This is a genomic window from Pseudomonas sp. GG8 (genome assembly GCF_052976945.1).
On sequence record NZ_JBRIIP010000001.1, the window covers coordinates 3,187,710 to 3,299,884 of the forward strand.

117 protein-coding genes (1 of these 117 only partly in view) are annotated in these 112,175 nt (G+C 56.2%); 51 read left to right on the forward strand and 66 right to left on the reverse strand.

The features are described from left to right. The first annotated feature begins 118 nt into the window (after nt 1-118). Nucleotides 119-313, forward strand: a complete 195-nt coding sequence (locus ACVBEG_RS15445) for a hypothetical protein (RefSeq protein WP_322178645.1) — start codon at nt 119-121, stop codon at nt 311-313. A 130-nt stretch (nt 314-443) separates the two neighbouring features. After that, nucleotides 444-626 carry a hypothetical protein gene (locus tag ACVBEG_RS15450; RefSeq protein WP_322178644.1) on the forward strand — a complete coding sequence of 61 codons (183 nt, stop codon included), beginning with the start codon at nt 444-446 and terminating at the stop codon, nt 624-626. 124 nt (nt 627-750) lie between these two features. Here ACVBEG_RS15450 and ACVBEG_RS15455 read toward each other — a convergent pair whose 3' ends face one another. Then, nucleotides 751-1,311 carry a hypothetical protein gene (locus ACVBEG_RS15455; RefSeq protein ID WP_322178643.1) on the reverse strand — a complete coding sequence of 187 codons (561 nt, stop codon included), beginning with the start codon at nt 1,309-1,311 and terminating at the stop codon, nt 751-753. Nucleotides 1,312-1,570: 259 nt separating this feature from the next. Between ACVBEG_RS15455 and pbpG the strand changes: the two genes are divergently transcribed. The 5 genes from pbpG to ACVBEG_RS15480 all read left to right on the forward strand — a co-directional run bounded on the left by pbpG (nt 1,571) and on the right by ACVBEG_RS15480 (nt 6,015). Further along, entirely contained in the window at nt 1,571-2,506 is a 936-nt protein-coding gene (gene pbpG, locus ACVBEG_RS15460) for a D-alanyl-D-alanine endopeptidase (RefSeq protein ID WP_322178642.1), read from the forward strand. A gap of 229 nt (nt 2,507-2,735) precedes the next feature. After that, complete coding sequence (locus tag ACVBEG_RS15465; protein WP_322183095.1) at nt 2,736-3,194, forward strand: DUF2214 family protein; 459 nt, start codon at nt 2,736-2,738, stop codon at nt 3,192-3,194. A 57-nt stretch (nt 3,195-3,251) separates the two neighbouring features. Further along, the gene (locus ACVBEG_RS15470; protein WP_322178641.1) at nt 3,252-3,674 is read left to right on the forward strand and encodes a DUF3010 family protein; all 423 of its coding nucleotides are present in this window, start codon (nt 3,252-3,254) and stop codon (nt 3,672-3,674) included. Nucleotides 3,675-3,900: 226 nt separating this feature from the next. Continuing rightward, on the forward strand, nt 3,901-5,199 hold the full coding sequence (gene tcuC / locus ACVBEG_RS15475; RefSeq protein ID WP_322178640.1) for an MFS transporter: 1,299 nt from the start codon (nt 3,901-3,903) through the stop codon (nt 5,197-5,199). Between the two features lie 87 nt (nt 5,200-5,286). Then, entirely contained in the window at nt 5,287-6,015 is a 729-nt protein-coding gene (locus ACVBEG_RS15480; RefSeq protein WP_407074592.1) for a substrate-binding domain-containing protein, read from the forward strand. Nucleotides 6,016-6,027: 12 nt separating this feature from the next. On the opposite strand, the gene ACVBEG_RS15485 is transcribed toward ACVBEG_RS15480, so the two are convergent. After that, nucleotides 6,028-6,957, reverse strand: coding sequence for a LysR family transcriptional regulator (locus ACVBEG_RS15485; protein ID WP_447107991.1), 930 nt, complete (start codon nt 6,955-6,957; stop codon nt 6,028-6,030). Nucleotides 6,958-7,291: 334 nt separating this feature from the next. Here ACVBEG_RS15485 and ACVBEG_RS15490 point away from each other — a divergent pair, with 334 nt between their 5' ends. Both ACVBEG_RS15490 and ACVBEG_RS15495 read left to right on the forward strand, forming a co-directional pair. Further along, on the forward strand, nt 7,292-7,906 hold the full coding sequence (locus tag ACVBEG_RS15490; RefSeq protein WP_322178637.1) for a TetR/AcrR family transcriptional regulator: 615 nt from the start codon (nt 7,292-7,294) through the stop codon (nt 7,904-7,906). After that, nucleotides 7,899-8,597, forward strand: coding sequence for a glutathione binding-like protein (locus ACVBEG_RS15495; protein WP_322178636.1), 699 nt, complete (start codon nt 7,899-7,901; stop codon nt 8,595-8,597). Before ACVBEG_RS15490 ends, ACVBEG_RS15495 begins: the two co-directional genes overlap by 8 nt. Before the next feature lie 46 nt (nt 8,598-8,643). On the opposite strand, the gene treS is transcribed toward ACVBEG_RS15495, so the two are convergent. Both treS and ACVBEG_RS15505 read right to left on the reverse strand, forming a co-directional pair. Beyond that, complete coding sequence (gene treS, locus ACVBEG_RS15500) at nt 8,644-10,710, reverse strand: maltose alpha-D-glucosyltransferase (protein WP_322178635.1); 2,067 nt, start codon at nt 10,708-10,710, stop codon at nt 8,644-8,646. A 213-nt stretch (nt 10,711-10,923) separates the two neighbouring features. Further along, nucleotides 10,924-12,861 (reverse strand): DNA topoisomerase III, encoded by a 1,938-nt coding sequence (locus ACVBEG_RS15505; RefSeq protein WP_447107992.1) that lies wholly within the window; start codon nt 12,859-12,861, stop codon nt 10,924-10,926. Nucleotides 12,862-13,181: 320 nt separating this feature from the next. Between ACVBEG_RS15505 and ACVBEG_RS15510 the strand changes: the two genes are divergently transcribed. Beyond that, nucleotides 13,182-14,114, forward strand: a complete 933-nt coding sequence (locus ACVBEG_RS15510; RefSeq protein WP_322183093.1) for a universal stress protein — start codon at nt 13,182-13,184, stop codon at nt 14,112-14,114. On the opposite strand, the gene ACVBEG_RS15515 is transcribed toward ACVBEG_RS15510, so the two are convergent. Next, complete coding sequence (locus ACVBEG_RS15515; protein WP_322178633.1) at nt 14,092-16,713, reverse strand: cation-translocating P-type ATPase; 2,622 nt, start codon at nt 16,711-16,713, stop codon at nt 14,092-14,094. The two genes, ACVBEG_RS15510 and ACVBEG_RS15515, sit on opposite strands and share 23 nt — an antisense overlap. A gap of 383 nt (nt 16,714-17,096) precedes the next feature. Then, a complete protein-coding gene (locus ACVBEG_RS15520) occupies nt 17,097-18,089 on the reverse strand; it encodes an IS5 family transposase (protein WP_447107587.1) in 993 nt (330 codons plus the stop codon). A 143-nt stretch (nt 18,090-18,232) separates the two neighbouring features. Between ACVBEG_RS15520 and ACVBEG_RS15525 the strand changes: the two genes are divergently transcribed. The 6 genes from ACVBEG_RS15525 (at nt 18,233) to ACVBEG_RS15550 (ending at nt 25,190) form a co-directional block, all read left to right on the forward strand. Continuing rightward, a complete protein-coding gene (locus ACVBEG_RS15525) occupies nt 18,233-18,583 on the forward strand; it encodes a hypothetical protein (RefSeq protein WP_322178632.1) in 351 nt (116 codons plus the stop codon). 273 nt (nt 18,584-18,856) lie between these two features. Then, nucleotides 18,857-20,218, forward strand: coding sequence for an OprD family outer membrane porin (locus ACVBEG_RS15530; protein ID WP_322178631.1), 1,362 nt, complete (start codon nt 18,857-18,859; stop codon nt 20,216-20,218). A gap of 252 nt (nt 20,219-20,470) precedes the next feature. After that, complete coding sequence (locus ACVBEG_RS15535; protein ID WP_322178630.1) at nt 20,471-21,175, forward strand: YoaK family protein; 705 nt, start codon at nt 20,471-20,473, stop codon at nt 21,173-21,175. Nucleotides 21,176-21,700: 525 nt separating this feature from the next. Continuing rightward, complete coding sequence (gene nirB, locus ACVBEG_RS15540) at nt 21,701-24,259, forward strand: nitrite reductase large subunit NirB (protein WP_447107993.1); 2,559 nt, start codon at nt 21,701-21,703, stop codon at nt 24,257-24,259. Beyond that, nucleotides 24,259-24,654 (forward strand): nitrite reductase small subunit NirD, encoded by a 396-nt coding sequence (gene nirD / locus ACVBEG_RS15545; RefSeq protein ID WP_322178628.1) that lies wholly within the window; start codon nt 24,259-24,261, stop codon nt 24,652-24,654. Before nirB ends, nirD begins: the two co-directional genes overlap by 1 nt. Nucleotides 24,655-24,749: 95 nt before the next feature. Next, a complete protein-coding gene (locus ACVBEG_RS15550; RefSeq protein ID WP_322216952.1) occupies nt 24,750-25,190 on the forward strand; it encodes a CBS domain-containing protein in 441 nt (146 codons plus the stop codon). A gap of 86 nt (nt 25,191-25,276) precedes the next feature. Here the strand turns inward: ACVBEG_RS15550 and ACVBEG_RS15555 are convergent, their stop codons facing one another. The 7 genes from ACVBEG_RS15555 to ACVBEG_RS15585 form a co-directional block, all read right to left on the reverse strand. Then, a complete protein-coding gene (locus ACVBEG_RS15555; protein ID WP_323566078.1) occupies nt 25,277-26,908 on the reverse strand; it encodes a diguanylate cyclase domain-containing protein in 1,632 nt (543 codons plus the stop codon). Between the two features lie 220 nt (nt 26,909-27,128). After that, complete coding sequence (gene prpF, locus ACVBEG_RS15560; protein WP_330200878.1) at nt 27,129-28,319, reverse strand: 2-methylaconitate cis-trans isomerase PrpF; 1,191 nt, start codon at nt 28,317-28,319, stop codon at nt 27,129-27,131. Between the two features lie 59 nt (nt 28,320-28,378). Continuing rightward, nucleotides 28,379-30,973 carry a Fe/S-dependent 2-methylisocitrate dehydratase AcnD gene (gene acnD / locus ACVBEG_RS15565; protein ID WP_322178623.1) on the reverse strand — a complete coding sequence of 865 codons (2,595 nt, stop codon included), beginning with the start codon at nt 30,971-30,973 and terminating at the stop codon, nt 28,379-28,381. A 78-nt stretch (nt 30,974-31,051) separates the two neighbouring features. Continuing rightward, nucleotides 31,052-32,179: a bifunctional 2-methylcitrate synthase/citrate synthase gene (gene prpC / locus ACVBEG_RS15570; protein ID WP_322178622.1), complete on the reverse strand. Its 1,128-nt coding sequence runs from the start codon at nt 32,177-32,179 to the stop codon at nt 31,052-31,054. A gap of 78 nt (nt 32,180-32,257) precedes the next feature. After that, nucleotides 32,258-33,148 carry a methylisocitrate lyase gene (gene prpB / locus ACVBEG_RS15575; protein ID WP_322178621.1) on the reverse strand — a complete coding sequence of 297 codons (891 nt, stop codon included), beginning with the start codon at nt 33,146-33,148 and terminating at the stop codon, nt 32,258-32,260. Beyond that, the gene (locus ACVBEG_RS15580; RefSeq protein ID WP_322178620.1) at nt 33,145-33,858 is read right to left on the reverse strand and encodes a GntR family transcriptional regulator; all 714 of its coding nucleotides are present in this window, start codon (nt 33,856-33,858) and stop codon (nt 33,145-33,147) included. The genes prpB and ACVBEG_RS15580 overlap by 4 nt, the downstream gene beginning before the upstream one ends. Nucleotides 33,859-34,012: 154 nt before the next feature. Further along, nucleotides 34,013-35,785 carry a L,D-transpeptidase family protein gene (locus tag ACVBEG_RS15585; RefSeq protein ID WP_322178619.1) on the reverse strand — a complete coding sequence of 591 codons (1,773 nt, stop codon included), beginning with the start codon at nt 35,783-35,785 and terminating at the stop codon, nt 34,013-34,015. Between the two features lie 84 nt (nt 35,786-35,869). Between ACVBEG_RS15585 and ACVBEG_RS15590 the strand changes: the two genes are divergently transcribed. Continuing rightward, nucleotides 35,870-36,577: a murein L,D-transpeptidase catalytic domain family protein gene (locus ACVBEG_RS15590; protein WP_322178618.1), complete on the forward strand. Its 708-nt coding sequence runs from the start codon at nt 35,870-35,872 to the stop codon at nt 36,575-36,577. 72 nt (nt 36,578-36,649) lie between these two features. Here ACVBEG_RS15590 and ACVBEG_RS15595 read toward each other — a convergent pair whose 3' ends face one another. Further along, the gene (locus ACVBEG_RS15595; RefSeq protein ID WP_322178617.1) at nt 36,650-37,081 is read right to left on the reverse strand and encodes a universal stress protein; all 432 of its coding nucleotides are present in this window, start codon (nt 37,079-37,081) and stop codon (nt 36,650-36,652) included. A 318-nt stretch (nt 37,082-37,399) separates the two neighbouring features. On the opposite strand from ACVBEG_RS15595, the gene ACVBEG_RS15600 reads away from it, so the two are divergent. Genes ACVBEG_RS15600 through ACVBEG_RS15635 form a run of 8 tightly spaced genes read left to right on the forward strand, consistent with a single transcriptional unit; the run spans nt 37,400 to nt 46,324 of the window. Continuing rightward, nucleotides 37,400-38,269: a MurR/RpiR family transcriptional regulator gene (locus tag ACVBEG_RS15600; protein WP_322178616.1), complete on the forward strand. Its 870-nt coding sequence runs from the start codon at nt 37,400-37,402 to the stop codon at nt 38,267-38,269. A 48-nt stretch (nt 38,270-38,317) separates the two neighbouring features. Then, nucleotides 38,318-39,907 (forward strand): ABC transporter substrate-binding protein, encoded by a 1,590-nt coding sequence (locus ACVBEG_RS15605; protein WP_330200876.1) that lies wholly within the window; start codon nt 38,318-38,320, stop codon nt 39,905-39,907. A gap of 33 nt (nt 39,908-39,940) precedes the next feature. Beyond that, nucleotides 39,941-40,870, forward strand: a complete 930-nt coding sequence (locus ACVBEG_RS15610) for an ABC transporter permease (protein ID WP_323566049.1) — start codon at nt 39,941-39,943, stop codon at nt 40,868-40,870. Beyond that, nucleotides 40,867-41,727: an ABC transporter permease gene (locus ACVBEG_RS15615; RefSeq protein ID WP_322178613.1), complete on the forward strand. Its 861-nt coding sequence runs from the start codon at nt 40,867-40,869 to the stop codon at nt 41,725-41,727. The genes ACVBEG_RS15610 and ACVBEG_RS15615 overlap by 4 nt, the downstream gene beginning before the upstream one ends. Before the next feature lie 4 nt (nt 41,728-41,731). Continuing rightward, nucleotides 41,732-42,691 carry an ABC transporter ATP-binding protein gene (locus ACVBEG_RS15620; RefSeq protein WP_322178612.1) on the forward strand — a complete coding sequence of 320 codons (960 nt, stop codon included), beginning with the start codon at nt 41,732-41,734 and terminating at the stop codon, nt 42,689-42,691. Then, entirely contained in the window at nt 42,688-43,668 is a 981-nt protein-coding gene (locus ACVBEG_RS15625) for an ABC transporter ATP-binding protein (RefSeq protein ID WP_322178611.1), read from the forward strand. Before ACVBEG_RS15620 ends, ACVBEG_RS15625 begins: the two co-directional genes overlap by 4 nt. Next, nucleotides 43,669-45,183: a M81 family metallopeptidase gene (locus ACVBEG_RS15630; RefSeq protein WP_447107994.1), complete on the forward strand. Its 1,515-nt coding sequence runs from the start codon at nt 43,669-43,671 to the stop codon at nt 45,181-45,183. It abuts the gene before it with no gap. Between the two features lies 1 nt (nt 45,184). Then, on the forward strand, nt 45,185-46,324 hold the full coding sequence (locus ACVBEG_RS15635) for an NAD(P)/FAD-dependent oxidoreductase (protein ID WP_447107995.1): 1,140 nt from the start codon (nt 45,185-45,187) through the stop codon (nt 46,322-46,324). 129 nt (nt 46,325-46,453) lie between these two features. Here ACVBEG_RS15635 and ACVBEG_RS15640 read toward each other — a convergent pair whose 3' ends face one another. The 4 genes from ACVBEG_RS15640 to ACVBEG_RS15655 all read right to left on the reverse strand — a co-directional run bounded on the left by ACVBEG_RS15640 (nt 46,454) and on the right by ACVBEG_RS15655 (nt 50,220). Continuing rightward, entirely contained in the window at nt 46,454-47,401 is a 948-nt protein-coding gene (locus tag ACVBEG_RS15640) for a sensor domain-containing diguanylate cyclase (RefSeq protein WP_447107996.1), read from the reverse strand. Between the two features lie 156 nt (nt 47,402-47,557). Beyond that, nucleotides 47,558-47,863 (reverse strand): ArsR/SmtB family transcription factor, encoded by a 306-nt coding sequence (locus tag ACVBEG_RS15645; RefSeq protein WP_219063147.1) that lies wholly within the window; start codon nt 47,861-47,863, stop codon nt 47,558-47,560. Nucleotides 47,864-47,946: 83 nt separating this feature from the next. Further along, nucleotides 47,947-49,071, reverse strand: coding sequence for an alkene reductase (locus ACVBEG_RS15650; RefSeq protein WP_322216976.1), 1,125 nt, complete (start codon nt 49,069-49,071; stop codon nt 47,947-47,949). Between the two features lie 141 nt (nt 49,072-49,212). Next, on the reverse strand, nt 49,213-50,220 hold the full coding sequence (locus tag ACVBEG_RS15655) for a zinc-dependent alcohol dehydrogenase family protein (RefSeq protein ID WP_322178606.1): 1,008 nt from the start codon (nt 50,218-50,220) through the stop codon (nt 49,213-49,215). Between ACVBEG_RS15655 and ACVBEG_RS15660 the strand changes: the two genes are divergently transcribed. The 7 genes from ACVBEG_RS15660 (at nt 50,207) to ACVBEG_RS15690 (ending at nt 55,455) form a co-directional block, all read left to right on the forward strand. Continuing rightward, nucleotides 50,207-50,503: a hypothetical protein gene (locus ACVBEG_RS15660; protein ID WP_447107997.1), complete on the forward strand. Its 297-nt coding sequence runs from the start codon at nt 50,207-50,209 to the stop codon at nt 50,501-50,503. The genes ACVBEG_RS15655 and ACVBEG_RS15660 overlap by 14 nt on opposite strands. 2 nt (nt 50,504-50,505) lie before the next feature. After that, complete coding sequence (locus tag ACVBEG_RS15665; protein WP_322216978.1) at nt 50,506-51,267, forward strand: bestrophin-like domain; 762 nt, start codon at nt 50,506-50,508, stop codon at nt 51,265-51,267. Nucleotides 51,268-52,167: 900 nt separating this feature from the next. Further along, a complete protein-coding gene (locus tag ACVBEG_RS15670) occupies nt 52,168-52,569 on the forward strand; it encodes a hypothetical protein (RefSeq protein WP_447107998.1) in 402 nt (133 codons plus the stop codon). A gap of 59 nt (nt 52,570-52,628) precedes the next feature. Then, a complete protein-coding gene (locus ACVBEG_RS15675; RefSeq protein ID WP_447107587.1) occupies nt 52,629-53,621 on the forward strand; it encodes an IS5 family transposase in 993 nt (330 codons plus the stop codon). Nucleotides 53,622-53,837: 216 nt separating this feature from the next. After that, the gene (locus tag ACVBEG_RS15680) at nt 53,838-54,200 is read left to right on the forward strand and encodes a hypothetical protein (protein WP_447107999.1); all 363 of its coding nucleotides are present in this window, start codon (nt 53,838-53,840) and stop codon (nt 54,198-54,200) included. A gap of 329 nt (nt 54,201-54,529) precedes the next feature. Beyond that, the gene (locus ACVBEG_RS15685) at nt 54,530-55,234 is read left to right on the forward strand and encodes an F-box domain-containing protein (protein WP_447108000.1); all 705 of its coding nucleotides are present in this window, start codon (nt 54,530-54,532) and stop codon (nt 55,232-55,234) included. Continuing rightward, complete coding sequence (locus ACVBEG_RS15690) at nt 55,231-55,455, forward strand: hypothetical protein (RefSeq protein WP_447108001.1); 225 nt, start codon at nt 55,231-55,233, stop codon at nt 55,453-55,455. Before ACVBEG_RS15685 ends, ACVBEG_RS15690 begins: the two co-directional genes overlap by 4 nt. Before the next feature lie 122 nt (nt 55,456-55,577). Here ACVBEG_RS15690 and ACVBEG_RS15695 read toward each other — a convergent pair whose 3' ends face one another. Beyond that, nucleotides 55,578-56,570: an IS5 family transposase gene (locus tag ACVBEG_RS15695; RefSeq protein WP_447107587.1), complete on the reverse strand. Its 993-nt coding sequence runs from the start codon at nt 56,568-56,570 to the stop codon at nt 55,578-55,580. Here ACVBEG_RS15695 and ACVBEG_RS15700 point away from each other — a divergent pair. Continuing rightward, entirely contained in the window at nt 56,569-57,051 is a 483-nt protein-coding gene (locus tag ACVBEG_RS15700; RefSeq protein ID WP_447108002.1) for a hypothetical protein, read from the forward strand. The genes ACVBEG_RS15695 and ACVBEG_RS15700 overlap by 2 nt on opposite strands. Before the next feature lie 449 nt (nt 57,052-57,500). Here ACVBEG_RS15700 and ACVBEG_RS15705 read toward each other — a convergent pair whose 3' ends face one another. Continuing rightward, nucleotides 57,501-58,043: a hypothetical protein gene (locus tag ACVBEG_RS15705; RefSeq protein ID WP_447108003.1), complete on the reverse strand. Its 543-nt coding sequence runs from the start codon at nt 58,041-58,043 to the stop codon at nt 57,501-57,503. Nucleotides 58,044-58,894: 851 nt separating this feature from the next. On the opposite strand from ACVBEG_RS15705, the gene ACVBEG_RS15710 reads away from it, so the two are divergent. From ACVBEG_RS15710 to ACVBEG_RS15720, 3 genes are all read left to right on the forward strand, one after another. Then, nucleotides 58,895-59,326: a hypothetical protein gene (locus tag ACVBEG_RS15710; RefSeq protein WP_447108004.1), complete on the forward strand. Its 432-nt coding sequence runs from the start codon at nt 58,895-58,897 to the stop codon at nt 59,324-59,326. A gap of 833 nt (nt 59,327-60,159) precedes the next feature. Beyond that, the gene (locus ACVBEG_RS15715) at nt 60,160-61,065 is read left to right on the forward strand and encodes a hypothetical protein (protein ID WP_447108005.1); all 906 of its coding nucleotides are present in this window, start codon (nt 60,160-60,162) and stop codon (nt 61,063-61,065) included. A 216-nt stretch (nt 61,066-61,281) separates the two neighbouring features. Continuing rightward, nucleotides 61,282-62,412, forward strand: coding sequence for a PIN domain-containing protein (locus ACVBEG_RS15720; protein WP_447108006.1), 1,131 nt, complete (start codon nt 61,282-61,284; stop codon nt 62,410-62,412). Between the two features lie 144 nt (nt 62,413-62,556). Here ACVBEG_RS15720 and ACVBEG_RS15725 read toward each other — a convergent pair whose 3' ends face one another. From ACVBEG_RS15725 to ACVBEG_RS15895, 35 genes are all read right to left on the reverse strand, one after another. Beyond that, entirely contained in the window at nt 62,557-63,351 is a 795-nt protein-coding gene (locus tag ACVBEG_RS15725) for a DNA adenine methylase (RefSeq protein WP_447108007.1), read from the reverse strand. 149 nt (nt 63,352-63,500) lie between these two features. Next, nucleotides 63,501-64,043, reverse strand: coding sequence for a lysis system i-spanin subunit Rz (locus ACVBEG_RS15730; RefSeq protein WP_447108008.1), 543 nt, complete (start codon nt 64,041-64,043; stop codon nt 63,501-63,503). Next, nucleotides 64,040-64,549: a glycoside hydrolase family 24 protein gene (locus ACVBEG_RS15735; RefSeq protein WP_447108009.1), complete on the reverse strand. Its 510-nt coding sequence runs from the start codon at nt 64,547-64,549 to the stop codon at nt 64,040-64,042. The genes ACVBEG_RS15730 and ACVBEG_RS15735 overlap by 4 nt, the downstream gene beginning before the upstream one ends. 65 nt (nt 64,550-64,614) lie before the next feature. Further along, complete coding sequence (locus ACVBEG_RS15740; protein ID WP_447108010.1) at nt 64,615-65,652, reverse strand: phage late control D family protein; 1,038 nt, start codon at nt 65,650-65,652, stop codon at nt 64,615-64,617. A 72-nt stretch (nt 65,653-65,724) separates the two neighbouring features. Further along, on the reverse strand, nt 65,725-65,931 hold the full coding sequence (locus ACVBEG_RS15745) for a tail protein X (RefSeq protein ID WP_447108011.1): 207 nt from the start codon (nt 65,929-65,931) through the stop codon (nt 65,725-65,727). Beyond that, entirely contained in the window at nt 65,906-66,751 is an 846-nt protein-coding gene (locus ACVBEG_RS15750; RefSeq protein ID WP_447108012.1) for a phage tail protein, read from the reverse strand. Before ACVBEG_RS15750 ends, ACVBEG_RS15745 begins: the two co-directional genes overlap by 26 nt. A 9-nt stretch (nt 66,752-66,760) precedes the next feature. Then, nucleotides 66,761-69,319, reverse strand: a complete 2,559-nt coding sequence (locus tag ACVBEG_RS15755; protein WP_447108013.1) for a phage tail tape measure protein — start codon at nt 69,317-69,319, stop codon at nt 66,761-66,763. Between the two features lie 149 nt (nt 69,320-69,468). Next, a complete protein-coding gene (locus ACVBEG_RS15760) occupies nt 69,469-69,777 on the reverse strand; it encodes a phage tail assembly protein (RefSeq protein WP_447107485.1) in 309 nt (102 codons plus the stop codon). Between the two features lie 12 nt (nt 69,778-69,789). After that, complete coding sequence (locus ACVBEG_RS15765; RefSeq protein WP_447107484.1) at nt 69,790-70,293, reverse strand: phage major tail tube protein; 504 nt, start codon at nt 70,291-70,293, stop codon at nt 69,790-69,792. A gap of 12 nt (nt 70,294-70,305) precedes the next feature. Beyond that, a complete protein-coding gene (locus tag ACVBEG_RS15770) occupies nt 70,306-71,466 on the reverse strand; it encodes a phage tail sheath subtilisin-like domain-containing protein (protein ID WP_447107483.1) in 1,161 nt (386 codons plus the stop codon). An 89-nt stretch (nt 71,467-71,555) separates the two neighbouring features. Continuing rightward, nucleotides 71,556-71,993 (reverse strand): phage tail protein, encoded by a 438-nt coding sequence (locus tag ACVBEG_RS15775; RefSeq protein WP_447108014.1) that lies wholly within the window; start codon nt 71,991-71,993, stop codon nt 71,556-71,558. 35 nt (nt 71,994-72,028) lie between these two features. Then, entirely contained in the window at nt 72,029-73,588 is a 1,560-nt protein-coding gene (locus ACVBEG_RS15780) for a phage tail protein (RefSeq protein WP_447108015.1), read from the reverse strand. Further along, entirely contained in the window at nt 73,585-74,190 is a 606-nt protein-coding gene (locus ACVBEG_RS15785) for a phage tail protein I (RefSeq protein ID WP_447108016.1), read from the reverse strand. Before ACVBEG_RS15785 ends, ACVBEG_RS15780 begins: the two co-directional genes overlap by 4 nt. 1 nt (nt 74,191) lies before the next feature. Beyond that, nucleotides 74,192-75,073, reverse strand: a complete 882-nt coding sequence (locus ACVBEG_RS15790) for a baseplate assembly protein (protein WP_447108017.1) — start codon at nt 75,071-75,073, stop codon at nt 74,192-74,194. Then, nucleotides 75,070-75,396, reverse strand: a complete 327-nt coding sequence (locus ACVBEG_RS15795) for a GPW/gp25 family protein (protein WP_443701227.1) — start codon at nt 75,394-75,396, stop codon at nt 75,070-75,072. Before ACVBEG_RS15795 ends, ACVBEG_RS15790 begins: the two co-directional genes overlap by 4 nt. A gap of 5 nt (nt 75,397-75,401) precedes the next feature. Beyond that, the gene (locus ACVBEG_RS15800; RefSeq protein WP_443701228.1) at nt 75,402-75,629 is read right to left on the reverse strand and encodes a hypothetical protein; all 228 of its coding nucleotides are present in this window, start codon (nt 75,627-75,629) and stop codon (nt 75,402-75,404) included. A 54-nt stretch (nt 75,630-75,683) separates the two neighbouring features. Then, complete coding sequence (locus ACVBEG_RS15805; protein WP_447108018.1) at nt 75,684-76,247, reverse strand: phage baseplate assembly protein V; 564 nt, start codon at nt 76,245-76,247, stop codon at nt 75,684-75,686. After that, nucleotides 76,244-76,774, reverse strand: coding sequence for a hypothetical protein (locus tag ACVBEG_RS15810; protein WP_443701325.1), 531 nt, complete (start codon nt 76,772-76,774; stop codon nt 76,244-76,246). Before ACVBEG_RS15810 ends, ACVBEG_RS15805 begins: the two co-directional genes overlap by 4 nt. After that, a complete protein-coding gene (locus ACVBEG_RS15815; RefSeq protein WP_443701326.1) occupies nt 76,767-77,423 on the reverse strand; it encodes a phage tail protein in 657 nt (218 codons plus the stop codon). Before ACVBEG_RS15815 ends, ACVBEG_RS15810 begins: the two co-directional genes overlap by 8 nt. Beyond that, the gene (locus tag ACVBEG_RS15820) at nt 77,420-77,734 is read right to left on the reverse strand and encodes a head-tail joining protein (protein WP_447108019.1); all 315 of its coding nucleotides are present in this window, start codon (nt 77,732-77,734) and stop codon (nt 77,420-77,422) included. The genes ACVBEG_RS15815 and ACVBEG_RS15820 overlap by 4 nt, the downstream gene beginning before the upstream one ends. 2 nt (nt 77,735-77,736) lie before the next feature. Beyond that, on the reverse strand, nt 77,737-78,732 hold the full coding sequence (locus ACVBEG_RS15825; protein WP_447108020.1) for a major capsid protein: 996 nt from the start codon (nt 78,730-78,732) through the stop codon (nt 77,737-77,739). A gap of 64 nt (nt 78,733-78,796) precedes the next feature. Further along, nucleotides 78,797-79,141: a head decoration protein gene (locus tag ACVBEG_RS15830; RefSeq protein ID WP_443701189.1), complete on the reverse strand. Its 345-nt coding sequence runs from the start codon at nt 79,139-79,141 to the stop codon at nt 78,797-78,799. Between the two features lie 3 nt (nt 79,142-79,144). Further along, nucleotides 79,145-80,287, reverse strand: a complete 1,143-nt coding sequence (locus ACVBEG_RS15835) for a head maturation protease, ClpP-related (RefSeq protein WP_447108021.1) — start codon at nt 80,285-80,287, stop codon at nt 79,145-79,147. Continuing rightward, the gene (locus ACVBEG_RS15840; protein WP_447108022.1) at nt 80,284-81,762 is read right to left on the reverse strand and encodes a phage portal protein; all 1,479 of its coding nucleotides are present in this window, start codon (nt 81,760-81,762) and stop codon (nt 80,284-80,286) included. The genes ACVBEG_RS15835 and ACVBEG_RS15840 overlap by 4 nt, the downstream gene beginning before the upstream one ends. After that, the gene (locus ACVBEG_RS15845) at nt 81,762-81,968 is read right to left on the reverse strand and encodes a phage head-tail joining protein (protein ID WP_447108023.1); all 207 of its coding nucleotides are present in this window, start codon (nt 81,966-81,968) and stop codon (nt 81,762-81,764) included. The genes ACVBEG_RS15840 and ACVBEG_RS15845 overlap by 1 nt, the downstream gene beginning before the upstream one ends. 377 nt (nt 81,969-82,345) lie before the next feature. Next, entirely contained in the window at nt 82,346-82,627 is a 282-nt protein-coding gene (locus ACVBEG_RS15850; protein ID WP_447108024.1) for a hypothetical protein, read from the reverse strand. 411 nt (nt 82,628-83,038) lie between these two features. Beyond that, nucleotides 83,039-85,039 (reverse strand): phage terminase large subunit family protein, encoded by a 2,001-nt coding sequence (locus tag ACVBEG_RS15855; protein WP_447108025.1) that lies wholly within the window; start codon nt 85,037-85,039, stop codon nt 83,039-83,041. 4 nt (nt 85,040-85,043) lie between these two features. Next, nucleotides 85,044-85,601 carry a terminase small subunit gene (locus tag ACVBEG_RS15860; RefSeq protein ID WP_447108026.1) on the reverse strand — a complete coding sequence of 186 codons (558 nt, stop codon included), beginning with the start codon at nt 85,599-85,601 and terminating at the stop codon, nt 85,044-85,046. Between the two features lie 265 nt (nt 85,602-85,866). Next, a complete protein-coding gene (locus ACVBEG_RS15865; RefSeq protein ID WP_447108027.1) occupies nt 85,867-86,181 on the reverse strand; it encodes a phage holin, lambda family in 315 nt (104 codons plus the stop codon). 92 nt (nt 86,182-86,273) lie between these two features. Beyond that, nucleotides 86,274-86,699, reverse strand: coding sequence for a DUF1090 family protein (locus ACVBEG_RS15870; RefSeq protein ID WP_447108028.1), 426 nt, complete (start codon nt 86,697-86,699; stop codon nt 86,274-86,276). A gap of 447 nt (nt 86,700-87,146) precedes the next feature. Beyond that, complete coding sequence (locus tag ACVBEG_RS15875) at nt 87,147-87,503, reverse strand: PA0613 family protein (protein ID WP_447108029.1); 357 nt, start codon at nt 87,501-87,503, stop codon at nt 87,147-87,149. Beyond that, on the reverse strand, nt 87,496-89,712 hold the full coding sequence (locus ACVBEG_RS15880; protein WP_447108030.1) for a VapE domain-containing protein: 2,217 nt from the start codon (nt 89,710-89,712) through the stop codon (nt 87,496-87,498). Before ACVBEG_RS15880 ends, ACVBEG_RS15875 begins: the two co-directional genes overlap by 8 nt. Next, nucleotides 89,702-89,920 carry a TraR/DksA family transcriptional regulator gene (locus tag ACVBEG_RS15885; RefSeq protein WP_447108031.1) on the reverse strand — a complete coding sequence of 73 codons (219 nt, stop codon included), beginning with the start codon at nt 89,918-89,920 and terminating at the stop codon, nt 89,702-89,704. The genes ACVBEG_RS15880 and ACVBEG_RS15885 overlap by 11 nt, the downstream gene beginning before the upstream one ends. 2 nt (nt 89,921-89,922) lie before the next feature. Beyond that, on the reverse strand, nt 89,923-90,432 hold the full coding sequence (locus ACVBEG_RS15890; protein WP_447108032.1) for a phage regulatory CII family protein: 510 nt from the start codon (nt 90,430-90,432) through the stop codon (nt 89,923-89,925). A 326-nt stretch (nt 90,433-90,758) separates the two neighbouring features. Further along, entirely contained in the window at nt 90,759-90,980 is a 222-nt protein-coding gene (locus ACVBEG_RS15895; protein ID WP_447108033.1) for a helix-turn-helix domain-containing protein, read from the reverse strand. Between the two features lie 104 nt (nt 90,981-91,084). On the opposite strand from ACVBEG_RS15895, the gene ACVBEG_RS15900 reads away from it, so the two are divergent. Next, on the forward strand, nt 91,085-91,747 hold the full coding sequence (locus ACVBEG_RS15900; protein ID WP_447108034.1) for an XRE family transcriptional regulator: 663 nt from the start codon (nt 91,085-91,087) through the stop codon (nt 91,745-91,747). 32 nt (nt 91,748-91,779) lie between these two features. Here the strand turns inward: ACVBEG_RS15900 and ACVBEG_RS15905 are convergent, their stop codons facing one another. Both ACVBEG_RS15905 and ACVBEG_RS15910 read right to left on the reverse strand, forming a co-directional pair. Further along, complete coding sequence (locus ACVBEG_RS15905) at nt 91,780-92,133, reverse strand: hypothetical protein (protein ID WP_447108035.1); 354 nt, start codon at nt 92,131-92,133, stop codon at nt 91,780-91,782. Between the two features lie 372 nt (nt 92,134-92,505). Continuing rightward, complete coding sequence (locus ACVBEG_RS15910; RefSeq protein WP_447108036.1) at nt 92,506-93,519, reverse strand: hypothetical protein; 1,014 nt, start codon at nt 93,517-93,519, stop codon at nt 92,506-92,508. Between the two features lie 693 nt (nt 93,520-94,212). Between ACVBEG_RS15910 and ACVBEG_RS15915 the strand changes: the two genes are divergently transcribed. From ACVBEG_RS15915 to ACVBEG_RS15945, 7 genes are all read left to right on the forward strand, one after another. Further along, nucleotides 94,213-94,806 carry a hypothetical protein gene (locus ACVBEG_RS15915; RefSeq protein ID WP_447108037.1) on the forward strand — a complete coding sequence of 198 codons (594 nt, stop codon included), beginning with the start codon at nt 94,213-94,215 and terminating at the stop codon, nt 94,804-94,806. A gap of 8 nt (nt 94,807-94,814) precedes the next feature. Further along, nucleotides 94,815-95,099, forward strand: coding sequence for a phage antirepressor KilAC domain-containing protein (locus tag ACVBEG_RS15920; protein ID WP_447108038.1), 285 nt, complete (start codon nt 94,815-94,817; stop codon nt 95,097-95,099). A 25-nt stretch (nt 95,100-95,124) separates the two neighbouring features. Beyond that, nucleotides 95,125-95,265: a hypothetical protein gene (locus ACVBEG_RS15925; RefSeq protein WP_447108039.1), complete on the forward strand. Its 141-nt coding sequence runs from the start codon at nt 95,125-95,127 to the stop codon at nt 95,263-95,265. Continuing rightward, nucleotides 95,258-95,584: a pyocin activator PrtN family protein gene (locus ACVBEG_RS15930; protein WP_447108040.1), complete on the forward strand. Its 327-nt coding sequence runs from the start codon at nt 95,258-95,260 to the stop codon at nt 95,582-95,584. The genes ACVBEG_RS15925 and ACVBEG_RS15930 overlap by 8 nt, the downstream gene beginning before the upstream one ends. Before the next feature lie 54 nt (nt 95,585-95,638). After that, nucleotides 95,639-96,226, forward strand: a complete 588-nt coding sequence (locus ACVBEG_RS15935) for a hypothetical protein (RefSeq protein ID WP_447108041.1) — start codon at nt 95,639-95,641, stop codon at nt 96,224-96,226. Then, nucleotides 96,223-96,489 (forward strand): pyocin activator PrtN family protein, encoded by a 267-nt coding sequence (locus ACVBEG_RS15940; protein ID WP_447108042.1) that lies wholly within the window; start codon nt 96,223-96,225, stop codon nt 96,487-96,489. The genes ACVBEG_RS15935 and ACVBEG_RS15940 overlap by 4 nt, the downstream gene beginning before the upstream one ends. A 164-nt stretch (nt 96,490-96,653) precedes the next feature. Further along, nucleotides 96,654-97,526 (forward strand): DNA adenine methylase, encoded by an 873-nt coding sequence (locus tag ACVBEG_RS15945; RefSeq protein WP_447108043.1) that lies wholly within the window; start codon nt 96,654-96,656, stop codon nt 97,524-97,526. On the opposite strand, the gene ACVBEG_RS15950 is transcribed toward ACVBEG_RS15945, so the two are convergent. Further along, on the reverse strand, nt 97,508-98,986 hold the full coding sequence (locus tag ACVBEG_RS15950) for a hypothetical protein (protein WP_447108044.1): 1,479 nt from the start codon (nt 98,984-98,986) through the stop codon (nt 97,508-97,510). The genes ACVBEG_RS15945 and ACVBEG_RS15950 overlap by 19 nt on opposite strands. A gap of 214 nt (nt 98,987-99,200) precedes the next feature. Continuing rightward, nucleotides 99,201-100,325 carry a site-specific integrase gene (locus ACVBEG_RS15955; protein ID WP_447108045.1) on the reverse strand — a complete coding sequence of 375 codons (1,125 nt, stop codon included), beginning with the start codon at nt 100,323-100,325 and terminating at the stop codon, nt 99,201-99,203. A 102-nt stretch (nt 100,326-100,427) separates the two neighbouring features. Between ACVBEG_RS15955 and dusA the strand changes: the two genes are divergently transcribed. Both dusA and tal read left to right on the forward strand, forming a co-directional pair. Then, nucleotides 100,428-101,438: a tRNA dihydrouridine(20/20a) synthase DusA gene (gene dusA, locus ACVBEG_RS15960; protein WP_447108046.1), complete on the forward strand. Its 1,011-nt coding sequence runs from the start codon at nt 100,428-100,430 to the stop codon at nt 101,436-101,438. Between the two features lie 152 nt (nt 101,439-101,590). Further along, nucleotides 101,591-102,517: a transaldolase gene (tal, locus tag ACVBEG_RS15965; RefSeq protein WP_322178603.1), complete on the forward strand. Its 927-nt coding sequence runs from the start codon at nt 101,591-101,593 to the stop codon at nt 102,515-102,517. Between the two features lie 64 nt (nt 102,518-102,581). Here the strand turns inward: tal and rssC are convergent, their stop codons facing one another. Next, nucleotides 102,582-103,064, reverse strand: coding sequence for an anti-sigma factor antagonist RssC (gene rssC / locus ACVBEG_RS15970; RefSeq protein ID WP_219063157.1), 483 nt, complete (start codon nt 103,062-103,064; stop codon nt 102,582-102,584). Next, nucleotides 103,064-104,245, reverse strand: coding sequence for a two-component system response regulator RssB (gene rssB / locus ACVBEG_RS15975; protein WP_322178602.1), 1,182 nt, complete (start codon nt 104,243-104,245; stop codon nt 103,064-103,066). The genes rssC and rssB overlap by 1 nt, the downstream gene beginning before the upstream one ends. A gap of 268 nt (nt 104,246-104,513) precedes the next feature. On the opposite strand from rssB, the gene ACVBEG_RS15980 reads away from it, so the two are divergent. Continuing rightward, on the forward strand, nt 104,514-104,813 hold the full coding sequence (locus ACVBEG_RS15980; protein ID WP_322178601.1) for a PilZ domain-containing protein: 300 nt from the start codon (nt 104,514-104,516) through the stop codon (nt 104,811-104,813). A gap of 72 nt (nt 104,814-104,885) precedes the next feature. Here ACVBEG_RS15980 and ACVBEG_RS15985 read toward each other — a convergent pair whose 3' ends face one another. Continuing rightward, a complete protein-coding gene (locus tag ACVBEG_RS15985) occupies nt 104,886-105,587 on the reverse strand; it encodes an MlaA family lipoprotein (protein ID WP_322178600.1) in 702 nt (233 codons plus the stop codon). Nucleotides 105,588-105,795: 208 nt separating this feature from the next. Here ACVBEG_RS15985 and ACVBEG_RS15990 point away from each other — a divergent pair, with 208 nt between their 5' ends. Continuing rightward, the gene (locus tag ACVBEG_RS15990; RefSeq protein ID WP_322178599.1) at nt 105,796-106,464 is read left to right on the forward strand and encodes an HAD family phosphatase; all 669 of its coding nucleotides are present in this window, start codon (nt 105,796-105,798) and stop codon (nt 106,462-106,464) included. A 121-nt stretch (nt 106,465-106,585) separates the two neighbouring features. Then, nucleotides 106,586-106,849 (forward strand): DUF4404 family protein, encoded by a 264-nt coding sequence (locus tag ACVBEG_RS15995; RefSeq protein WP_322178598.1) that lies wholly within the window; start codon nt 106,586-106,588, stop codon nt 106,847-106,849. 66 nt (nt 106,850-106,915) lie between these two features. Here ACVBEG_RS15995 and queF read toward each other — a convergent pair whose 3' ends face one another. After that, nucleotides 106,916-107,746, reverse strand: coding sequence for an NADPH-dependent 7-cyano-7-deazaguanine reductase QueF (queF, locus tag ACVBEG_RS16000; RefSeq protein ID WP_322178597.1), 831 nt, complete (start codon nt 107,744-107,746; stop codon nt 106,916-106,918). A 61-nt stretch (nt 107,747-107,807) separates the two neighbouring features. Beyond that, entirely contained in the window at nt 107,808-108,377 is a 570-nt protein-coding gene (gene copI, locus ACVBEG_RS16005; protein WP_322178596.1) for a copper-resistant cuproprotein CopI, read from the reverse strand. A gap of 164 nt (nt 108,378-108,541) precedes the next feature. On the opposite strand from copI, the gene ACVBEG_RS16010 reads away from it, so the two are divergent. Then, nucleotides 108,542-109,222 (forward strand): heavy metal response regulator transcription factor, encoded by a 681-nt coding sequence (locus ACVBEG_RS16010; protein ID WP_322178595.1) that lies wholly within the window; start codon nt 108,542-108,544, stop codon nt 109,220-109,222. Then, nucleotides 109,222-110,577, forward strand: coding sequence for a heavy metal sensor histidine kinase (locus tag ACVBEG_RS16015; protein WP_322178594.1), 1,356 nt, complete (start codon nt 109,222-109,224; stop codon nt 110,575-110,577). Before ACVBEG_RS16010 ends, ACVBEG_RS16015 begins: the two co-directional genes overlap by 1 nt. 27 nt (nt 110,578-110,604) lie before the next feature. On the opposite strand, the gene ACVBEG_RS16020 is transcribed toward ACVBEG_RS16015, so the two are convergent. Next, on the reverse strand, nt 110,605-111,849 hold the full coding sequence (locus tag ACVBEG_RS16020) for a lipoprotein-releasing ABC transporter permease subunit (protein WP_322178593.1): 1,245 nt from the start codon (nt 111,847-111,849) through the stop codon (nt 110,605-110,607). Nucleotides 111,850-111,914: 65 nt separating this feature from the next. Continuing rightward, nucleotides 111,915-112,175, reverse strand: the 3' end of a protein-coding gene (gene lolD, locus ACVBEG_RS16025; RefSeq protein ID WP_219063168.1) for a lipoprotein-releasing ABC transporter ATP-binding protein LolD. The gene runs 423 nt beyond the window's last position; only the last 261 of its 684 coding nucleotides appear in the window; its start codon lies beyond the right edge, outside the window; it ends in the stop codon at nt 111,915-111,917.

The window sequence follows — 112,175 nt, forward strand, 5'->3', positions numbered from 1 at the left end:
CTGGGGGGACAGCGTGTTTGCTTGAGTCCGTCATTATTGACGTCATCGTTGTGAGTACGGTGCTCTTCAGCAACGCTTACTCAACGACATCAGCCTTCATAACAATAAGGACGCCCCTATGCCGACTCAGCATCCCCACCATGCGGAGGGATTGTGCACATCGGACAAAGTGTATCGCGCACTGACCGAACTCAAGAGTCTGGAAGGCCATCGTAGCGCAAAGTTTTTGTCCTTGCTGGCACAGAACCTGGTTGAAAAAGGTCTTCTGAACAATCATGAAGTGATGGCAATGCTCGATCAGGTCGTCGACTGATCAGCCCTGGACACGCAACGGCAATAACCGCAACGAACCCCATTATCATCAATGTCCACTATCGAGAGCAGTGATTATCACTCGCTCGCAGGGCGCCGTAGAGTAGCGGCATTGATTGATGGAGGTACTTATGACCAAGGTTCAGATCATGTCGGTAGTCGGTAGCGCAGTTCCAGCCCAGCTCAGAGCGTGTGGCCTGCTTGCCTGCTGGTACCTGGTACAGGAAGGCGAGCCCATAAGCGGCCCCTTCGCCTCCCTGCCAGCGGCCCAGGCCTTGTCCAAGAAGTTCGACACGTGCCAGATGAACGCCTGACGCGGGCTGACTGATTAAATACCCGTTCTAGCGAATCGTGTTGCCCTGACATCGTGCGTTGCTCCGCACATCCCCTTGCCCGCATCTCTGATGTGGGCTTTTTTATGCGCAGCAAAAAGTCTGATCAGAGACGCTCAGCCATTGCCGCATTGACCTGAGTCCGGTGCGCCAGTTTTTGCAGGCGCTTATCCAGATTCATCATGACCACTCGATCTGCACGGCCGCTCTCAAGCTCATCGACCAACTCGTTAGCCACCTGCCGCAGTTCGTGAGCAATCACCACACGGTCATCATTCAGATCACGCTTATGCGATTCGAACAAGCGATGCAGGAAATCCTGAAGGGTATGCTGCAGCCGATGCCTGTCGGTGGCGCGAAGATGCGTCAGGTTAATATTGATTTTTGCCAGCAGCTCATTGAGCTCACCGCACAAGTATTGCAGTCGGCGAGCGTACCCCACCTCCCGCTCACGCATTAGTTTGTGCTGGCTCGCAGCGTCCTGCTTTTTCTGAATGCCCGGCACCGCTATCGCGACCATCAAGCCAACAATAAGACCGGTCGCCTGAATCCAGCCCGCCCAATCCGCAGATTTCTGAAAAAAACCAACCCCAAGCAAGAGCACTGCAACCACAGCCGCTACTATTACCAGTGCGAGGTAATCCTTGCTGATAAAACTCTTGGGCATTGCGCGACTCCTGAGTCGTTTGAGAACACGTGGCATTAACCGCACAGGATGCTAATCGGTGTGCTCGTCAGACACCATGTCTATTGCTGGTTTTGGTTAGCAATCGTGGTTTTTTCACCTATAAAAGCGCATTGCTGCTCTAAACCTGAATTCAACCGACAAGACCCATCGACAGCGCCCGGAGCGTGCTCATAAAATGAAGTGTTTGCGTAGAGACCCCGTGTTAAACGGCATATTCCATTATTAGTGAGCCCAGCTCGTGAAAATTCGTCATTCCATTCTGAGCCTATTATTTGTATATACAGGCGCCGCACTCTCTCAGAGCGCGTTGGCAAATGAACCCGCCCCTCTTAATCGCGACCCTTCACAACTTCACCTGGCCTCGGGCAGCTCCATGGTGGTTGACCTGCAAACCGACAAAGTATTGTATTCGAGCAACCCGGACATCGTCGTCCCTATCGCCTCGGTGACCAAGCTGATGACGGCCATGGTGACGCTGGACGCGAAACTGCCCATGGACGAAATGATTCCAGTGTCGATCACCAACACCAAGGAAATGAAAGGTGTGTTCTCCAGGGTCAAGCTAGGCAGTCAGCTAGACCGCAAGAACATGCTATTGATTTCCCTGATGTCCTCGGAAAACCGGGCCGCGGCGAGCCTCGCTCACAGTTATCCGGGTGGCTATAACGCGTTCATCCTGGCGATGAATGCCAAGGCCAAGGCGCTGGGTATGAAGCACACGGTTTATGTCGAGCCCACCGGTTTGTCCATCTACAACGTGTCCACCGCCCGCGACCTGACCAAACTGGTACTCGCCTCGCGCAAATACCCCATGCTGAGCGAACTGAGCACCACCCCCGAAAAAACCGTGACATTCCATAAGCCCACCTACAGCCTGGGCTTTAGCAACACCGACCACCTGATCAGAAAATCCAACTGGAACATCACCCTGACCAAGACCGGGTTCACCAATCAAGCGGGCCACTGCCTGGTGTTGTTGACCACGATGGCCAATCGGCCGGTGTCGGTGGTGATTCTCGATGCATTCGGCAAATACACTCACTTCGCCGATGCGACTCGTTTGCGCAATTGGATGGAAACAGGGAAAAGCAACCCGGCCCCGCAAGTTGCCGTGCAATACAAGATTCAGAAAAACCTGACCATGAGGCAGGCAGGGATTCAGCCGAAAGAGTAATCAAGGATACTTTCGGACTTGCCGACCGTGTTTGTTTCCTCTCCTGAAAGCCCGGGTCAACGGACGGCGCTCCGATGCAATGTTCCTGCAAACCGCAGCAAGAGCTGCTCGTCAATGAAAGCCCGGAACAGTGTGAGGTTCGGGCAAAATGTCGAACAGTACACTACGACTTGAATACCGGCTGCTGGATAGATTGTTTTTTTATCGTCATGAATGGAGATTCACAACCATGCTCTTCAAATGGTTCCTGGCAACACTGCATCTATTGGCATACGGCGTTGCACTGGGGGCGGTACTCAGCCGTGGAAGATCTTTGCGGCGGCTGAGCCGCACCAACCCCTCCAAGCTTAGGGATGTGTTTGTGGCCGACAACTTCTGGGGTATTGCTGTAGCAGTGCTGCTGGTAACCGGGGTGTTGCGTGCATTTGGCGGGCTTGAGAAGGGAACCTTCTACTATCTGCATCAACCGCTGTTTCACCTGAAGATGACGGCGTTCATTGCGATCATCCTGCTTGAAATCGCGCCTATGGTTGCCCTGATCAAGTGGCGCAACGCGTTTAAAAATGGCACCCCGATCGATACCCGGCGCGCCCAGCTGTACTCCAAAATCAGCCACATCGAAGTGGGTCTGATCATCGTCATACTCGTGGCAGCCGCAGGCATGGCGCGCGGAGTGTTTATCAGTTAGCCATCGATGAAAAAAGAGAAGAAAATGACTGCCTTTTAACTTGCGCAAGGCAGCCACATGAAAATCTGCGGTATCGAAATCAAAGGCAGCGAAGCCATTTTCGCGGTCGCCACGCGTCAAAATAACGCGTTTGAACATCTGCCTCTGACCACAAAAAAAATCACCCTTGAGGACGATGACGAGTCGGCGAACGTCAAAGCGTTCGCGGCCCTCGTCGAGGCGTTTGTTCGTGATCACGGTATCGACCACATCGCGATCAAGAAACGCAGCAAAAAAGGCGAATTCGCGGGCGGCCCGACCACCTTCAAAATCGAAGGGATTTTACAGCTCCTGAGTCAGTGCGAGGTGTCCCTCGTTTCGCCGCAAACCGTCAGCGCTCAACATAAAAAACATGACTTTGCACTGGCCACCTCGCTAAACAAATATCAGCACGAGGCCTATAAAACCGCGTGTGCGGCACTGATGAAAGCAGCGGTTTGAGCAGATTTTTTTGATTGTGCGGGGCCGTGCCGACACTGCACCCCCTGCCACTCAAGGCATGCCGGACCGGACTGCCAGCGCCAAGCTTATCCCGATTATTTATACGTATGACGCATCAATGAATGCGAACTATGCATTTCTCAACTCAGCCCCTCTCAGACACTATTCGCTCCTATAACAATCGTGCACGCCAGGTGCATGCATAAAAGTGTCGGGAGACAAGTAGATGGGCTCAACTCAAAGCGTAACAGCGTCCGCCCGTTCCAAAGCAAGTGCGGTTTTCCGGGTAACGTCAGGTAACTTTCTCGAGCAGTTCGATTTCTTCCTCTTCGGTTTTTATGCCACCTATATCGCAGCCGCCTTTTTCCCGGCGAGCAGCGAATTTGCATCGTTGATGATGACCTTCGCCGTGTTCGGTGCAGGGTTTCTCATGCGCCCGCTGGGCGCAGTCATTCTAGGTGCCTATATCGATGACGTCGGCCGCCGCAAGGGACTAATCGTCACGCTATCAATCATGGCCAGCGGCACCATTCTGATCGTGTTGGTACCGGGCTACGAGAGCATCGGCCTGCTGGCTCCGGCCCTGGTGCTGATCGGGCGCTTGCTTCAAGGTTTCTCTGCAGGCGCAGAATTGGGGGGCGTTTCGGTGTACCTGGCCGAGATGGCGACTCCCGGTAAAAAGGGCTTTTTCACCAGTTGGCAGTCGGCAAGCCAGCAGGTCGCGATCATCGTCGCTGCCGGGCTAGGCTTCGCCTTGAACCAGTGGATGCCTTCATCGATGATCGCCGATTGGGGCTGGCGCGTGCCCTTCCTGATAGGTTGCCTGATCGTCCCGTTCATCTTCGTCCTGCGCAGCAAACTTGAGGAAACCGAAGAGTTTTCTGCGCGCACGCACCGCCCGACCATGCGTGAAGTGTTCAATACCTTGATGCAGAACTGGGGGATCGTCGTCGCAGGCATGCTGATGGTCGCGATGACCACCACGGCTTTTTACCTGATCACTGTCTATGCGCCGACTTTCGGCAAGACCGTACTCAACCTGAGCACCGCCGATGCCTTGATGGTGACGCTGTTGGTGGGGGTCTCTAACTTCATCTGGCTGCCTATCGGCGGCGCGCTGTCTGACCGCGTCGGGCGGCGACCAGTGCTTGTGACCATGGCCGCGCTGGCCATTGTTACGTCCTACCCTGCCCTGTCATTTCTGGCCCAGGCACCCAGCTTCGGCCATATGCTGGAAACGCTGTTGTGGTTGTCCTTTCTATACGGCATGTACAACGGGGCAATGATCGCGGCCCTGACCGAAATTATGCCCGTTGAAGTTCGCGTCGCTGGTTTTTCCTTGGCCTACAGCCTTGCCACTGCGGTGTTCGGCGGTTTCACACCGGCCATTTCCACGGCACTTATCCACCTCACCGGTGACAAGGCAGCACCCGGCTACTGGATGAGTTTTGCCGCCGTCTGCGCGTTGTCCGCGACTCTGTTTCTGTACCGCAGCAAAGCCGTGCAACTGCGCCTTGCAGTGTAATAAGCCTTACTTCCCGGCGTGGAGAAACAGTTTATGAAAGCACAATGTTTGAGATTTGCCGCATGGGTATTGCTCGGCAGCCTGAGCATGACGGCGGCAGTGCACGCCGCCGAAATCCACGTGATGACGTCCGGCGGCTTTACCGCTGCTTATAAGGCACTTAGCCCAAAATTCGCCGCAAACACCGGCAATACGCTGGATACCACGCTGGGTCCATCCATGGGCAAGGCGCCTGAAGCCATTCCCAATAGGCTTGAGCGCGGTGAAAAAGCTGACGTGGTGATCATGGTCGGGTATGCACTCGACGATCTGATCAAGCAAGGCAAAGTGATACCTGGCTCACGGGTCGAGCTTGCAGATTCGAGAATCGGTGCCGTCGTACGTGCAGGGGCGGACACGCCGAAAATCGCGTCCGAAGACCAACTCAAAGCGGCCTTGCTCAAGGCTCGCTCAGTCGCTTACTCCGACAGCGCCAGCGGAGTATATATCCAGGATCAACTGTTCAAGCGCCTGGGAGTCGAAAGCCAATTGCAGCCAAAATCCAAGATGATTGTGAAAACCCCAGTCGCCTCCGTGGTCGCAACAGGCGACTACGAACTGGGCTTCCAGCAGGTCAGCGAACTGCTACCGGTTTCCGGCGTAATCTTCATTGGCAAGATCCCGGAGTCGCTGCAGTCGGTCACGCGCTTCGCCGCAGGGATCCCTGTCGATGCCCAGAATCCACAGCAAGCAAAGGCCTTGCTCGATTACCTTGCATCACCTGGCGTCCAATCGGAGGTGCGTGCGACCGGACTCGATTCCGTCAGCCATAACTGACGGCACGCAGTCTTAATGCACCGCCGTCGGCCCCTGGACTGACGGCGGCAGCGCTTTCATCTCGACAATCAGTCGCTCCAGCTCCCGCGCCGCCGGCGTCAACGTGCGCCCCCGGCGCTTGATCAAGCCAACGCTACGTATCACCTGCGGCGCGGTCAGCGGCACACTCATTAAAATCGGATGTCCGGCGGTCGGCATCGCCATCGCTGGCGCGGCAGCAATCCCCAGGCCCGCCTCGACCAACCCCAGCATCGTCACCACATGCCGTGTTTCGCAGACACTCGGCCGCGCCGGTTTAATGTGAATCAGCGCCTGATCGAGCAGGAAGCGATTGCCTGACGTTTTATCTACCGCAATGTAGTCGTGCTCAAAAAACTCGCTCCACGTCACGGCCTCCCGACTCGCCAGTGCATGGTCACGGCGGCAGGCCAGCACATAGGTATCCTGTACCAATAACTCAAACTCAAGCCCGACATCCAGATTACCCATGAAACTGAGGCCCAGATCGGCTTCGCCACTGACCACCGCGTCGTGTACATCGTGAGCGCTGGCATCAAGCACCCTTACTCTGATTTTTGGGTAGAGCTGATGATAGCGAGCGACCACCCGCGGCATGAAGTAATAGGCCGCCGACGGCACACATGCGATCGTGACATGGCCCAGGCGTGTCGACGCGACATCGCTGATACCCAGTAATGCGTCGTCGAGGTCGTCGAGCAAACGTTCGGCACGCGGTGCGAACGCACGCCCGACCATGGTCAGACTGACACGGCGAGTGGTGCGTTCAAACAGCTTGACGCCCAATGCATCCTCAAGCTTTTCGATACGTCGGCTCAGGGCGGGCTGAGAAATATGAATCGCTTCGGCAGCTTTTCCAAAGCTGCCTTTTTCCACCACGGCGCGGAAAGCCTGGAGATCGTTCAGGTCGAAATTGATAGCCATGGATAACGCACGCCAAGGGGCAATTAATAGGTTGAATACGTCGCGACAGGGAATAGGGTCATGGATGCATGGTTAAATCCGAGACTCGCATCTTGGCGCTGCGTATTGGAAATGCAAGGCCTGGCCCGTGCAGATGAACAACAGCCACGACAGCAGCTCGGGAAGATCAACAGGCGTGCCGATAAAGCGTCCGGTTTTCTCACTGAGGTAGAGCAAGATGGCGCGGAACTCGGGGGTGCTGCTCGCCTTTGCGTTCTAGAACGATTGATTTAGAATAGTTTGGAAACGACAAAGGGGCAACAGCTTTGTCTGCCGCATGCTGAGGAACCGCGAGATGGCTCGACCAAGAGAATTTGATGAAGCCGCAGTGCTCGATGCAGCCGTGCAATGCTTCTGGGTACGAGGGTATGAAGCGACCTCGATTCGCGACCTTGCCCAGAAAATGGGGATCACGGGCGCCAGCCTTTACAACGCGTTCGGTGATAAGCGTTTACTGTATCGACGCGCGCTGGACCACTATCTGAAGCAACGCCTGGTTGAGCGCATCAATCGTCTGGAGAAGCTGCCCCCGCGTGAAGCGATTGGTGCATTCTTTAGCGAAATCATCGAACGGTCCCTGAACGACCCGCAGAACAAAGGCTGCATGCTGGTGAACGGGGCGCTCGAAGCCTCCCCCCTTGACCCGGAGTTCCAACGCGCCATTGCCGAAGTCTTCACACAGATGGAGGCTTTTTTTCGCCGGTGCGTGGTAACGGGTCAGCACACCGGGGCAATTTCCACCTCACAGCCTGCCGATGACTTGGCGCGCCTTCTTCTGGGCGTCCTACTGGGCATTCGCGTCCTCGCCCGCGCACGGCCAGAGCGCGACCTGCTGGAAGGCTTGGTGCGTCCAGCCCTCGCCCTACTCGACCATCACACCACTGCAATGGGAAGCATCCGCCATGATTGAGCTCTATTACTGGCCCACCCCCAATGGCCATAAAATCACCCTATTTCTCGAAGAGGCCGGGCTGGATTACACCCTCCACCCGGTCGATATCAGTGCGGGCGATCAGTTCAAACCAGAGTTTCTGGCTTTCTCGCCCAACAACAGAATGCCCGCCATCATCGACACTGCACCGGCGGACGGCGGTGAGCCAATAACGATTTTTGAATCTGGCGCCATCCTGATGTACCTCGCGGAGAAGACCGGGCTATTCCTGCCCAGCGATGTTCGCGGTCGTAAAACCGTGTCTGAGTGGCTGTTCTGGCAAGTAGGCGGCTTGGGCCCCATGGCTGGACAAAACCATCACTTCGGCCTCTATGCGCCCGAAAAAATCCCTTACGCGATCAATCGCTACGTCAACGAGACGAAGCGACTGTACGGCGTGCTCGACCGTCGGCTGGCCGGTCGGGAGTTTATTGCCGGCGAGCACTACACCATCGCGGACATGGCATCTTACCCTTGGGTTGTCCCATGGAAACAACAGCAACAGAACCTTGACGACTTCCCCAACCTGCGTCGCTGGTTTGAAGCCGTGCAAGCCCGTCCGGCGACGATACGGGCTTACGCCAAAGGCGAACCCTTCTCTAGCCGCCCTGCCGTCACCGAGGACGGCAAGAAAATCCTGTTTGGGCAAACGGCGCCAGAGCGCCCCTAGGGTCAGTAAACCTATGGACCACAGGAGCGAAGCCAGCCGGTCATCCTCAAACCATCGGCGATGTACTCACCACCCGTAACGCGAGGCCTTCATAAGCGTCCAGGGTGATGGTGAATTCGCCTTGCTCGGTCAGATCCCCCTCGACTCGTTCATTGATGATGTCAACGACCGGGCCGGGGGCGATGTCGGGCAGATGCAAGGTCTCGACGACGGGTTCAGCACTGAAGTTCAGTGCGGTGATCTGGGTGCCCTTCCCGGCTGGCAGTTCGTGAACCATGATCAGCAGACCTGGATGCTGCACGTCAGGGATCAAAATCTGGCGACTGGCGGCGATGTCATACGCGCGCCGCACAGCCAGTATTTTCTTGAGCAGAGAAACAAAGGAGTCCGGCCGCTGCAATTGATCGACCAGGCTGCCGTATAGGGTCTTCGGACGCGGCATGTTGCCGGCCGAAAACTCCGCGTCAGGGTCGAGGTCGACCAGATCGTAAGCCCCCCGATGAATCCAGCGCGTATCGCCGTCCTGCATCAAATGTTGAACCTGTTCGGCCGGCAGTGTCAGCGCGCCCACCAAGTCCCAGCCGGACAAGGCGAAAACCCCCGGCTGCATCGCGTTGTACATCACCAACAGCACATGAATGTGCTGGATCCGCTGAATGTCTGCCTCAGTGATGGCCTCAAGGTCCCGAATGCCCAAGGCGGCCGTGATGATACTGGCCGTGGTGCAGGACACGCCGTTAGTGACGAACTTGAGATTGTAGGGCGCGTGCTCCCCTGCCAGCCGTTCGTACATTTCTTCGCGGATGTGTTCGCGCAAGATGTTTCCGGGGAAGGTCTGCCCCTGATAGTGATAAGTATCGTGGGCGTGCAGCGTCCAGAAGTGCACCAGTTCAAGGGTCAACTCATCATGGTTTTGCAGCGCGTGAATCAGCGACGCAGGATCAATCCCGAACACATGGACCTGACGCAGCATCAGGCGCAAGAACTCAGTATTGCCGGTCAGTAACGCGTGCTGATAAGCCGGTCGGGTAATGAAGTCGTAGGACAGATCGGCACCGCCGTGGGACATGGCGGCGATGTCATCCAGGGTCAGGTTCAGCTCCTGAAAGCTGAACCCTCCGGCTTTGCGAATGGCCCCGCCCAGCAGTTGATTACCGGTGATCGACAACGGGTGACTCTCTGACCAGGCATTGCCTTCAGCCTTGCGCTCGACCCCGAGAAAACCATTGGCGTCGAGACGCAAGACCCGTGCGCCCATGACATCGATGGCATGCAACGCATCGCCGATGATCATCTGTTGTGCGGCAAAGCTTGGGTCCAGCCAATTGAGTGATGGCTGGCCTTCTTTGAAATAGTGCAGATACACCCAGCGCCGGTCCTTTCCGTCCACGCCCTGAACCACCGACGTGGCACTCCAATCGGTATCCTTGATACCCGGCTCGAAGAAAATAACCCGCTGCAATTGCCCCACGATGTAATGCTTGTCTCTGAGACAATCGACGATTTCCGGCGTGAGATTCACCGCATCCCGACCTTGCGGAATGTCAGGTAACAGGTGCCAGTCCTCTTCCCTGATCTCGACCATGTGGTAGAGGCCTGGATAGTCTTCGTAAGCCATTTCAGCCAGACGAAAATCAGCGCCTTTGCCCGTGTGAGAGGGGATCACATCGTCGATGATGACGGCGTTGTGCGCAGCGGCGATGCGGCTCAAACTTTGAAATTGCGCGTCGGTGCCCAACTCTGGATCGATCTCGAAACTGATCCTGTCGAAGTTGCCATCAATGCTGGGTGTACGAAGACGCCCTTGCAAACCACCGGAGGTTTTGAGTGGGCCGTTGTGAATGCCTTCAATACCGATTTCGGACAAGGCGTGCCACAGCGTCTCATCGGCAAGCGCCTCCAACACAGAGCCGCCCTCACGGGTCACAATCGATGCCGGGTAAGCGGTGAACCAGACCGATGCAATGGCCGAAGCATCTCGGGGACGAGTCTGCGCATAAGGCCTCTGCCAGAGCCTGCCCTGCCCCGAATACAATTTGGCGCGCTGCTTGGCGGCATTGAGCATCGACTGCTCAACCAGCCACTCCACATACTGCTTGTCCGGGGTTGTCATCTGTTCAGTCACTCCCTCTTTAAGGTGGATTGGAGAAGAATGCCTAAAGCGATATGAACATCCTTGAACCAATCCTGTCTGCGCTGTTGCCTACTTCTATGAGCGCCTGCAGCGGCAAACGTTGCATCTTTTGCCTATTTCTCCCGTCGCAGTGGATTCGGTGAGGTCGCCCCATCACCCGTTTTTTGGGACCCGCGTCTCAATCAAGCCAGGCTATTTGGCTTTGCGGCGCTTACTGGCGGTCGCGGTCTTGGGTGCGGCTGTACTGCGCTTCTTCTTCCAGGGCGTAGTGCCGCGACCCGCCGGGCTCGCAGGTCCGGCAATGCTCAGGCCCAAGCCAGCACAACGATCCACTTGTTTGCTCATCCAGGCTGACTGTTTGGCCACAAAGTCCTCCAGGCTCATCTCGCCGCTCTGAACCATATCCAGCGCCTGCTCCCAGATGGCGGTGGTTCCGGGATCGGCGATGGCTCGGGGCACGGCGTCGATCAGGCTGAAGGCTGCCGGGGTGGCGGCTAATGCCTTGCCCTGCTTGATCAGATAGCCCCGATTGAGCAATCCCTGAATGATCCCGGCGCGCGTCGCCTCGGTACCGATGCCGGTGGTGTCCTTGAGTTTCTGCTTGAGACGGGGATCGTCTACCAGTTTGGCGACGTTCTTCATCGCCTTGATCAGATCGCCTTCGGTGAAGGGCTTGGGCGGCTGGGTCCAGAGGTCTTTCAGCGTCACGTCCGCTACGTCACACTCTTGCCCTTCGGTCAGGGCCGGCAGAATTTGGGCGGGAGGCGCTTCGCGGCCTTTGGCGGGGGCCACGGCTTGCGGAAGTGCACGCCGCCAACCGGGCTCCACGATCACCTTGCCCACCGCGCGCAACGCCTGCTCGGCGCAATCAAAATCGGCTTGGGTTCGGTCGTATTCGTGGTTCGGCAGAAACTGCGCCAGATAGCGCGCCCGGATCAAGGAGTAGACCGCCCGATGCTTACCTACCAAGCGCCCAAGGTCTATCGTTGCGGCAGTCGGGATGATGCCGTGGTGGGCACTGACCTTCGCGTCGTTCCACGCCCGCGAGCGGCGCTTGGGGTCTACGTGTTTCAGCAGGTCCACCAAGCCCGGATCGGCACGGCCCAAGGCTGCCAGGATCGCTGGCGCTTCGCTGTGCTGGCTCAGCGGCAGATAGCCGCAATCACTGCGCGGGTAGGTAATGACTTTATGGGTTTCATAAAGTGCCTGGGCGATATCCAGGGTTTCTTGAGCGCCAAAGCCCAGTTTCTTGGAGCACACCTCCTGAAGAGTACCCAAATCGAACAGCAACGGCGGTGCTTCGCGCATACGCTCGGTGCGCAACTTGATCACCCGTGCGCTGGCGGCATTGGTCATGGCGGCTGCAGCCTCTTGAGCCAGTGCCTGGTTCAAGCAGCGACCGTGCTCGTCACATGTGTCTTCGTGCGCGCGCCACTGGGCGGTTAAATACGTGCCGTCGCAGAGTAGCTGCACATCAATCGCCCAATACGGAACCGGCACAAAAACGGCAATGCTGCGGTCGCGGTCCACCACCAGACGCAGGGTCGGTGTCTGTACCCGCCCTACCGGCAGCACGCCCTGATAGCCGGACTGGCGCCCAAGCAGGGTGAATAACCGACTCATGTTCATCCCAATCAACCAGTCAGCGCGCGAGCGGCCCAGCGCCGAATGATAGAGACTAAATGTCTCGGCACCGGGCTTGAGCGCCGCCAGCGCCTTGTGGATCGACGCATCGTCGAGGGCTGATAACCAGAGCCGTTGAATCGGCCCGCGATACCGACAGTACTCCACCAACTCGCGGGCAATCATTTCACCTTCACGATCGGCATCCGTCGCAATGACCAGCTCGCGGGCCTCACCGAGCAGACGTTTGACAGCCTTGAACTGGCTTGCGGTCTTCGGCTTGACCAGCATTCTCCACTCTTTGGGTATGATCGGCAGATCGGCCAGGACCCAACGTTTGTACCGGGCGTCATAGGCGTCTGGCGGTGCGGTCTCCAATAGATGACCGATGCACCAAGTCACCGTGACGTTTGATCCCACCCAGCAGCCATCGCCGCGCCTGTTAGCGCCCAGCACCTTGGCAATGTCTTTGGCCTGGGAAGGTTTTTCACACAGGAAGAGCCGCATGGTCGTCATCGTTCATTGCGTCGAGGGGTGAGGTGCAGCATGCGCAGTGTTGGGGGTTGAAGCAACCTTTATCTGTATGGATATACAGCCTTATCCAAATTGGGCCTTGCCCTTGGCGCATGTCTGACGAGCCTCGCCTGCCCACGCGCCCGTTGGCCTGGAGCCTGTTCGGGATCATCAGCGCCGCGAACATCAGGTTGATTGCGCAACTGGCTATATTAAGGTTGATCCACATCAAATACTGCGCCACGACTCGGAACATGCTTGCGTTAAACGGCTATTATCGCTGGCAACTAACGACTTTTTCGCCGGGGTGCATCATGACCAACCAACAGCGACTCATGCTCATTGTTCCTCCTTTGCTGGATAAAACCCCGGCGTTTGAGCGCGCCACAGCATTGGCAAAAGCCAAAGGTGCTGCGCTGCACATTGTTGCCTTTGATTATCTGGAAGGCTTGGCGACCGCCGGACTGGTCAACGAACGGGCACTGGAAGAAATGCGCTACAGCTATGTCGAGCGCCATCGTCAATGGCTGGAAGAGCAAGCGCATCCGCTACGTCATCTGGGCATAGAGGTCACGACAGAAGTGGTGTGGGCTGAACATCCCCTGAAGGAAATGCTTACATACCTGCACGAGATGCCTGTTGATCTGGTGATCAAGGATTTGCAACACGAGTCGTTATTAAAGCGTGCTGTATTTACCACCCTGGACCTGCAGTTGCTTCACGAGTGTCCCTACCCTTTGCACTTCGTTGCAAAGAGCCATAACCCTACGCCTCGCAGAATCGTTGCAGCGGTTGATCTACTCCATCCCGATGATCAGTATTCGGGGTTCAATGACACGATCATTCACGAAGCGTTAAAACTGGGCATTCAATGCAACGCTCAAGTTGATGTGGTGTATGCCTATGACCTGTCGATGATTGATGCGGCGGATTATAGCTACGCCAGTGCCTCGATGATGTTCGATTCAAACCTGACACCGACCACACCGACATTGTACGAACTGGAAAACGTAGCCTTCGATACATTGGCTGAACGCAACGGTGTTCCGGTGGAGAACCGTCACTTTATGTTGGGAAGCCCTTCCAAGGTGTTAGCCCGCTTTGCCGAGAGCCAAGACATCGACGTTATCGTTATGGGCCGGATACACCACCGAAGCTTGGGGCATCTGCTCGGAAGCACGGCAGAGCGCATTCTTTACAAGATGCCCGGCAGTGTATTGATACTCAATCCAGACAGCTCGGTTTAACGGCGTTGGTTGAACGGGCACGAAGGCCCCACTTGACGCATTCGAACCAGATCAGGCTCACGATCGAGACGCCGAGTGCCGCCGCGAGCAACACAGGCGTTGGCGTCACGAACGAAAACAGCCGGCTAATGGCGGGTACGAAAAGCACCCCACACAACATGGCGATCGTTCCCGCCGCGATCCAGCCGAATTGCCGATTGGAGGCACTGCTGCTGTGCCACGAGGTATGGACCCAAGAGCGATTGGCCTGTATCAGGGCGAGGTTCGATAGCACCAGCACGACAAATGTCAGCGCCCGCGCCATGTCATCACGACCGGCATCAGAAGGCACTATTAAGTGCGCACTCGCGTAAGTCCCCAGCAACAACACCAGCAAACCGCCCCCCTGCCACAATCCACGCACCATCAAGGCCCTGTCGAACAGGCGCTGATCCGTCCGCCGTGGCGCAACCTTCATCGCGTCCGCCTCCAGCGCCTCGGCTTCGAACACTACCGAACACGCGGGATCGATAATGAGTTGCAGGAAGAGGATGTGCACCGGCATCAGCAGCATCGGCAAGCCGATCAATACAGGCAGGATCGACAACCCGACGATGGGGACATGCGCCGCCACCACGAAGGCAATCGCTTTGCGCAGGTTGGCGAACACCCGGCGACCATAACGAACGGCCGTCACGAGTGAGGCAAAGTCGTCGTTCAATAAAACCAGTGCAGCGGCCTCGCGCGCGACCTCGGTGCCTCGCGCGCCCATGGCAACGCCGATGTCGGCGGCCTTCAGCGCCGGGGCGTCGTTGACACCGTCGCCCGTCATCGCGACCACATCGCCCCGAGCGCGGAATGCCTGCACGAGGCGCAGCTTCTGATCGGGCTGCACACGGCAGAAGATGTGCGTGTCGGCAAGGCGCGCAGTCAGAGCCTCATCGCTCAATGTAGCGATTTCAGTCCCGGTGATGACTGGCGCCTCAGCACTCAAGCCCGCCTGCCGCGCTATCGAGATCGCAGTGGCCGGGTGGTCGCCCGTCATCATCACGACGCGTATGCCTGCGGCTTTGCACTCCGCAATGGCCTGCGGCACATCGGGCCGCACCGGGTCCTCCAGAGCAACCAGCCCGAGGAACTGGAAATCGAAGTCGTGCTGCAGTTTCGGCAGCGCCTCTGTATCAAACGTGGCCTGCGCGACACCCAGCACGCGCAGGCCGTCGCTCGCCATCGCCAAGACCTGCCTGGCGATCACAGCACTGCGCGTGGCATCCAGGTGACATAGATCGACGATGGCCTCCGGCGCGCCTTTGGCCGCAATGAGTCGGGCAGGTGAGCCCTTGTCCGGACTTTGCCATACCCGAGACATTGCCAGCATTTCGGGTGATAACGGATAGTCGTCGACGAGCGTCCAGTTGCCATGCAGGTGTTCGGTATTCGCCAACAGGCGCTGGCCGGCTTCACCAATGGCCAACTCCATCGGATCAAACGCACGGCGATGACTCGCCAGCACCGCGTACTCCAGCAGGCCATGCAACTCGTCCTGCAGCGGTGCCGCTCCCCCCGCCTGCGAGGTGTCATAAATTGCCTCTTCGGACCACAGACGCCGCACCGTCATTCGGTTTTCGGTCAGCGTGCCAGTCTTGTCAACGCACAACACCGTCGTCGCCCCCAGCAATTCAATGGCGGGAATGCTACGCGCCAGTACCTTCTCGCGAGCCAGACGCCAGGCACCCAGCCCCAGAAAGAGCGTCAGCACGACCGGCAGCTCCTCGGGCAGGATGGCCATCGCCAACGTAAGTCCGGCCAATAAACCCTGCAACCAGCTACCGAGGATAAGTGCGTGGGTAACGGCGAGGGAAGCGGCCAGTGCCAGGCCGACGAGCGCCACGCGTTTGACAACCCAACGCGTCTCCTGCTGGATCGGTGTGGCCTCGACTACGATCCCCGCGAGCGATTGGCCGATGCGCCCCAGCGCGCTGCGCTCGCCAGTAGCGATAACCCGCCCACGCGCAGTGCCGCGCGTGACCAGCGTGCCCGAAAAGGCCCGCGACAGATCCGCTGTATCCTGTGCGATGGCCCTATCGTCATCGATCACGTTCAAAGGCGACGCATGCTTGTCCACCGATGCCGACTCTCCTGTCAGCAGTGACTCGTCGACCGCGAAGTTCGGTGCGTCGATGAGTTGCAGGTCGGCAGGCACCCGGTCGCCTTCAGCGAGAAGCACGATGTCGCCCAGCACCAGCTCTCTGGCCGCGATCCGGCGTATTAGGCCGTCGCGCTGGACCTGGGCTTGCGGGCTGGACAGATCGCGCAGAGCGTCCAGCGAGCGCTCGCTGCGCCGCTGCTGGACAAAGCTCATGCCCATGACCACAAAGACGAAGCCCAGAAGCATCAAGGCTTCCTGGGCATCCCCCAGCACCATGTAGAGCGCCCCACACGCCAGCAACAGCAGAAACATCGGCTCAGTCGCGACCTGGCGAACCAGACGCAGCACGCTTCGTGGTTGCGAAACCGGCATCTCGTTCGGGCCATCCCGGCCAAGACGAAGTTGGGCCTCACACTCGCTCAGGCCCACCTCAGCAGTGGCGTTCGCCTCCAGAGGCGAGAAATCTTTCATCGTATGTCCTGTTTAACAGGTCTTTCATGATTAAGGTCGGGTCGGGAACACGGATCGACACTCACGACAATAAACACACCCGAAGTCAGCCGTGCGGCGGTCTCGAAACGCGGGTGTCTGTGGGGGGTAGTTGTCGTGCTTGATCTGACCATCCGCTTGACTCTACTCGTGTTCAGAGTTTGCGTCCGTGCGTCACGTGAACATATATCGGGTGACCGTGAGTGGCTTGATTTGGGTCAAAAAAAGCAAGGGAAGGTCTGAAGTAAGGCCTTCTTTTTACAGAAAATCGGGCGTCAGACGCTCAAAAAGAGAATACCTCGCTGAAATTTCTGAAATATCGACTTTTTTCGATGAATAAGCCGGTTTTAGGCGCTTATTAACCCTTAATTTCCATACTGCGGACGCACCTGTCCTACAGGCTCCAGCAAATGTCGGCGCGCCATCCACAGGTTCGACAACGCAAACAGTGTTACCAACTGCGCGGTGTTTTTTACCAGTCCGCGAAACCGCACTTTGGTGTAACCAAATTGGCGTTTGATGACCCGAAACGGGTGCTCAACCTTGGCCCGAGTTTGCGATTTAGCATATTCGATCTTGCGCAACGCACGGCCAATGACGCTTTTTTCACCATGTTTGCGACGGCTGCTGGGCCTGGCGGAGATCGACCAGATCATCTCGCGCCCCTCATGTTCCGGCCGCTTTTCCACCCCGGTGTAGCCCGCGTCGCCGCAGACATGGCTCTCTTCGCCGTGCAACAACTGATCGACTTGGGTAACGTCCGCGACGTTGGCTGCCGTGCCCACCACGCTATGGGTCAGGCCCGTATCAGCGTCCACCCCGATATGCGCTTTCATCCCGAAATAATATTGATTTCCTTTCTTGGTCTGATGCATCTCGGGATCGCGTTTACCCTCTTTATTCTTGGTCGAGGTCGGCGCATGAATGATCGTGGCGTCAACGATAGTGCCTTGACGAAGCATCAAGCCTCGGTCGCCCAGATAGCCATTAACGACCTCCATGATGCCCCTGGCAAGATGGTTTTTCTCCAGCAGGCGACGGAAGTTGAGGATCGTGGTTTCGTCGGGAATGCGCTCCAGATTCAAACCCGCAAACTGGCGCAGAATCGTTGTCTCATACAGCGATTCTTCCATGGCCGGATCGCTGTAGCCGAACCAGTTCTGCATCAGGTGCACACGCAACATCGCCATCAACGGATACGCCGGACGTCCCCCAACACCCTTTGGATAATGCGGTTCGATCAACGCAATAAACCCCTTCCAGGGCACGACCTTGTCCATCTCGCTCAGGAAAATCTCACGGCGGGTCCGCTTACGTTTACCTGCGTACTCAGCATCAGCGAAAGAAATCTGCTTCATGGGGCTCAACCGTTCAGCTCATGTGATGGAGGGTATTTCACCAGATTTGGAAACCTTTTTCAGAGTTTCCCAAGGGTGCATGGAGTAAGTGGACTCATGACTGCGGAGTGCTAAAGTCGGCACTTTCAGAACGAGGAAGCATAATGCGGATGCTCATAGCTGCCCTGACCTTGGGGATGTTGGCGGGATGTACAGCGCCGGCCATGAATGAGGCCAGATCCCAAGGCCCGTACAAGACGTTTTTATCTCAAAAGTCAGGCGAGCTCGTCGCCCAATGTATCCAGTTCGCCTGGCAGGATGAGTCAGTTTTTGGCGTAGAGGGTGATGCGTTTATACATTCCGGTAGCCAGAAAGAACTCACGGTCTACACAAGGGGCTCGGAGTACTTCGTTGATGTGCTCAGTGGAGCGTCCGGCACAACTGTCAATTATTACCAGGCACTGAGTAATTCGATTGCAGAGCGCAGGCTTAGCGCGCTGGCCACCTGCCTCTAAACATTGACGTCAGGTTAAAGGGGATTTAGTTACATCAGATCCCCTGCAAGGAAAATTAAAAGAACGCCCTCCGCTTTACCCCTACCAACCTCGATTTTCAGGCATCGGTCAATGCGACATTCCTCTTAGCGTCCTGTCACATGATTGTCATGTCATTGTTTCCTAATGCGTTTCAAAATATTGCACAGATAAAGGCGTTGACCGCCAGCATCGCAATACTGCCGTTTGAGTAGCTGATCGGCAGTTTGAATACCCCTGTGAACGAGACCCATGATGATCAAGAAACTGCACAAACCCATTGTCGGCGCCATATTGGGCAGCGTAGTGATGTCTGCTCAAGCGGATTTTATCGACGACAGCCATGCCGACCTTACGTTGCTCAATCGCTACCTTAATCAGCAGGGTCGCGGTATAGATGGCAATAACAATCCTAGTAAAGCAGCCAAAAGCTACCGTGACTGGGGGCAGGGCTTTCAGCTCAACTTCAAGTCTGGCTACACCGAAGGCGCCGTTGGCGTTGGTCTGGATGTTGAGGGCTTCTATGGCCTCAAACTCGACTCCGGCGGCGACCTGAACGACAAGAGCAATCAAAGCCGTTACCCTGGTAGCATGTTCCCGCTGGATAACGGCAAGTCCGCCAATGACTTCGCCGTGCTGACCCCTACCCTCAAAATGCGCTTCCTTAAAGATGAGTTGCGTGTGGGCGGGCTGTATCAAAACAACCCGATGCTGGCCAATACCGATGGGCGTCTGTACCACCAGACCAATACCGGGGCGCAGTTGGTTTCCAAGGATTTGTCAGACTTCACCTTTACCGGTGGCGATATCATTCGGACGAAAATCCGCAACGAAACCAACGACAGTGGCATGATCACCGGTGGCGGCGCCAAACTCAGTGATCGCTTCCTCTATGGCGGCGCCGATTACACGGGCATTGCCGACACCACATTGAGCCTGTGGTACTCCAACCTGCAGGATTACTATCAGCAAGCCTTTATCGGTGCCAAGCACATCACTCAACTACCCGTCGGTAGCCTCGCCAGTGATTTCCGTGGTTACCGCAGCCTGGGCATAGGCGGCAACGCCAATGGCGACAGTGACTTTGCAACCAATGGCTACTACGGTAATGGCCTGAGCAAAGGGCGGATCAACCAGTCGACTATTAGCTTGATGGAAAGCTATAGCCTGGCAGGCCACACCTTAGGTTTGGGCCTTCAGAAAAACACCGGCGACAGCGACTTCCCTTACCTGGACTCAGGCCTGAACAGCGGTGACGCCCGTCAGGGACCGGGTGCGGGCGCTGACACCCCAGCGCTGACCAACATGCAATTGAACAAGTTCCAACACGCCGGCGAGCGTACTTGGCTTGCGCAGTACAAGTATGATTTTGGCCAGTTGGGCGTCAAAGGATTGGGCTTCGCAGCCACTTATGCCCATGGTGATCAGATCAGAGTGGCCAGCGGTGGTGACAGCGAATGGGAACGCAACCTTGCGTTGAGCTACCAAGTGCCTGAGGGGAAACTGAAGGGCCTGGGTGTTACCTGGAAGAACGCCAGGGCCAACCCGAGTATTACCGGGCAGACCCTGCAGGACGAAAATCGCTTCTACGTGAGCTATATCGTACCGCTGTGGTAATACACAGCCAGGCATGAACGCTGTCAAGGCGACGTAATCCGGCTTACCCATGCTTCGCGTGGGTAAGCCGCCTTAAAATGAACAGGTTGACTGTTGGCGCAACCGCGAAAACTCCCGCTCGAAAAGCAAGGAATCCTTGAAGAGGCATTCGTCGAATTCAAATCCACTGGGCTTTGCCTCATACTCTGCGCTGAGATATGACGATACCAGCACCTTGACCTCACGAATCCCCCCAAGGAGCCCGATACGCTGATGCTGCCTTCCCCCCTTAAAATCCTTACCAATCCCGCGCGGCTGCACACACAGAAATGGCGTGGGCGCGTTGGCCTGTGTCTGGTTGCCGGTCTCTCGGTATTGGCAGGCATGACGGATGCGATCGGTTTTATGGCAACCGGTGACTTCGTATCGTTCATGAGCGGCAACACCACCCGCCTGGCCGTGGCCATAAGCGAAGGCGACTTCGGGCTTATGCTGCGACTGCTTATCGTCGTTGCCACGTTTATCGGCGGCAATACACTGGGCATTGTCGTAAGCCGAATGACGGGGCGACGCGCCCTTCCCTTGCTGCTGTGCATCGCTGCGTTGTTATCCGCTGCGGCAGCCTTGCCATTGACCGCTCAACTGCCAGCACTGTTGGCCGCTATTATCGCCATGGGCATGCTCAACGCCGCCGTCGAAGAGGTCAATGGCTTCCCGATTGGCCTGACTTACGTGACAGGCGCACTCTCACGATTCGGCAGAGGATTAGGCCGGTGGATGCTGGGAGAGCGAAGAAATGGATGGCGAGTTCAGTTGATACCCTGGACCGGCATGTTTGCAGGTGCGGTGATCGGCGCCCTGCTTGAGCAGCAACTGGGTATGAAAGCTCTATTGTTCAGCGGCTTGCTTTCTGCCGTTTTGGGGTTTGCCGCACTGAAAATCCCACGCCGCTGGCAACTGGCTTATATGCCTAAATAAGGGTAATCAGCACTCCCCCCGCTTTTCCAGACTGCGCAGCAGCTTGCAGGGGGCATGGTCATACCATGACGACTCTATTGCCCACGACCTACATTGCCCCAAATAAGGGAACCGGGAAACTTATCCGCACCCTTCTGGTTCAATGTACTCATTAGCATATGACCCGATCATGTTTCCCGGTGCGTAGAGAGCACCTGAAAAAGACCCGCTGTGTAGCGCTTCAACCCTCCTCCGCTTAGCGATCTCTGGATAGAAAGACGTCCATCCGACACTGGCATGAAACCTGCTTTAGTCCTGACAAACCTGTAGAAATCTCCTATAGGACGTCCAGGCGTGGTCACCGACGACCACCTTCCAGTACTGGCGCAGGACGGGTGAACCAGGCAGCGCGGCTTCGGTTAATCACCCCACCACACATCCATGAATACCAGGCAAAGACGCCTGGAGCCGTCACACGGCTCCAGGCGTTTTTTTTGCTTTTTTTTCTGGCCATGCCACGGCAGCGGCTTCGACTGAGGAAAGGTTATGAACGCAACCGCCACCCCGATCAAGAGCGAAACACTGGTCGTCATCGGCAACGGCATGGTCGGCCATCATTGCGTCGAGCAGTTGATCGAGCATGGCGCGCTCGCCCACTATCACGTGCATGTGTTCGGTGAGGAGCGGCAGCGTGCCTACGACCGCGTCCACCTCTCAGAGTACTTCGGCGGTCGTGATGCAGAGTCCCTCGCACTTGGTGAGGCCGATCTGTATGCCCGCCACGGTGTGCAGCTGCACCTCGGCGTGCAAGTGCTCGACATCGACCGCGAGCGCAAGGAAGTAGTCACCAGCGCCGGACGCCAGGCTTATGACCGATTGGTGCTGGCCACCGGCTCCTATCCCTTTGTGCCGCCGATCCCCGGTGCCGAAGGCCGCTCCCGGTTGGTCTACCGTACTCTGGACGACCTAGACGCCATCCGCGAGGCGGCTACCAATGCCCGACGTGGCGTGGTGGTAGGTGGCGGCCTGCTCGGCCTTGAAACCGCCAATGCACTGAAGTCCCTGGGGCTGGAAGCCCATGTCGTTGAATTCGCCCCACAACTGATGCCGGTGCAACTGGACGCCTCAGGTGGCGAAGCACTGCGGGCACGGATCGAGGCCCTGGGCGTCGGTGTGCACCTTTCGCGAGCGACCCAGGAGATCGTTATCGGTGAAGAGTATGCCTACCGCATGAACTTCAACGGTGGCGAATTCCTTGAAACCGACCTGATCGTATTCTCTGCCGGGATCCGCCCGCAGGACGCTATCGGCCGTAGCGCCGGGCTGGACGTGGCACCGCGTGGCGGCCTGGTCGTGGACAATCATTGCCGCACCAGCGACCCCTACATCTTCGCCATCGGCGAGTGTGCGTCCTGGAACGGCAGCATCTTTGGTCTGGTCGCGCCGGGCTACAGCATGGCGCGTAACGTTGCCGCGCAACTCGCGGGTCAGCATTACGACCCCTTTACCGGCGCAGACATGTCGACCAAGCTCAAGCTGCTGGGCGTTGATGTCGGTTCTATCGGCGACGCTCACGCGGCGACTCCCGGCGCCAAGAGCTACCGCTTTATCGACGAGGCCAGCGCCAGCTATCGCCGCCTGGTGGTCTCTGCCGATGGCAAGCATGTGCTGGGCGCGGTACTGATCGGCGATAACAGCTATTACGACACCTTGCTGCAATACGCGCAGAACAGCATAGCGCTGCCCAAGGACCCGTCCAGCCTGATCCTGCCGCTGTCAGACGGCGCACCGACACTCGGTGCCGATGCGCTGCCGGACACCGCCACTATTTGCTCCTGCCATAACGTTACCAAGGGCGCGGTGTGCTGTGCGGTCGACGCAGGTTGCACCGACCTCGGCGAACTCAAGGGCAAGACCAAGGCAGGCACTGGCTGCGGCGGTTGCAGCGCACTGCTCAAGCAGGTCTTCGAGCACGAGCTCAGTGCCCGTGGCGTCGCCGTCGACAAAAGCCTCTGCGAGCACTTCGCCCATACCCGTCAGGAACTGTACGCCCTGGTACGGGTGGAAGGCATCATTAGCTTCGACGAAATGCTCGCCAAACATGGACGCGGCCACACCGGCTGCGATATCTGCAAACCCGCTGTGGGCTCGATTCTCGCCTCATGCTGGAACCAGCCGATCATGGACCCATTGTTGGTGCACCTGCAGGACACCAACGACACATTCATGGCCAACATGCAGAAGAACGGCACCTATTCGATCATCCCGCGCATCGCCGCCGGCGAAATCACCCCGGACAAGTTGATCGCCCTGGGCGCTGTCGCGAAGAAATACGACCTCTACACCAAGATCACTGGCGGCCAGCGCATCGATCTGTTCGGCGCCCAATTGCATCAGTTGCCGGACATCTGGGGCGAACTTATCGAGGCCGGTTTCGAGACCGGACACGGCTACGGCAAGTCATTGCGTACGGTCAAATCCTGCGTCGGCAGCACATGGTGTCGTTATGGCGTTCAGGACAGCGTAAGCATGGCGCTGCTCCTGGAGAACCGCTACAAGGGCCTGCGCGCACCGCATAAATTCAAGCTTGCGGTTTCCGGCTGCACCCGCGAATGCGCCGAGGCGCAGAGCAAGGACGTTGGGGTGATCGCTACCGAGAAAGGCTGGAATCTCTATGTCTGTGGCAACGGAGGCATGCGCCCGCGTCACGCCGAATTACTAGCCACGGACCTGGATGACCAAACCCTATTGCGCTACGTCGACCGGTTCCTGATGTTCTACATCCGTACTGCCGACAAACTGCAACGCACCTCTGTCTGGCGCGAAAGCCTGGACGGCGGCCTGGACTACCTCAAAGACGTCATCATCAACGACAGTCTGGGGCTTGGGGCTGAGCTGGAATCGCAAATGCAACTGGTCATTGACCGGTACGAATGCGAATGGGCAAACGCTATCAATGACCCGGAAAAGCTCAAGCGCTTCCGGACCTTCGTCAACGATGAGCGCGGTGACCCGGATATCCATTTCGTCAAAGAACGAGGCCAGCGCCGCCCGGTGCATGCTAACGAACTCCACCTGATTCCCGTTACCCAGGAGGTGCTCTGATGAGCCAGTCAAACGTCGTCCGTATCGAACCCCGCCACGCTATTGAAAGCCCTGCGCAATGGCAGATGCTGTGCAGCCGCCAAGACCTGGTGGCCAATTCCGGCGTCGTCGCCTGGCTCGATGGCGCCCAGGTCGCGTTATTTCACCTGCCTGACAGTCTGGGCAAGACCCTCTACGCCATCGACAACCTCGACCCAAAGTCAGGCGCCAACGTCATTGGCCGTGGCATCGTCGGCAACCTTAAGGGCGAGTTGGTGATTGCCTCACCCCTGTACAAACAGCACTTTCGTCTCGAAGACGGCAGCTGCCTGGAATATCCAGAGCAGAGCCTGCGTGTCTGGCCCGTACGTTTGAACGGGGATGCCGTAGAGATCGGAGTAAGCGCAGCGCGCTAGCTTTAAACAGTGGAAACAGTCCTGACCCTACGACCTGTGCCGCAGCGTCAGGGCGGTTCGCGGCCACCTATAAGAATGGTAGTGGAGAAACCCGCATGAAGACCGTTGCGCAACTGCTCAAGTTAAAAGCCATCCACAATCAACATGTCCATACCATCGCTCCAAACCAGATGGTGCTAGAGGCGCTGCGGGTGATGGCCGAGAAAAATATCGGCGCTCTACCGGTGATAGAAGACGGTCAAGTGGTGGGCGTAATCAGCGAGCGAGACTACGCACGCAAGATCGTTCTCCAGGGCCGCTCCTCCATCGGCACGTCTGTCAGAGCCATCATGAGCTCGCCCGTGGTGACGGTGAACTCCCACCAAAGTATCGAGACGTGCATGGGGGTTATGACCGATAGCCACCTGCGCCATTTACCCGTCGTGGAAGACGGACAACTGCTCGGCCTGCTGTCCATTGGTGACTTGATTAAAGAGGCGATAGCCGAGCAGGCTGACCTGATCCGGAAACTGGAACAGTATATTCGCGGGCATTAAACTGACCGTTATTCCGACCGATCAAAAAAGAATACAACCGGACCCAACTGACGACAGAGCCGTATTGGGCCTCAGGTCATCATTGGCTAATGTTTGTAGATCATATATTTGCCGCGCCCGGTCTTTTTAGCTTGATACATCACTCTGTCTGCGGCGCGCAGGAGATTATCCGCAGAGCTTTCCCTGTCCCACAGTGCTATTCCGATCGAAACGTCCACGATGCACGATGTGCCGAAAATAAAAAATGGAGTTTTCAGTGCATCGATACATTTAGCGGCGATGGTGCTGACAGCCTCTTCGGCATTGTCCTCAAGGTCACTGAGCAGCAAAACAAACTCGTCACCACCAATACGCGCCAGGGTATCGGACTCTCGCAGAGTACTGGCGAAGCGCTTCGCAACCTGCCGCAACACCTCGTCACCAGCCTCGTGGCCGAGCGTGTCGTTGATATTCTTGAAACCATCAAGGTCCATGAATAATAGGCCGACCTGTGTTTCATCACGGCGCGCGCGCGCTAATACCTGACGAAGCCGCTCAGAAAGATGCGCTCTATTGGGCAACCCCGTCAGCGTGTCGTGATGAGCCATGCGGGTAAGTTCAGTTTGATGGTCGTTGAGTTTGATCAATAAACGATTGAACGCCGATATCAAGTGCCCAACTTCATCATCGCGGACGACAGGCAAGGGTTCGAGCGGCAACTCGTCCCGCGTCATGCGGTCGGCATGCTCTGCCGCATAAAACAAATGGCGGAGGACGAAATACAGCCCGGTAGTGGAGAGAATAGCGAATACCAAAATAGCGAAGACTGCATTTTTAATCAAAAAATGCTGCATCCGCCCCACCGTCGCAAACGCCTCACTGCTCGGCACTCGGCCGACGACAAACCAGCCCGTGCTCGGGACAGACACCATCGCAGCGACCTCTTCAACACCCTGCTCGTTGACCGTTATCCCGGTACCGCGAAAGCCCGCCATGGCCCGATCATGAAGCACATTGACGCCGGGGGGCGGTGTGGGTTTGAGCACACTATCAAGTTCAGAGGAGGCGACAAATAACTTATCTCTCGGGGAGACAAGCAAGAACCCACCCGTAGCATTACCAATTCGACTCTGGAGTAACGAATCAAGAAACCCGGGGGCAGCCAGTGCCGTAACACCCACCAAAACAGCTTGAACCTCACCGTTTTCGCTTCTGACCGGAGCAGAGATCGGCAGAACCGGTTCTTTTGCAGAACGGCCAACCACAGGACGACCGACAAACGAAGCACCGCCTAATCCAGCTTTAATATAGTCACGGTCAGAATAGTTGATCGTCAGTGGATCACGCAGAACAGGATAATCCGCGATTGGAACGCCATTAGGCGTTACCACGAATAGACCTGCCGAGAACAACGTTTGGTAGTCGAAGTGCTCTTTCAGCCATGCATGTAGTTGCTCAGGCTGCGCAAGCAAACGCGTCGGCAAGGCGGCGGCAAGGCGTCCAAGCAAGACCTGGCGCTGAACAATCTTCCCATCAATATCGTGGGCAACATAAGTCGCCAACGCTAATTGTTGGTTTTCCACTACCGCGCTCAAATCCTCACGCAAAAAATGAGTCAGCACGAAATAGCGAACGACTGCACCAGAGATCACAATGCACAGCGCCAGTACCAACAGCCGAGTAACGATGCTATTGAAAATGCGGGGAAGGCTTGTGCGCACATAATATTTTTTTGGCATCTTGGGAGTTTACCCGAGGAGCCGCGTTTTTTGTGCACTGGAACAGGCGCAAAGGCAGAGTTTGCTATCAGTTCGCCATTAACTATCCAGGACTTATGCCCTATGACGGCCTGGATCGAAAACAGAGGCTGCGATGTGGCAATGTATCGCGCCAAAGAGAACCGACGCGATAGCATTGTTCAACCGTTGACAGGTGCCCAGAATTCAGCGATGGCGCACATTAGAACGCATCACCGGGTACACGGACCCATCCTTCCATCAATACGCGAGCACTGCGGCTCATGATGGCCTTGGTCACCGTCCACTCACCATTGACCTGGCTGGCTTCAGCACCCACGCGCAGGGTGCCCGAGGGGTGACCGAAGCGCACAGCGCTACGTGCACCACCGCCAGCTGCCAGGTTCACCAGCGTGCCCGGAATCGCCGCAGCGGCACCAATGGCCACGGCGGCCGTGCCCATCATGGCGTGATGCAGTTTGCCCATTGAGAGCGCACGCACGAGCAGGTCGGCGTCACCGGCAGTCACCCGTTTGCCGCTGGACGACACGTATTCGGCTGGCTTGGCGACGAAGGCGATCTTCGGTGTGTGCTGGCGCTTGGCGGCTTCAGCAATATCCTGAATGAGGCCCATACGCAACGCGCCATAAGCGCGAATCGTCTCGAACATCGCCAGTGCCTTGGAATCGCCGTTAATCGCGTCCTGCAGCTCGGTGCCCGTATAGCCGATGTCTTGCGCGTTAACGAAGATAGTCGGGATGCCAGCATTGATCATCGTGGCCTTGAATGTGCCAACACCCGGCACTTCAAGATCGTCCACGAGGTTACCGGTGGGGAACATCGAGCCGCCCGCGCCCTCTTCGTCGGCTGCCGGGTCCATGAATTCCACCTGCACTTCGGCAGCGGGAAAGGTCACGCCGTCGAGTTCGAAGTCACCGGTTTCCTGGACAGCACCATCGGTGATAGACAGGTGCGCGATGATGGTCTTGCCGATATTGGCCTGCCAGATGCGCACGGTCGCCATGCCGTTGTGCGGGATGCGACTGGCGTCAACCAGACCGCTGCTGATGGCGAACGCACCGACGGCGGCAGACAGGTTGCCGCAGTTGCCGCTCCAGTCAACGAACGGCTTATCGATGGACACCTGACCGAACAGGTAATCGACATCGTGATCGGTTTTTTTGCTCTTGGACAGGATGACCGTTTTGCTGGTGCTCGAGGTTGCCCCGCCCATGCCGTCGATCTGTTTGCCGTAAGGATCCGGGCTGCCAATCACGCGCAACAACAGTGCATCGCGCGCCGCGCCGGGGACCTGTGCGGAGACGGGAAGGTCTTGCAGGTTGAAAAACACACCTTTGCTGGTACCGCCACGCATGTAGGTGGCGGGGATCTTGATCTGGGGTACGTAAGCCATGGAAATAGTGTCCTGATAAGACTCAGGCGCAACGTTGCCGTCGCGCCTGAGTATGTTGCTTAGACAGCCGCAGTCGATTCAAGGAAGTCCTGAGCGAAACGCTGCAGGACACCGCCAGCCTCGTAGATCGACACTTCTTCGGCGGTGTCGAGACGGCAGGTGACCGGCACCTCGACACGCTCGCCGTTCTTGCGATTGATCACCAGGGTCAGCGTGTTACGCGGGGTACGCTCGCCGATGACGTCGAAGGTTTCGGTGCCGTCGATGCCCAGTGTCTTGCGATCAACGCCCGCCTTGAACTCCAGTGGCAACACGCCCATGCCGACCAGATTGGTGCGGTGAATGCGCTCGAAGCCTTCAGCCGCGATGGCTTCCACGCCAGCCAGACGTACGCCCTTGGCAGCCCAGTCACGGGAAGAGCCCTGACCGTAGTCAGCACCGGCGATGATGATCAGCGGCTGCTTGCGCTCCATGTAGGTCTCGATAGCTTCCCACATGCGCATGACCTTGCCTTCTGGCTCGACGCGGGCCAGCGAACCCTGTTTGACCTTGCCGTTTTCCTGAACCATCTCGTTGAACAGCTTCGGGTTGGCGAACGTGGCGCGTTGCGCGGTCAAGTGGTCACCCCTATGAGTCGCGTAGGAGTTGAAGTCCACCTCTGGCAGGCCCATCTTGGCCAGGTACTCACCGGCCGCGCTGTCGAGCATGATGGCGTTCGACGGCGACAAGTGGTCGGTGGTGATGTTGTCCGGCAGCACCGCCAGCGGGCGCATACCCTTGAGCGGACGAGCGCCAGCCAACGCACCTTCCCAGTACGGCGGACGGCGGATATAGGTGCTCATTTCGCGCCAGTCGTACAGCGGTTTTACTTTGGGACCGGTGTCTTCCTGGATAGCGAACATCGGGATGTAGACCTGGCGGAACTGCTCCGGTTTTACCGAGGCCTTGACCACTGCGTCGATCTCTTCGTCGGTCGGCCAAATGTCCTTCAGGCGAATTTCCTTGCCGTTGGCATCCAGGCCCAGCACATCCTTCTCGATGTCAAAGCGGATGGTCCCGGCAATCGCGTAAGCCACCACCAGCGGCGGCGAAGCCAAGAATGCCTGCTTGGCGTACGGATGGATCCGCCCGTCAAAGTTACGGTTACCCGAGAGTACCGCGGTGGCATACAGGTCGCGATCGATGATTTCCTGCTGGATCACCGGATCCAGCGCGCCAGACATGCCGTTACAGGTGGTGCAAGCGAAAGCCACGATACCGAAGCCTAATTGCTCCAGTTCGCTAGTCAGGCCGGCTTCATCCAGGTACAACGCAACGGTCTTCGAACCGGGCGCCAGGGAAGACTTGACCCAAGGTTTACGGGTCAGCCCCAGCTTGTTGGCGTTACGCGCCAGCAGGCCAGCGGCGATGACGTTGCGTGGGTTGCTGGTGTTGGTGCAACTGGTGATCGCCGCGATGATTACCGCACCATCCGGCATTTGCCCAGGCACCTCATCCCAATGGCCGGCGATGCCTCGGGCCGCGAGGTCCGAGGTGGCCACACGGGCGTGGGGGTTGCTCGGGCCCGCCATGTTGCGAACCACCGAGGACAGATCAAAGGTCAGCCCACGTTCGTATTGGGCGCCCTTCAGGCTGTCGCCCCAAAGGCCGGTCAGTTTTGCGTAACTCTCGACCAGTTTGACCTGCTCGTCTTCACGGCCGGTGAGCTTGAGGTAGTCAATGGTCTGCTGGTCGATATAGAACATCGCTGCGGTGGCGCCGTATTCCGGGGCCATGTTGGAGATGGTCGCGCGATCACCAAGAGTCAGCTTTGATGCCCCTTCACCGAAGAACTCCAGCCAGGCGCCGACTACCTTTTGCTGGCGCAGGAACTGAGTCAACGCCAGCACCATGTCAGTGGCGGTGATGCCCGGTTGCAATTTGCCGGTGAGTTCGACGCCGACAATTTCAGGCAGGCGCATCCAGGAGGCACGGCCGAGCATGACGCTTTCGGCTTCAAGGCCACCGACACCGATGGCGATCACGCCCAACGCATCGACGTGCGGGGTGTGGCTGTCGGTGCCGACGCAGGTGTCGGGGAACGCCACGCCATCACGCACTTGGATCACTGGAGACATTTTCTCCAGGTTGATCTGGTGCATGATCCCATTGCCCGGCGGGATCACGTCGACATTCTTGAAGGCTTTTTTGGTCCAGTTGATGAAGTGGAAGCGGTCTTCATTGCGACGATCTTCGATGGCGCGGTTCTTTTCGAACGCCTTGGGATCGAAGCCGCCGGACTCAACGGCCAGGGAGTGGTCGACGATCAATTGGGTCGGCACGACCGGGTTGACCAGCGCGGGATCGCCGCCTTGGGAGGCGATCGCATCACGCAGGCCGGCGAGGTCGACCAGCGCCGTCTGACCGAGAATGTCGTGACACACCACACGGGCCGGGAACCACGGAAAGTCGAGATCGCGCTTGCGCTCGATAAGCTGGTTCAGCGATGCGGTCAACGTAGCCGGGTCGCAACGGCGTACCAGGTTCTCGGCCAGCACGCGCGATGTATAAGGAAGTGTGTCGAAGGCCCCAGGCTTGATTCCGTCCACCGCCGCGCGCGTGTCGAAATAATCCAATCGGGTGCCGGGTAAAGATTTGCGGTATTCAGTGTTCATGGCGTTGGGACTCAATCACGGAATGTTCAGGGATGGGCGGGGAGCACCGAAGATCACGGTCCACTCCCCTTTTCCCAATCAGCGTTGTTCGATGGGCACGAACTTGCGCTGTTCGACGCCGATGTATTCGGCACTCGGGCGGATGATGCGGTTATTGCCACGCTGTTCGAACACGTGAGCGGCCCAGCCGGTCAGGCGTGAGCAAACAAAGATCGGCGTGAACAGCTTGGTCGGGATACCCATGAAGTGGTAGGCCGAGGCATGGTAGAAGTCAGCGTTCGGAAACAGTTTTTTCTGTTCCCACATGGTTTTGTCGATGGCTTCGGACACGGGGTACAGCACGGTGTCGCCCACCTCATCGGCCAGTTTTTTCGACCAACCCTTGATCACTTCGTTACGCGGGTCGGACTCTTTATAGATCGCGTGACCGAAGCCCATGATCTTGTCCTTGCGCTCAAGCATGCCCAGCGTGCCTTTAACGGCTTCTTCGGCAGAACCGAAGCGCTCGATCATTTCCATCGCTGCTTCGTTGGCGCCGCCATGCAGCGGGCCGCGCAATGAACCAATGGCTGCGGTGATGCAGGAATACAGGTCCGACAGCGTCGAGGCACAAACCCGTGCGGTAAAAGTCGAGGCATTGAATTCATGCTCGGCGTACAAAATCAACGAAACGTCCATCACCTTGCGGTGCAGTTCGCTCGGTTTTTTATCCAGCAGCAGGTGCAGGAAATGCCCGCCGATGGACTCTTCGTCCGTCACGCAATTAAGGCGTACGCCGTCATGACTGAACCGATACCAGTAGCACATGATGGCTGGGAACGCCGCCAGCAGGCGATCCGTGACGTCATGCTGCTGCGCAAAACTCGCTTCTGGCTCCAGGGTGCCGAGCATCGAAGCACCGGTACGCATGACGTCCATTGGGTGGGTCTCGGCAGGAATGCGCTCAAGCACTTCCTTCAAGGCTTGCGGCAGATCACGCAAGCCTTGCAGCTTGTTCATGTACGCCGAAAGTTCGGTCTTGGTCGGCAGCTCGCCGTAAAGCAGCAGGTAAGCCACTTCTTCAAAACGCGCCTCGGCGGCCAATTCACGCACGTCGTAACCACGGTAGGTCAGGCCGGCTCCGGCCTGCCCAACAGTGGACAATGCGGTCTGCCCCGCCACCTGGCCTCGCAGGCCAGCCCCACTCAACACTTTTGCTTCAGCCATTGCTTTCTCCAATCTTGAATTTATTTGGGAATCGGCAATCCGGTCCAGACGACGTTACGCCTGGACCGGCACCCAGAATCACTTCTTCTGCGCGAACAACGCATCGAGTTTCTGCTCGAAGATGTGGTAATCAATGGCGTCGTAGAGCTCCATACGGGTCTGCATGGTGTCGATGACATTCTTCTGCGTGCCGTCGCGGCGAATCGCGGTGTAGACGTTCTCTGCAGCCTTGTTCATGGCGCGGAACGCTGACAACGGGTAGAGCACCAGAGAGACATCGGCCGACGCCAGCTCATCAGTGGTATACAACGGTGTAGCACCGAACTCGGTGATGTTGGCCAGGATCGGCGCGCCAACCTGGGCAGCAAACAGCTTGTACATCGCCAGCTCGGTGATAGCTTCCGGGAACACCATGTCAGCGCCCGCTTCAACGCAGGCCGCAGCCCTTTCCAGTGCCGACTCCAGCCCTTCGACGGCCAGTGCATCGGTACGCGCCATGATCACGAAGCTATCATCGGTGCGCGCATCGACGGCGGCCTTGATACGGTCGACCATCTCTTGCAGGGACACGATTTCTTTGTTCGGGCGATGGCCGCAACGCTTGGCGCCGACCTGATCTTCGATATGGATCGCCGCTGCGCCGAACTTGATCATCGACTTGACCGTACGCGCCACGTTGAACGCGGAAGAGCCGAAACCGGTGTCTACGTCCACCAGCAATGGCAGGTCGCAGACGTCGGTGATACGACGCACGTCGGTCAGCACGTCATCCAGGCCAGTGATGCCCAGGTCCGGCAAGCCGAGCGAACCTGCTGCCACGCCGCCACCCGAGAGATAGATGGCTTTGAAACCGGCGCGCTTGGCCAGCAGTGCGTGGTTGGCATTGATCGCGCCTACCACTTGCAATGGATGTTCGCTGGCGACGGCATCACGGAAACGTTGACCGGGAGTAGTTTTGGCGGTACTCATTTTTCACCTCGGGCTGTCGGTTGGGGAGCGGCCTGATAATGGCGCTCGATGTTGCGTTTGGATGCGCTGATATGGCGGCGCATTAACAGTTCGGCCAGTTCGCCGTCACGCTCGGCAATGGCATCAAGAATACGGTGGTGTTCGGCAAACGCCTGACGCGGACGATTGGGCGTCGCAGAGAACTGGATGCGGTACATGCGCACCAGTTGATAAAGCTCGCCACAGAGCATTTGGGTCAGCGTGCGGTTGCCGCTGCCTTGAATGATCCGGTAATGGAAATCGAAATCGCCTTCTTGCTGGTAGTAGCCCACACCGGCCTTAAAAGCGGCATCTTGTTCATGGGTATCGAGGACGCGGCGCAATTCGTCGATCTCTTCGACGGTCATGCGTTCGGCGGCCAGACGACAAGCCATGCCCTCCAGCGATTCGCGAATTTCATACAACTCGATGAGCTCGGCGTGGCTCAGGGAAACCACACGAGCGCCCACATGGGGGATACGCACCAACAAGCGTTGCCCTTCGAGGCGATGGATCGCTTCACGCAGCGGTCCGCGGCTGATGCCGTAGGCGCGCGCCAGCTCTGGCTCGGAAATCTTGCTGCCGGGTGCTATCTCTCCACGCACGATGGCCGACTGGATACGCCGGAACACATGCTCGGAGAGGGTACCGGACTCCTCGCCTACAACCTGGGTTTCTGCAAGAACTTCCATTACATTGTCGACACATTGGCAATTAGATGGCGGAAAACTACGACCAATCCCCATAAATGTCAAATGTCATTAGACTATTGTCGACAATGCGCCACGCCAACACCGAGACCTGACCTAGATCATGCACCGACTTCAGTCAAGGCCGTGCCGACGGTTATCGAGAGGGCTTCGGGGCTTCGTTTTGCAACGTCGCCGCCTCAGAAAACCCTACACGGGGCAACGCCAAAACGGACGGATCTACAGGTTGATTCAGCGCCCGCAGCACTGGAGAGTCGTACCCGTATACGTCAGGTTTAAACGTCACTCGACCATCATCACTCAGGCCCACTGTCCAATAGGCCAGCAGCACAGGCACCTTCACAGGGAGCCTGATATTTTCTGTAATGCCGTTGGCCAGTTGAGCCTGAATACCGGCGGCGTTCCAGCGACCCGGGTCGTTAAACAACAACTCGACCAACTGAAGCGGGTTTTCAACCCGGATACAGCCTGAACTCGTCGCGCGGCGTGCCTGGGCAAATAACTCGCGATGCGGCGTGTCGTGGAGATACACCGAATACTCATTTGGAAACCGTATGGCAACCTGACCAAGAGAGCTGTCCGGGCCTGCATCCTGGCGCAGTGTGATGCCGCCAGGGTTATGCCAATCAACGGTTGATGGATTCAAGACAGTCCCTTGACGGTCAAGGACACGAATACGGTTTGCGTCAAGGTAATGAGGGTCCTTTAGAATCTTGGGAAGAACATCATTAGTGAGAATGGTCGGTGGAACTGTCCAGGTGGGGTTAAACGTTATGTGCGTAATTTCGGATTGAAATACCGGCGTGCTGCGGAAGGGTTTACCGACCTGCACACGAGAACGCCAGATAACCTTGCCGTCACGGTAGAATGCAATCTTGTACCCGGCGATATCAACAACGACGAACGTGCCCTGAAGTTTATACAATAGCCAACGCGCGCGTTCCATGTTCACGCGGACTTGGTCTATACGCGCACCTATGGGTATATTCAGCGCCGCAAGTGTCGCCGCACCGGCAATGCCATCCACGGGAAGGTAGTGCTCGGACTGAAACCGTTTAACCGCCGCTTTAACGACGTCGTCGTAGTCAGTCCGGGTTGCCACTTGCTTGTCCAGATAACCCCCTGCCGCCAAACGGGCCCGCAACGCCAAGACTGAAGCACCGGCAACGCCTGGCTTAAGTGCCTGCCCGACAGGAATCAGTGACCAGCCACCTGAGTCTCGAAGCCGGCGCAGTTGCGCCAACCCCTCTCGCAGCCGGCTGTAAATCGCATTTTGTGGCGGCGCCTGTTTGAATGCGCGTGCGACGTCATGGTTTTCGACGGCAACAAACAATTCTTTGAGATCGTCACGAGGGTCGACACCGACCGGGTCGAAGTTCCAGTGTATTTCCAAACGCGAGGGGTCGACTTTGCCGCGCCGCAACTGGAGCAGCGCTGCGATGTAGGCACGGGTAGCCGCAATATCAAACATCGCGCGTTGCGTTGGGGACGGCGTCGCTGCATGCATCGACGCGGCTGCCCTGGATAGCTCATCAATACGGAAATCACGGGGATCCAGGCCGTCTGCCTGAATGTCGTTCAGACTTTTCAACAGCTGCGCGACGTCGCTAACGTTCGTCCAGGCCGCACGAAAGCTTCGTTGAGCATAAAAATCGATGACCGCACGACCGACCTCCAGCCGTTGGTGACGGGGTGGGGTGACGGGCAGAGGGGAAGAAGGCGTTACGCCCGACGGGGCGAGCGCGGCCTGGATCGTCTGTGCCACCTCGTCGGCTGGCGCAACGTCACTGACGCTGTGTGCTAAGGTTGTCGCCGAAACAGGCAAAGGCTCTGCCGTCGCTGAGTTGCTTATCAGGACTCCCATAAAAAAGACGCGGCTTAACATGGATAAGTTTGATAGTTGCAGCATGGACGTCCTTAGTTTCTCGTATCAATGGAAAGCTAGCATTCCTAACACTGCTAGGCTCGTATAAATAGCCATGAGACAACCCACATGACGCTCGACCGCTTTGGCTGTTTAATGGCCTTCATGCTTCTGATATCCCTCTCTGCCGAGGTAGCGTACGCCGATTCGCTTGAGGTCGCGCTGGTCAAAGCCGCGCCCGACGCTAACGCCAAGGTTATTGCGTTGGCTGTCCATGCCTCTCAGTGCAGACGGGCACAAGGCGAATCGCCTGCGCAAAGACTCGCCGTCATAGATTACTCGCTGCCCTCCACCGAACAGCGACTGTGGGTGTTTGACCTGCAACGCCGCACATTACTGTTTCATGAACTGGTTGCGCACGGCCGAAACAGCGGCGAAAACATGGCCCGTCAATTTTCCAACCAGAATCAAAGCATGGCCACCAGCCTGGGGCTGTACAGAACGCGTGCGACCTACCTCGGCCATAACGGTTACTCATTGCGCATGGAAGGGTTAGAACCCGGCTTCAATGATAATGCCCTTGACCGAGCGATTGTGATTCATGGGGCACCGTATGTCAGCGGCGATCTGGCGCGTTCGAACGGCCGTATTGGCAGAAGCTTAGGTTGCCCGGCCGTGCGGCCAGCGATTGCTCATCAACTCATCGACTCGATGAAAGATGGCCAGTTACTATTTTCTTATTACCCCGATCCGCGCTGGCTTAACTCGTCCTTGTTTATCAATTGCGATAACGCCACCGTGGCGGAAGCGTCAAAACCGGTTAGAACGTTTCAATAAGTTGACGCGGGATAGCGTGGGACAGTACTGCCATCCCCGCCCTACCCCGCGTATGCCACAACAGCCTGCGTGCTACTTCACCAGCACCACCGGAACCGATACCTCGTGAATGACCCGGTTCGCTACCGAACCCAGCAGCAATCCGCCGAAGCTGCCCAAGCCTCGCGTCCCCATGACCACGGTATCGCACCCCAACTGTTTGACGGCCTCATTGACCTGCTCCGCCACATTGCCGAGGGCCGCGTGGGTTTCATGGGCAACGCCAGCCGCCGACAGTAAAATCGCGGCCTCTTCAAGTACGCTATTGGCCTGGGTCAAGAGCCCTTCGTTGACGTCTTCGACCATTCGGCTCGTAAAGTAGTCCCCGTAGATAACCGGCCCATATTGTGCGTTAAGAACATGAATCTCCAAGGGCCGAGCACTGTCGCGAAAGAGATCAATCACGTACTGCAGAGCACGTTTCGAAGGCTCCGAGCCATCAAAAGCAACCAGAATTTTATGCATTTCAAATCTCCCTTAATGTGTGAAACAACCATAGACCATTTCCCTCAGCGACAGATCCACACCAAGACGACTTGAACGGATGAAACCCTGACACCGATCTTCGACACAGAAATTCCAGGCCACCCGGCCAGGGCTGACGTGTGTGTCGGGGGTAGAAAGTCTCTATGAGTACCTGCGTTGCACATGAGCACTGGCAAGACCAAATTCCCGCCCACAAATGGATTGCGCAATAAATTGACAGCTGCCCGCCAATCCATGATATAAAAATATTATCATCGTGATTACAGATAGAAATGTACCATTTTTACGGATTGCTCAATGAAGACAGTGAAACAACGTTTGCTCGATAGCCTCGAACAATCAACCGCCTCCGGGCGAGCTATCGCCAACTACATGCTGGCTAATTTAAACGAGTTGCCATTCGAGACGGCCGCGAGCATCGCGACCAAGGTTGGCGTCGGCGAAATGTCTGTGGGCCGGTTTTGTCGCTCTATCGGCTATATCCACTTCAAAGAGCTGAAAGCCGATCTTAAAGGCAATATCGGCGACAGCCCTTGGCTGGTTGGTGATCGGCTCAGAGAGTTCGCCACACGAGCACAGTCAGGGAACGACCAGCTCGCCTCCAGCCTGGAGTTTGAAATCAGCACAATGGTTCGCGTTTACGAGATGGCTCAAAGCCCCGAGTTCGAACGCTTCGTAAAGCGTCTGGCGACCCAAGAAACCGTCTACTGCGCGGGATTTCAAACAGAGCGGGGCGTTGCATCGATTCTTGCACATCAGTTGCAATATCTACGCGACGGCGTGCATCTGGTCGATCAGGCCGCTGGCAATTTCGTCGACGTGCTGCTAACCGATCCTTCCAAAATCATGTTGGTCATCATCGACACTCGTCGATATTCGCGCCAAAGCCTGTTATTGGCGACTGCAGCTCAGGCTCGCGGCATACCGGTGACCATCATTACCGACACCTTTTGCGATTGGGGGCCGTCGGTTGCCAGCGAGGTTTTCGCCGTACCGACTGAGCTCAACCACTTTTGGGACTCTCTGGGCCCACTCGTCTCTCTGGTGCAGTTGGCGATAAATGGTGTCTTCGGGCAATTGGGCGCCACCGTCGAGGATCGCTTGAGCCAGATTTTTACCTGCTACAACACGTTCACCGGATACGTAGGAACGCCTCAGGAAGACTAATACCGAGTAAACCAACCCACCGACGGGTCAACGCGGGGAGCGCACATCATGAATGTAATCAAAGGCAAGTTTTACGGGTCGCTGTTCGCTCTCAGCTTCATCTGCGCCGGAGGACTGCTATCAAATGCCGCTTCGGCAGACACCGAAGCGACCTTTGTGCTGCCATCTTCCCAAGCGGGTGCGCCATCTCTGGACCCGATCCGGAGCTCCCTGGTAACGCTGGTCGATGGCCTGATCTATGACCGTTTAGTGGACCAGGGCGCGGATCAGCAATTTCATCCGCATCTGGCGACAAGTTGGGAAACCACGGCAGATGGCATGAGTTGGGTCTTCCACTTGCGCGAGGGCGTCACGTTCCACGACGGTGAGCCCTTCAACGCTCAGACCATTGCCTGGTGGATTCCGAAATTTTCCGGAACCGAAAATGCTTACCTGGTCAGCGCCATCGACAAAGTTGAAGTCGTCGATGACCACACTGTGCATTTCGTCATGAAGCATCCCGACGCCAACCTCCTCTACAACCTGTCGAGCGGTTTTATGGGGGTTCCCAGCCCCAAGGCCTATGACAAGGCGGGCACTGATTACGGCGTGACGGTTGCCGTCGGCACGGGTCCGTACAGGCTTGAAAGTTTTGCTATCGGTTCCGAAGCGGTAGTGGTTCGTAACCCCGCCTACACGTGGGGCGGCGCCCTTTCCGCGAACAAAGGACCGGCAAAAATAGACAAACTGACCTTGCGTGAAATTGCCGACTCCTCGACGGCCTTCCTCGAGTTCAAGACCGGAGGAGTTGACCTGGTGATTGATGTCCCAAGTGACATCCTGGCGCAGTACAAAACATTGGACAACGCAACGATTGAAAGCCAGTCCGGCTTCGGCATTTACTACATGCCAATCAACACCACCGTCGAGCCTTTTACCGATCTCAGGGTACGCAAGGCCGCGGCCCTCGCCATCAACCAACAGGAGATCGTCGACAATCTGTTCGGCGGCAAGGGACGAGCCGCGCACAACTTTCTGATTTCTTCACTGCCGGAATCAAAGGTCGATCCCAAGTTCAATATTTCCCATGACCCTGCACAAGCCAAGGCCTTGCTCGAAGAGGCAGGCTGGAAGGTCGGATCTGACGGAATCCGTATAAAAAATGGCACGCCCTTGAGCGTGACGTTAGTGACGCAAAGCGATACCGAGTTCAAACGCCTGACAGAAGTCATCCAGGCACAACTGAAAGCCGTAGGCATCAACGCAAAAATCTCGGTTTTCGATACCAGTTCGATTCGCGCCGAATACAAGAAGGGCACACAACAACTGGCGGTGCGCAGCTATGGCTGGAACAACGCAGACATCCTCGATTGGTTCTTCAGCGCCGAACGCCTCGGCTACCCCAATGTTTCGATGTGGAAGGACGCCAAGGCGGAGGAGCTGCGAACCAAGGCGTTGACCGGTTCGCGCACACAAGAAGAGCGAACCGCTAATTTTCTTGCTTATCACGAATATGTGCTCAGCCAATATCCCTTCGCCCCTATCTACGAGCCGGAACAGAGTTTGGTCTTCGACAAGGAACACTTGGTACTGCCGGGGAAGATCGATGGGCCACAATTTTCAGCCCAGAGCGTGCTTGATATCGCCATCAAGAAATAAGGATCAGAACATGACGGTGCAGAGACGACTGACATGGTGAGCTATTTCATTCGGAGGCTGCTGGCGATGATTCCGGTCTTTTTCATCGTTTCCGGCGTCGTCTTCCTGATCGTTCATCTGGTGCCGGGAGACCCGGTCGACAACATGATGAGCGTGGGAGCGTCGGTAACCCAGCGAGCGGAAATCATCGCTCGCTACGGCCTGGACCGCAGTCTGACCGAGCAATACTTCACCTGGCTGAACAATATCGTTCACGGCGACCTGGGGATGGCAATCGTCATGCGTCGCCCGGTGGCCGACCTCATCATGAGCAATCTCGGCTACAGCCTGGCGCTGGGCGGCTGGGCATTAATGTTCTCGGCAGTGGCAGGAGTGCTGGCGGGAACGATTGCCGCATCTTTTCAGAATCGCTGGATTGATCACAGCCTGATGGGGGTGTCGTTGCTGGGTTCGACGATGCCCACTTTCTGGCTTGGCCTCTTGATGATCATGCTGTTTGCCGTCGAACTCGGTTGGGTGCCGGTGTCTGGCGCACGTCACTGGACCTCGTTGATTTTGCCCGCGATTACCGTTGGGCTAAGCGGCATGGCGCTGGTTGCGAGGGTGACACGCATTTCCATGATTGAAATTGCCCGCGAGGACTTCGTAATGCTGCTACATGCCAAGGGCCTGTCTCGCTGGACGATCCAGATACGCCACATCCTGCGTCACGCCCTCATTCCAGTGGTCACGATCCTGAGTTTACGCATCGGTCTGATCGTCGGCGGCTCGGTGACAGTGGAGTATGTATTTGCCCGGCCAGGGCTGGGCTCACTTTTAATCCGGGCCCTGGCGCAGCGCGACTACCCGCTGATACAGGGCTGCCTGCTGTTCCTCGCCATCGCCGTCATGCTGGGCACGCTGCTGGGTGATCTGCTGCAAGCGGCGATGGACCCGCGTCAACGTGAGGAAGCCGCCCAATGACCGCCCATTCTTCCGCCGTCTGGAGGAGCATCACGGTGTTGATGCCGACGTTCAGCTCGGCCATCTCGGGTGTCGCTCTGCTGATTCTGATCCTCATTGCCTGCGCTGCGCCCTGGGTGACGCCCTACCCCTACGATCTGCAACATCTCGCCATCGCCACCCAGGCCCCGTCTACCGCCCATTGGTTCGGCACCGACGAGTTCGGCCGGGACGTACTGTCGCGCGTCATCTTCGGCGCCCGGACCTCACTCAGCGTGTCACTGATTGCCATTAGTCTTTCGGTGACGGTTGGCATTCTGATCGGCGCCATTTGCGGCTACGTAGGCGGGCGAGTGGATCGCGCGGTGATGTCTGTCGTCGACCTGACGTGGAGCTTTCCAGAAATCGTGCTGGCACTTTTGATCGTTGCAATCATCGGTCCCGGCTCGTCCAGTACGATCCTTGCCATCAGCATCGCCTACCTGGCGCAGTTCACACGTCTTACCCGCACCCAGATCAGAAGCCTGAAACGTCAAACGTTCGTGGAGGCAAGCTTGAGTCTGGGCGCGGGACCGACGCATATCATCCTGCGTCGGCTGCTGCCGAACGTGGTGGCCCCGGTCATCGTCGTAGCCATGTTGTCGACCGGCAACGCCATTCTCCTGGAAGCGACCCTTGGCTTTTTCGGCATGGGCGTTCAACCGCCGGTGCCCAGCTGGGGAGCCATGATGAGCACTGGATCGGCGCAATTGTTTAGCGCGCCGTGGGTCATTCTGTTGCCCGGTGCGTTCATCGCCCTCTCTGTCATTTTCATCAATCTTTTTGGAGAGGGTGTCTTGCATGCCTTGGATATCAAGGCTCAAGCGAGGAGTCACTAGGCCCATGCTATTGACCATTGAAAATCTGAAAATTGGTTTCGGTCCGTTCGAACCGCTGTCTGGAGTAGACCTGGACCTCGACAAAGGTGAGATTCTTGGGCTCGTCGGTGAATCCGGCTCTGGCAAATCGATGACTGCGATGAGCATCATGGGGCTATTGCCACTGATGGGGGGACGGGTCAAGGCCGGCAGTATCCGGTTTGATGGCACGGAACTCACTACCCTGGACGAACGTAGCTATCGCGCATTGCGTGGCGGGCGGATCGCCCTCATCACGCAAAACCCCATGACTTCACTAGACCCCGTGGTTCGCGTCGGCAGGCAAATCGACCAAGTGGCGCAACTGCATCTGCACCTCGACCGTAAAGAAGCCAAAGCCCGATCGGTCGAGTTGATGGAGCGCATGCGCATCCCGGACCCGGCGCTTGCCTACGATTTGTTTCCACACCAACTGTCTGGCGGAATGCGCCAGAGAATCGTAATCGCCATGGCCTTGGCCGGTGATCCAGAGCTGCTGATCGCCGATGAGCCGACCACCGCGCTGGATGTGACCGTCCAGGCCCAGATCATCCAGCTTCTGGTCCAGCTCGTTCGCGAACGCGGCCTTGGGCTGGTGTTGATCACCCACGACATGGGAGTCGTGGCGCAAACCTGCGACCGGGTCGCCGTGATGTACTGCGGGCAAGTGATCGAATACGGCTCGGTGACGACCATTTTCGATCACCCGCGACACCCTTACACCGGCGCGTTGATCGGCTGTATTCCTCGGCCAGGCATGCTGCCTGGAACCCTGACGGGAATCCCTGGCGTGGTGCCTTCGGCCGGCAACATGCCTAATGGTTGCCGCTTTAATACCCGCTGTAACAGGGTTATGGATGTATGTCGCCAATCAATGCCCACACCCATGAATGAGGCCGGACGCAGCGTCTCTTGCTTCCTGCACACCGCAGGACAGTTGCCATGAAGCCGATCCTCTCAGTACGCGGTCTCGGACGAACCTTTACCAGCGGCGGAGGCATTCTCAAGCCCCGACGTCACTTTCGCGCCGTCAGCGATGTCTCGTTCGACGTGCAACGCGGGGAAATCCTGGGCGTCGTCGGCGAGTCCGGTTGTGGAAAGTCGACCCTTGCCCGCCTCATCATGCGACTTTTGACGCCCACCTGCGGCGAAGTGCTGTTTGACGGCACGGATATCGCCAGCCTTACGGTACGGGCCTTACGGCCACTGCGGCGTCAATTCCAGATGGTTTTCCAGGACCCTTATTCCTCGATCGACCCACGCCAGAAAGTGCGCGATACGTTGCTTGAACCGTTTCAGGTGCAGGGCATCCACCTGTCGTCTGCACAGGCCAGCGCCAAAGTCGATGCGCTCTTGACGATGGTCGCCCTGCCGCTGCACCTGGCTGGCAGCTATCAACATCAGATGTCCGGTGGACAGAAGCAACGGGTAGGCATCGCCCGGGCGCTGGCGCTCGATCCATCGCTGATCGTGCTCGATGAGTCGACAGCCTCCCTTGACGTGTCGATCCAGGCGCAAGTGATCCGTCTACTGCAGGATCTGCGCGATCGACTCGATCTCACCTACATGTTCATTTCCCATGACCTGGCGCTGGTGCAGTATTTCTGCGATCGCACCCTGGTGATGTACCTCGGCCGCGTGGTCGAGGTCCTCCCTCGGGGCGCCACACCGATCCACCCCTATACCAAGGCGCTGATGGCCAGCGTTCTGGTTCCCGACCCGCACCAGCGACACGAGATCGTGCGGATCACCGGCGAAATCCCGAGTGGCTACGATGTACCACTCGGTTGCGCCTTTGCAGGGCGCTGTCCAAAAGTACAACCGCGTTGCCGAGAAAGCCTGCCCATCCTTCGAACCCAGACTGGCGACCATGCCGTGGCGTGCCACGTTCATGAATCGACTTTCCTTGCCCCGGAGCTCTAAATGTCATTCAAAGTCCTCACCGCCGAATTCATGCACGAATCGAACACCTTCAGCACCCGTAAGACCGGTCTGCCAGAGTTTCGGCGCGAGACCTTGATGCTGGGCGAGGAAGCTGTGAAGAAACGTGGCGAATCCAATACCGGACTGGCGGGTGCGCTTAGTTGCGCTGCCGAATTCAATTGGGACATGCACCATGTCGTCAGCGCCTGGAGCGAGCCCTCAGGCCCGGTAACAGTCGAGGCTTATGAATACCTGACGAGGTTGATTGTCGACGCCTCCAGGGCGCAAAAATTCGACGGTATTCTGTTGTGCCTGCATGGCGCCATGGTTGCCGAACATACCGACGATGGCGACGGTGAGCTTCTGGCGCGATTGCGCGCAGTGGTCGGCCCTGATCTACCTATTGCTCTTACACTGGACCTGCACGCCAATGTGACCGAACGCATGTGCGCATTGGCGCAAATTCTTGTTTCCTACAAGACTTATCCGCATATCGACCTTAAGGAGACCGCCTGCCACGCTGGAAACCTGCTGCAGCGAACCATGACGGGCGAAATCAAGCCGCGTACTCTGCGTATTCATCTGCCAATGCTCGAAGAGGCCAATGGCGGGCGTACTGACACGGGACCGATGGTCGAGCGCATCGCCAAGGCCCGAGCCTGGGAAGCAGAACAGCCTGGGGCGTTCGCAGTCAGCATAAACGGCGCATTTCCAGAAGCCGATATTGCCGAAGTCGGGCCTACCGTGCTCGTCACCTATGAAGGCAATGAGCGCCTGCATCGCGCCTTTGCCCAAAGCCTGGCAGACGACATCTGGAACCGCCGCGACGAAGTGATCAATACCTATTACACCGTGGACGAAGTGGCGACGATCGCCCACGCTTACCCCCGTCAAAACGGTCCATTGATTGTCGCTGACTATGCCGACAATCCGGGAGCGGGTGCTTATGGCGACTCCACTGAGCTGCTGCGTGCCCTGCTGGCTGCCGGGGTAGAGGACGCCTGCTTCGGCCCGATGGTCGATCCAGAGGTCGCCGCGACTCTGTGCGAAAAGGGTGTAGGAACCACGGTCACGGTAACAGTCGGAGGAAAGAGCGATGCCCGTTTCGGCGGCGAACCGCTGACCGTGACCGGACGTATCCTGCTGGTCAGCAATGGTGATTTCATCGGCGATGGACCGATGATCGGCGGCCTGGAACAGAGCTTCGGAACGAGCGCGGTGCTGGTGGTCGACGGCATCGAAATCCTGGTCACCAGTGCTGCATTGCAAATGCTGGATCTCCAGCAATTTCGCGCCTTTGGCATCGACCCGGCAGCAAAGCGTGTCGTCGCGCTGAAATCGATGCAGCATTTCCGAGCCGCTTTTGAGTCGATTGCCAGCAGCGTGCTGGTCTGCGACAGCGGTGCACTCTGCACATTGGATTATGGACGCCTGCCCTTCAGCAAAATACCGCGTCCGATCTACCCGCTAGACCGCGAAATGATCCGCACTACACCACCGCGCTCCGGAGTTTAATATGTCTCAGATTTTTGACGTTGCCGTCATCGGTGGCGGAATTGCCGGTGCTTCTTTCGCCTATCGGGTTGCGGGTCAGCGCTCGCTGATCCTGCTCGAACGCGAAAATCATGTCGGCTATCACTCCACTGGCCGCTCGGCTGCGGAGTTTTCCAGTCAGTTCCAAAGTCCATGGGTCGGCACCCTCGCCGAAAACTCCTACGACTTCCTGGTCAACCCCCCAACCGGCTTCACAGATATCGATCTTCTAATCCCGCGCGGCAACCTCATCATTGCGGCGAGCGCGCGGGCGCCTTTGATCGAGTCAGCATTTCGTCACGCCCTGTCTACTTCACCCGAGTCACGCATGTTGCATCCAGACGACGCTTTGGCGATGGTGCCGTTTTTGAAGGCGGACTATGTTGCTGCTGCCTTCTACGATCCGTTGAGTTGGGATATGGAGGTAGACAGCCTGCTGCAAGGCTACCTTCGCCTGGCACGACAAGCCGGGGCGCAGGTGCAGGTCGCAAGCCCGGTCACCTCGGTCCATCGTGAGCACGGTGTCTATCGTCTGCAAACGCCGGGTGGCGAGATACTCTGCCGAAAAATCGTCAATGCGGCGGGCGCCTGGGCGGATGATTTCGCCGCGCTGGCAGGCCTTGAACGGCTGGGCATCGTGCCCTACCGCCGCACGGCAATCACTGTCGATGGGCCTGAAGGCATGGACATTTCCGCCATGCCAGGTGTGAACGAAGTCGAAGAGGCGTTTTACTTCAAACCTGAATCTGGGCGGATCATGGTCTCACCCGCCGATGCAACGCCGAGCGAGGCTTGCGACGCACAGCCCGATGAACTGGACGTCGCCTACGCCGCACACTTTCTGTCAGAGTCGACGACGCTACCCGTCAACCGAATCACTCACAAATGGGCGGGGCTGCGCAGCTTTGCCCCAGACAAACGGCAGGTCGTCGGTTTTAGTCCGAAGGACGCGGATTTCTTCTGGCTGGCAGGCCAAGGCGGTAGTGGAATTCTAACGTCTCCAGCCCTTTCCGCATGGGCTGCCGGCTTGTTTCTGGAGGGTGCGCCGCCAGCCGACCTATGTAAGGCCGGGATACGACCAGACTTCTTTTCACCCGCTCGCCTGTCAACCCTCAAACAATAGAAATTGTCCGACTCCGACAACAGGATGTGTCGCGGCATTGGTGCTTCTTCAACGACCCGATGGATTCAAACGGCCTTGGTCAAGATGGACATCCGCGAGGAACAGGACGGCCATCTCCAAAAGGCGGCATCAATCACTGAAGTCAGCGTACTCGGCTCCCATCCTGCCGCTACGCTTGACTTGATAGAGCAGCCCGTCGACTTTCTCGACAAATTGCAGCGCAGTGTCATCGTGCTTGGGGGTCGTGGTGCCAACTCCGAGGCTCAGGGTCAAGAGTGCTGAAACTTCGGACGTTGGATGGCTGATCTGCTGTTGGCGGATCAGTTGCAGGCATTTCTCCGCCACATCCCTGGCCTTTTCGGCAGTGGTTTCAGGCAGTAACCAAACGAACTCTTCGCCCCCGATACGCGCAATGAAATCCCCTGGACGGTTCGCCGCCTGCGACAAGGTCTGGGCTACTCGCCGCAAGGCTTCATCGCCCTTCACATGCCCGTAGTGATCGTTGTACTGCTTGAAGTAATCGATATCCAAAATAATCAAAGACAGCGGGCGTTGATCCCGTTGTGCACTGCTCCACTCGCGTTCGAGCACCCTGTCGAACATGCGTCGGTTGGCTATCCCGGTCAGTCCATCCTGGAAGGAATATTCTTCAAGTTGTTTTTGCAGGCGTATTAGATGTTCTTCGGTCTTCTTGCGTTCGCTAATGTCAAACATGAAGCCGACCAAGGCTTCAACTTCGCCATCCTTGCGCACAACGTGCACCACATCGCGTATCCAGACGTAGTCGCCATCCTTGGTCAATGCTCGATAATCCGCCTCATGATCGACACCAGCCCTGGATTGCGACACGCAGAAGTTAACCACATAGTCGCGATCATCAGGGTGCATGCGCGCAACCCAGTCATCAACCCCGATCCAGCTGTCCGGCGTCCACCCGAGCAGCCCTTCGATCTGCGGTCCTATGTAGCTGAACGTCATTGTTTTCCAGTCAATCCGCCAAGGGATTGCCTTGGTCGACTCAAGCAGGGTTTTATAAACAGCACTATCGGTTTCAGGAGGGAGTTTGGCGGTGTTCATATCGACCAGGCCTCAATGAAGGAAGTGCGCAATAGCATGTTGCCACCGTGGCGGCGAATCAAGGTCGAATCCATTGAAGCGATGCGCGGAGCTCCACAGTGTTCGCTGAACGCTCCAGGGCCAATTACAGGTAATATCAACGGCCCAAGAGCACACTCAAATAAGCGCTTTAAGTGCTTGCTGGAATTGTTCGATGTTCTGCTCGTGGCGTTTGTAATACGTCCACGGGCCAATGCGCTGCGACGTTACCAGTTGAGCCCTTTGCAGCGCGGCGAGGTAAAGCGAAACCGTTGATTGCGACAAGTTGGCCCGCGCCTGGATAATGCTCACGCAAACACCAACCTCATCGGCATTGACCTCTTGTTCGGGGAAATTTTTACGAGGCTCTTTGAGCCACGCAAGAATGGACAACCGAGTGGGGTTGTCCAAGGCCTTCAGGGCTTCGCTGATATCAATACTCATAGGTCATTCGCATCTGCTTTTCGAGATATTACGATATCTACGCCGAAAATACAGCGCGCCGCCCCTCGTGGCGCATCCGATGCTTAGATGCCGTGGAAAGGATAGTCGGTATACCCCATCGCAGTGCCGCCATAAAGACTGGCGGGATCAGCCAGATTCAGTGGCCAGCCGTTGGCGATGCGTTGCGGCAAATCCGGGTTGGCGATGAAGGGGCGTCCGAATGCGATCAGATCACTCCAGCCCTCGCCAATGGCTTTCTCACCGCGCACTGCCGTGTATTTGCCTGCGTAGATGATGCGCCCACTGAACGCAGCGCGAGCAGCGTGACGAAAACTCTCCGGCAGCTGCGGTGCGTCGTCCCAGTCAGCCTCGGCCAGCGACAAGTAGGCGATACCGATGTCCTCCAGTACCTTGATCGCTGCGATGTAGGTTGCATGGGGGTCGTCTTCAACCAGCCCGAGGTAGACGCGCGCTTCGTCGGTGCTTTGAAACAGCGGCGAGAAACGCACCCCTACACGATCTTTGCCCACGCGATCAGCTACAGCCTGGGTCACTTCCCTGAGAAAGCGCAAGCGGTTGTCCAGGCTGCCGCCGTATTCATCCTCACGCTGGTTGCTGTGCCGAGAGATGAACTGGTTGATCAGATAGCCATTGGCGCTGTGGATCTCAACGCCATCAAAGCCCGCATCCATCGCGTTCTGTGCAGCTTGCGCATAGAACGAAACCAGCTCTGCGATCTCTTCGCGTGTCAGCGCTCGTGGCTGGGACGGCGCGCTTAACTCACCCGTGCCCGGTCCTGTTTCGATGAATACGCTGACCCCTTGTGCGGCAATTGCCGAGGGCGCTACCGGCGCGCCACCATCAGGTTGTAGCGAAACATGCGAGACCCTGCCGACATGCCAGAGTTGGGCGAAGATGACTCCGCCATCGGCGTGCACTTTGGTTGTCACCTTGCGCCAGCCCTCGATTTGCTCTGCAGTGTGGATACCCGGTGTCCAGGCGTAACCCTGCCCTCTTGGTTCAATCTGGGTACCTTCAGTGACCATGAAGCCCGCACCACTGCGCTGGGAATAGTAGGTCGCCATGAGGTCATTCGGTACATTGCCTGGCTGCGAGCTACGAGAGCGGGTCAATGGTGGCAGGACCACCCGGTTTTTCAGGGTATAGGGGCCGAGTTCGGTGCTGCTGAATAGAGTCGAGTGTTTCAACGTAGAATCCTTGTGGATCACGGGTACTGATTAATGACAGCGGCAACTATAATCTGCATATTGATATATCTCAATATGTATATCCGAAAAGACCACCTGCCAGGGTGGCTCTCCCGAATTTTCGCGTCAGATCAGCGGTACTTAGAACGCGAGACAGATTTTCCCCAGGTGAGCACCCGACGCTTCATGGGCAAAGGCCCTACCGATATCAGTCAGCACGAAGGTACTGTCGATCACCGGTTTGATGCCCGTCGCTTCAAGCCCGCGCACCATGTCCCGCTGGTTCTGCCGGCTACCCACGATCAACCCCTGCAGACGTTGTTGTTTGGCCATCAATGCCGCCGTCGGCACCGGACCTTCCCATCCTGTAAGGACGCCGATCAGGGCGATATGCCCACCGATACGGCACGCGATTATTGATTGAGGCAGCGTGCCCGGACCGCCGACTTCGATGACGTGGTCAACTCCTCGGCCGCCGGTCAGTTTAAGCACTTCGTTGCCCCACTCGGGCTGTTGGCGGTAGTTGATCGTGTGGTCTGCACCCAGCTCTCGAACCTTGGCCAGCTTGGCGTCCGATGACGAGGTGGCAATCACTGTCGCGCCCATCGCCTTAGCTATTTGCAAGGCGAAAATCGACACGCCTCCGGTCCCCAGCACCAACACACTGTCACCCGCTTTGAGCCCGCCATCGACGACAAGTGCCCGCCAGGCGGTAAGCCCTGCCGTGGTCAATGTGGCGGCTTGCACATGGCTGTAACCCGCAGGCGCCAGCGTGAACCAGTGACTTGGCTTGACCACTACCTCGCGGGCATAACCATCCACGCCATCGCCGGGTGTCGTGCTGAAGTCAGCGATCACGGCACCGCCGGTTTCCCAGTGCGGAAAAAAACACGAGACGACATGGTCGCCGACCTTGAACTCACTGACACCCTCACCCACTGCTTCCACCACACCCGCGCCATCGGCCATAGGGATACGCCCATCGGCGGTCGGCATCATGCCGGTCACTACCGCGTAATCGTGAAAATTCAATGAGCACGCATGAATGCGCACACGAATCTGCCCGGCAGCGGGTTTTCCAGGATCGGGCAGCTCGACCAGTTGAAGGTTTTTCAGTGACGCAGGCAGCGTGATCTTGATAGCTTTCATTGAGCAATTCTCCAAAAAAGAGGCTTCGATAAGGCTCGCGCGCCGCGAAAAGCCAACACTGACAAGACAGACACCCGAGCAGCAGAAGAAATTCGACCTTCACCCCGAAAAACCGAGAATAGCACCCCGCTCTAGCGCTGGCGGTATCGCTGAGCTGTGGCTGTCGGGGCTGTCGGGGCTGTCGGTGGCTGAATATTCAAACGCTATCCGACGCCTTAACAGCCAGGCCGTCTACTATCATGAATCTACCAAACAGCCTGAAGACAACGACAACGGAGGTTGAACTTGAATCATCTGGTGATCGCGGCAGTCGTTTTCATCTGTCTGTTCGGTAGCGCGCTGCTGGGTTCGTATCTACGCGGGCGGCTGCCCTCTCAACACCTGAGCGATGAATCCATCAGCGTAGTGAAACTCGCCACAGGCCTGATCGCGACAATGGCCGCCCTGGTGCTTGGTCTTCTTGTCTCGTCAGCCAAAGGCACTTTCGATACGACCAGCGCCGAGCTCGTGGGAACGGCGGCCAAGGTCGTTCAATTCGACCGAGTGTTGTCCCGATATGGGCCGGACACCCAAGAAATCCGCAGCCTGCTCAAGCATAACTACGCAGGCGTCATGCAAGTGCTTGCATCACGCGATGCGACACAGATCGCAAAGCTCGACAGCCCCGAGGCAATAAACCGGTCTGAAGAGCTGCAGCGCAAGGTGGAAGCCCTTTCCCCTGGCAATGATGCTCAGAGCGCGCTCAAGGCACGTGCCTTGCTGGTTATGGATGAAGTGTTTGCTACCCGCTGGCTGGCACTCCTTCAGGCAAATGGCTCGATCCCGCTTACGATGCTTGCGATTCTGGTGTCGTGGCTGTGCATTATCTTCGGCACCTTTGGCTTGTTCGCGCCTCGTAACGGCACCATTTTGGCCGTGCTAATGATGTGCGCACTATCAACCTCCGCGGCGATTCTTCTGGTCGAGGAACTGAACAGGCCGCTCGATGGTTTGATCGGTGTATCACTTGAGCCCATACGCGACACACTAGGCAGACTCGGTCAGTAGCCAAATTCCAGGGCGAGCACGGGTGTGAGATAGAGGCGCCTATAGTTTTTCAAATTCGCTTTTAAGCTGATCTGAATCAATGGCCCATGACCGACAGCGCTATAAACAGTACGTTTGACTGAGCAAGGAAATAACCGAGTTATGTGTAGCGCCAGGGTAAGATTCAGCAAACTGACACCTGATGGCATCACGCTAACCATCACCGGTTATGTCAGTAGCCCTAGAATTGTTAGCGCGACCAAGAGTGACCTCCTCTTTGAAATACTCAAGAGACTGAGCGCTGCCGGTATTCCGTTGGCCAGCCCTAAACCTTGATGCCTACGAAATTTTCGGGTTGGATTGATTGTTTAAATGCAGTGGGCCCGTTTGTATAGATAGCTACCCGGCTGCACGGATCTGCCTACCCACCTTCCGACGCCATTCCTGATAAACTTTCATCTCCCGCCTCACCCACCTAGATACCCAATGCCCCTAAATCTCGCCACGGCACCACCCCAATCCTTCTCCCGCCGCTTCAGCGTTGCGCCGATGATGGATTGGACAAACTATCCACCGTACGCCATTAAATAAAGGCCTAAATAGCTGCCAGAAAACTTCCGTACCAATTTTGTACCAGATAAATCCGCCCACCATCAATTCCCACCTCATCCTTTGTAGCAAATATTAAGCAATCGTTTTCGGCCCCAATTACGAGCACTATCGCTACCCTCCAAAATCCCTGACGCATTGGCGTCCGATGGGCCAATGAATCAGAATCATACGGCTCTGACTGTTCAACCCATGTAAATAATGCTAAAAAACAACGCTATCAATCTTACGTCTTTATGAAGATCCAAATTTTACGATAATGCCCCGCGATTTTTCAGACCCTCCAATGAAGGAAATTTTGGTAGATAACACATGACGGATAAGAAAACAAACGAAGTAGACGTAGATGAAGAGTTACCAGTTAAATTCCAGGTAGCCACCAACAATAGTAACTACCAACCTAAACTAAAACGACCTTATGACAAAATACTCACCGACCTGTCGGAAGAAGACCTCCAGTCACCAGGTGTTTATAAATTAATACTCTCCAAAAGTAGCGAGCTTGAGTACGAGAACTACGAACTCAAAAAAAATGATATAAAACATAGGAGTCTTGAAGTAGCCCATGCATCCATAAGCGCGGAACTTACTAATCTCAAGTCTGCAAGAAAGGCCGTCGACTTACTTTTCTCCGCATCCTTAGGTACGGGGACATGCCTAGTCGGGCTGGCATTTTCTATATATTCAGCTGGGGCTTTTCTAGGGAAACTCTGAAAAAGGTTTCCAAATCTGGTGAAATACCCTCCATCACATGAGCTGAACGGTTGAGCCCCATGAAGCAGATTTCTTTCGCTGATGCTGAGTACGCAGGTAAACGTAAGCGGACCCGCCGTGAGATTTTCCTGAGCGAGATGGACAAGGTCGTGCCCTGGAAGGGGTTTATTGCGTTGATCGAACCGCATTATCCAAAGGGTGTTGGGGGACGTCCGGCGTATCCGTTGATGGCGATGTTGCGTGTGCACCTGATGCAGAACTGGTTCGGCTACAGCGATCCGGCCATGGAAGAATCGCTGTATGAGACAACGATTCTGCGCCAGTTTGCGGGTTTGAATCTGGAGCGCATTCCCGACGAAACCACGATCCTCAACTTCCGTCGCCTGCTGGAGAAAAACCATCTTGCCAGGGGCATCATGGAGGTCGTTAATGGCTATCTGGGCGACCGAGGCTTGATGCTTCGTCAAGGCACTATCGTTGACGCCACGATCATTCATGCGCCGACCTCGACCAAGAATAAAGAGGGTAAACGCGATCCCGAGATGCATCAGACCAAGAAAGGAAATCAATATTATTTCGGGATGAAAGCGCATATCGGGGTGGACGCTGATACGGGCCTGACCCATAGCGTGGTGGGCACGGCAGCCAACGTCGCGGACGTTACCCAAGTCGATCAGTTGTTGCACGGCGAAGAGAGCCATGTCTGCGGCGACGCGGGCTACACCGGGGTGGAAAAGCGGCCGGAACATGAGGGGCGCGAGATGATCTGGTCGATCTCCGCCAGGCCCAGCAGCCGTCGCAAACATGGTGAAAAAAGCGTCATTGGCCGTGCGTTGCGCAAGATCGAATATGCTAAATCGCAAACTCGGGCCAAGGTTGAGCACCCGTTTCGGGTCATCAAACGCCAATTTGGTTACACCAAAGTGCGGTTTCGCGGACTGGTAAAAAACACCGCGCAGTTGGTAACACTGTTTGCGTTGTCGAACCTGTGGATGGCGCGCCGACATTTGCTGGAGCCTGTAGGACAGGTGCGTCCGCAGTATGGAAATTAAGGGTTAATAAGCGCCTAAAACCGGCTTATTCATCGAAAAAAGTCGATATTTCAGAAATTTCAGCGAGGTATTCTCTTTTTGAGCGTCTGACGCCCGATTTTCTGTAAAAAGAAGGCCTTACTTCAGACCTTCCCTAGGTGGCTATGTCGTGGCGGGCATCGGCGTTGTGCTCTCCGGCATAGCTATCGCCGTGATCTTGCCTGGACGGAATACAAAATGAAATACAAAATTCGGGGCTTGAGAGAGCCGGGAAATCTCGAAAAAGAACGCGTTGCCATTGAAATATTAGAAGATGGAGATGCGGGAAAGTTGATTGTCACTTCTACCACCCAGCAAGGCCCAGACAATGTCTCACCCAAAATTAAGAACCCCTATTGGATCCCAGACCAAGAGGTGAAAAAGGGGGATTTAGTAATTGTGTACACAAAAAAAGGACAGAGCAACGTCCGAAAAAACAATGACGATACAACAAGTTATTTTTTCTATATGGGGATGACAGACGCATTGTATAACGAGGACAATAAAACAGTCGCCGTTTTCAGCATTGCAAAATGGACTTTTGCCAGGCGCGAAGAGTGAGTATGAGTATCTCCTGATGATTTCGAGGCTCTCGAAAATGCAAAAACTTTATTAATTACAAACCACGTCTAACTTCTCAGTCGTATTTTCTCACCCCGGACATCTCGTTATGAGCTTCCCAGCTGATAACGAGGGTTCGATTCCCTTCACCCGCTCCACTATTTTCAAGGCTTCCAGCCTACCCCGCTTCAATTAGGCGTCTGTAAAGGTGTCTGTTTCTTGTTTTCTCAGGCTCAGAACGGATATGCTCACGGCAATTTAAGTTTGTAGATTTACACTCAAGTATAGGGAATATAACTCATGAACTCGCTACCACAAGGAAGTGAACTATGTTGAATGCGGTTATTTCTGGCAAGAAACAAGGCACTGGGCTTGAAGGTACCCGGTTGATACTCGGCCAAGCAGAGGGCGCGGAAGATGTTATCACAGCGAGTGTTTTCGAACGCCTCGCTTACTTACCAGATGATTTATTCAGTGCCACGTTAACTACGTTGTTGGGAGTAGCCTTCGGTGCAATCAAAAGCATCGTCTTTTGGCCATCGTGGTACCTGCCCGATGGTCGTCGCGTCGAACCCGATGTAGTGATAAGCGATGGGCAACATTCGCTGTTGGTCGAGGCCAAGCGCCATGACTATTCTCGGCAACAATATGCAGGGCAGTTAGCGGCAGAGCTGCAAGCTGGTTGGGCTGAGGGCAAGCTAGCCGAAAACTGTATCTTGTTGACGCTCGGTGGCTTGACCGATCTAAGCCACAGCACACATGAAGGGCTGTACCAAAACATCATCAAAGCCCTCCCTTCTTGCAGCGACTACCGATTCAAATTGGTCTGCTGTAGCTGGCAGGAGCTGTTCTGCATATTGGAGGACGAGCTCAAAAAACAATCTGAGCCCGGACTGCAACGAATGCTTTCAGATATCTCCGACTGCTATTCCTGGCATGGTTTACGCACTCATCGGATGCTATGGCTAAACGCCTTAAAACCGGCGAATTTAACTACAAATCCAAGTATCTTCGATCAATGGAAGTTGAAATGAATCAAGACCTTAACGCAGCCTTGCTTGATGTCCGCCGCGCTTATCGCTTGCTGGCCAACTACCAGAAACGTCAATTTGATTTGCTTTCCTACATACGTAACAAACTTGACGCTGTACCTTACCATCAAGATTATGTATTTTCTCGCCAAGGCGACCTACGCGGTTTGGAAAATCAAGCCAGTGCCGGATTACGTTTCCTGCCATTCCTAGGGAAGGTCTGAAGTAAGGCCTTCTTTTTACAGAAAATCGGGCGTCAGACGCTCAAAAAGAGAATACCTCGCTGAAATTTCTGAAATATCGACTTTTTTCGATGAATAAGCCGGTTTTAGGCGCTTATTAACCCTTAATTTCCATACTGCGGACGCACCTGTCCTACAGGCTCCAGCAAATGTCGGCGCGCCATCCACAGGTTCGACAACGCAAACAGTGTTACCAACTGCGCGGTGTTTTTTACCAGTCCGCGAAACCGCACTTTGGTGTAACCAAATTGGCGTTTGATGACCCGAAACGGGTGCTCAACCTTGGCCCGAGTTTGCGATTTAGCATATTCGATCTTGCGCAACGCACGGCCAATGACGCTTTTTTCACCATGTTTGCGACGGCTGCTGGGCCTGGCGGAGATCGACCAGATCATCTCGCGCCCCTCATGTTCCGGCCGCTTTTCCACCCCGGTGTAGCCCGCGTCGCCGCAGACATGGCTCTCTTCGCCGTGCAACAACTGATCGACTTGGGTAACGTCCGCGACGTTGGCTGCCGTGCCCACCACGCTATGGGTCAGGCCCGTATCAGCGTCCACCCCGATATGCGCTTTCATCCCGAAATAATATTGATTTCCTTTCTTGGTCTGATGCATCTCGGGATCGCGTTTACCCTCTTTATTCTTGGTCGAGGTCGGCGCATGAATGATCGTGGCGTCAACGATAGTGCCTTGACGAAGCATCAAGCCTCGGTCGCCCAGATAGCCATTAACGACCTCCATGATGCCCCTGGCAAGATGGTTTTTCTCCAGCAGGCGACGGAAGTTGAGGATCGTGGTTTCGTCGGGAATGCGCTCCAGATTCAAACCCGCAAACTGGCGCAGAATCGTTGTCTCATACAGCGATTCTTCCATGGCCGGATCGCTGTAGCCGAACCAGTTCTGCATCAGGTGCACACGCAACATCGCCATCAACGGATACGCCGGACGTCCCCCAACACCCTTTGGATAATGCGGTTCGATCAACGCAATAAACCCCTTCCAGGGCACGACCTTGTCCATCTCGCTCAGGAAAATCTCACGGCGGGTCCGCTTACGTTTACCTGCGTACTCAGCATCAGCGAAAGAAATCTGCTTCATGGGGCTCAACCGTTCAGCTCATGTGATGGAGGGTATTTCACCAGATTTGGAAACCTTTTTCAGAGTTTCCCTAGACATATCTGCTATCTGGCTACGCCGCCAAAATCAGGAAGAGTTTGGGGACAAGCACTTACCCGGCGACTTGATGTTTGGCGCGTGGGTGCGCAGCGATACCGGCTTCGATAAATATCAAGGTATCTACACAGAAAAAACAGCCGAAATATCCAAAAGTGTACTTGTTCTATCTGTTGTGATTTGCGACAAACTAAACGACAGCCCAGGCAACTGGTATAACAAAGTCTGGAATCCACTGCCTTATCCAGAAGATGGTAAAGTGGGTACCAGCGAGTCCGTTCCAGGGTATCGCGTATATTCCAATAGTATCGACTTGGCTGAATTGGCCGATCAGCTTTCGGTGGATGCATCCATCGAAAAATGGCGCAAAGATGCTGCAACTGCGCTAAACGTATCTCTAATATGACTCAAGAATTCAAACAACCCCGCTGTTCCGGCTTTTGGCTGACAACTGTTTATGCTGACTGGCAGCTGTATTGGGTCGATTCTATTGAAAAAGTCGGCGGCGGTTTCCATCGCAGAAAAGTACGCGTCTGAGATTGAAGTCCTGAATTTTCGCAGAGATTTTCGGGCTGAGATTTCACGTAGAGGCGTGCTAAAAAGGCGCTTCCACCGATCAATGTTCCGGCAGTTTTGGAAAACCGATTTTTTCAACCGAATCGGTCGAATGCGGTCATTGCAGCACGACCTTGTGTGAGGCGCGGATAGGGATTCGAACCCGACCAGCACACACTGTAGCCCGCTATAGGCCGCAATTATCGGGAGTTTCAGGTCGACTGCAAGGATAGGAACGGCCTACAGCGGCCTAGGTTTTGCCCTAAATTTGCCCTATCGCGTCGAAGTCCATTGTAGTGTTCAGTGCTGCGCGTTACGCGCAACGATTCGATCCAATAGCCGCCTCAGCTCGCGCTCCTCATCCGAGTTCGAATCCGTGTGCTGATTGATTGCCAGATACTCTCGTCCCCTCGGTCCTTCGCGATACAGCACCCAATCTCCAGAAGCCTGGCTAATTCTTCGAGAGAATTTATTGATCAATTTTTCAAGCTCCGCGTCGGGATCACCGCCCTTGGCAACTACCTTATCAGCCAGATCATCTATGGTGATATCCAGCGACTGGGTGATCGGCTTGCGAAACCCAGCGGCGAGGTTCGTTGCTGCCCAATCGCCCCTCCGGTAATGGAAATGGCCATAACCCGCCAATAGCCCAGAAGACCTGAAGTCTCCTGGAAATCTGGTAGTTGGGCTCCCAGCCTCGACTGCGTCAATCGCTCGTCTCAGGCGCGCAAAGTCGTCGCACTTAAGCCCTAAAATCTGCTCGATCAAGTGATCGGATAGCCGATTGAAGTAAGGTTTCTCATGCAGCACCGAGAGCACGAATTCCTCAGAATGACAGACCATCTGAACTCCGTTTGTCTAGGTATGTAGAGGCAGCTCTATCCCGGCTGTAGTCAAGCGTCCGAGACGCAGGCACCCAGAAGATAGCTATTTTTCCACAGTTTCCCAAGCCGATAACGGTTCGATCCCCTTCACCCGCTCCACTATTTTCAAGGACTCCAGCCTAGCCCTACTGGACATAGTCCTGCACCGGCTCCCCGACCCGCTTGCAAGCAACGGGATCAAGCTTCATCGTTGTAGCAATTTTCAAGCAGCCAACATACGGTTTCGGCAGCTGCTATGCGAAGCTCTTCTCGAATAGAATCGATACAAATGCTAAAAGTGCTTGAAAGGATGTGTCACAACCAGCTTGCCCTGAAGACAGCTGTGGTGGAGTTAATACCTCAGGTCGAGAAGCAGGGCGGGTGGTCTTCCATAACCGTAACTATCTGGGTGGGTGGGTGCATTTTAGCGCTATGGAAACTCTGGGCATCTCACGCCACAAAATCTGTTGCACCAATGCTCAAACTGACACGGTGAAAAAATTGGACCAAGAGGTAGCCCGTAATTTCGCGCAGCTATGGACGAACGGTCTGCTCCCGGTAGTCGCGGATGCTCACCGGCGGTTAACTTACCTCACGTACGGCCTATGGCAGCAGGTACGGACGAGTGAGGCTCCGACAAACTGCCATATCGCTAAACCGCTTACGCTGATAGAAAATCTGGGCGCAATCTGGGTACATAGCAACGTCAAACTGACTTCGCGCAAGCCCTCCATCGAGAACACTGTTCCAACACCACTAAGGATGTGTCACCATGTTCGACGCACCCAAACATTATGACCACATTGAAATCAATTGGGAACAAGATCTCACATGAGCAAATACCTAATCACCTTCGACATGAACACCAGTTGCCTGAAAGAAAACTACCACAGCAACAACTACAACAACGCCTACGCAGACATAGGGCGAACTCTTAAGCGCTATGGATTTAACAATATACAGGGCAGTGTCTACTTGGGCAGTGAGGGTGTAAGCGAGGCTCACGGCACAATAGCTATCCAGGAGCTAACAGCAACTTACGACTGGTTCTACTCATGCGTATCAAACATTAAATTTTATCGCTTAGAGAGTGACTTGGATGCGCAATTTATAGCAGACGGGGTACATGCCGCCAAAGAAAGATTCCGCAAAAGATTCCTCGATCTTGAGGAAAGCCTGAAAAAAGCCGGCTTGACTAATGACCAGATTCAGACCGTAATGGCCGAGCAGAAGTTTGATTTCAAAGAAATCGGCAACAACTGAAAAAACACTAGCCACACTTATCAACAATAATTTCAAACTTCTAAATGACCAATAAATTGCATTTAATCTGCCAGAGTTGATCAATCTTAGTTGTATAGGGCTAGCTTATGAGGTCACGTACGCTACCGTACTTGCTATTGATCTGATACAGGATTGCGGGGCTCGATAGCGGTGGTCTGTGGATATCTGAACCACATCACTGAGATCTCGGGTCGTACCACGAATCCAGCCTCATTTACAAATGGGTGACCCGTAACCTCGAGGGCAGCAGCGGCAGACTCGCTTCCCTCCACCACTACCAACGTCCCACCCCATTCCTGATAAACTGCTGCTCTTCGCCTCACCCATTCAGACTTCCAATGCCCCTACAAACAGCCGCACCACAACAATTTTTCCGCAGGTTTAGAGTGGCGCCTATTATGAACTGGACGTCCCCCAACGCCTCAGTCTGACTGGCTAACCCGCTGAGAATGCCTCTCTTTGTAGCAATCTCTAAGCAAGTTGTAATAACTGCCTGACAGGGGCACCGCCGGTACGCCGGTACTATGCTTATACTTTTTATCGAAAGGAGTCGAAGCTATGCTGGTGCTTATTCGCTGTCGGATGTGCTGGAGAGGATCTACCACAACCAGCTGGCACTGGAGGCGACGATAGCCTTACCAAATATTACCCTTTAAGGTAATACTCAAAAGCCACGGTTTATAAAGGCTCCAGCCTGTCCCCCGCATGCACTTACCAAAATTACCATTTTGCCGAGACGTAGCTGAAAAATGGCCATGCACCATCTTTCCAGCGGTGTGATACAAAGGCCGAGAACTCTCAGGGACGCGACCATGCAACCTCATCCGTTACGCGAGAAAGTTATCCACCGCTTCGTTGAAAGCTGGAGCCGCGCCAAAACGGCAAACGCAACGATCGCCGTCGAGTTTTTGACATCTGTTTATGACCGATTTCGAGCAGAGGGTCTTGCAGATCCGACTTTTGAGAAGCAACTAGCATGTGGATCTCCCGAAAGTTACTGTCAAAGGGTCGCTGAGCTTTTACTAGCAGATATGCTGTGGAAGGACGGCTTTTCGCTTAAAAGCTCCAATGCAGGGCCAGACCTTCACATAACCAAGGAAGGCAAAAGCGCATGGGTGGAACTTCAGACTCCCCAGCCTATGGGTATTCCGCCAGAGTATCTTGAGAGGCCGGGGACGACCTCGGTAGTCAGGGGTGTTCCGCACAATGCTATAAATTTGCGATGGACTAGCGCTATTGCGGAGAAAACCAGGCAGCTGCGCAGGTACCTGGAGAGCGGAATCGTCAAAGCCGATGAACCCTACATAATCGCCGTCAACGCTCACATGTTGAATCCCATGGCTATGACAGGCTTGTATGGGATAAGCCAGAAGCCGGCCCCTGTAGAGGTTCTATTCAGCCTTGGCCCGATCCAAATAGAAATTGATCGAGCCACCGGCGATATCGTTGACCAATATCACCAGCACAGACCGCGAATCGAAAAGCCTGGCAACGACATTGGAGTGGAAGCAGATACCTTCCTGGATAGCCGTAACGCATGCATCAGTGCTGTGCTGGGCCTAGATCTTCTGGAACAGGTAGCACTCAAGGGAGAGCATCACTCCGCATTGGTCTACAACCCGCTGGCGATCAATCCGGTCTCACCGCTATGGATTACCGCTCAAGAGCACTGGAGTTGCGCAATAGAACCCGACGCTCTCAGGGTGAGGAAGCTATAGCATTGCCATTCGAACGATCTGCAGCACTTTGGCATTGCGAACAAAATTGAAAATGGCATGGCTGCGCTGCTGCCCATGAGGAGTAAGTATTACCGCTTTACTTTTGACTTATTGGCTCCATGGGCTAAAGGCTTGATAAAATAAAAGCTTGAAAAACACACTGACATCAGTGCTCTAACACAACAACAAACAAGTTATTTATTGAATGGAGGCAATGTGAACGCAAACGAAGAGTGCCCCAAATACGATGCATTATTAGTTGACACCTCTATCTTCGACAGGCACGGATTGCGCCTAGAACGAGGTTTACTGGGAAAGCTGACTCAATTCAAAGACAGTAAGTATATATACGTCCTTCCAGACGTGATAAAAAGCGAGATCAGCAGCCATCTAGAGCGGCATATCAAAACCGCACGCTTATCACTGGAGAAATCCTTAAGCGATGCATCAGAACATCTTTTTTTCGACGGAAGCGCTCTCACCGACGCAAAAGACAAACTAATATCAGAGGAAATAATTGAGTCACTGGCAAAAAAAAGACTTGCCGACTTCATAGAAAAAACAGGCGCCCTAGTATTAAACTCAGAAGATCACGTTAGCCTTTCAAAAATATTAGACAAGTACTTCTCTAATTGCCCTCCATTCGCTGAAGCGGGAAAAAAGAAAAACGAATTCCCTGATGCAATTACTTTATTTGCCGTCGAGGGATGGGCCTCGAGTAACGACTATCAAGTTCTAGCTGTAGCTGATGATAAAGACTGGGAGAGCTTCTGTGAAGCTTCCGAATTTATCACCTACGAAAAAGATCTAGCCGCAGCATTAGCTCAGTTAAACAAATCCAGCCCAAAAATGGTATTCAACTTATTGACCAATCTGAAACAAGCATTGGAAGGGGACGAAGCTCAAGAGTTTATTGAGACGGTGGAGTCGTTGCTGGAATCAGAACTTGATGGATACACACCTGACCAAGAAGCCAACTCATATCATTACTGGGAGGCGGATGGGTGTAGCGTAAAACTTTTATCTTTTGAATTCCATTCTTATGACTTTCGTATAGTTATGAGAAAGCCCGAGTATGTAGTACTAGAAGCGGACGCCATAATATCCATTGAAGACATCGGTGATTTCTCCCTGTCAATGCAAGATCCTTATGACGGCGACTACGTCTCACTTGGGAGCACAACCGAATCCATAGAAGTAGAATTCGAATCCGAAATACTCATAACTATTTCTGGCGACCTCAATGGAGACGTAAACAATCTAGATATCCATGAAATCGAAATCGTAACAAAACCAAGCAATATCAACTTTGGCACAATAGAGCTTGATAACTATCAAGAAGACTAATCGATCAATTGGCAAAACTAAATAACCCCATGAGCCAAAACCCAGCAGCGCCGCAGGCGCTGCCGTTTAATATAAAAATACTATCCATGTATTTTAACAAAAACCCCTATGACCAGCGACCGTGTCAATCGTCGTACCCTTTAATTAAAACAACCCTCCAAGCGCAGCCGGCTCCCAGTTCATAACGACCAGCTCCCCACTGACCTCAGCCTTCCCCTGCCGCTGATTCGTCGTGCTGTAGCGAATATCCAACGTTTCAAAGTGAAAGCCCTCAAATACCCGCCGTATGTCGGGATGGTCATTGATACTCACCATCACCTTCCCTTTGCACCGGCGCATGAAATCAGCCATGCGCTCGTAGTTCTCGAACGAAAAGTCCACCCCATACCCGGCTGTCTGCCAGTAAGGAGGGTCCATGTAGTGGAAGGTATGAGCACGATCATAGCGTTCGGCGCATTCAAGCCAGGGAAGGTTTTCGACGTAGGTGCCAGACAGCCGCTGCCACGCGGCTGACAGGTTCTCCTCAATCCGCAGCAAATTAATAGCCGGGCCGGTGGTTGCGGTACCGAACGTCTGCCCGGTGACCTTGCCAGCGAAGGCATGGTGCTGCAGGTAGAAGAACCGGGCGGCGCGCTGGATGTCGGTGAGGGTTTCGGGGCGGGTCATCTTCTGCCACTCGAACACCTGGCGCGAGCTGAGCGCCCATTTGAACTGGCGTACGAACTCTTCAAGGTGGTTCTGCACCACGCGGTACAGTGTCACCAGGTCGCCATTGATGTCGTTGAGGACTTCGACGGGTGCCGCCTGGGGCCGCATGAAGTACAGCGCGGCGCCGCCGGCGAAGACTTCGACGTAGCATTCGTGGGGTGGGAAGAGCGGAATGAGGCGGTCGGCCAAGCGGCGTTTGCCGCCCATCCAAGGAATGATGGGTGTGGACATAGAAAGCAAGACCTTTACTGTATGGATGAACAGGTGCTAGGCTCGCCGCGCTTTGTGCACGAAGCGGAGGCCTTGGCTGGACTTGCAGGAGCTATCTGCGGGTTCGGCGACCGGTCGGCATGTTGACGCATGCTGCCCGGTCGCTTCTTTTACTTCGGAGTTGAAACGGTTTTGGCGTAAGCCTGGCAAGCCGCGAGCGCGATCAATCCTTGGTCGCCGTCGTCGGTGATGCCGATAATTCGTTGAGCATGCGCTGGGTCAAGGTGGGCTCTAGCGGCTCCATGAACCACGCCACCGGCGCCGGTGGTGGCTGGCACTCCGCAGAGGCTGGTGGTGTCGGTGGCACTGACAAGGACTGACAACCGCAAGTCAGCAGTAGCAAGGCGCTCACGCAAAAGACCTTGGCGTTTTTTCGCATCGGTAAGTTCCTGATGATGGGTTTTGTCCTGCGCCTGCAGCTGCTGTTCAACCTGCAGGCGCTTGTCCTGCTCTTTTCGTTGCAGAGCCGCAGAGGCCAGGGTGATTTCGTTGAGGGTGTCGCTGTGTAAGCGCGCCTGATGTTCCAGCTGCTGACCGTAACGCCAGTTCTGAACCTGCCAGGCTGCGGCCGCTAAAGCGCCGACTAGCACTGTCAGCAGCAGGCCTGCCGCGAGTACGCGGTATTGCGCCGGAATCCAGTCCGTGAGGCTCATGCCAGCGATCCGCCGGCGGCGATGAAGTGAACCAGCAGATCCTCGACCTTGTGCTCGCGTTGGTTGTAGCCCGCGCCGGGCAGACTCGCCCAGATGTTCCGGCACTTGGCGATGGCCTCGACGATCCGGCCGGCCTTCACAGCATCGAGCGCACCACGTTCCTTGATCAGTTGGATGGCCCAACGGTCCTGGCTGACCGGTCCAAAGTCCGGCAGCTTGAGCTGGTCGCGGTAATGGATCCAATCCTTGAGCATGAACTGCGCCCGACCCGAGGCGTTCGAGGTCAGGCCCTTGCTGTTGACCACCTTGGATTTGCGACCGTTGGCAAACGGGTGTGTTGAGTAGTCGCTGAACAACTCAAGCTTCCTGTCAATGCCGGTCACGATGACGTTGTAGCCGTCGTCCGAGCGTTTCAGGTAGTCGTCCCCCAGCTCTGACCAGGCGAGCATGTCGAGAAAGGCGAGGACGTTTTGACCGCCTGCGGCGGCCTCGGTGATTCTTGGCATGTTTTCTCCAGACGAAAAAAAACCGCTCGATGGCGGCAGGTTGATGACGATGCGACGTTGAACAGTCAAAGCTGGACGACCTTGACCTCCTTCTTCTTTTTCTTACCCTTGGCTTTGGCCTTGCCCTTCTTGCCACCATTACATTCAACGGTGGTGGACCAGCCGGACTGGGTAAAAACCTGTTCAACCGAATCCACCAGGTACTCGCCATCGAGGCCGACCTTGAAGCCCTGAGCATTGATCTGCAGTTCGGCAAACAGATCGGTACGCCCAGGCATTTCCAAACGCACCCCGGCGGTCGAGCGGTTGAATGCGCTCAGGCGAGCCTTGGCGGCCTGCTCGGCAGCCGACTTGTTCGGATAAATGTGCCGGTCGGTGTGCACAGGGGGCAGACCATCGGGCGCGTCTTCATTGTCCAGGGATACCACGACGAGCTTGCCGGTCTTCTTGTCGTGGTGTTTGGTCGCAACGGCCTTGTGGGTGGCGCGATCTCCCAGATGGAACTGCCAGCGACTCACATCGGCGCGGGTCAACGTGATAACACCCAGTACCTTGCCACTCGCGCTCTGCCCGGCTTGGCGCGGCATGACCAACAGCTTGCCGTCTGCGACCTTGGCGGTGCAGTCGTACTGCTTGGCCAAGCGCGTAATGAAGTTAAAGTCGGACTCGCTCAACTGGTCGGCCCGGGGCACCTTGGTGGTCACCGGGCACACCGCCTCCCAGCCATTGCGCGCCGCGATATCGCGCACCATTTGCGACAGCGGCACGTCCTCCCAACTGCCGCTGCGCGTGGTCTTGCCACTGCCGCGCATGTCGCTGGCCTTGCCGCGAATGACCACCGTATCCGGCGGACCCGAGACCTCAATCTCGTCGACCGTGTAGCGACCCAACCGAGCAAGCTGGCTGCCGGCATAACCCAGGAACACTTCGATACGCGCGCCTTTGGTCGGTAGCGACAGCGCGCCGTCGCGGTCATCGATACGCAGTTCAAATTCGTCGGACTCCATACCGGGCTTGTCCGACGTGCGCAGCAACAACAGGCGGTCGTTGATCAGGGCGGTGATGTCGCTGCCATCGGCAACGATGCGAAAAGCGGGTTTCATGCGCGGATCCCTAAAATGAAGAACCCCGCACAAAGCGGGGCTGGGTAGTCATGGTTGTGCGTCACGGCATGGTCAATCCCACAGCATGACGACCTCGTCTGTCGGGTCCGGCAAATCCGACAGCACGATCAGGACGCCGGCACGAAACGGCTGTTGCTCGTCGGCCAACCCTTGATTGGCATCCAGCACCGCCTCGACGGTGCCGATCAGGTGGCCGTAATAGTTCTGACAAAGGGTGTCGAGTTGATCCCCGTCAGACGTTCTGCAGGTCGTCGCCATAGCGCGTGAACTCCAACGTGAACCCTTGTTTGCGAGGAATTCCGCCCTGCAGCAGTGCGCTCTGTTCTTCCTCAATGTTCTTCAGGCACCAGGTGCCGAGCACGTCGCCATACCCTGTGGTCAGGGACAACGGCAGCAGTTGGGCACCCACCGCGCGCAACGTGTCGAGCTGCTTGAGCCCGCCCTTGAACCCCGGAAAGATCGCCCCCTTGAGGGTGATTTTCTCCTCGCCCATGCCGACGGCCTGTTGTGCTGGCCGCCGAGTCAGCCGCTCTTGCGAGGCCCATCGAAACTCTGTCGAGCGGCGCAGTTCGTCAAAGGCCGCCGTATCCAGGTTGAAGTAGTACGGCGTCGCCTCGGGCTTGAGCGGCTGGATGATCAGTAGATGCGGAAAGGGTTTTACCGCTTCCACCGCCGGTGTCGCGTCCGTGGCAAACGCCGCAGTGGGTATGATATTGGCCAGTGACGGGCTGATCTTGCCGGCGATCTTGTTGATTGCGGTCGAGGCCTTGGCCGCCTGTTCCTTCAGTACCCTCAAACGCTCGTCAATTTGCGAGACCGCGCGGCTTGCCTGATTGTAGGTCGCGACGACTGCACCGACCTTTGCCTGGGCGGCGTTCACCCCGCGCATGACCCGCTGCAGCTTGGCACCCACAGCCGGGCCAATGATCGGCAGTCCTTCCAGCTCCGAAGTCGCGCCGGTGATTTCGCTGATTGCGCCATTCACCGGCCCGAGCATGCCGTCCAGACTGCGTCGTCCGGTTTCACCCGCTGTCGCCAGGTATTTCACCCCAGCCTGCAGTTGCTCCATATAGGCCATCAGGCCCCCTTACCCGACATGCGGGGCATCAAATAGGTTTCTGTTTGCCATCTGCCGATTGAGGTCATCGAACTGCTGCCGCATGTAAGGCTCCAGCTCGCGCGCCAATTGCCGGGGATCCTTGACGTCGCCCTGGACGGTGACCGTCAGGACCGGTGCAAAGGTCATCTGCTGCTCGATCTTCGGCGGCTGGATCTGTGCGACCGGCACTGGCGAACGCATGAGTGCAGCGGATGGACCACCCGGTCCTTGCGGCATCATCATCGAACGCACCACGTCGCCCGGTTTCGACGCTTTCGATTCCGCTTCAGGCAGCAGCATCCTGGACGCATCAAACGAACCACCTGCAGGTGGTGTCACTCGGCGTCGACCCTCAAGCTGCAGCAATTGAGCCGGCGTCGTGACCATTGATGGCACCAGTGGCTTGAACGACTGCGCCGCAGCGGCCAGGCTCGGCACTGCCGGACCCGGCATGGCCTTACCTGCATCGGCCATCATCAGCGGCCCGCCCAGCGGCATATGTTTCAAGGACTGATCAGTACCGAACGCCTTTTTGCCAAGGTAGCCACCCGCCGCGTTGCCGCCCATGCTGCCGAGGCAACCCCCAATCAAGCCACCGACAATCGTGCCGATGACCGGAACCATCGAACCAATGGCGGCACCTGCAGCAGCGCCCGCCAAGGTCCCTGCCAGACCACCAGCGGCTTCGCCATAGCCTTGCGCCTTCTCGTCGCGGGTGGTGGCGTTGTCGTAAGTGTCCTTCGCCTTGATGGCGGCATCGACCACCGCGAAGACGGCGGCCCCCCTGACCGCCGTTTTCGCCTCAACCAGTTGCCGAGAGCCGGCCGACCGCCCGCCTTTACCACCGGCTTTCTTGCCACCGACGTCCGCGCCGCCACTCCCGTCCACCCCACCGCCTGCTGACGGGTTCATCACAATGACTTTTTGCGGGATATTCGGGTTGCCCATCAGCGAACCCTTGCCTAGGTTCAACAGTCCGCGTCCGATTTTCAACGCGCTCAAGCCGGTACGCAACGCGATGAACCCTGCCCCCACTGCGGCGATGCCGGACACGACCTTAGGCGACTCATCCCCCATCACCGTCAGACTACGGGCGAACGAGGTGATGCCGTCGGCGACCGCATCCGTGACAGGCCGCAGCGAGTCACCAATGCTGCGCATGGCATCGTCCATGCTCTGGGCCATTTCGGACCACTTCTGTGCAGAGGCCTCGCGTCGTTCTGCCAGGTTCTTGTCGAGAATTCCCGTGGCGCTGCCGGCGTCTTTCTTCAGTTGCTCATACAGCGCCTTGTTCTGTGTAAAGGCCGTCAATGCTGCCTTGACCTGCATGTCGGAAAACAGATCGCCGGTACGCAACGCCTGTTCCAGAGACGCCATCATCTGCTTGGCCTTGGCCGGATCCGCTTCCTTGCTGATCTTCGCCGTCGCCTCGGCCATCGCTGCCGCCTTTTTGGGGTCGGTGGCTTCGATGTATCGTTGTGCCAGGGCGAAACTGGATTCAAGGGTCGACATGCCCTTCTGCAGACCGGTCTGCATGGATCCCTGATAGTCGATGCCGACCTTTTTGTAAGCGGCCACCGTATCCCCGGAACCGATTTTCTCCATCCAGTTTTTGAGGTTGTTTGCCGCTTCGTCGGAGCTGCCAGCGGTCTTCATCTGCACTTGCAGCAAGGCGCCCAACTGGGCCACAGAGTCATTACCGGTGATGCCCAGTTTGCCCATGCCGGCCAACAGTTCAGGAAACCACTTGGCCATGTCGCTGGCTTCGAAGCTGCCTGCCTGCCCCTGGTAAGCGATGGCCTCCAGCGCCTTCTGCATGTCCTTGGCGTCAGTGATCTTGGCGTTCTGCCCCAGGGCGTTGATCATCTTGGCCGTATCAGCACCATCAGCACCCTGCCCCACCACAAATTTGGCAGCGGACGGGGCGTACTCCAGCGCTTTGGACAGCTCCATGCCGGCGCCGACCAGGGCGTTGACCACTTCCGCCACGTCATTACGGGCCATGCCGGTATCGCGCGAGGTTGAAATGATGGTCCGCGACATCTGTGCTTCTTGCGGCTTGTTGGCAATGCCGGCCTTGATCGCAATGTCGCGAACAATCGCACCGTAATCGGCACTGACCTTGGTCGGAATGGCCATCGCGGCACCGCCTGCCACTGCCTGGCCCACGGTGTTTTTCAGCCCCGACTTTCCGGCCTCGATCTGCTGATAGCCCTTTGCTTTGAGATCAGCACTGCGCGCCGTCCGGCCCAGCGTTTGATAAGCCTTGGACAGGCGTCCGACCTCGACCCCCTGTTTGCGCAAGACATTGAGGTTCGATTCCAGCTTGCCCAGCAACTTGTCGGCACCGGCTGCACCCGTGTCGTGCGCTTTCTTCCATTCATCCCGTAAGCGGATGGTGTCGCCAATGGTGTTCTGCAGAACACGCGCTTTGTCGCCCCGCGCGCTCAGCTGCTTGATCCGGTTTTCTACATCCTTGAAGGCAGCGCCGACCGTAGGACTGACGGCGCCACCGATCTCCAGACCCAGCGAAAGATTCTTGGCCATGTAGGTGCCCTATGCGTCTGATTGCATCCAAGGCGGCTCAGTCCGTGAGCCACCAGATCATTTCGGAAAACGGCATGCTCTGAATCTCGGCAGCGGAAAACCCTGTCTCCGCTGCCAGGCGCTTGGCCGCCGCCTTCATCACTGCCGAGTTACAGCTCGTCTTCGTCGACCAGGCGAAAATAGCCTTCCTGTAAACGGCGATAGTCGAGCAGCTTGAGTCCGACCAGGTCTTTTTCACCGACTTCGGTCAGACTGGAAAACAAGGACATTTCCCGGGCTTCGGCGTCGCCCTTGGCGCCCGCTTCCGCTGCCCGCAAATCGCGAACGCTCGGTGGGCGCATGAACACCTTGCCGACCTTGACCGCGTTCAACTCGGTCGGGTATTTGAACGTCACCGTCACGCCTTCGTCGCTGACGTCGAGCCAGGACGGGGTTTTCTTTTCGATTGCTTGTGTCATGTTCAATCGTCCTTAGAGGCCAAGGGCACTGCGCTCGGCAGCCAGTTGGTCGACGCCATCGATCACCCGCACGGCGTTGATCATGTCGATTTCGTATACGACGCGGCCGTCGACCTCGAGCTTGTAATAGGTCAGCGCCATCGCGTGCTTGATTTCGGCCTTGTCACCAGGCTTCCAGTCACCCAGATCGACCTCTTTGAGCATGCCGCGCACGGTGGCAATCACCGGAGTAATGGCGCCTTTCAAGCCTTTGAAAGAGGCACGGAAAACCGCGTTGCACGCCGTCTGGTCAGCCAGGCCAAACCACTTGAGCGACTCGCGGCGCACGCCGTTGGTGACAAAAGAGGCCTCCATCTTGTCCAGGCCCATGTCCATTTCAATCGAGCCGGCCATGCCCCCGCCCCGATACTCATCGGTTTTGATGGCCAGTTTGGGCAGCGTCATCGACGGCACGTCACCGTTAAAACTCACGCCATCCACGAACAGATTGGCGTTGGAAAGGATTTGAGGAATCATCGAGCGGGCTCCTTAAGCGGCTTCAAGAACTTCGGTCAGCCATTGATTGGTGACTTCGACGCGGAAATTTGGGTTTTCCGCTGGCGGCACGTCGGTGAAACGAATGTTCCAGTACACCTTGCCCTGCTCCAGCTGGCTGGCGGTGTTCAGTTCGGTATCCGCGTAGACTTCAAAATTGATGATTGCGCCCTGATTTTTCAGGTCGCGCATGAATGCCTGCAGGCCCTCGGTGACGTCCTTGATGTAGGTCTTGGTGATCGAGCGGTCGACCGCCCATTTATGCCCGTACAAGATCGCGTCCATGACGATATCCATGGTCCGGACCCGCGTGACGAACGACCATTTTGGATCGCTGGACAACGTGCGGTTGCCCCATAGGCGGAACCCGTCATCGCGGATGATGGTGCAGATGTTCGCGTTGTTGAGCAGGTTGGCGCGGCAGGTTTCGTCGCCATCAAGGAACTCGACCGGCCGCGTGGTGCCGGTGATGCCGACCAATTCCTTGTTCGACGGAGAGGCCCAAAAGCCGTATTCGGCATCGGTGTAGGCAAACATGCCGGCAGCCCAGGCCGAGCCCGGCGCATCGACCGTCGCGCTCAGTACGGTGTCCCAGTACTGCACGCCGGGGTCGACCATAAACACGCGCTTGCTGCCGAAGTTTTCCGCGTAGGCCATTGCGGCCTCGTCGGTGGTATTCGGGCCATCGACAATGGCCACCGCGCGCAGCTTGGCAGCCAATGCATCCAGCGCCGTACCCACTGCCTGAGTGGCGCTGTGCTTGGGCGTGATCAGCAAACGAGGCTGAGCGTTGAACTTGCTCTTGCCGTCCAGCAAGGCCTGCATACCCGTACGTTTACCCGAGGCCAGCACCCCGCCGATGATGGCCGAGGTTTGCAGCGCCACGTCTTCAAGCTTCTCGACGCCACAGGCAACAATCACCGCCTTGGAACGCACATAGATCGCCTGGCAGGCCTTGGTCATGGCCGAGTCCGCACCGAAAGCCGCAATCGCCTCGCGCTCGCTGGTGATCAGCTTCAGTTCATTGGCCAGTGCCGTTGCCAGTAGGCCTGGGGTGAAGGTGTCACACAGGCCGATGATCGACGACGACGGCAGGGAAATGACCCGCGCGCCGGTGTCGACGTTCGTGACGGTAACGCCGTGGAAGAAACTCATAAAGCAATCTCCAGAATTGAAAAAGCCCCGCAATGCAGGGCTTCAGGGAAAACTTGGCAGGCAAGAAAACGCCCCGTCAGTGCGGGGCGTTATTGGTCTTGCTCAGCCAACCAGGAAGGTGCCACCGGACGGTGTTCCACCAGAGGAAACTCAATCCCTTGCGGCCAGTCACGCAACTGACGCCGATAGACCTGCAACTCGACGTATTGCTCAGCCGTGAGTGTGGAGGGACCACCGCTCTCCAGTTCATCACGATGACGCGCCACAACGCCGTCAGTAGTCGCCAACTGCACACCACGCCAAATGCGCTCAACCTCAGCAAGCTGTTCTGGAGACATTGGCGGATGATCAATCAATTCAGGACCATCGACAGCATCAAAGTTGATGCACTTACCTGCCGTCTGGCCTTCCATTAACTCGGCGTGCCGCGCCAACTCTATTTCCATGGCGTCTTCGGGAATTTGATCAGCCTTATGAATTTCACTGTCGTAGAAACCATGGGCCGTCCGGCTCCAATACATTGTCATTTTGCTTCGCCTTTCCGAAGGTGTAATGGGTCAAATCAGCGCCCAATAGCCACCCAATTGAACGTTACCAGCGCGTAGGCACTGGCACCATTCGCACAGGCCGCCTGAAAGCTCGATGGACTTCCCGCAAGGTTGACCAAGAGCGTGGTGTTATTGGAAGTGCTGCTAATTACATTTCCAGAAACGTTATAGTTAACGCCGGGAAAGGCAATCGGCAGAGTGACGACGCCGTACCCTGAACTGGGTGTAGAGGCCTGCCCCCACTGAATAATTATTCCGCTGGGCTGTTTTTGATAACCATTGGTGCCGCTCAAAAATCCGAACGGCGCGATACTGCCAAACACCCCAGTCCCTAGCAGCAACCAAACACCACCACCGAGGTGGGTGATATCGACGTAGGTATCAGGCGGAATTGCTCTGGCGGTAGCCGACGATGCAGTCGCAAGACTTTCCTGCATCTTGTCTGTGCCCTGAACCACAAGGCCCAGGTTTACAACAGCCCAGTTTTGCAGTCGAATCGTAGCGCCTGCCGGAATGCTGTTAGCCACCGAGTCAGGAATGCTGTAAGAGACAGGACCAGATCCGAAAAAATGGACAAACCCACCCACATGGGCCACAAGGCCTGTTAACGCCGCATTGGCCGTGAAGAACCCGCCGAACTCTATCCCCCGGGATTTGGCCCAGTCCGTCGTTACAAGTTTCTTCGTATTGTCGAATCTTGGCGGGGTATTCGCTGTCGGGTTAACCAGCGCCGGTGAGTTGATCGGCGCGTACCCTTGGGTCACGTCTTGAAAAACCAGCGCAGTGCTGCCGAGGATAATCACCCCGTCCGTGACCAGTTGCCAGCGAGTATCGGCCAGTGCGGCGCCCTGCTCGACGGAAACCACCAGTGCCGACGTCACTTCGGTGCTGGTGTCGGCATCCAGTGCGCGTGGCCAGACACCGGACGCCACGATATACAGACCGTTGTCCTTCGCGACCGCCTGGTTCTTCACCAGCACCCGATCACCAGCGACCAGAGCAACCGTATCAATGGCTTGAAGACCCGCCAGTGCGATGTTGGCCGTGGTAGCCACCCGCACCGACTGCTTGCTGTCGAGCTTATACAGCTCTTCCAGAATCCGCGAATCGACATAATCACGGGTGGCCAGCACCACGGACGGGTCTATTTTTAACTCGACGTTGCTGGAGTTGCTGACTTGCATGTTCAGCCGCACGACCTGCGTACGGCCAGATCCCTGCGTCAGCAGCGGCTTGAACGATGGCGCACAGTTGGCAACCGCCACCATGTCGCCGTCCGTGTCATACAGGGCGATCTCGCGAATCCAAAACCCGCCGACCTCAGCGGGAATGACCTGCTCGGCGATGATGATGGCACTGTTGGCCGGATCCACTTTCAACTGATTCAGCGGCGCCCGGCGCCGCTCGTTGATCAGCTTGGTTTGCGTACCGCTGGGGATAGGGTCGGTATCATTGGCATCCCCCACCCCCATTTGTGCGATCTTCCACGGCACGCCCAGGGCGTCGGCGTTTGCCTGCTTGGCGACGCCGACATTGGTCAAGATGGCGAAGAACTGCGAGTTCTGGTTAATCATGCGAACACATCCAAAGTATCGATAGTGGTTTCATGCCCGCCCAACCCGAAAAAGCCCGAGACTTCGATGTCACGCGGCGCAGGTGGGTAAACGTCGATTTCGTCACCGTCGTAGAGGCAGGCGGACACATAAACGCTCCCCGTGGTTTCAAGGCTGATCGCAAGGCCGGTAAGGTGCCGACTGACAGGCTTGGCGTCGTCGATCAGCCAGGTCAGTTCCTCGTACATTTCCTCGGTGATACCGGTGTCCAACACACCGACCTTGAGCGCGAAGGTGCCCGGTATCCCTTCAGGAACGGTTTCCCACCACTCCTCAACCTCAATCAGGTAGCCCAACGGTTCGACCACCCGGCGCAGGGCACCGATGGTTCCCTTATGCGCATGGACGTAGAACGACGAAGCAATCGCTCGGCGCTTGACCGCTTCGGGCCACTCGTTGTCCCAGCGATCCACCGACCAGGCCGAGGCCAACTGCGGCAGCAACTGCACGGGGCAAGTGGCCGGGTTGTAGAGGGTGCGCAAGGGCACCGGCAGGTCGTCGTAGTTGGCGGCCTCAATGGCACGCTCCAACGGGGTGCTGTTGAGCGGAAGCAGACTTTTCATGTCAGGCCCCCAACATCACGTTGAAGCTGGTGCAATAGGCGGCCTGCGCCTTGGTGGGCACTATGTCGACCCAACCTATCAACTCCACACGACGGACGCCGCTGATGTGCAGCCGGGCGTCAATTGCCGAACGAGCCACCTCAACTGCCAGCCGACGACGCGGGTTGATCCAGGCGGCCAACCGACTTTGACATTCGGCCAGGATGGCTTCGTTTTCCGATCCGGTGCCGGCCATGTGCAGCACGGCCTGAATGCTGTACGGGATCACTTCGGCACTTTGCACCGTGAGGCGGTCACCCACCGGGCGCACGTTGTCGTCACTCAGCCAGGCATACACCGTGTCGAGTAACGCCTGATCGGCCACGCCGGTACCCGCAAGGCTCAGCACCGTCACCACTACGACCGCCGGCGAAGGACTTTCTGCCGTCGCGTCCGCAACCAGACCCGAGGCGTTACGCGCATGCAGGATGTAGCTGTTACGCGGCCCCGCCGTGGTCAGGCCTTCATAGACCAGCTGGATTCGTTCGCGCAGTGCATCGTCTTCCTCCAGCACTTCAGCCGTGGGAGGCACCACCGTCGTGTCCGCCGCCTGAATGACCAGGCGCTTCAAACCGACGTTTGCGGCCAACTGGTCAAGATCGCTTCGGCGGGCATAGGCCAGCAACAGCGCCTTAGCCCCATCGTTCACCCGCGCGCGATTTTGCAATCGCCGCCAAGCGCCGACCTCCAGCAGCTTGACCACCGGATCGCTCTCGACCGGGGCGGTCCAGTTGTCGCCCATCGACAGCCGAAAACTCGACAACTCTTCGGCATAGGCGTCTTCAAAGTCCAGCGCCTCCAGTACCTCTGGCACCGGCAGAGCCGATAAATCCACGCTACTCATGCGGTAACCTCCATCATCAGGCTACGGCCCAAATACTCGCCCTTCAGTTCAAAGGTAATCATCCCGCCCAGGACCGCAGTGACCCGTACCGACGCCAATTTGAGACGGGGCTCCCAGCGCCCCAAGGCGCGCGCGACCTCGGCCTGCACCGCACTTTTCCAGCCGGCATTGACCGGCAGATCGACGAACCGGCGCAGCTTGCTGCCGTATTCGGGCCGCATGCGCCGACTGCCCAGCGGGGTAGTCAGGATGTCTTCGATGGATTGGTGCAGATGTGCAATGCCGGAAATGGCCTGGCCGGTGTGGCGATCCATTCCGATCATCCCCCTTACTCCTGCAGTGACTGGAACTCGGCGCTAGCGTTCAGGTAGTCCAGCAACTCCTCGTCGCCGTCCAGCACGGCCACGTGCTTTGCCACGACAGGCACCGCGCGATGACTTGGCAGGATCAAGGTGCGGGAGGTGTAGAGCTTGTCCGTGAAAACGGTTGCGGGCTTCGCCGCAACGGGCGCGGGAATGGGGCTGGCCGCGTTGAGTTCTGCATTGGTCTTGGCCATGCGTTTCTCCAGGAATGAAAAAACCCGCACAAGGCGGGCCGTAGGAACATTCGATTAGTGCGTGTGGTGATTGCTGTTGCCTGCGGCGTCCATGATCGTTCCGGCGCCGGTCACGTTACCGGTTACGTTCAGCGGCCCGTCAATATTCACTGTACCCACCAGGCCAATGGTCCCCGCCGTCACCGTTACCGCGTTATCCGTCACGGTGACGCTGGAGCCGCCGACCTTGATGGTGACGGTACCGGCTGGGAGCGTGATGCTGTAGCTGCTGGCCTGCCAGTCGTAAATCAGCGAGCCGCCGTCGTCGAAGCGCCAGACCTCGACATGATCGCGGTTATCCGGTGGTGGCCCGCCGTCGCCGTAAAGCCCCGGCACGAACGTGCCCTGCGCCGCCTGACCGCTGGGGCTGATCAACACACCCTGCTCGCCCAGGCTTGGCGCACGCCAATGGCGTGCCTTACCCGCCGCCTGGCTATGCCAGCGAACCCAGGCACTGGTCCATTCGCCATCCGACACCCGACAAGCAGGCGGTGACGCCGCCAGATCCACGGCCACCACATAGCACTGCTTGACCAGGGCTGCGATCATCCGGTCATGTTCAGCACTGGCGTAACTCATGCCATGGCCTCGGGCGGGAGGTAACCTCCCTCACTATTCGGTCCGGTGTCCGGACTGAAACCCCAGACCAAGGTGCCAGGCGGCTCATCCGGCCACGGCCATTCCTGCTCACCCAGATAAATTTGCTGGTTCCACTCCACCACCCAGACGGTGTATCCGTCGAGTTCAGGCTTGGTCCAGTCCTGCGCCGCCTGGACGAACTCGGCAGCATCCACTTCCAGCCCCCAGGTCTGCATCCGCAGCAAGACGGCAATCTGCGAAGCGAGGTGTGCGGCCTGCTGGTGGTGATGCGCTCGCTCAGGTGCGACAACAACCCGCGCCTCGAACTTGCAGATCAGTGTTGTTTCGCCGGTCCCGATGTCCTGCCCGGGTTCCATTTCCGCCAGCTCCAGAAAGATCGCGGGCAACGCAACGCGATCACGGATATCCGGCCAGGTGCTGACCATTTCGACGGTCGGTAGCGCCTCGCGTAAATGGCTTTCGATAGCGGTGTACAGCTGATCGAGGCTAAAAGGTTGATCAGACACGGCCTGCCCCCTTGAGGTATTTCTGCAGTTCGTAATTCAATTCCTGCCGCAGGATCTCCAGCAGACGTGCGTCCGCCAGTCGGCTCCAGGTGTTGAACAATGGGCGAATGTCTTCGAGCATCACCTTGGCTTTAGCCAGCGGAAAACGCCCGTAGGCTTCCTTAACAAAACCGGATGTTCTGCGACCGTCCGTGCTGCCCGGATAATCCTCGGCCGAGAATTGCTTGCTGCCGGTACGGATCCAGATGTCAGCATTGCTGCCATAGACCCGTTTGTAGAACGCGCCCTTGTATCGACGGCCCCCGACGCTGACACCACTGGCGGTTTGATTCGGCCGACCGATCCGGCTTGCCTCCAGCGGATTGATGCCGAACCAAAGCTTCCCTTGGCTGGATCCGCCCCGTACCGGATAGCTGCGCAACCGTTGCCGAACCGCCGTTACCGCGATTTTCTCTTGCCGACTGACCGCCCGCGCAATGTGGGTACGCAGCCAACCCAGCGTCTTGTTGATTGCTCGACGCTGAGCTGCTGCAGCGGCCTTGGGCACGACCTTGGCGAAGTCCTGAAAAGCTTTCAGGTTGGCCGCCGAGGACTGGATGGTGATCATCCCGCCACCGGCTGACTGCTTGGTGTAGCTGCCGACACTCATGGGCGTTTCCTCAAGATCAGGGCCACCAGACCGGTACCGTCAGGTTCAAGGTTCACCAGGTCATAGTCGCCGCCGCCATCCAATGGCGGCAGTTCGATATTGACCTGCTGCGCCTTGTCGACACCCTCGGCATCGGCCAAGCGGATCGTGAAGCGCGGTTCGCGCAGCCCTGTGTTCAGGCGCCCCATTTGCGGCTGCAGCCAAGGCGCCGCGAACATCCCCAGAACTCGGCGGCCTTCTATATAGCCGACGTCAGACAGCACCTCGAACACCGTTGCATCAACCCGGGCGACCAGGTCACGAAAGCCCACGGTCAGAGTTCGAGCAGGATCTGTGCCCGAGGTCGCGTGCACAGGTGCAATGGGTTCGACTGGGCTTCGCCCGCAATTCCTTTGCCAAACGGCAGCGGTTCGACCTTGCTGTAATAGGGGATGCCTTGAGTGTTGACCGTCTCCATGTAGTCCGCCGGCGCGAACACCGAGATGTACAGATCGGGTACACCCTCAGGCACCAACAGCGCCTTGTCATCGTTGACGAACGAAATGCCCGCCACCTTGCCGCGATAGCGCTCCCAGACGATGCCACCGAACTCAAAGCTTTCCCGCGCATCACCGCGCAGTGCAGCCGCCTGCAGGGTGTTGAGGTAAGTTTCTTTGACCGATTTGTGGGTGATCAGCTTGTTCCAGAAGTTCTTGCCGCAGAAAGCGCGGGATCCGGAACTGGTCACGCTGCCCAGCGCATCCTCTTGCATGTCCAGGGCTTCGCCGCTTTTGACTCGCAGCTCGGTGGCCGGATCATTCAGCCCCATGGAAAGGCGCTGACGCTGCACACCGAACCGGGCGTAGATATCGAGCAGCGGGGTCTGGCCGTCGGCATCGAGCACCAAGCCGTTCAGTGCGCCCATGCGCTGGAATTCGTGAGTGGCATCGAGCTGACGGCGAGCCTTGGCCAGGCGAGCGTTGACCACATCCTGCACCGCCTGCAATTCGGTGCGGGTGCCGAACGCACGGATGCCTTGAATGGTGTCAGCCTTGATGGTGAAGCGCTCAGGCAGGTGCACGGTGTTGAATGGAATCAAGGTGCGCTTGCTCGCGCCGACGATTAGGCCGGATGTACCGCGCTCACCGGCGGGTACCAGGGCCAAGGTGTCACCGTCCTTTTCGATCTGGACGGTCAGGGTTTCGATGCCTTCCTCTTGAAACAGTCCGAGGCTGCTGATGCGGCCCGGCAGGTAGGGTTGATCGTTGATGGCAGCGGTCAGCGCTGTGACGGTAAACGCCTCGTCATCAAAAATGGCGATATCGGCCATGGGTACACTCCAGAAATTAAAAACCCCGCTCGCGGCGGGGTGTGGGGAAGCGGTGGTGAACGTCTTAGCGAACGATCACAAAGTGGGTGGCCAGATCTTTTTCAGCAGCGAGATCCAGACCGGTGAGGTGCGCCTCACTGACTTCTGCCAGCCGCACGACGGCGCGACCGCGCCGAACAACATCCGACTCCCCCAGTGGCCCGTACAAAATCGCCACGGCGTTTTCGCTGCCGTCTTCGGCGGTCGGGTTATAGGGCGCGAAGTCACCGGTGGCCGTGACCAGGCCGAGGAGCTGACCGGCGTTCAGCGCGGGACCGGCGGCGACATCAATCGCTTCACGCGAAATTTTCCCGGCGCCCTCGGAAAGGAGAAACTCGCCAGCGTGGATCGGCTCTTGTCTGATGTTCATTGGTTAAGCTCCTTTCGAGGATGATGTTTGCCCGGTCTGCGCGCCCTTGCGGGCCGCCCAGATCGACGGCGGGTCGGGTTGTTTGGCCTGCACTTTCGGTGGCGGATCGTTTTGCAGCGGCAGGCTGTTGTCGATTTCGAAGCCTTTGCCGCTGCCGACGAGCTTGTCGAACAGGCGCCCGCGCACCGCCTCGGCGTCCAGACCTGCCGAAACAAACTCCAGGGTGAACTCTGGAAAGCGGGCCGCTACGCACAAATCGTTTACCGCCTTGGCGCGGGTCAGTGCGGCCTGAACCGTGGCCTCATCCACCAACTTGGTCGATGTGATCAGCGGCTCGATCAGGTTGCTGATACCGGCTTGCGTGCAGCTCTGGGTGATTATCAGCGCCAGCTTCGACGCGTCGACCACTGCTGGCGGTGGCGGATCAATTGGCTCAGGCGGCTCAAGTTCTGGCGGTTCGGCGAGCTGGGCCAGCAGCGCTTTGGGCGCATGCTGAAAGCGCTGCAGCGCGGCGCCCTGCCCGAGGCACGCTTTGACGGTGACGCCCTCACCCACTTCATCGGCCAGACCCAACGCCACCGCTTCATTGGCGGTCAGCCAGGTCTCGGCGTTGACCAAACGGCGCAGCTCGGCCTCATCGATGTTCGGCGCTTTGGACTTGTAGGCCGCGATGATCGCCTCCAACGTCTGATCCAACACATCAGCGACACGCCGCAAATCCTCGGCATCGCCCCCGGCGAAGGTCCACGGGTTGTGGATCATCAACATGGCGTTGGCCGCGATGACCACTTTGTGTGCACCGCATGCCGCGACACTGGCCGCGCTGGCTGCCAGGGCATCGATCCGTGCCGTGCAGCGCTCGCCCAGACGAGACAAGGCATTGTGAATGGCCAGGCCGTCGAACAGGTCACCACCGATGCTGTTGAAAGCAGCCACCACCGGCGAAACACCGTCATCCATGGCGCGCAGATCCTGCACAAACTGATTGGCAGTGATGCCCCACGTACCGATCTCGCCATAGACATAAATTTCGATGCTGCGCTGCCCGGCATCGCCGACCGCTTTGACGCTGTACCAGTGCTGATCCTGCACCTGCCGTTGACCTTTCGCCTTGTTGAAAATGCGCAGTGGCTTGAGCGGATTCATGGTGTTTCCTTTTGATCAGGCTCGACAACTTCAGCGAGCGTTTTGTAATTGAGGCCCAGGCGCCGTGCCCGTTCGGCATCGGCGGCGTTTTCCAGATCGACCGTTTCGGCGTCATAGCCGGTGCGCAGGACCATCTCGCTGCGCGAACCGAAGCCTGCGTTGACTTCCAGTATCTTGGCCTGCACGTCCTGCACCGGCTGGATGTAGGCCCAGCCCTGCGGCACCCAGCGCGTACGCTGATATTCGCGACGGCGCTTGGCATAGTCGGGCAAGGACAGCGCGCCGGAGAGCACGCCCATGTCCATCCATGCAGCACGCACCGGACGGCAGAGCTGGTGCACGTAGACACCGAACTGCAGTTGCTCCAGGCGCCGCCTGAATTCGGTCAGCACCACACGCAGCGCCCGGTCGTTAACCCCACGCATGTCGCCGGTAAGGATTTCGTAGGGCGTGCCCGACCCTGCTGCAGCGGCCATCAATTGCTGCCGCATGAAGTCCGGGTAGTTGTTGCCAGCATCCGGCGGTTTGGAAAACTCCACCTCCTCACCGACGCCCAGTTCCTGCATGGTCCCTGGCTCGAGCGCGACCATCGGCGTGAAGCCATCACGGTCAGGGTTCAGCAATTGCCCGGTGACCGGATCCCTCGGCACTTGACCCGCGTCCTGCGCGGGCTTGGTGATGAAGCCGGCAAACAGGTTGGCCACTTCCTGACGAAACAGCACTGCATCGTCGTAGTTATCGAGACTGCGCAGGCGTTTCAACACCGGCGACAGCCGAGGCACACCGCGCAACTGACCCGGCTCGACGGGTTCAAAAATGTGCAGCACCTGGCTGGCTGGAACGCGCACCAGTTGGTTGTACCCGCTGTTCAGCGAAGAGGCATCGCGCGGATGCGAGCGGTACATCCAGTAAGCCACCCGCTTACCAATAGGGCTGAATTCGATGCCGGCCCGGATGATGTTGCCGCTTTTGGTGGTCTCGAATTTGTCGTGCGGCACGAATTCCGGGGCCAGCACCTGAACCTGCAACGGCACCGCAAGACCTTCGTCCAGGCTGCGCGGGCGCAAGCGAATAAAGGCCTCGCCCGCCGTCTCGACCGTACGTGCGATCAGGGCTTGCTGACCGTAGAAGTCGGTCAGGCCATCGGCGTCGGACTCTTCAACCCAATCGTCCCAGAGTTCCTGCAGGACTTTGCGCAACGCATCGTCGTCGATCCGTGGCCGAGGGTTGATGCCGGTGCCAATCAGGTTACTGGTGCGTTTGTCGATGGCATTGAAGGCATACGGGTCGTTGCGCACCGCTGCACGGGACCGCGAGCGCAGATTGCGCAATGCCGGCATGACGATGCTGTTGATCCCGCTGTCAGGAGCATCCCAGCTGGCCGATCTGCGGCCTTCACCGGCGCCTTCGTAACTGGCCTTGATGCGATCCGGCAACAGGAATCCGTTACGGGTGAGCGTCGGATAGTTCGCCATTACAGTCCCTTGCCTCCGTGGTAAAGCCGAACCACGCGGGAGCGAGGTGCGGTGGCACTGATCAGCGACATGCGGATCTCTTCACGCGCCTTGAGCAACTCGTCGACCGTGCGGTATTCGACGGTACGGTCGCTGTAGCGCACGGTTTTTTCACCGCGAGCGATGGCCGCCTCAACCGCGTCGAGGTGCTTTTTGGTAAAGGACATTGAAATATCTCCAAATAGCTTAAAGCTTCTCCAGCCAAATCTAAAAACTGTACTTTTTTGCATGTGCAAAACTGAAAACCATTCTCGCGCGACGGTCAGTCAAGGCGAAAATAGTTGAAAAACGGCTGGTATCGCATCCGGATTTAGGGGCCTAAATGAGCATGCCGATCATAATTTAAAACAGACTGGTCGACGCAAAGGCAGTTTTCGTAAAAAACACACGGTTGGTTCTTGCTTGTGCTGACCTTGATTTCGCTGCCAATGTGTATCTGGGGGTCAAACTCAGAAAAGTCGCTCCTACCCCCACTTAAAGTACCAATAACTATACTACTTATTAAAAATACCTCTAAAAGAGGTATTTTCATCTTGGATGAGAACTAAAACCTACTTCGCAACATAACACCAATGCAAATCCCCAAAGCCAACGTCATTCCCGCATCCTGCAGAACAGGGCCGCCTCCGAGAAACTGCTCGCGCAGATGAGAAATCAACTCATCCGACTTGTATTCCGGATGATCTTCAGCGTACGCAGTAATAGCCCCGGCTATCTCTGTAGCAGGGAGCGGGTCAATTACCGCGCTATCCTTTAGCTTTCTAATCTCTTCAAGCAGTGCGTCATAGGTGGTTATCGGAGGCAAACTAATCGGATTAGCAGACATTATTTTTACCCTCACGAATTTAAGCAATTGGAGAATCGAACTGTTTGTACTGGGATGCTACATATTATGCGTAGACGGCTTTTCAGGAATTGTCTGTGTTCACTCGTCAGAAAATGCATATCCTGTACAAAGGTAGCCCTATGGATAATCAGGGCACACCCAAATTATCAACGAGATATGTGATCTTTTTTAATATCTAGGTGATAAAGAGCTACCAAATTGATGATATATCGAACATTTGCTATTTTAGCAAGCAACATTGCTGCTAGCACTTCGCGTTAAACATGACGAACAGTCAATCTCATACATAGCTTCCACCTCCATATTTCTAGATATCAGTACAATTATTGAAGCGTAAACGGGTATCGATATCTCAGTCCTCGTTCGCACCAGGTGTTCATTCCTATCTGGTTAACGTCTTTTCAAGTATCCACTGCTAGAGCTACGTCGTTGAGATGGCAAAGTTAATCGAGATTTAATAATAGGAGCCATTGATTGTTGAGACGGTTGATCTGTCGTAATGCGCGGCGCGGTGGCTGGCATCAGCTCGATGGCTACCGTCCTTTCATCGAACAAACCAGACTGTGCCAGGGCCTGTCGGACCCGCTCCCAGTCGTGCTCTTTGTAGCGGTTGACACCCAAGTAATGCGCCATAGCCAGGCAGTACACCATCAGGTCGAGCGCCTCGTTGCGCTCGGCCTTGCCCTTGACCCATTCGATACGCTTGTGGCCCCGCACATAGCGGGCGACCTTGCGCTCGGCCACACACTGGGCGAAAAAATCGTCCGGCAGGTCATTGGCAAAGTGCAGCGCACCCGGTCCGTCTTCGAACGGGTAGCGGTTGTAGATCCAGTCCTTGGCGGTGTCGGTACCGACGAACCACAGCTCCGCGCCACCGCGTTCGGTCTGGCCTTTCCATGTCACGTCAACCATGGACGGCCGCTGAGCAATCACGGGCTTACCGGGCTTACTCGCCCCCTTGATCGCAAAGATGTTGCGCCAACGCCGCACCCGGCAGAACTGGTAAACCTCATCCGTGTGGTGACCACCGGAGTCGACTGCTACCGCCAGAATTGCCAAGCCCACGCCGCACGGATGCCGGTAACGCGCCTTGAGCAACTCATCCAGTGCGGCCCACGTACGTTCGTCCGAGGGGTCGCCCGAGATCACCTGGTAATCAACCACCCAGCGTTCCATGCCGACGCCCCAGCCCATCGCCATGAACTCCAGGCGGTTGGCCTGAACGTCGACGGCGCCAGTGAGCATCAGCACGCCAGCGGGCATCGAGCCGAGGGAATAGACTTCCAATCGCGCCCGAGTCATCAGCACATCGGCTTTGGTTTGCTCCTGAGCGCTGTCCCAAACTTTGGCCAGGCGGGTGTTGTAGAACACCTGCATGGGTTCCAGATCGCCTTTAGCCTGGGCCTTTTTGGCCTTCTCGAATTGCCTGGCCAAGGTGCGCCAGTCCATCCAGCCCAGCGGCGAATACAGGGCGTTCAGGTTGAAGCCAACCGTTTCGCCGTCACCTTCCGCGTGAGCGCGCCACTCACCTCGGGCGAGCATGTCGCCTTTGTGGTGCTCCTCGATCAGCACGTCACAATCAGGCCCGGCGCATTGGTAGTGCACGACGCGATAATCCGCCGAGTAGTGCAGGCGTTCCCACTCCAGTGTCTGCATGTGCCCACAAGTCGGGCACGGCACATAGTAATAACGCTGGTCGCTGCCCTCGAACAGGTCGGCGATCCGCGAGGCGCCCTTAATTGTCGGCGAGCTGGAGAAATAAAACTTGGCGTTCCGGCCGAACGTACTGCCCCGCGTTTCCGCGAGTTCGATGGGATCACCCTCCTCGCCGATATCCACTTCCCAGCGGTCGATCTCATCGCCATAAACGTAGCGCGCCGAGAGTTCCGACAGGTTGGCCGCAGAGCCGGCGGTGGTGACGTACAGCGAGCCACCCTCGAACTCTTTGGTGTCCATCGTATTGCGCGAGTCCCGCGAGCGGCTGGACGCCACACGTTCGCGCAATACAGGCGTCGCCTTGATCGTCTTGCTGATCCGCGACGACACCCGCTTGGCCAGGCCAAGGCTCGGCAGCAGGGTCAGGATGTTGGACGGCGCCATGTGGATCAGGCCGCCGATCCAGTTCAACGCAATCTGCGTCTTCATCAACTGCGAGGCCACCATGGTGACCACACGTTTGCAGGAATGCGCCGGCGACAAGCAGCGCATTGGCTCGCGGGCATACGGGGTGCGAGAGGTGCGGTATTGGCCGGGTTCGGCAGCGCCGGTGTCACGCGGGATGCGCATGTACTCGTCGGCCCACTCATCCACCCAGAGTGCCGGGTCAGGTTTCAGGCCACGGAAATACGCCTCGCGGTACGCCTCTGCACCGTCAGGGATTTCCATGAGCATGGGATTAACTCGTTGTCAGGGCGTGTTCAAGGTCCGCAGAAGACATGCGCTCCGCGTCTTCCAGCGTGCGGCGGATGGCCGCCGTCAGGTGTCTTTCGATTTCCCAAGGGTCGGTCATGGCCGCCAGCTCGGGCGCAAGCTGTGGCGGCATGCCCAACAACTGATCGCGCAGCATGCGGCCCGCGTTGTAGGCGCCGGTTTGCACCGCTTCAAGCAGGACCAGAGAGCCCTGGCTCTTGTGAAAATTGGCTTGTTCCTGCAGGGCCAGATAGTGCTCCCGCAAAGCGCGGGACTTCTGGAAGTCCGCCGCCTGCCCGATTTGCGGCACCGCAGGTTCTTCGGCGGTAATTTGCGCCTCCCGTTGAAGGCGAAGCCGTTCGTGCCGCTGGGCGACGGCGGCTTTACTTGGGTCAGCAGACTCGGCCAGAAGGGCTTCGGTAGCTTCCAGTTCTACCTTGCCATCCTCTGTCAGTACCAACCGATCCTGATTAGCCAACTTGGAGACGTACGATTTAGCCCAGCCACGCCGTGCCGCAAACTCCGTTTTGCTGATAACAGTCATGTTGGAAAGTCCTGTTCACCTAATGAATACAGGGGGTTCACCAGTTCACCGCAGTTCACTAAGCTGGTGAACCAGCCGCTAACAAAGTCCCGCGGGTTTCATGCCCCGTGAGGGTCAGAAACCCCCAGGGTCCCCGGCGCAAATTTGCGCACCACTTTGGTGCGCTTTCGCTATAGCCCTAGAGACCAACGTCGCGGGGTTGTTGGCAACAACGGCGGCATATTCGGCGTAGGCCATTATCTAAACCACAAGGTTAAGCTGTTGATCAGGGGCTGGGCAATTTGGCGCTCGCATACCGCTCCACCAGGCTGGACACCTTTCTCGCGCCGAAGTAGCCAATCCAGATGCCCGCAGCGGACGCCAGGTTCTGCGACAACTCGAACAACTCAAGGACCGGTATCAGGCTGAGGGTGAACAACATGCACATCGGACCTTCAAGCAAGGCCTGGCACCATGTACCACCGCGATAAAACGTACGAAGCACGGTCATGACCAGCGATAAGCCCACTGCGTACATCATCGAGGCGTGCTCGTGTAGCCACGCAAGCACGATGGCCCATGTGTAGGGTTTGTCTGGCATCTGGGTCTCCTGCGTCTCCCGAGCGGGAGTAGAAAAGAAAAACCCGGCGCGAGGGCCGGGTTATGTATCTGGTGCGAGGTAAATGTTTCACGCTACATCGCGGGTGGAATATGATTCGATTTTGACATCACCAAGGATGAATCATGGTTCCTATTACTACAGCCATTGCAGTTCTGACGTTCCTCATACCGGCGATGTGGAAGTGGGTTGAGGCATCGCCTATTCATCGAGCTGCGTTCAGAAACCTCGCGATCAGAATCATTGTGTGGGTCTTGCTTCTGGCAATCATCGGAAACTCCATCAAAGGCATCACCGATTTTGGATTGTCTGACGCCCCCATGACCCGCTTTAGCGTATTGGTGCTGCTGTTGCACTGCTTCAATCTGGTTTGCTATACCGGAGTGACGATTGCAGTCCGGCACTTTCAGGCAGAGAACAAAGCCGCCCGGCTGGTCGAGCAGGCATAAAAAAACCGACCTATTGGTCGGTTGTATTTGCGTCGCTCTCCGCTGTCGCACCTATCGAAGATGACTACTTTTTACAGGTCGAGTTTACTGGCAGCAAGCCCCATTTAATGCCATCGGCGAATATCCCTGCTACACCTAGCGAATGTCTGGCGAATGTCGGTGAATGCACCTCACCGGCTCCCAGCGCCTTTGGCGCTGTCCTTCCTGTCCCACTATGCATTGGCAAGGTGGGACAGGTGAGAGCAGCTAAATTCAAGGCTTTGACCCACTGTCCTACTCTTTTTACTTCCTTCTCCCGTAAAGAGAGAAAGATAAAAGCACGCGTGCGCGCAACATGCGCGCGACGCTGCCCGCTGCGCTCACATGTGCGGAGGGCATTAGATGGCGGGACTGTGGGACAGCCCAATAGGCACGCGGCCTGAGCCTGTCCCACCATGATGCTGGATGGTGGGACAAGGTAGGACCGAAAGACGGTGAATGGCGCGGATGGGCGAAGAGTCACGCAGCTTTCCTCACCAGAAGGCCAGCGATGCATTCGTGTGCCTCATGCAGTCGCTCGTAATAGGTTTTTCGACTGCACCCGCAATGGGTGATCTTCTGAGAAAGGAAGCTGTCGTGATTGCAGTAGTGCTCACGGACGATGACCGACAGCTGCGGTGCCAGGTGCTTGTTCACTATCAGCTCAATGTCCGCTGATTCATCCAGCAACACTCGACTACCGCGCGTGCCCCTGATCAGCTCGCCCTTGCACTCCATCAGCATGGCGATCATGTTGCCGCCCGACCCACCGCCCTGTGACTCGCTGTGCAGGTCCTCGGCCCAAAGCTTAAGCATTTCGTCGATATATCTAATCAAAGCAAGGCTCCTCGAACTCGACACGCTCCAATGTCGAGGCGCCACCCCAGCCTGCCGGTTTCTTATAGGCCCAAGGTCGTTGCCCACTCTTTGCAAGCGCTGGCAGGCGGACACGGCGCCACCCGAGCCGATGCATGATTTGCCCGACACGCATCTGTTCGGGCTTACCCCAATGGCCAAAGTCCAACTTGAGAGCGCTCGCCAAGACTTCACTGCCGGTGGTGGTTTCTCCGATCTGCGACTCTTCCAACCAGGACAGAATCGGGCCTTCCCATTCATCAACAACAAAGCGCTCATCCTGGGCTTCAGCGAACATCCCAGCCTCTTCCCGATTGACCCACCAGATATCGCCGGCCTCATAGCAAAACATCGCCTCAGCCCAGAGCTGATCGCGGATATCCCGCAACCTATCCAGATCGACCTTGGTACAGGCCACCGGCCAATAACGGCGATTGCCGGTGGCGTCCTTGAGGTATTCGTCCTGGTTGGTGGTACCCACGAAAACACACTGGCGTGGCACGTCATTACTTCTGCGGCCGTAGCTCTCACGGTAGGTATCAGTCGAAGCGGAAAAGAACTGTTTGGCCTTGGTGCTTTCGGCCTTGTTGAAGCTGTCCAGCTCGCCCAGTTCAATGATCCATTTGCCACGAATCGCCTGGAAGCCGTCCTTGTCGCCGAGGGCAAAAGGCGTGTCCATGAACCATGCACCGCCGAGGATGCTCATGGCCGTGGACTTACCTTCGCCCTGCCCGCCTTCAAGGATCATCACAGAATCAGCCTTACAGCCGGGACGCATCACCCGTGCAATGGCCGAGATCATCCAGCGCTTACCAACCTTGGCGGTGTACTCGCTGGCCACGACTCCCATTACGTCAGTCAGCCAGCTTTCCAGACGCGACACACGATCCCATTCGAGCTTCTGCAGGTACTCACGCACAGGGTGAAAGGCATGGTCATGAGCGACAACACTCACCGCCTCGATCACACTGGAAGGCTTCACCCGCAGGTTGTACTGCTGGGCCAGCCACTTCATCACGCGGGTGTCATCGATGTCGGCCCAATCGCCAACGTCACCGCCATAAGGCGCGGCTCGCAGTTTGACGATCTTGGAGCTGAACGCGCTGAAGCTAATAACCCCGGCCCAGCGCTCGTCGTTGCCAAGGATCAGCTCGACGTTCTGCATGTGTGCAATCAAGGCGCCGTTTTCGGTACGTGCCAGATGATCCTTCCAACCACCCGCTGCAGGCGGCTTAACCACCGCGAGCACCTGGCGGCGAACCGCCTCCAACCCTTCCGCGCAATGCAGATCGTTAAAGTCGGTCCACTTGTCGTGACGCTCGGCTGAGAACATCGGGCCGACCACCTGACCACCGACGATCAGCGCCGCATTGCTACCCTTCTCTTCACCTGGGTTCCAGAGATCGCCATTCGGCCGCTTGGTCTTCCAGTCATCGTCGCGGCAAACGATCAAGGGGCGACCCGGAAAACGCTCGCGCATGGCCTTGGCCACCTCGCGCAGGTTGCCCGCATCAAAGGCGATGGCCACCGGCGCCGAGGTAGCCATGTGCAAGCTAGCGCCGGTGGCGTACCCCTCACACACTAGCACCGGCTCACCCGGTTCCGGGTGTGGGCCTATCAGGTGAAAGGCGCCCTCTTTCGACATGCCATAGGGCCAATAGATCTTGTCCCTGCCGGTGTCTTCTTGCTTCTCCGGAAAGATCACCTGCAGACCGACCATCTGATCCCGAACATTAATCATCGGCACCAAAACCGCGCCGGAGCGCGGTGCATAACGAACGCCAAACCCAACGATCTGCTTTCGATCAAGATAAGCGCTGCGGCCTTTTTCAGGCATGCGCTTAAACATGCCCGAAGCCCGATTAGCCGCTCGACGTGCCGCATTGGCCGCGATCTCTGCAGCTCTACGCTTGGCCTCTTCCTGCCGGGCGCGCATCACCTCACGTTCTTCAGCGCTCATCCGCCCAGCCTTGACCTTGATCTTATGTGACTCGCCAGAACGCCATTCACCAAAACTGCCGAAGATCAGCGTCTCGTTTTTCTCAGTGCGATGTTCATGCACCACATACCAACCGTTCTTCTCTTTACCCTTGTCCTGCCGGGTTTTGCAGCGGGTCAATTTGCCGAACGTGAGTGGCTGCTCTGGTTCCAAGCCGTAATCCGCGAACTGTCCTAGAACCTCATCGAGCATGATGGGCACGCCTTAACTCATCGACACTCTGGCAACTCACGCATTGGGTGCAGCCCTGAACAGCAAGGCGACGCGCCAAAGGAATTGGCGCATCGCAGTTTTCGCAAAATAGAAAGGAGTGGCGAGCAGGAGCAGGCTTGCGTGCAGCAAGAGCCTGATCAATACGTTCCTGCACCAGGTCATTAGCAAAGTCAGCGATATCAGCCATGGTCAGCACCCCCGCGTCGTTTGGTTGACGTATGACGCGCGGTTATACATGCCAAGCAGACCCTGAATACCGCGAAACACCAACTGGCGAATTTCGGCCAATTCACCATCATCTACCAAACCATCACCGATACTCTTGGCCCAGGTATCAGTGAAATCGGCAACCTGGCGCAGGTACACGGCGATACCAGCAGTCAGCGTCTCAGGCATATCGTCGGTGTATGCGTCCGCGAGTTCCTGCCAAATCGTATCGCCGACCAGGGCATGCACCGCATCGAGAATCCGACGGTCTTTGGTCAACTCAAGGATCTCGCCGAACTCCTGGACGTTCACGACATGACTCGGATGGGTCGGTGACAGCTTGTGTTGCAAAGTGCTGGGGTTACGGCCGGTGGTGGCGGCTATTGCAGCGGCACCGCCGGGATAGTCCCGTGCGGCGTGGTACAGCGCCAATTCGAGCGTCAGGATTTCCCGCTGTGCTCGATCAACGCAACTCAGAGCGATTCGGCTCATGGCATTAATCCTTATAAGTTGCCAGTGCCGCGCGGTATGTAGTGGTGATACATTTGCCGCGTGGCTTGAAAGGGCCCAAAAGCCGGCGAGATCTTCAGGATCGAAACCGGCACCGTGCCGAGGCAAACGATCCGTCGTTTACCTCTGGCGCAATAGCTGCCCAATCTGTGGTGGAGACGGCAGCAACCCAAGGCATCCGTGCCTTGAAAGCGCGGTAAAGGTCGGCGGTTTAGCATGTGGTGTGCCCGCCTACCTTTATCGCGACCCGACAACACTGTGGTGGTGTGTGCTGGGAGGAACTGGGCGGCCCTTTGGTCGCCTTTTTTCTAAGCTGCCTGGTCGTGATCACAAACGGGGAATACATCATCCAAAACACAGATGACTCCCTGTCTGTTCAGCGCGGCGGTAATCGCTCTGCTTTCAGACAGTCCTGGTGTACGTGTTCCGGACTCGTAATTGCTAAGTCGGCTTTGCGACCAACCAAGCTCATCAGCCAAGGCTGTTTGCTTGATATTTCCATCGATTCGTAGAGCAGAAATCCTGTTCATCGCGAAGGCTCATTTTTTGGACCAAACAACAATAACAACAGATCGTTATTTTTTCAATACGTTTAGTTTTAAATTAAATACACGAACTGTGATAATTTTTGCACATGGAAACTCTAGGCCAGCGCCTTGCGCGCTACAGAAAAGAAGCCCGCTACACCCAAACCAGTCTTGCCACAGCTTGCGAGTGGGAAAATGGTCAAGGACGTATCGGAAACTACGAAAAAGACAAGCGCGAACCCAGCCTTGCGGATCTACGCACGCTCTCAAAAGCGCTAAATAAGCCGCTGATCGCTCTCATTGAGGGTGAGGAATCAGACCGTGGCACAAGCCCAAGTGCCGAAGATTACGCATTGATCCCTCAATACTCCGCCCATGGCTCAACAGGAAATGGGCACTTTAACGAACACGTCGAGATTAAAGGCGGGCTTGTATTCAAGCGTGATTGGCTAGCTCGCATGGCCTTGAAGGAGCGAAACCTTCATGTGATTTCTGCTAAAGGGCAAAGCATGGAGCCAACCATTTGCGACGGCGACGTAGTATTACTGGATGAGATCCAAGCCGAACCGAAGGACCGCCGTATCTACGCCATGCTCAAGCCGGATGGCGAGTTGATCATAAAACGCCTTGTACAAAGCATGACTGGGGGCTGGATTATCCGTAGCGATAACGAAAATAAGCGCCAATATCCCGATGAAAACGCGACCGATAACGAAATCGGACACCTAAAAATCGTGGGTCGTATCGTTTGGCATGGCGGCGCACTGTAAGAGGTGATACCGCCAGTAGCACTACCAGCGTGTCAGATGGGAGCAAGCTTGAAAAACACGTAGATTGATTTTTCGCTGATAAATCCTAAGCCGACGCCTGACAACACCAGCACGCCAATGACGAAAATTCTCACACGCCAAAATAAATATAGAGTCCTCCAAAACCCTCGATATCGCAGCATGTAACGCTCCACAATTCTTCTGTAGTCTCCCCCCGCCCCAAATCCCCACAAGGCAATCACAAGCAAAAAAAACCAAGCAAACGGCTCCGGATGCTTGAACTGCATAGCTGTCGCAGCAAGGGCCATGGCAAGCACTCCCACGACATCGTTCGAGAAATCAAAATACTTCCTTGCGACATGCTCATCAGCGTCATTCAAAAACATATTTAACCCAAACCTCAAGCTCAGCGAACGAAAACAACATAAGCATGTAATATTGTGTAGCCGCATCGATCTGACCAGTCACTTACATTCACGCCGACCACCCTAAACAAACTAAATATCTTCAGCGGTTGCTGCTTTTTAGCTCACGCCTGCCACAACTCAAAAGCAGCGCCAACTCGGCGCGAGCATTGACGACTATAGACTACTTGACGAGCCAATTTTCGCACATCAAAGCTGCATACATCATTAACCTTACGACCAAGCTTAACGCACTTGGAATGCTCTCGAGACAACCATCCCTCCAGGCCGCTGCCTTCAGTTGCTCGAAGTAGAATATCAACCGAGCCAAGTACGCAATCACTAGTTAACCAGTTACAACCCCTCCACCTTAGCCGCTAACTCCCTAATTGGGGTAACATTCTCTGCTGCAGTGGAAATGGAAACGAGAACACACAATCCGGTCCCCTCGTTGACCCATTGGTTGCACGAAAAAGAAAGTGAGTTTTTATTTTCCGAAACATCCAGCTGGTACTTAGCCCCAACAACAAATATCGAGTGCTCTTGTATTTTTATATTCCCATCACAGTAGATATAGAATCGAAAGCCATCTGTTGGCTGCAAGGCCTTAAACTGAATTAATTTCCAGTGATCCTGCCCATACTCAGTTAGCTTTAACTCCACATCGACGTGATTTTGCCCTACCGCAAACTCCTGCACTGGTATTGTTGAGCGATACGATATATCACCACCCTCGCTAAACTCACTAAGGGCCGGATTTTCAACGACCTTGCGCTCGCCTTTTGGAGTACATACAGACACAGAAGTGCAGAATGATTGCTTATCTTCAAAGCCCAGAACTATATCGTTAAATCCGGTGGCGCTAGGATAGAGGCGATACGTGTATATCCCCTCAATTGCTATTGCTGACTTAGCACGACAGAAATAAGCCCTTGCATTGATAGAATAATTACTGCGTACACTTTTCTCTTTTATCTCAAGTGTTTTCTCGATCGAGAAACCATAATAATCTCCTATATTAGGGTATTTATTTTTTTCGCTGAACGATGGTTGTATAAGGGCCTTCAATGCTTCTTTCTTGGATTCCGGGTCAATGTTTGAGAGAAAATCCCGTTTTATTACAATATCCTTGAGGAGGTTTTTTATCTTATCTGTAAACTCAGACGAACCCGATGCAAATGTGAACACTGAAGCAATAATAACAGAAACACCAATTCCATCGAGCAACTTTATAGCAATTGATAGAGGCTTGCCGCGCGTAGACTCAGGATAGTATAAATCAAATATTATAGAAACTAATAATATCACCACTCCGAGCCACATATAATTTACAAAAAACCTTTTGAACCAGACCCATGTAGTCTTCATTTAAAACCTTTTCCAACTTTAAAAGTTATTAGGCTGAGTCGATATCTCTTAAAACTCTTCTGACTGTCAGAAAGCTAAATTCTTGATTTCTAAGTCGCCATTCGCAGACACAAGATATGAAAAAGTTACCCAGTTCACGACCAAGCATTCTTCAGTGCTTACCAATGCTACTGTTTGGCCATCACTCTGTCCACTGCCAGCTCATTGACCTTGAGTACTGTTGCAGTGGCTGACCAGGCTGGATGCAAACGGCTCATCAATACGAGTGCAATTAACCGGTCGGCGGCTATGCAGATGGATTGTCAAGCAGCATACAAATATGCAAACGATACTGGCCCTCTCAATTAGCTCAAAGTCAAAACACCGTTGAGAGCTGCGCAAAGAATAAGTAGCTATAAATAATCTAGGAGCGTTTTCGCTAACACCACATTTCGACGACAATTCGTAAAAAAACAAAACGTGTTGATTTAATAAAAACAATATGTGATATTTACCTCACTCTTCCACCACAGAGCGAGGAAAAACCATGCACACCACCGCAACCCTTCACGTCCACCCGACCGCAGCTGATCCGTTCCGCATCTTCGAGGTTCGCCGCCTAGCCCGCGAATTCGGCTGCGCGTACATCGCAGCCAAACCCAAATCGCAAGCCCGCCCCACCCCTTTCGATCCAAACAAGGGAGGGCGTGCAGCATGAACAACTTCTCTCTGTCTCCCCAAACCGTGCAACGGCTTGCCGCTCAGGTCAACTTGAACGGCACCTTCAGCCACACCTGCCAAACCGCGATGACAGGGCATCAGTTGAGGTTCCGTTTGCTGGCCGAGCGTAACAGCGACACCTCTACGTTCAACGTCGAAATGGGCAGCGAAAAGCACAGCATCACCATTGCGCACGGCTCAAACGGCAAACATCAGAAACTTGTCGACTTCATCGAGACCATCGCCAACGGCCGTATGGACACCGCCGAGCCGGCAGCACCGCGCATTAAGCCCAAACCGATGGAGCGGGAACGGTTGTTGGATTCAGGTCAGGAACAGCAGTTGCGTGATCTGGTGCGTAGAGGCGGCTCGTTCGACATTGAGCTGGGCTTTGAGCATCCCATCAAGGTGGCTGTTCATCGCACCATTACCCGGGCCGGCATCACCGCAATCGTGAGCATTGGTGTTTCGCGCCCTCGCACCCAGTGCTTCACCGTCCATGGCGACTATCAGCACGCCTTAGACGCGCTAACTGAATCCATCGAGTACATGGCGACCGTTGCGTCTCCCGCAGTGCAAGCGGCCTAGGAGGCAGGATGGAACGCACCTTAGCGCAAGCCGCCAAGCACCTTGGCATCACCCGGCCCAAGTTGATCAGCCAGATGCACGAAAAAGGCCTGCTTAACGACCGCAACTTACCGGCCTACCCAACCCGTGACCGTGAATATCTACGGGTAAAGGACAGCAATTGGTTTCACGCAGAACTGGGCATGCAGTACAGCCAGTCAACTCGAGTGAAGCAGGCGGGCATTCGCTGGTTGGCCGAACAGTTGAGCCTTGAGCTACCACCAATCCCGGCAGATGCCCGTGACGTGGCCTAGGGAATTCGCCCGGCAGATCATTGCAATGAGGACACGCGAGGAGCGCAACGCCGCGCTTCTCGACGTGCCCGAACACCTGCGCGAGCTGACGAAGCGCCACTGCCTGAACGCCTGGAGTCACCCGGCAAGACAGCAACGGATGGAGAACCAGAAAGCCTATGAATAGAACCAACCAAAGCCCGCTGCGCCTGATGCCAGCCCCAGAGACGGCCACCGTCGAGTTGCTCTATCGCACCTTCGGTGACGTGCTTATCCCCCTGGACAAGCTGCGCGTGCAGTACTTCCGCAATCTCAACGAGCAGTCGTTCGCAGCCGAGATCAATAGTGGCCGCATCCAGCTTCCAGTCACTACGCTGGACACCAGCCGCAAGGCACCAAAGTTCGCGCACATACGGCATGTCGCCGCGCTGATCGACATCCGCGCTTACAAGGCAGATGAAGAGCAGGCGCGACTGCAAACCGACGCAGCCGAGCCAACCGAATAATAGACAGCGGCTGCCACCACCAGCCATGCGAAATGACCACCAGGAGCACACCACATGACGGCAATACACGTTTGTGTATCGGATGGACCAACTCACCATCGAAAACCGGAGGAAAGCGGCATAAAGATCGACCAGACAAACGCCAATCATCCAACCGCTTTCCTCTGCTGCACTACCTGCGTCGGCGCGCAAAAAACAAAGAGCCTCTGCTGCGTAGCAGTAGGCATTACTACCCCTATCAGCAGCACCGCCGAGGCGCTTGTACCCCACGAAAAGCTGCGCGAGGCAGCCACACCTAATGCAGCGCTAATCGCTCAGAATCGCCCGCCCGCGCAGCCTGTCGTGGGGTATATGCACGTTTCAGGCTGCGTGGATGCCTTGCCCGAATCGACAGCAGGCCGGCGGTACTGGCTCTTGCCCGAGACCGTGACCACGATCTTCAGTGAAGCCGAACCGCGTGACGGATCGGACAGCATAATGATCGGAGTCGCCGAGCTTGAGCTAATCCTGCAGCAGAGCCTTGAGGCAACCCATAACCGTATAGTCGCGATGGAGCAGGACAAAGCAAGCGTATGGAACGACGCCCAAGCCCTCGTGATTGAATCCTACCAGGACCTGCCAGAAGCCCGGGAGGCAGCATGAACACAGCCTTTATATTAATGGCTCAATACAACGGCAGTGTTATTATCCCCTTACATAAAATCTGCGAAGATTATTTCACGCACTTAACTCCAGAAATGTTCCAACGAAAAGTTCTCGCTGGACAGATAAAACTTCCAATTACACGACTCGAAAAAAGTCAGAAAAGCGCAAAAGGTATACATCTTGCGGATTTAGCTCAATACATAGACGATCAGAGAGAAGCCGCGACCAAAGAACACAGACAACTAAACAATTTGAAATAAATAGCACACGGCGCTTAGCGTAAACAAGCGCCACAACCAAACAACCTTAATCAGCACTAGAGCACTCGGCTCGCATATATACATCGTAAAAAGAACAACACCAAGAATCAATATTGAAAAACCATCAAAAAAAATATATCATGCCGCATTTTTAGGACATTTCAATGCTAACTCCTTTACGCTACCCAGGCGGGAAAGCTAAGCTAGGCGCATGGCTAGCCCACCTTCTTCGTCACAATAGCATCAACGGCGCCTACATTGAGGCATACGCAGGCGGCGCAGGGGCGGCAATCTACTTACTAAGCAACCGCTATGTTGAAAATATAGTTATCAATGATCTAGACCCAGCAATTTACAGCTTTTGGTCATCCGTAGTTAACAACTCTGAAAGCTTTATCAAACTCATCATGGATACTCCCGTTACAATGGAGGAGCGCGACAAGCAAAAATCTATCTATTTACAACCATTCAAGCATACGGAGCTTGAATTGGGCTTCGCCACATTCTTCCTAAATCGCACGAATAGATCAGGAATAATCAAAGGTGGCGTAATCGGCGGAAAGAACCAAGACGGAAAATATAAAATTGACGCTAGATATACTAAGGACAATCTAGCAAAGCGCGTGCAAGATATAGGCGCAATGAAAGATCGAATTAGCATCCACTCCGAGGACGCTTTAAAATTTCTGAACTCTATCCGACTAGACAATAACAGCCTGATAAATCTCGACCCTCCATACTACAATAAAGGCAGCCAACTATATTCAAACTTCTATAAGCACGACGACCACGTAAGCATATCGAATTTAATTCACAAAATTAAAACACCTACAATCATCACTTACGATAACTGCGAGGAAATACAAGAGATATACGAAGATCATCAATCTTTAACTTTCGACATTATCTATTCTAGCCACCTAGAAAGACCAATTGCCAAAGAACTACTCATTTACAAAAACATAGAAATCGACCCCCTGCCTTTTACCTCAAAGCAGGTAAGGCCGATTAAAGAATCTCAACCTACTTCTATCTGATCCCAAAGCAATTTTAAAAGATGATAGAAGTCATCCCATGTACTTTTTACCTTATCATCTTTGGGATTAAAAATTTCTGAATGGATATATTTCTGCATCGAAGGAACAGAAACCAGTGCATCCTCAAGCAGATCATCGACCTTTAGATAGTAATCGCCCCCGGCAACAATAACCTCATCTCGGATCAGTTTAGTTTTTATTGCCCGCAACATTTCCTTAATCGAAGCGTTATCAAAATTACTCTCTCTTACGAGCTTAAATTTCCTGACATAGGCCTTGAACGTCCCCTCGATGAATGCTCGAACAAGCATCATACCGGCCACAGGACACTTCTCTAGCATAGTTAGTTCTTTGTATATATCTCTTAGCTTTTGTTCGTCTTTTGGTAGCGTTAAAGGGTGCCCACCCTTTGTCACATATTTTGCACGATTAGCGCTATGCTTTGTTGGAATGCTTCCACTTTTACCTCCACCTACCGAAGTTACTTTTGGCTGAGACTCGTCCTTTTGTCCAACCCCAGAGGGCGACTCTTGGGCCGATGAGGGCGAGCCAGGTGGATTTGGATTTGGATTTTTTCCTGCCTGAGGTAACTCACTAGGGCCGGCAATGGGGCGCCCATGGCCGGACGCTTCAAATGCAGCTAGCCCTTCATCTTGGCGAACTAACTCAACATAATAGTCCCGATTAGCCGGGGCCATTAAACTTAGAGTTCCCGGCGTTTCATTACGCTTAACATGAACCGCCCCAGTTTCCACATCAGAAATAATTCTCTTTGCAATCGCATGCGCATACAGAGGCGGCACGCAAGGTACAATGTTTTCATCTTCATCAAACCCGAAACCCAAAAGCTTGATATTTTTGTTCGCTCCGAAAAATCGCCCGAGCGTAGTAACCGCGAACTTCTCCGGCACTGAAATATCATTTTCATCAGCCCAAAGAGTAAGTTTTGCGGCCTTCCAAAAGGTTCCTTTCTCGCCAATAGATAGTTGATAGTACTCTTGCTGAAGCGACTCCCAGTTCTTTCTACCAATACCACCATTTTCTCCGGTATGCGCACGCAAAATATACTCATTAACTGCGGCGATATCCGAGCCAACCTTACAATCTACCTTATGAATTAGATTTCCGTTTTGCTCAGCAAGCTCCGCGAGCCTTTCAAAGCGCTCCCTAACAGGCTTCTCTTTACACAAGTGAGGGCGATTAAGTAGTTTAAGAGCAGAAATACGTCGATTACCGTCCTTGACGACATATTTCCCTTTTTGCTTAATAACAACAATATTTTCAATTGTTAATCCAGCTTCAGCAATATCCTTGGCTATAGCAAAAAAAGGTTGTCCGAGAGCAATCATTTTCTCCAGACATGCATCTTGATCCCTGCCGAACCCAATCCGTGGATTACGCTCATCTAACAGTAGCGAATCGATCGATACCGCTTTTTGATCCTTGAAATTATTTCTCATTCGCAGACGATCTCCTGACAACGAAACTCGTGCCAGTCAATGATGGCACTTCAATTTCACTGCAGGATACCCATCTAACGCTTACCCAACAACTATGCGAGACCTAACCTTGCGCCGAGGGCAACCGGAGACTTGGCATTCTACCTTGACCTGCAGCGGGAGACCCCAGTGAAGGAGTGCAACCAACTCAATTGGCTCCGCCGATCCAGTTAATTTACTGCTTGCCCCAGGCACCCAGCTTCACAGGCGCCTGAATGATTTTCTCCAACCAGGGCCATTTGGCATAGTGGTCCCCCCTTCCGCGCAAGTGGGTATATCGGCGCAATGAGTTCCAGTCTCGATGTCCCGAGACGCTAGATACTCGCGGAATATCCCAGTCCATTTCGAACAATCGGCTCACCCCATCGTGCCGCAGATCGTGGAAGTGCAGATCTTCTATCATCAGAAACTTGCAAGCCTTTGCCCAAGCAGTGGCGATCGATGACGAGTTATAGGGGAAAATCTCTGCACGCTCCTTTGGCATGCTTTTCAGAATGCGCCAGGCTTCATCCGGGAGGTGACACCAAACATCGTTACCAATCTTCTGGCCCGGGTTCTTCATGTCCCGCACCATCACCCGCTGACGCTCTTCATCGACGTCCTTCCAAAGCATTCGGCCGATCTCGTCTTGCCTACGCGTGGAGAACAACGCGAAACCGGTGACTTTGAGCATGTTGATAGAACTAGGGCGACGCTGCTGAATACCTACAAAGTGCTCCAGCACCTTATCCAGCTCTTCCTTGGTCGGCCGCCGATCCCGCTCGCGGCTTTTCATGTTGTAACCCAGTTTTCTCAACACCTTTCGAGCGTCTGCCATCGCGTGGATATCGACCTCATACCCCCAAGCTGGCCGTGCAATCGATAGGACAGCCCCAAGGTGCGCCAGATCGTTGCCGGCCGTCTGCGGCTGGACACCGCCGCCCTCTTTGCTCATACGCCAGAGTGCAAAATCCACCACTCGCTGACTGTTGATAGCCGAATCAACGGTCTGGCCAAACTCCGTCGCCGCGATAGCATTTAGAGTGGCTTCCTTGGTTTTACCCAGCGGCCGGACTTTCTCCATTTCATCCAGGTACTGCTTGATCATGTCATGTACGGTGACGCCCTTGCGGTTCGCTCGCTCAATCGCACCAGGCTGATCTAGCTCTGCCTCACGTCGCCGCACCCACGCTTGTGCCGCCTGTTTCCGGGCGAAGGTCTGGCTCTCTTGGTAGACTTGCGCTCCATCGCGAAACAGGCGTATCTGTGCCGTGTAACTGACTGAGCCATCGGTGCGTTTTCGTGCTCTGATCGTTGCCATAGTCGACTGGTACAATTCCGAAAGTGATTGGTACATTGTACCAGCGCCATCGAAAAAACGCCTGAAAACGCCTAAAAACACGCTATAAATACGTTGAGCCTAATGGTACCAAACACCCACTCCAGAGCAGTAAACTCAAGCCCTGCGCTATCTCGGCGGTTTTCCGTTGCGCCTATGATGGATTGGACCGATCACCATTGCCGCTTTTTCCTGCGGCTGTTGTCGAAAAACGCGCTGCTCTACACGGAAATGGTCACGACCGGCGCGCTTCTCAATGGGGATCACGCTCGTTTCCTGCAGCACGATGAAGCAGAGCACCCACTGGCTCTTCAACTGGGCGGGAGCGTTCCTGCCGACTTGGCGGCCTGCGCGCGTATGGCTGAAGCCGTAGGCTATGACGAGGTCAATCTGAATGTGGGCTGTCCGAGTGATCGGGTGCAGAACAATTTGATTGGCGCGGTGTTGATGGCGCATCCGGGGTTGGTGGCGGATTGTGTCAAGGCGATGCTGGATGCAGTGTCGATACCGGTGACGGTGAAGCATCGGATAGGGATCAATGGTCGGGACAGTTACGCGCAGTTGTGTGACTTTGTCGGACAGGTGAGTGAGGCGGGGTGCACGAGTTTTACCGTGCATGCGCGGATTGCGATTCTTGAGGGGTTGTCGCCTAAGGAGAACCGCGATATTCCGCCGCTGCGCTATGACATAGCTGCGCAGTTGAAGGCGGATTTTCCTGACCTGGAAATCATTCTCAACGGAGGGATCAAGACGCTCGAGCAATGCCGTGAACATTTGCAGGTGTTCGATGGCGTGATGTTGGGGCGTGAGGCTTATCACAACCCTTATGTGTTGGCCGAGGTCGATCAGCAGCTATTTGGCAGTACCGCGCCGGTGATTTCCCGGGCGGAGTCGCTGGCGACGTTACGGCCTTATATAGCGGCTCATATTGCCAACGGCGGTTCGATGCATCACATCACTCGGCATGTGCTGGGGCTGGGTACGGGTTTTCCGGGAGCTCGGCGGTTTCGGCAATTGCTGTCGGTCGATATCCATAAGGCGAAAGACCCGCTGGCGTTGCTGGATCAGGCGGCGCAGCTACTCGAAGGTCGGTAGTTACCGCGTCGCTTGGGGAACAACCGGTACGGATCGGGTTCAAAGGATTCTGGATCGCTTATCCGCCTCTTGGAGTGCCGATAAGGATGCGCCCTTGAGTGGCTGGCAGCGCTCGGGTAATGTCTTCTAACCGCACAGGACAGAGCACGCTCATGACTTCCAAGCTGGATCAACTCAAGCAAATGACTACTGTGGTCGCTGATACTGGCGATTTTGATGCCATCGCCCGCCTCAAGCCGGTGGATGCGACGACCAACCCTTCCCTGCTGCTCAAGGCCGCGTCCAGTTCGAACAACGCCGAACTGCTCGCCGATGCGTTTAGCGGTAGCAAAAACGATATTGGACTCGCTTGCGACCGGTTTGCCGTCGCGATCGGGCAAAAAATTCTCAACGTGGTACCTGGCCGCGTTTCCACTGAAGTGGACTCCCGGTTGTCATTCGACACTGATGCCATGATCAATCGCGCCGAGCGTTTGGTTGGCCTTTACGATGATGCCGGCATTGGCCGCGACCGGATACTGATCAAACTGGCGTCGACCTGGGAAGGCATTCGTGCCGCCGAGAAGCTCGAACGCGATGGCATTCAGACCAACCTCACGCTGCTGTTCTCGTTTGCTCAAGCAATCGCCTGCGCCGAGGCTGGCGTGTTCTTGATTTCGCCGTTCGTAGGGCGGATTTACGACTGGTACAAAAAATCGGCTGGTCGTGATTTTTTTGGCGCTGAAGACCCAGGCGTGCAATCGGTCACCCGGATCTACAACTACTACAAGTCCAATGACTACAAGACCGTGGTCATGGGCGCGAGCTTCCGCAACCTCAGCCAGATCGAGCTACTGGCCGGGTGTGATCGTCTGACCATCAGCCCGGACTTGCTGGAGCAGCTGTCGAATGACAACGGTAAGCTGGAGCGAAAACTGGCACCGGGCAATGCCGGTGAGAAACGTCAGAGCTTGAGCGAGAACCAGTTCCGCTGGGCCTCGAACGAAGATGCGATGGCCACCGAAAAACTGGCAGAAGGCATTCGTCAGTTCGCACGGGATCAGGAAAAACTCGAAGCATTACTCGCCGCCAAGGCCTGAATACATCAAAGGGCGGCACCTTCACAGGTCCGCCCTTTTTAATTCCCGCGCAACAGTGCCGCTATCAGTGCCGCTCTAGCGCATTGACCAAGTCGTGAAACGCTTCGCGATTAGAGTCGTTCAAGCCCATCAGTATCTTGTGCGCTTCCAGCACTTTGGCCTTCACTACTTCTTCGGACTGATCCTGCGACGGTAAGTCGGTCAGGCACTCAGGACATGGGATCGGCCGATCTACTATGTTGAACACTTGATCAAAGCCCATCGACTGCAACAGTCGAGTGATGTCTTCGTGGGTGGTGACGACCGTCGGCAATAACCCCACTTTTTGGCGCGACAAGATGGACAACTTGGCCAGCAAGCCGAGCGTCGTGCTGTCAATGCTACGGGTTTCGGTCAAATCGATGACGATTGCCGAAAAATTCCGCGCAGTGAAGATACGTTCAATAGTTGCATCCAAAGCCGAACAGAGCGTAAGGCGCACTTCGCCAACAAACTTGAGGACAAAAGTGCCTGCTTGCTCAGCGAACTGGATTCTACCGGTACTCATTAAAGGTTCCTGCTCAACACCAACAAGGCGATATCATCCGGCATCTCTCCTAGCGTGGCCAATCCAAAAACTTGACGCAGACCATCCAGGCTGCCGCCGGCCTTTTTTACCAGCTGAGGTAAAATGGCCTCTTTCTCTTTGAGTGTATCACCGGGCAAAAGGTCCAAAATCCCATCGGAGAGTAAAGTCAGGCTGAAGGTCTCAGGCAAGTCCAGTACGTGATCCTGATAGGTCGCCTCATTGAACAGCCCGACCGGCAGGCCACGGCCTTCCAGATAATGGACATCCGTGGGCGTGTACAAGATCGGTAGCGGTAAATGGCCACCGATGCTGTAGGTCAATTTCCCGGTTTCTTCGTCGATCACACCACCCACCATGGTCACATGCTTGCCCAGGTTGCAGTTGATCAGTCCACGGTTGATATGACCCAGCACCTCCGAAGGTTTGAACTCCGGCAATGTACCGCTACGTTTGAATTCGAACAACAGGCGCGTGGTCATGAACTTCAGCAGCACCGTGACAAAGGCTGAAGAAGCACCATGCCCGGACACGTCGGCGAGGTAAAACGCCACGCGGCGCTCGTCGACCCGAAAGTAATCCACGAAGTCGCCCGACAGGTATAGCGACGGGATGATCTCGTGAGCGAACTGGAACTGATCGACCGCCCATGGATTGACCGGCAACATGTTCATCTGCACCTGTCGACCGGCGTTCTGGTCTTCCTGGAGCAAATGCAGGCTGGCTTCGAGTTCGCGGTTGGCCGTTTCGAGCTTCTGACGATAGCGCTGGTTTTCCAGAAGCAGCCGCGCACGATCCAGGGCTCGACGCACTGAGTGCTCAAGCACCGCTAGATCTTCTAGAGGCTTGACCAAGTAATCGGCAGCACCCAGGCGCAAGGCCTCGACGGCGTCGCTCATGACTCCTGCCCCGGATACGACTATCACTGGCGTTTCAGGCGAGAGGGTAGTTACCTGACGGATCAGCTCGAGGCCGCCCACCTGAGGCATACGCAGGTCGCAGATCACAAGGTCGGGCTTTTTTTGCTCAAAGACCTGAAGACCCTGCAAGCCATTGCTCGCTTGCAGGACGCTGAAACCACTGTCTTCCAAATAGGCGGCGATGCTAGCTCGCACTACTTCGTCGTCATCGATTATCAGCAGCGTGGCACTGGTTTTCTGCATGTGGGCAAACGGCGCCAGAGTAGGTTGGCGTAGGCGGCTCGGTTTTTACCGGACTCGCGTACTGGATTCGCTTCTAGCCTCTCTGAACAGTAACGACAGACTTTTGGTCGTGCGCAGCGCTGTTCAAAGGTGCCCTTCAAGGCGCAGACGGTACTCCCATACGCCGGGCGTTTCAAGCTCACGCCGATGGTCACTGGATGTCTTTACATCGCAAATCACCCGGAGTTATAAGAACAGGTAAATCAGCAACGAAATCGAAGGACATGTCATGAGCCAAAATGATCGGAACTACGCGGAAAAGAGAGATTACATCCGCATGCGTGTGGATGCCGACGTGACCCTGTTGTACGCCGGCCAGATCATTCCAGCAGTCTGCGTGGACCTGTCAAGCTCGGGCATGCAAGTGGAGACGCCTCGCGTGTTCAAGGTCGGAGACAAGCTGAGTGTGCGGATCGATTCCGACCATACGGCGCTCAAGGGGCTGGAAGCAGATACCGAAGTCGTGTGGCTAACCGATCAAGAAGAAGGGGGTCAGAAGCTAGGCCTGACTATTCTCTCAATGAATTGAATCGATTTTTTTCGAAGGGAAAATCAAACAAAAAAGGCGACCAGAAGGTCGCCTTTTTTACTGGCCGGAAGACTAGAAATCGTCTTTGACCTTGCCGTCTTTCACCTTGAACTCACGGTTTTGCAAGTAGGCGTTACGGATGAACGTGTATTTGTCGCCGCGGATCAACTTCTCAGCTGACAGCAGGCTCGCACGGGTGTCAATAATATCCACACCCCACGTGGTGTTACGGGCCGGTATGTCATTCATGTAATGGTACGGTGCATCGTAAGTATCAGGGTACAGGGCGAGGCCATCGCGCACGTTGCTAGGACCGAGCAACGGCAGCACCACATATGGGCCGCTCGGCAAACCCCAATAACCCAAGGTCTGACCAAAGTCTTCATCGTTACGCTGCAAACCCATTTTGGTACCGACGTCGAAGAAGCCGGCCACACCAAGCGTGGTATTCAAGAGCAGACGCGTTGTGTCGACGCCCGCAGCGTACGGCTTGGCCTGCAATACATCATTGGCGAAGTTGCGAACGTCACCGATGTTATTGAACATGTTGTGGATGCCGTCTTCAAGGAACTGCGGCGTGATGTACTGATAACCCTGCGCCAATGGCTTCAGCGCATAGGTATCGAGCGTGTCATTGAAGCGGAAAATGACTCGGTTGACGCCTTCCCAAGGGTCTTCATCAGCGGCCTGAGCAACCATGGGAACCAGCGCAACACCGGCACAAATACACAATTGAGCCAGACGATCGATAAAGCCTGCACCAGTCACGGGCATAGCAGACACTCCTAGAGACAGTAATGGGACGGGCGCTACGCCCTGCAACTCAAGACGCGCAGTATAAAGCCTTCCACGACTATTTAGGCAGCTTAGTGGATCCAGAGGCTGACAAAGCACAAAATCAACGGCCCACCCTCGTGACTAAGTCGTCATGCGACTGTCATCTATCACCCGTAGCGTGTGAGGATACTTCAGGGACGTCACCATGCCTGCGCCACGCGCCACACCAGCCCCCTCTCCTTCGCCGACCTTCACTGCCCTGCTCTTTGGCCTCAGTGGCTGCCTGGTCGACTTTGGTGCTCGCGCCCGAGCGGTGTCGGCCCGAAACGCACTCGACGCACAGCCGCAGGATATTCAATTCGAGATGAGCGAGCAGGCCCGCGTCACACCGGGCGCTCTGGATATTCTGCAAACTCTAAGCCGACAAGGCGTACCTTGCGTATGGCTGGATGATCTCCCCTCCACGGTCAGCCAGCGCTTGGCGGCGCCACTGCTGGAATGGGTTCAACCGGCCGATCATGCCACTCCCTCCTGCGCAGCCTGGCCCGCACCCGATGCCTGCTGGCAGGCGTTAATGGCCTTGAAGGTGAAACAACTCGATGGCTGCGTGCTCGTCAGCGGTGAACCACGCCTGCTGCAGTCCGGGCTCAATGCCGGACTCTGGACCGTCGGCCTGGCATCTTGCGGCCCCCTCTGCGGATTGTCGCCTAGTGAATGGCGAGCGCTGAACAGTACTGAACGCGAATACCGACGCGGCCAAGCGACCCTACAACTGTATGGCCTTGGTGTGCATTCAGTGATCGATCACCTTGGGGAACTCGCTTCCTGCCTCGCCGATATCAGCTTGCGCCGCACCAAGGGTGAGAAACCCTGATCGCGACCCGTTGATCAAGATCATGCATGCAGCTTCGGAGTGGATTAGTCTTATACTTATCAAGGACCTTTAGCTCAGCGCTAAGGTCCATGCCAGAGACTATCCATAAAGGGAGCACGCTATGCCTGCCCGCGAACTGCAAGAACAACTCAATACCCTGCGCGAGCAACTGGAGCAGAACCCGCCGCTGTCCGAATCGGAACGCGAGCACCTGCATGATCTGATGCAGAAGATCGAACTGGAGCTGCAACTGGAAACCGTGACTCAGGATTCGAGCTTGGCTGACAACGTCAATCTTGCCGTCGAACGCTTTGAGCTGGAACATCCAGCCATTGCCGGAACATTGCGTAGCATTGTTCAGACCTTGGGTAATATCGGGATTTAAGCCCACCCGCGAAACACATCGGTTACGCACCACAAAAACCCGTCTGATTTAGACGGGTTTTTTCGTTTACTGACGTGCCAGCCTGCGGTTTTCCAGACTGATCGCCTCGGTACTGCGATAAGGGTTGATGTCCAACCCGCCGCGTCGCACGTAACGTGCGTAGACCGTTAACTTCTCTGGCTTGAGCAAGCGTTGCAGATCGAGAAAAATCCGCTCGACGCATTGCTCGTGAAAATCGGAGTGCTGACGAAAGCTGACGATATAGGCCAACAAACTGGCGTGATCCAGAGCGGAACCGCGATATTCCACAGCAACGCTACCCCAGTCAGGTTGGCTAGTGACCGGACAATTAGACTTGAGCAGATGGCTGTGCAGGCTTTCTTCGATCACCCGCGATTCATCGCAACGCAGCAGCTCTGGGCGCGGCGTTTCATAGCTGTTGATGCTCACGTCCAGCTCATCGATGCAAACGCCCGGCAATGCCGCGACACCCTCTGCTTCAACGTCACTCAGGCTGCGAATGCGTACGCCCACCGGCTTGCCAGCGGCGGCAGACAGATCCGCCTGCAACGTCGAGACCAGGCTGGCGCGATCCGGGAACTCGGTCTGGTTCAGCGAGTTAAGGTAGAGCTTGAAAGATTTAGACTCAATAATATTCGGCGAGTCTGCCGGGATGGTGAATTCACCAATAGCTACCACCGGCTTGCCCGACGGCAGCAACCAGGACAACTCGAAACAGTTCCAGAAGTCGACACCTTGATAGGGCAGCGTTTCAGCTGTGAGCCCAAGCTCGGCCCATTTCGCCGCGCGCGGGATCGGGAACAGCAGGGACGGCGTGTAGGTAGCAATGTATTCACTGGACTTGCCCAGCGGCGAATGTTCGGCTGCGGGATGCATGGCGGGGACCTGGCTAAATAATCCCCGCAAGTTTATAGGGTTTGCCCGCAGCTTTCAGCGCCTAGTCGACGACGTTGATCTTGCCGACCATACCCGCCTGATAATGCCCGGGAATGTTGCAGGCAAATTCCAGGTTGCTGGCCTTGCTGAAGGTCCAGGTCAATTCGGCGGTTTTGCCCGGCTCAACCAGCACGCTGTTGGGGGCGTCGTGTTTCATGGGTTTATCATTATTCATTGCACCTTGCATCATGCTGTCATGACCCATACTGCCGTGATCCATTGCCTCATGGCTCATTGCCTCATGACTCATACCCGTCGGCGAGAGCATGCCGCCTTGCTGCATCGCGAGCATTTCCTTCTGATGTTCCGCGTGCATGGCCGCGTCGCCAAGGTTGAACTCGTGCAGCAACTGCCCCTTGTTGACGAGGACGAAGCGCACCGTCTCACCCGCTTTGACCTGAATAGCCTTGTCCTGGAAAAACATATCGCCCAAGGTCAACTCGACCGTGCGAGTAGCCTGAGCCGCCGGAGCAGCGTGACCGAAGTTCAGTGTATGGGCAGACGAAGCCATTAGCGGCAGGCTCAACCCCAGCAGCCCCGCGACCACGGCAATACGAACAAGCGAAACCATAGACTTCTCCAAATAAGCGACAATCAATCACCCTACTGTAGAGAGGCAGCGCTGGCAGTTAGCTGACCGGGAGATTACAACTTTGTCAGCTTCGGCCTTGGATCTGCCATTCGCGTTATAAAGTACCGCTGCATAAGCTCCTCCGCGGTCGCCACGAGTCGCCCATGAAATTACTAATCGTCGAAGATCAACCGAAAACCGGCCATTACCTGCGCCAAGGCCTGAACGAGGCCGGTTTCATCACCGAACTGGTGGCCGATGGCACCACGGGACAGCACTTGGCGTTGAGCGGCGACTACGCGCTGCTGATCCTGGATGTGATGCTGCCCGGCCGCGACGGCTGGCAGATACTCCAGGCCGTGCGCAGCGCCGGACTGGAGACGCCTGTGCTATTTCTCACAGCCCGTGATGCAGTGGAGGATCGGGTTCGAGGCCTTGAGCTGGGTGCAGATGATTACCTGGTCAAACCCTTCGCCTTCTCTGAACTGCTCGCCCGGGTCCGCAGCCTGCTTCGTCGTGGCAGCAGCGTCGCGCAGGAAACCCATCTGCAACTGGCGGATTTGCGCCTTGACCTGCTGCGTCGACGTGTCGAGCGCAATGGACACCGCATCGACCTGACGGCCAAGGAGTTTTCGCTGCTGGAACTGCTGTTGCGGCGCCAGGGTGAAGTGCTACCTAAATCGCTGATCGCATCACAGGTCTGGGACATGAATTTCGACAGCGACACCAACGTGATCGAAGTCGCCATCCGCCGCTTGCGCTTGAAGGTCGATGATGATTACCCAAACAAACTGATCCATACCGTGCGCGGCATGGGCTATGTCCTTGAAGAGCGCCCCCTGTGATGGCTCGCCTGTCCCTCAGCAGTCGTTTGGCACTGCTGTTCGCAGCCTGCACTGCCGTGGTTTCGTTGACCGCGGGCGTACTGTTCAATCGAGCCAGCGAAGCACACTTCATCGAGCTGGACCAACAATCACTCGACAGCAAGTTGCAGACATTTCGCTCGGTATTGAAGGGTGTTGCAAGCCAAACCGATCTCATCGGTCGACAAGCGGCGCTGCAAAGCGAACTCGGCCGTCAGCCTGACTTGGCGCTGCGTATCAGCGGCAGTGACGGAGGCATCTGGTTCGACAGCCTGCCGACGCTCCCGGCAACATTGTCCGTTCCGCACGGCCTGCACACCTTGCACAGCGCAGAGACTGAGTATCGAACGTATCACGCCTTGCTGGAGCCAGAGGCCGTTAATTCACCGCAGCTGACGCTGTTGCTGGACGTGACTCATCACCAACACTTTCTTCAGCGCATGCAGCACTTGATCTGGCTCACGGTCGGTTTTTCCGCTCTGGCCACCGCACTGCTGGGCGCATGGGCAGCACGCAGTGGCCTGCGCCCACTCAGACAGATGAGCGAAATCGCCGCCAGCGTCTCAGCCAGTTCGCTGACCACACGGCTGCCGCAGACGGAAATGCCCGCTGAACTGGCGGAACTGACGCACGCCTTCAACGCCATGCTTGGGCGCCTCGACGACGCCTTTCAGCGGCTCTCGGCATTCTCTGCGGACATCGCCCATGAGCTGCGCACACCGCTGTCCAACCTGCTGACCCACACCCAAGTCACCCTCACCCGCCCGCGCTCGACCGAAGATTATCGCGAAGCCTTGCTCGGTAATCTTGAGGAGCTGCAATGGATGGCGCAGATGATCAACGACATGCTGTATCTGGCCAAGGCCGAACACGGTTTGCTCAACCCGATGCGGGAAACCCTGCAACTGGAAGACGAAGCGGACGCAGTGCTGGAGTTCTTCGCACCCTTGGCCGAGGACGCACAGGTGCGGCTGTCACGCGAAGGCAACGCCACACTGGCCGGTGATCGCAACATGCTGCGCCGCGCTATCTCCAACCTACTGGACAACGCGCTGCGCTTCACCCCGGCGGGCGGACAGGTCGCAATGCGCATATCCCACTCGGATCAAGGGGTGCAACTGAGCATCGAAAACAACGGCGCAACTATTCCGGCACGAGCGTTACCCCATGTGTTCGATCGGTTTTTTCGTGCGGACCCTGCACGCAGCGAAGGCAGCAGTGAGCACGCGGGATTGGGGCTGGCGATCACTCAGTCAATCATCCGCGCCCACGGCGGACAGATTCGCTGCGAATCGGCGGACGACTGGACGCGCTTTGTGATTGAGTTGCCGGCTTGAGTTCAAGCGTGAATCACTGCACAGCAATCACTCGTAACGCAGCGCATACGCCGGCTGAATCTGTGCCGCACGCCAGGCTGGGTAGAGCGTCGCGAGAAAACTCAGGATAAACCCGGCGCTGCAGATCAGCGCAACGTCTGCCCACTGCAGCTGGGATGGCAGATTGTTGACGAAGTACACATCGGAACTGAAGATGTGCTGCCCCGTGACGCGCTCCAGCCAACCCACCATCTCGCTGACATTGAACGCCGCGATCACACCGAGAACGCCGCCGATAAGGGTACCGACGATCCCGATGACTGTGCCTTGAACCATGAAAATCATCATGATCTGCCCTGGCGTGGCACCAATGGTGCGCAAGATGGCGATGTCAGCACCTTTGTCGTTAACCACCATGATCAAGGTGGCAATGATGTTGAACGCCGCCACCGCGACAATCATCAACAGCAGCAGGCCGATCATGGTTTTTTCCATTTTCATCGCACTGAACAGGCTGCCCTGAGTGTGAGTCCAGTCATCGGCGCGGTAATCAGCACCGAGGCCGGCAACAATGGCAGCCGAGACTTGCGGCGCGGTGTACAGATCCTTCAGCGCCAGACGTACGCCTTGCACTTGATCAGGCTGCCAGCGCTGCATTTGCGCAGCGTCGGCGACGTTGATCAGAGCCATGGAACCGTCCAGTTCGGCACCCACCTTGAACACGCCGACCACCGTCAGCCGCTGCAGGCGCGGGGTAATGCCGCCGGGCGCGTTACTGGCTTCCGGGACGATCAGGGTCAGCTTGTCGCCGACGTTCAGGCGAAAACGTCGAGCGGTGATCTCACCGACCACCACACCGAATTCGCCAGCCTTGAGGTCTTCCAGGCGCCCTTGAGTGATGTGCTGAGCAACAATCGAAACCTTGTGCTCCAGCGCGGGGTCAACGCCGCTGATCTGGATCGGCTGCATCGAACCCTTATAGGAGAACATGCCCTCCATTTCAGTGAACGGAACGGCAGCGGTCACCTCGGGGTTCTTCATCGCCGCAGCGGCTGCGGGCTTCCAGTCGTCAAGCGGCGTTACGCCAGCGATAACGGCGTGGGGCACCATGCCCAGAATCCGCGAACTCATTTCACGCTGAAAACCATTCATCACCGACAGCACCACGATCATCGCCAACACGCCCAGCGCGAGGCCAATCATCGAGGTCATCGAAATAAACGAAATAAAGTGATTACGGCGCTTGGCGCGGGTATAGCGCGCGCCAATAAAAATTGATAACGGTCTGAACATTCGCGGAGCACCGTAGAAAAAATGAAAACCCCGACGCTGTGACAACCGGCGCCGGGTTGATTGAATCAATCAGCGACCAAATGACCATCTTCTAGACGCAACACCCGATCCATCTGCCGGGCCAGAGCCATGTCGTGGGTCACGACCAGAAACGCCGTTTGCGATGAGGTACTGAGCTCCAGCATCAAATCCTGAATGCCCTGCGCCGTGTGATGATCGAGGTTACCGGTAGGTTCGTCGAGCATCACCAGTCCCGGCCGGTTGACCAGCGCCCGGGCAATCGCCACGCGCTGACGCTCGCCGCCAGACAATTCCGATGGCTTATG

Excerpts from the sequence above, each read along its gene's own strand:
- ACVBEG_RS15445 (WP_322178645.1), top strand. The coding sequence starts at position 119 with ATGCCGACTCAGCATCCCCACCATGCGGAGGGATTGTGCACATCGGAC.
- ACVBEG_RS15450 (WP_322178644.1), top strand. The coding sequence starts at position 444 with ATGACCAAGGTTCAGATCATGTCGGTAGTCGGTAGCGCAGTTCCAGCC.
- ACVBEG_RS15455 (WP_322178643.1), bottom strand. The coding sequence starts at position 1,311 with ATGCCCAAGAGTTTTATCAGCAAGGATTACCTCGCACTGGTAATAGTA.
- ACVBEG_RS15465 (WP_322183095.1), top strand. The coding sequence starts at position 2,736 with ATGCTCTTCAAATGGTTCCTGGCAACACTGCATCTATTGGCATACGGC.
- ACVBEG_RS15470 (WP_322178641.1), top strand. The coding sequence starts at position 3,252 with ATGAAAATCTGCGGTATCGAAATCAAAGGCAGCGAAGCCATTTTCGCG.
- tcuC (WP_322178640.1), top strand. The coding sequence starts at position 3,901 with ATGGGCTCAACTCAAAGCGTAACAGCGTCCGCCCGTTCCAAAGCAAGT.
- ACVBEG_RS15480 (WP_407074592.1), top strand. The coding sequence starts at position 5,287 with ATGACGGCGGCAGTGCACGCCGCCGAAATCCACGTGATGACGTCCGGC.
- ACVBEG_RS15485 (WP_447107991.1), bottom strand. The coding sequence starts at position 6,957 with ATGGCTATCAATTTCGACCTGAACGATCTCCAGGCTTTCCGCGCCGTG.
- ACVBEG_RS15490 (WP_322178637.1), top strand. The coding sequence starts at position 7,292 with ATGGCTCGACCAAGAGAATTTGATGAAGCCGCAGTGCTCGATGCAGCC.
- ACVBEG_RS15495 (WP_322178636.1), top strand. The coding sequence starts at position 7,899 with ATGATTGAGCTCTATTACTGGCCCACCCCCAATGGCCATAAAATCACC.
- treS (WP_322178635.1), bottom strand. The coding sequence starts at position 10,710 with ATGACAACCCCGGACAAGCAGTATGTGGAGTGGCTGGTTGAGCAGTCG.
- ACVBEG_RS15505 (WP_447107992.1), bottom strand. The coding sequence starts at position 12,861 with ATGCGGCTCTTCCTGTGTGAAAAACCTTCCCAGGCCAAAGACATTGCC.
- ACVBEG_RS15510 (WP_322183093.1), top strand. The coding sequence starts at position 13,182 with ATGACCAACCAACAGCGACTCATGCTCATTGTTCCTCCTTTGCTGGAT.
- ACVBEG_RS15515 (WP_322178633.1), bottom strand. The coding sequence starts at position 16,713 with ATGAAAGATTTCTCGCCTCTGGAGGCGAACGCCACTGCTGAGGTGGGC.
- ACVBEG_RS15520 (WP_447107587.1), bottom strand. The coding sequence starts at position 18,089 with ATGAAGCAGATTTCTTTCGCTGATGCTGAGTACGCAGGTAAACGTAAG.
- ACVBEG_RS15525 (WP_322178632.1), top strand. The coding sequence starts at position 18,233 with ATGCGGATGCTCATAGCTGCCCTGACCTTGGGGATGTTGGCGGGATGT.
- ACVBEG_RS15530 (WP_322178631.1), top strand. The coding sequence starts at position 18,857 with ATGATCAAGAAACTGCACAAACCCATTGTCGGCGCCATATTGGGCAGC.
- ACVBEG_RS15535 (WP_322178630.1), top strand. The coding sequence starts at position 20,471 with ATGCTGCCTTCCCCCCTTAAAATCCTTACCAATCCCGCGCGGCTGCAC.
- nirB (WP_447107993.1), top strand. The coding sequence starts at position 21,701 with ATGAACGCAACCGCCACCCCGATCAAGAGCGAAACACTGGTCGTCATC.
- nirD (WP_322178628.1), top strand. The coding sequence starts at position 24,259 with ATGAGCCAGTCAAACGTCGTCCGTATCGAACCCCGCCACGCTATTGAA.
- ACVBEG_RS15550 (WP_322216952.1), top strand. The coding sequence starts at position 24,750 with ATGAAGACCGTTGCGCAACTGCTCAAGTTAAAAGCCATCCACAATCAA.
- ACVBEG_RS15555 (WP_323566078.1), bottom strand. The coding sequence starts at position 26,908 with ATGCCAAAAAAATATTATGTGCGCACAAGCCTTCCCCGCATTTTCAAT.
- prpF (WP_330200878.1), bottom strand. The coding sequence starts at position 28,319 with ATGGCTTACGTACCCCAGATCAAGATCCCCGCCACCTACATGCGTGGC.
- acnD (WP_322178623.1), bottom strand. The coding sequence starts at position 30,973 with ATGAACACTGAATACCGCAAATCTTTACCCGGCACCCGATTGGATTAT.
- prpC (WP_322178622.1), bottom strand. The coding sequence starts at position 32,179 with ATGGCTGAAGCAAAAGTGTTGAGTGGGGCTGGCCTGCGAGGCCAGGTG.
- prpB (WP_322178621.1), bottom strand. The coding sequence starts at position 33,148 with ATGAGTACCGCCAAAACTACTCCCGGTCAACGTTTCCGTGATGCCGTC.
- ACVBEG_RS15580 (WP_322178620.1), bottom strand. The coding sequence starts at position 33,858 with ATGGAAGTTCTTGCAGAAACCCAGGTTGTAGGCGAGGAGTCCGGTACC.
- ACVBEG_RS15585 (WP_322178619.1), bottom strand. The coding sequence starts at position 35,785 with ATGCTGCAACTATCAAACTTATCCATGTTAAGCCGCGTCTTTTTTATG.
- ACVBEG_RS15590 (WP_322178618.1), top strand. The coding sequence starts at position 35,870 with ATGACGCTCGACCGCTTTGGCTGTTTAATGGCCTTCATGCTTCTGATA.
- ACVBEG_RS15595 (WP_322178617.1), bottom strand. The coding sequence starts at position 37,081 with ATGCATAAAATTCTGGTTGCTTTTGATGGCTCGGAGCCTTCGAAACGT.
- ACVBEG_RS15600 (WP_322178616.1), top strand. The coding sequence starts at position 37,400 with ATGAAGACAGTGAAACAACGTTTGCTCGATAGCCTCGAACAATCAACC.
- ACVBEG_RS15605 (WP_330200876.1), top strand. The coding sequence starts at position 38,318 with ATGAATGTAATCAAAGGCAAGTTTTACGGGTCGCTGTTCGCTCTCAGC.
- ACVBEG_RS15610 (WP_323566049.1), top strand. The coding sequence starts at position 39,941 with ATGGTGAGCTATTTCATTCGGAGGCTGCTGGCGATGATTCCGGTCTTT.
- ACVBEG_RS15615 (WP_322178613.1), top strand. The coding sequence starts at position 40,867 with ATGACCGCCCATTCTTCCGCCGTCTGGAGGAGCATCACGGTGTTGATG.
- ACVBEG_RS15620 (WP_322178612.1), top strand. The coding sequence starts at position 41,732 with ATGCTATTGACCATTGAAAATCTGAAAATTGGTTTCGGTCCGTTCGAA.
- ACVBEG_RS15625 (WP_322178611.1), top strand. The coding sequence starts at position 42,688 with ATGAAGCCGATCCTCTCAGTACGCGGTCTCGGACGAACCTTTACCAGC.
- ACVBEG_RS15630 (WP_447107994.1), top strand. The coding sequence starts at position 43,669 with ATGTCATTCAAAGTCCTCACCGCCGAATTCATGCACGAATCGAACACC.
- ACVBEG_RS15635 (WP_447107995.1), top strand. The coding sequence starts at position 45,185 with ATGTCTCAGATTTTTGACGTTGCCGTCATCGGTGGCGGAATTGCCGGT.
- ACVBEG_RS15640 (WP_447107996.1), bottom strand. The coding sequence starts at position 47,401 with ATGAACACCGCCAAACTCCCTCCTGAAACCGATAGTGCTGTTTATAAA.
- ACVBEG_RS15645 (WP_219063147.1), bottom strand. The coding sequence starts at position 47,863 with ATGAGTATTGATATCAGCGAAGCCCTGAAGGCCTTGGACAACCCCACT.
- ACVBEG_RS15655 (WP_322178606.1), bottom strand. The coding sequence starts at position 50,220 with ATGAAAGCTATCAAGATCACGCTGCCTGCGTCACTGAAAAACCTTCAA.
- ACVBEG_RS15670 (WP_447107998.1), top strand. The coding sequence starts at position 52,168 with ATGACGGATAAGAAAACAAACGAAGTAGACGTAGATGAAGAGTTACCA.
- ACVBEG_RS15675 (WP_447107587.1), top strand. The coding sequence starts at position 52,629 with ATGAAGCAGATTTCTTTCGCTGATGCTGAGTACGCAGGTAAACGTAAG.
- ACVBEG_RS15680 (WP_447107999.1), top strand. The coding sequence starts at position 53,838 with ATGAAATACAAAATTCGGGGCTTGAGAGAGCCGGGAAATCTCGAAAAA.
- ACVBEG_RS15685 (WP_447108000.1), top strand. The coding sequence starts at position 54,530 with ATGTTGAATGCGGTTATTTCTGGCAAGAAACAAGGCACTGGGCTTGAA.
- ACVBEG_RS15690 (WP_447108001.1), top strand. The coding sequence starts at position 55,231 with ATGAATCAAGACCTTAACGCAGCCTTGCTTGATGTCCGCCGCGCTTAT.
- ACVBEG_RS15700 (WP_447108002.1), top strand. The coding sequence starts at position 56,569 with ATGGGGCTCAACCGTTCAGCTCATGTGATGGAGGGTATTTCACCAGAT.
- ACVBEG_RS15695 (WP_447107587.1), bottom strand. The coding sequence starts at position 56,570 with ATGAAGCAGATTTCTTTCGCTGATGCTGAGTACGCAGGTAAACGTAAG.
- ACVBEG_RS15705 (WP_447108003.1), bottom strand. The coding sequence starts at position 58,043 with ATGGTCTGTCATTCTGAGGAATTCGTGCTCTCGGTGCTGCATGAGAAA.
- ACVBEG_RS15710 (WP_447108004.1), top strand. The coding sequence starts at position 58,895 with ATGAGCAAATACCTAATCACCTTCGACATGAACACCAGTTGCCTGAAA.
- ACVBEG_RS15715 (WP_447108005.1), top strand. The coding sequence starts at position 60,160 with ATGCAACCTCATCCGTTACGCGAGAAAGTTATCCACCGCTTCGTTGAA.
- ACVBEG_RS15725 (WP_447108007.1), bottom strand. The coding sequence starts at position 63,351 with ATGTCCACACCCATCATTCCTTGGATGGGCGGCAAACGCCGCTTGGCC.
- ACVBEG_RS15730 (WP_447108008.1), bottom strand. The coding sequence starts at position 64,043 with ATGAGCCTCACGGACTGGATTCCGGCGCAATACCGCGTACTCGCGGCA.
- ACVBEG_RS15735 (WP_447108009.1), bottom strand. The coding sequence starts at position 64,549 with ATGCCAAGAATCACCGAGGCCGCCGCAGGCGGTCAAAACGTCCTCGCC.
- ACVBEG_RS15740 (WP_447108010.1), bottom strand. The coding sequence starts at position 65,652 with ATGAAACCCGCTTTTCGCATCGTTGCCGATGGCAGCGACATCACCGCC.
- ACVBEG_RS15745 (WP_447108011.1), bottom strand. The coding sequence starts at position 65,931 with ATGGCGACGACCTGCAGAACGTCTGACGGGGATCAACTCGACACCCTT.
- ACVBEG_RS15750 (WP_447108012.1), bottom strand. The coding sequence starts at position 66,751 with ATGGCCTATATGGAGCAACTGCAGGCTGGGGTGAAATACCTGGCGACA.
- ACVBEG_RS15755 (WP_447108013.1), bottom strand. The coding sequence starts at position 69,319 with ATGGCCAAGAATCTTTCGCTGGGTCTGGAGATCGGTGGCGCCGTCAGT.
- ACVBEG_RS15760 (WP_447107485.1), bottom strand. The coding sequence starts at position 69,777 with ATGACACAAGCAATCGAAAAGAAAACCCCGTCCTGGCTCGACGTCAGC.
- ACVBEG_RS15765 (WP_447107484.1), bottom strand. The coding sequence starts at position 70,293 with ATGATTCCTCAAATCCTTTCCAACGCCAATCTGTTCGTGGATGGCGTG.
- ACVBEG_RS15770 (WP_447107483.1), bottom strand. The coding sequence starts at position 71,466 with ATGAGTTTCTTCCACGGCGTTACCGTCACGAACGTCGACACCGGCGCG.
- ACVBEG_RS15775 (WP_447108014.1), bottom strand. The coding sequence starts at position 71,993 with ATGACAATGTATTGGAGCCGGACGGCCCATGGTTTCTACGACAGTGAA.
- ACVBEG_RS15780 (WP_447108015.1), bottom strand. The coding sequence starts at position 73,588 with ATGATTAACCAGAACTCGCAGTTCTTCGCCATCTTGACCAATGTCGGC.
- ACVBEG_RS15785 (WP_447108016.1), bottom strand. The coding sequence starts at position 74,190 with ATGAAAAGTCTGCTTCCGCTCAACAGCACCCCGTTGGAGCGTGCCATT.
- ACVBEG_RS15790 (WP_447108017.1), bottom strand. The coding sequence starts at position 75,073 with ATGAGTAGCGTGGATTTATCGGCTCTGCCGGTGCCAGAGGTACTGGAG.
- ACVBEG_RS15795 (WP_443701227.1), bottom strand. The coding sequence starts at position 75,396 with ATGATCGGAATGGATCGCCACACCGGCCAGGCCATTTCCGGCATTGCA.
- ACVBEG_RS15800 (WP_443701228.1), bottom strand. The coding sequence starts at position 75,629 with ATGGCCAAGACCAATGCAGAACTCAACGCGGCCAGCCCCATTCCCGCG.
- ACVBEG_RS15805 (WP_447108018.1), bottom strand. The coding sequence starts at position 76,247 with ATGAGTTACGCCAGTGCTGAACATGACCGGATGATCGCAGCCCTGGTC.
- ACVBEG_RS15815 (WP_443701326.1), bottom strand. The coding sequence starts at position 77,423 with ATGAGTGTCGGCAGCTACACCAAGCAGTCAGCCGGTGGCGGGATGATC.
- ACVBEG_RS15825 (WP_447108020.1), bottom strand. The coding sequence starts at position 78,732 with ATGGCCGATATCGCCATTTTTGATGACGAGGCGTTTACCGTCACAGCG.
- ACVBEG_RS15830 (WP_443701189.1), bottom strand. The coding sequence starts at position 79,141 with ATGAACATCAGACAAGAGCCGATCCACGCTGGCGAGTTTCTCCTTTCC.
- ACVBEG_RS15835 (WP_447108021.1), bottom strand. The coding sequence starts at position 80,287 with ATGAATCCGCTCAAGCCACTGCGCATTTTCAACAAGGCGAAAGGTCAA.
- ACVBEG_RS15840 (WP_447108022.1), bottom strand. The coding sequence starts at position 81,762 with ATGGCGAACTATCCGACGCTCACCCGTAACGGATTCCTGTTGCCGGAT.
- ACVBEG_RS15845 (WP_447108023.1), bottom strand. The coding sequence starts at position 81,968 with ATGTCCTTTACCAAAAAGCACCTCGACGCGGTTGAGGCGGCCATCGCT.
- ACVBEG_RS15850 (WP_447108024.1), bottom strand. The coding sequence starts at position 82,627 with ATGTCTGCTAATCCGATTAGTTTGCCTCCGATAACCACCTATGACGCA.
- ACVBEG_RS15855 (WP_447108025.1), bottom strand. The coding sequence starts at position 85,039 with ATGCTCATGGAAATCCCTGACGGTGCAGAGGCGTACCGCGAGGCGTAT.
- ACVBEG_RS15860 (WP_447108026.1), bottom strand. The coding sequence starts at position 85,601 with ATGACTGTTATCAGCAAAACGGAGTTTGCGGCACGGCGTGGCTGGGCT.
- ACVBEG_RS15865 (WP_447108027.1), bottom strand. The coding sequence starts at position 86,181 with ATGCCAGACAAACCCTACACATGGGCCATCGTGCTTGCGTGGCTACAC.
- ACVBEG_RS15880 (WP_447108030.1), bottom strand. The coding sequence starts at position 89,712 with ATGCTCGATGAGGTTCTAGGACAGTTCGCGGATTACGGCTTGGAACCA.
- ACVBEG_RS15885 (WP_447108031.1), bottom strand. The coding sequence starts at position 89,920 with ATGGCTGATATCGCTGACTTTGCTAATGACCTGGTGCAGGAACGTATT.
- ACVBEG_RS15890 (WP_447108032.1), bottom strand. The coding sequence starts at position 90,432 with ATGAGCCGAATCGCTCTGAGTTGCGTTGATCGAGCACAGCGGGAAATC.
- ACVBEG_RS15895 (WP_447108033.1), bottom strand. The coding sequence starts at position 90,980 with ATGAACAGGATTTCTGCTCTACGAATCGATGGAAATATCAAGCAAACA.
- ACVBEG_RS15900 (WP_447108034.1), top strand. The coding sequence starts at position 91,085 with ATGGAAACTCTAGGCCAGCGCCTTGCGCGCTACAGAAAAGAAGCCCGC.
- ACVBEG_RS15905 (WP_447108035.1), bottom strand. The coding sequence starts at position 92,133 with ATGTTTTTGAATGACGCTGATGAGCATGTCGCAAGGAAGTATTTTGAT.
- ACVBEG_RS15910 (WP_447108036.1), bottom strand. The coding sequence starts at position 93,519 with ATGAAGACTACATGGGTCTGGTTCAAAAGGTTTTTTGTAAATTATATG.
- ACVBEG_RS15915 (WP_447108037.1), top strand. The coding sequence starts at position 94,213 with ATGAACAACTTCTCTCTGTCTCCCCAAACCGTGCAACGGCTTGCCGCT.
- ACVBEG_RS15920 (WP_447108038.1), top strand. The coding sequence starts at position 94,815 with ATGGAACGCACCTTAGCGCAAGCCGCCAAGCACCTTGGCATCACCCGG.
- ACVBEG_RS15925 (WP_447108039.1), top strand. The coding sequence starts at position 95,125 with ATGAGGACACGCGAGGAGCGCAACGCCGCGCTTCTCGACGTGCCCGAA.
- ACVBEG_RS15930 (WP_447108040.1), top strand. The coding sequence starts at position 95,258 with ATGAATAGAACCAACCAAAGCCCGCTGCGCCTGATGCCAGCCCCAGAG.
- ACVBEG_RS15935 (WP_447108041.1), top strand. The coding sequence starts at position 95,639 with ATGACGGCAATACACGTTTGTGTATCGGATGGACCAACTCACCATCGA.
- ACVBEG_RS15940 (WP_447108042.1), top strand. The coding sequence starts at position 96,223 with ATGAACACAGCCTTTATATTAATGGCTCAATACAACGGCAGTGTTATT.
- ACVBEG_RS15945 (WP_447108043.1), top strand. The coding sequence starts at position 96,654 with ATGCTAACTCCTTTACGCTACCCAGGCGGGAAAGCTAAGCTAGGCGCA.
- ACVBEG_RS15950 (WP_447108044.1), bottom strand. The coding sequence starts at position 98,986 with ATGAGAAATAATTTCAAGGATCAAAAAGCGGTATCGATCGATTCGCTA.
- ACVBEG_RS15955 (WP_447108045.1), bottom strand. The coding sequence starts at position 100,325 with ATGGCAACGATCAGAGCACGAAAACGCACCGATGGCTCAGTCAGTTAC.
- dusA (WP_447108046.1), top strand. The coding sequence starts at position 100,428 with ATGGTACCAAACACCCACTCCAGAGCAGTAAACTCAAGCCCTGCGCTA.
- tal (WP_322178603.1), top strand. The coding sequence starts at position 101,591 with ATGACTTCCAAGCTGGATCAACTCAAGCAAATGACTACTGTGGTCGCT.
- rssC (WP_219063157.1), bottom strand. The coding sequence starts at position 103,064 with ATGAGTACCGGTAGAATCCAGTTCGCTGAGCAAGCAGGCACTTTTGTC.
- rssB (WP_322178602.1), bottom strand. The coding sequence starts at position 104,245 with ATGCAGAAAACCAGTGCCACGCTGCTGATAATCGATGACGACGAAGTA.
- ACVBEG_RS15980 (WP_322178601.1), top strand. The coding sequence starts at position 104,514 with ATGAGCCAAAATGATCGGAACTACGCGGAAAAGAGAGATTACATCCGC.
- ACVBEG_RS15985 (WP_322178600.1), bottom strand. The coding sequence starts at position 105,587 with ATGCCCGTGACTGGTGCAGGCTTTATCGATCGTCTGGCTCAATTGTGT.
- ACVBEG_RS15990 (WP_322178599.1), top strand. The coding sequence starts at position 105,796 with ATGCCTGCGCCACGCGCCACACCAGCCCCCTCTCCTTCGCCGACCTTC.
- ACVBEG_RS15995 (WP_322178598.1), top strand. The coding sequence starts at position 106,586 with ATGCCTGCCCGCGAACTGCAAGAACAACTCAATACCCTGCGCGAGCAA.
- queF (WP_322178597.1), bottom strand. The coding sequence starts at position 107,746 with ATGCATCCCGCAGCCGAACATTCGCCGCTGGGCAAGTCCAGTGAATAC.
- copI (WP_322178596.1), bottom strand. The coding sequence starts at position 108,377 with ATGGTTTCGCTTGTTCGTATTGCCGTGGTCGCGGGGCTGCTGGGGTTG.
- ACVBEG_RS16010 (WP_322178595.1), top strand. The coding sequence starts at position 108,542 with ATGAAATTACTAATCGTCGAAGATCAACCGAAAACCGGCCATTACCTG.
- ACVBEG_RS16015 (WP_322178594.1), top strand. The coding sequence starts at position 109,222 with ATGGCTCGCCTGTCCCTCAGCAGTCGTTTGGCACTGCTGTTCGCAGCC.
- ACVBEG_RS16020 (WP_322178593.1), bottom strand. The coding sequence starts at position 111,849 with ATGTTCAGACCGTTATCAATTTTTATTGGCGCGCGCTATACCCGCGCC.